Source organism: Pseudomonas lyxosi (assembly GCF_047758685.1).
Taxonomy (GTDB): domain Bacteria; phylum Pseudomonadota; class Gammaproteobacteria; order Pseudomonadales; family Pseudomonadaceae; genus Aquipseudomonas; species Aquipseudomonas lyxosi.
Genome location: NZ_CP180481.1, coordinates 566566 through 678216 on the forward strand (window position 1 = coordinate 566566; position 111651 = coordinate 678216).

Sequence of the window (111651 nt, forward strand, 5' to 3'; positions counted from 1 at the left end):
TCCGCGCAATGAATTGCTGCAACCACTCTCGTGGCAAGTCACCGGCGGCCTGGAGCGTGTGCCGGGCAAGCATGACGACGAAACCCTGGTCAGCCACGTCAATGGCGGTGGCGGCGGGACCTGGCAACTGGGTGACGACATGCTCGGCTTTGCTTTGGGCACCGTGCGCATTGAACACAACAACGACTTTGCCGGTTTCATCGCGCCAGCGGCGGGCTTCAACAGCGGTTTGCTGTGGAAAAACCCGCTGGGCAACCTCAGCCTGGAAGCCAAGGGCGACTTCTTCACCAACGGCGAAGTGCGCCGGAGCGTGAGTCTGAATCAGCAGTGGGAATTGTCGCGCAACCTGGGTCTACGCCTGAGTGCCCAGCGCGAGTTCAGTCACCTCGCTTCGCCCGAGAACGAAGTGATGCTTGAGGTGAAGTGGTATCACTATTGATCCGTCCCCCGTAGAAAAATGGAGCTCGAACAACATGGTCGTTACCTGCAATTCCCTCGAAGACGTTCGCCAAAATATTGATCGACTGGACCATCAGATGGTCACCCTGCTGGCCGAGCGCGGCGCTTACGTGGCGCAGGCAGCTCGTTTCAAGAAGGACACCGACGCAGTGAAAGCCCCGGCGCGGGTCGAGCAGGTCATCGCCAAAGTTCGCGCACTGGCTGAGGACGCAGGTGCCAGCCCAGAGGTAACGGAGCAGGTTTACCGCGCCATGATCGCTGCGTTCATCGAACAGGAATTATCTGAACACGCGCGCCTGACCGCAACGCCAACAGATTAATCACAGGTCTTTCACAAACGCCTCACGAATCCACTCCTAGACTTCTCCTATAGGCCGTTGACGGTCTGGGAGTCTGAGATGTGGCGTTGCGTAGGTGTGGTGGGTTTGCTGATGTTGATCGCGGGTTGCCAGACGACCCACGAGGATTTGATCGCCAAGGGTTATCCACCGGCGTTCGCCGATGGCTTCGATGACGGTTGCAGCAGTGGCCGGCAAGCGGCGGGGGCAATCACCGGAGAGTTTCGTAAAAACGTTCCGCGTTACCTCAAGGACAAGCAGTACGCCGAGGGCTGGAGCGATGGCTTCCGTCAGTGTCAGGCGATGCGCGAAAGCGAGGACCGTGAGGATTATCGCAGCCACCATTGGGACGACCGGGACAAAGCCTGGCAGCAGCAGAAGGATCAGGACGCTGCTCGTGCTTTTCGCTCGCAATAAGTCGCTGATAGACATTTGCCGAAACTAAAAGCCTGCGACCATGGCCCAAACCCTATAACGGGAGAAAACCATGAGTCGTGCCTTCGTCAATGAAGATAACGCCGCCGCGCAAGCTGATCAGCCCGTCGAACGGCAAGTCAGCGCGCAACCCAATTACGTCACCCCGGCCGGGCTCGCCCAGCTTCAGGCGAAACTCGCCGACGTACAAAACCTGCTCAATGAACAGAGTGCCAAAGGTGAACTGGCCGACAAACAGCGCCAGGCTGACCTTGAGCGTGACTGGCGGTATTTCAATCAACGATTGCAAAGCGCTCAGTTAGTCGTCCCGGCCTCTTCGACTGACAAAGTACAGATTGGCGCCTGGGTGACGTTTGTCGATGAACAGGGCAATGAGCAGCGTGTGCAGTTGGTCGGCGAGGATCAGGCGGATGCCGCCAGTGGTTTGATCAACTGGGGTTCGCCATTGGGTCGGGCGTTACTCGGGGCGCAGGTCGGGGATGAAGTGCTGTGGAAGCGGCCGGCGGGGGATTTGGTGATTGAGGTTCTGAGCATAGAGATTGTGTGATCTTCAGTGCCTGCGATGCAGACGACTCGGTGTAATTTAAGCCCATAAAAAAACGGAGCCCCGAAGGCTCCGTTTTTTCATGCAACCAACCTGAAATCAGGCCAGTTTCTTGTGCCGTACACGATGCGGCTGAGTCGCGGCTTCGCCCAGGCGTTTGCGGCGATCGGCTTCGTACTCGGTGTAGTTACCTTCGAAGAACACCGCTTGCGAGTCGTCTTCGTACGCCAGGATGTGAGTCGCGACGCGGTCAAGGAACCACCGATCGTGAGAGATCACAATGGCAGCGCCCGGGAAGTCCAGCAGGGCTTCTTCCAGGGAACGCAGGGTTTCAACGTCGAGGTCGTTGGACGGTTCGTCGAGCAGCAGGACGTTGCCGCCCTCTTTCAGGGTCAGGGCCAGGTGCAAGCGACCGCGCTCACCACCGGACAGGTCCTTGACGAACTTCTGCTGATCGCCGCCCTTGAAGTTGAAGCGACCGACGTAGGTACGCGACGGGATCTCGTAGTTTCCGATGCGGATCTGGTCCGAACCGTCGGAGATTTGCTGGAACACAGTCTTGCTGCCGTCCAGGTCTTCGCGGCTCTGATCGACGCACGCCAGTTGCACGGTTTCGCCGACTTCGATGCTGCCCGAGTCCGGCGTTTCCTTGCCCATCAGCATGCGGAACAGGGTCGATTTACCGGCACCGTTACCGCCGATCACGCCAACGATGGCGCCTTTAGGCATGGAGAACGACAGGTTGTCGATCAGCACGCGATCGCCATAACCCTTGGAAACGTTCTTGAATTCGATGACCTTGTCGCCCAGGCGTGGACCGGCCGGGATGTAGATCTCGTTGGTTTCGCTGCGCTTCTGGAATTCCTGCGATTGCATTTCTTCGAAGCGTTGCAGACGAGCCTTGGATTTGGACTGGCGGGCCTTGGCGCCTTTGCGCACCCACTCCAGTTCTTCCTTCATGGCTTTTTCGTGAGCCGACTGCTGCTTGGATTCGGCAGCCAGACGATCGGACTTGGCTTCGAGCCAACCCGAATAGTTGCCCTCGTACGGGATACCGGCGCCGCGGTCGAGCTCAAGGATCCAGCCGGCAACGTTGTCCAGGAAGTAACGGTCGTGCGTGATCGCGACCACGGTGCCCGGGAAATCGTGCAGGAAGTGCTCCAGCCAGGCGACGGAATCGGCGTCCAGGTGGTTGGTTGGTTCGTCGAGCAGCAGCATGTCCGGAGCAGACAGCAGCAGGCGGCACAGGGCCACACGACGCTTCTCACCACCGGACAGGAATTCGACCTTGGCATCCCAGGCCGGCAGACGCAGCGCATCGGCAGCGACTTCCAGTTGGCGATCCAGGTTGTGCCCGTCGCTGGCCTGCAGAATGGCTTCGAGCTTGGCTTGTTCTGCGGCCAGTTTGTCGAAGTCAGCATCTTCATCAGCGTAAGCCGCGTAGACCTCGTCCAGGCGCGCCTGGGCGTTCTTGATCACGCTGACCGCTTCCTCGACCACTTCACGCACGGTCTTGGTCGGGTCCAGGATCGGCTCTTGCGGCAGGTAGCCGATGTTCAGCTCCGGCATCGGACGGGCTTCGCCCTCGAACTCGGTGTCGACGCCGGCCATGATTTTCAGCAGCGTGGATTTACCCGAACCGTTAAGGCCGAGTACGCCAATCTTGGCGCCCGGGAAGAAAGACAGCGAAATGTTTTTCAGGATTTCCCGCTTCGGCGGAACAACTTTACCCAGCCGATGCATGGTGAATACGTATTGAGCCATGGAGAACCTAGGGTCAGTGAACGATGAATGATTGGGGCGCGGGCGATGCCCGGCCAGGCCGTGCGCGTCGTCCGATTGATGGTCATCAATGCGTGCGCGCTAAAAAAGCCTGAGTCTAGGAGCTGGAACGCTCCCGCGTAACCGGCAAAGCTACCTGATTGACGGAAGGCAGTCCAGCCGAGCGGGACTGGCACTTTGCCACAACTCAGGGCATGCTAGCCGCCCTCCGGGCGTCCGGCTTATAGTGCACGTCGCGCCAGTCCAGCCAAACCGCAGGATTACAGTTTGTCTAATGTCACTCCCTCATCTTCCGTGAGCGCACTCAATCCTGCGACCGGCTCACCCCTGCGTGGGTCCTTGAAGGGCGCGCTGGCGGCGCTCGTCCTGTTGTTGCTCGCGCTGCTGTTCTGGCAGTTGCTGGATCAGCTACGCGATACCCAACGACACCAGCGTCAGTACACCATCGACTACACCGCCGATCTGGCCTCGCAAGTCAGCCTGAACATGGCGCTGAACGCCCAGATCGCCCTCAACCTGCTACCGATCGTCGAACAACCGCAAAGCGCCGACGAACAGCAGGCGCTGTTTCGCAAACTGCAAAAATCCTTGCCCGACCTGCGCAGCCTCGCGTTGCTCAGCCCTTCCGGGAAAGTCCTCACCGACAGCGCCGACAACAGCGACGATGCCGACTACCTGAGCGAACTGGTCCGGCGCAGTCACGCCCAGGCTCATTATTTCAGCAATGCCAATGACGGTTCGGTGGTGCATCTGCTGCTGCATCAAGCCAGCGGCAGCACCCGCGGCTACTGGGTTCTGCGCCTGACGCCGACATTTTTCTCGTCGCTGACCAATCCAAACGAAGCTGGTATGCGCCCGCTGTGGCTGGTGGAAAACCGCTTCAATCATCAAGTCATCAGTCGCGATGAGCCACTACCCTTGGCCAAGCCCGGCGAACTGACCGAGGACGATGTGGCCAACAGCGTGCTGACAGTGCCCCTGAGCAGCAGCGACTGGCAACTGCGCGGGTTGTTCGACCGGAAACGGGTGATCGAACAGCTGCTGCCGGCGTTCATCGGCAAATGCCTTCTGGGCCTGGCCTTCTCGCTGCTGCCGTTCATCGCCCTGCTGAACATGCGCCGCCGCCAGCGCCAGGTGCACGAAGGCCGTCGACGTTACCAGGATATTTTTGAAGGCACCGGCGTCGCCTTGTGTGTACTCGACGTGTCCGGGCTCAAAAGCTCCTTCGACAAGGTTCAGCTGCACAGCAGCGAACAACTGAAGGCCTGGCTCGAGACACCGGAACAGCGCCAGCATCTGCTGCAGGAACTGCGCATCACCGAGGTCAACCTGGTCGCCCTGCAACTGCTCAACGTCAACACGTGCGATCAAGCCTGGAAACTGCTGATCGACGGTAACCCGCAGGACGGCACTGCCATCGGCAATCAAGTGCTCGACGCGGTGCTCAACCAGCAGAAACAGCTTGAACTGGAAATCAAACTGCAAGACGCCAATGGCCGCGACCAGCACTTGTGGCTGGTACTGCGTTTGCCGGAAGACCAGGACGACTATAAAGCGGTGATCCTGAGTATCACCGACATCACCAGCCGCAAGCTTGTCGAGTTGTCGCTACTGGAGCGCGAAGGATTCTGGTCAGACGTGGTCCGCACCGTACCGGATCATCTGTACGTGCAAGACGTGATCAGCCAGCGAATGATTTTCAGCAACCACCACCTGGGCCAGACGCTCGGTTACAACCGTACCGAACTGCACCAGATGGGCGAGTATTTCTGGGAAATACTGCTGCACCCCGAAGATGCCGACTTCTACCACCGCTCGCGCCAAACCCAGCGCCAGGCCGGTTACAGACAATTGATGCAATGCCAGCTGCGCTTCCGCCACCGGGACGGTAAATGGCGGCGCTTCGACATCCGCGAACAGGCACTGGCGCGGGACAAGCACGATCAGGTCACGCGGATCATCGGCGTGGCCAAGGACATCACCGATCAGATTGAAGCCAGTGAGTCCCTGCGTGACAGTGAGCAGCGTTACCGGATGCTCGCCGAAAGCATCAGCGACGTGATTTTCTCGACCGACAGCAAATTGGCGCTCAACTACGTCAGCCCGTCGGTGCAAGCCGTGCTGGGCTACGACGCCGACTGGATTTTCCAGAACGGCTGGCAATCGACCATCGCCAACCCGCAACAGCTGACCGGCATTTACAGCCTGATGGACCGGGTCAGCAAAGCGCTGAACAAACCCGACCAACTGGCGTTGTTGCGCAGCCAGGTGCAGACCCAACTGTTTTTGTTCGACTGCCTGCGGGCCGACGGACGCAAGATCCCTATCGAACTGCGGCTGGTGCTGGTCTGGGACGAACACGGTGCATTCGAAGGCGTACTGGGCGTCGGTCGCGACATCAGCCAGCAACGCCGCGCCGAAAAAGACCTGCGCATGGCCGCGACCGTATTTGAGCACTCGACCTCGGCGATCCTGATCACCGACCCGGCCGGCTACATCGTCCAGGCTAACGAAGCCTTCAGCCGTGTCAGCGGTTATGCGGTAGAGCAGGTGCTCGACCAGTTGCCGAACATGCTCACCGTCGACGAACAGCAGGAAGCCCATCTGCGTTATGTGCTCAAGCAATTGCATCAGCACAGCACGTGGGAAGGCGAAGTCTGGCTCAAACGACGCAATGGCGAGCATTACCCGGCCTGGGTCGGGATCACGGCGGTGCTCGATGACGAAGGCGATCTGGCCAGCTACGTGTGTTTCTTCAGCGACATCAGCGAGCGCAAGGCCAGTGAGCAGCGGATTCACCGCCTCGCCTATTACGACGCCCTGACCCACCTGCCCAACCGCACGCTGTTCCAGGATCGCCTGCACACGGCACTGCAATCGGCCGAACGGCAGAAGTCCTGGGTGGTGCTGATGTTCCTCGACCTGGACCGTTTCAAACCGATCAACGACTCCCTGGGCCACGCCGCCGGCGATCGCATGCTCAAGGAAATGGCCACGCGCCTGCTCGGCTGTGTCGATGACGACGACACCGTGGCGCGCATGGGCGGCGATGAATTCACCTTGCTGCTGCAACCGCGGGCCAACCGTGAAATTGCCTTGAACCGGGCGATTCATGTGGCCGAACAGATTCTCGCCAGCCTGGTGAAACCGTTCGTGCTTGAAGGCCGCGAGTTCTTCGTCACGGCCAGTATCGGCATCGCCCTGAGCCCTCAGGACGGTAACGAACTCAGCCAGCTGATGAAAAACGCCGACACCGCGATGTATCACGCCAAGGAGCGCGGCAAGAACAACTTCCAGTTCTATCAGGCCGATATGAACGCCAGCGCCCTGGAGCGTCTGGAGCTGGAAAGCGACTTGCGTCACGCCCTGGAACAGAACGAATTCGTTCTCTACTACCAACCGCAGTTCAGCGGCGATGGCAAACGCCTGACCGGTGCCGAAGCCTTGCTGCGCTGGCGCCATCCGCGACGCGGTCTGGTGCCGCCGGGAGACTTCATTCCGGTGCTCGAAGAGCTCGGTCTGGTGGTGGATGTTGGCGACTGGGTGATCAGCGAGGCCTGCCGTCAGCTCAAGACCTGGCATCAGGCCAAGGTCCGGGTGCCGAAGGTGTCGGTGAACATTTCGGCCCGGCAATTCTCCGATGGCCAACTCGGGACGCGGATCGCCACCATCCTCAAGGAAACCGGCCTGCCGCCGGCGTGCCTGGAGCTGGAACTGACCGAAAGTATCCTGATGCGCGAAGTCAGCGAAGCGATGCAGATTCTCGCCGGGCTGAAAAATCTCGGCCTGAGCATTGCGGTCGACGACTTCGGCACCGGTTACTCATCGCTCAACTACCTCAAGCAATTCCCGATCGACGTGCTGAAAATCGACCGCACCTTCGTCGACGGCCTGCCGTCGGGTGAACAGGATGCGCAGATTGCCCGCGCGATCATCGCCATGGCCCACAGCCTCAACCTGGCGGTTATCGCCGAGGGCGTGGAAACCCACGAGCAACTCGACTTCCTGCGCGAGCATGGTTGCGACGAGGTTCAAGGGTATCTGTTCGGCCGCCCGATGCCGGCGAATCGGTTTGAGGCGCAGTTCAGCAATGATGCGTTGTTCATGTTCGATTGATCGGGACTGATCGTTCCCACGCTCTGCGTGGGAATGCCTCACTGGACGCTCTGCGTCCGCTTCGGCCAGTGACGCGGAGCGTCACTGGCTGCATTCCCACGCAGAGCGTGGGAACGATCACCTGACACCTGCCGGCACGATCACCGCTGATCCCGTCATGAAGCCCACTTGTCTGCGACATGATGTCCTTTCATATGCCATCTAAAACCCATTGGGTTAGAATGCCCCCCTTTTCTGCCCCGATCCTTGAGGACCGCCATGTTCAGCCGTGATTTGACTATTGCCAAGTACGACGCCGATCTCTTTGCCGCCATGGAGCAAGAAGCTCAGCGCCAGGAAGAGCACATTGAGCTGATCGCTTCGGAAAACTACACCAGCCCTGCGGTCATGGAAGCTCAAGGCTCGGTACTGACCAACAAGTACGCCGAAGGCTACCCGGGCAAGCGCTACTACGGTGGTTGCGAGTTCGTCGACGTGGTCGAGCAACTGGCCATCGACCGTGCAAAAGAACTGTTCGGCGCTGATTACGCCAACGTTCAGCCACACGCCGGTTCGCAAGCCAACAGCGCCGTTTACTTGGCTCTGCTGCAAGCGGGCGACACCATCCTGGGCATGAGCCTGGCGCACGGTGGTCACCTGACCCACGGTGCCAGCGTTTCCTCCTCCGGCAAGCTGTACAACGCCGTTCAGTACGGCATCGACGGCAACGGCCTGATCGACTACGACGAAGTCGAGCGTCTGGCGGTTGAGCACAAGCCGAAAATGATCGTGGCCGGTTTCTCTGCCTACTCGCAGATCCTCGACTTCCCGCGTTTCCGCGAAATCGCTGACAAGGTTGGCGCCTACCTGTTCGTCGACATGGCTCACGTAGCCGGTCTGGTCGCCGCTGGCGTCTACCCGAACCCGGTTCCTTTCGCTGACGTCGTGACCACCACCACGCACAAGACCCTGCGCGGTCCACGTGGCGGCCTGATCCTGGCTCGCGCCAACGCCGACATCGAGAAGAAACTGAACTCCGCGGTATTCCCGGGCGCCCAGGGTGGCCCGCTGGAGCACGTGATCGCCGCTAAAGCGATCTGCTTCAAGGAAGCACTGCAACCTGAGTTCAAGACTTACCAGCAACAAGTGGTGAAAAACGCCCAGGCCATGGCCGGCGTGTTCATCGAGCGCGGTTACGACGTAGTGTCGGGCGGTACTCAGAACCACCTGTTCCTGCTGTCGCTGATCAAGCAGGAAATCTCCGGTAAAGACGCCGACGCCGCTCTGGGCAAAGCGTTCATCACCGTGAACAAGAACTCCGTGCCAAACGATCCACGCTCCCCGTTCGTCACCTCCGGTCTGCGCTTCGGTACTCCGGCTGTGACCACTCGTGGCTTCAAGGAAGCAGAGTGCAAAGAACTGGCCGGCTGGATCTGCGACATCCTGGCGGACCTGAACAACGAAGCGGTGATCGACGCCGTTCGTGAGAAGGTCAAGGCCATCTGCAAGAAGCTGCCGGTATACGGCGCCTAATCAGCCCGCTAAACCGCAGCAATGAAAAAACCGGCCAGTGATGGCCGGTTTTTTTATGCCCGCGATTTTTTTCAAACCGCGAAAAGGCTCAAGGTCGGGGCATTGCGCTCAACTGGTAAGACCGGTCATGCCAATCACTCACATTTTGCTTGCGAACACCCAAAATCAGCGCTTATATTGCGCCTGCACTGGACATACCGGTAAGACCACAATAATTAAGTCCTGAATCTGATGCGCGAAGCGCACGGCAGCCAGGACACCGACCAGGATTCCTCCCATGCTCAGATGGTGCTCGCGTTCAATCTTCCTCCAAGTGGTTCTCGGACTGGTGCTCGGCATCGTCTGTGGGCTGACCCTCCCTGAATACTCCGCTCAGCTCAAACCGCTCGGCGATGGCTTCATCAAACTGATCAAGATGCTCATCGGTCTGATCGTGTTCTGCGTAGTGGTCAGCGGCATCAGCGGTGCCGGCGACCTGAAGAAGGTTGGGCGCATCGGCCTGAAATCGGTGATCTACTTCGAAATCCTGACCACCATCGCCCTGGTGATTGGTCTGGTGTTCGCTTTCACCACCGGCATCGGCAGCGGCGCGAACATTCATCTGGATCAGCTTTCCGCTGCTGATATGGGCGACATCGCCCAGCGCGGCCAGCACATGCAAACCACCTCCCAGTTCCTGATGAACCTGATCCCGACCTCGGTCATCGGCGCCTTTGCGGAGAACAACATTCTGCAAGTCCTGCTGTTTTCGGTGCTGTTCGGCAGTGCGCTGAACCTTGTGGGCGAAGCAGCGTCGGATATTTCCCGGCTGATCAATGAGCTGAGCCACGTGATCTTCCGCATCATGGGCATGATCGTGCGTCTGGCGCCGATCGGCGTGTTCGGCGCCATCGCGTTCACCACCAGCAAATATGGCCTGGATTCGCTGCAGCACCTGGGCAGCCTGGTTGGCCTGTTTTATCTGACCTGTGTGGCGTTTGTGACATTGATTCTCGGCCTGGTGATGCGCCTTTCGGGCCTGAAGATGTGGCCGTTGCTCAAGTACCTGCGCGAAGAACTGCTGATCGTCATGGGCACCGCCTCCTCCGACGCCGTGCTGCCACAAATCATGCGCAAGCTTGAGCATCTGGGCATAGGCAGTTCGACGGTCGGGCTGGTGATTCCGACCGGGTACTCGTTCAACCTGGACGGTTTCTCGATCTACCTGACCCTCGCCATCGTGTTCATCGCCAATGCCACCGGCACGCCGCTGGCCATGACCGACCTGCTGACGATTCTGCTGGTGTCGTTGATCACCTCCAAAGGTGCCCACGGGATTCCTGGCTCGGCGCTGGTGATTCTCGCGGCGACACTGACGGCGATCCCGGCGATTCCGGTGGTCGGCCTGGTGCTGGTGTTGGCGGTGGACTGGTTCATGGGCATCGGCCGGGCGCTGACCAACCTGATCGGCAACTGCGTCGCCACCGTGGCCATCGCGCGCTGGGAAAAGGACATCGATATTCAACGGGCGAACAAAGTACTTTCTGGTCAGGTGGGTTATACCTTCCAGCCGAGAAAGCCTGTCGGCCCGGCACATCAACAGGAATTCTGAATAATCGCCGTGCCTGCCCACGGGCAGGCACGGTCATCAATCATTTTGGATGCTCATGGAGCGAACAGTGATTACCTCGTCGACCGTTGTGAATTCAGTAGTAGAAAAACTCCGGGCCGCTTTGGCCCGTGGTCAGTGGCGCTCCGGCGAGATGCTGCCGGGGCAGCGTGAGCTGGCCGAACAACTGGGCATCAGCCGCCCGAGCCTGCGTGAAGCCGTCATCGTGCTGGAAACCCTCGGGCTGGTGCGCTCCATGCCGGGTAAAGGCGTGGTGGTGCTGGAGGCCAATCTCAGCGACAGCCAAAGCCACGACAGCGCAGTCGCCGGTGCGAGCCTGGAAGACGTGCTGCAACTGCGCTACACCCTTGAGCCGTTCATTGTCGGCCTGGTGGCGCAGTCGATCAGCAGCAAGGAAGTCGGGCAACTGCGCCTGACCCTGATGGACATGCGCGAAGCGCTGGAGGCCAACGACAGCGAAGCCGGGGTGAACGCCTACATCGCGTTCCACGAAGAGCTGTTCACGCTTACCTCGAACCCGATTTTCCAGAGTGTGGTGCAACAGACCAGCAACGCCCTCAAGCAAAGCGCCGACGTGCTGCGCAACTCCCCGGAGCATTTGGCTGAACGCCTTGAGGAAAACGAAGCCGTGGTGCGCGCTATTCGCAGCAAAAACAGCGCCCAGGCCAGCGCCGAAATGCGTCGGCACATCCTTCGGGAAGGCCAGCGGATGGGCATCGAATTGAATATTCCGGACGACAATCTCGTCAGTTGAGTCCGCTTCGAACTGGAGACAAGCCATGAACAGCTTCGCCTCACCGCAAACCCTCACTGCCCTGCCCTTCCCGCGAACGAACACCGGGAAGCCGTCGGCGGATGATCTCTACTCACGGATATTCGATGCCATTCTCGAACAGCGCATCGTCCCCGGCAGTCGCTTCACCGAAGAAAGCCTGGGGGACATGTTCGGGGTGAGCCGCAGCAGCATCCGCCAGGTACTGACGCAGCTGTCACATCAGCAGATCATCATCCTTCGCACCCACCATCGTCCCCGGGTCGCCGCGACAGATGTCGAGCAGACCCGCCAGACGCTTCACGCCCGACGACTGACTGAACTCACGCTGGTACAGCTGGCCTGTCAGCAGCCTCGTCCGCAAGACCTGAATCGTCTGCGCGACTTGATCGATAGTGAGCGCCGATGTCTGGAGCGCGATCAGCGTGGCCCGGCGATTCGGTTGTCCGGGGAGTTTCATTTGCAGTTGGCCGAAATGGCGGGGAATGCACCTTTGGCGCATTTTCTTGGCACGCTTGTGCCGCTGACGTCATTAGCTGTTGCACAGTTTGGCGCAGAAACGGAGGGCTATTGCGCGTGGCAGGTGCACGAAGCGCTTGTGGATGCGGTTGAGAGTAGGGATGCAGTAATGGCAGAGACTTTGCTCAGCCAACACCTGGATCATTTGGAGGCGGTATTGCTGAACTCACAACCAATATTCCGCCAGAATCGTGTTGCTGGTTAGATCGCCTTCGCGAGCAAGCCCGCTCCCACATTTGATCGCATTCCAACTGGAAGAACTCGGTTAAAAGTGGGAGCGGGCTTGCTCGCGAAAAGGCCGTCACCGACGCCGACAATGCTTCAGGTTGCGGCCACCCGCGCAAACCCCTCGCGAATCTTCTCTTCCGGCAAATCATCGGCAATGAACACGATCACGCTTTCGCGCGTTTCATCGTCCGCCCACTCCGTGTCCCAATCGAATCCGTACAGCTTCAACACGCCCTGAAACACCATGCGCCGTGGCTCGCCAAGGATGTTCAACACGCCTTTGTAGCGCAGCAATTGCTTGCCATGGTCCTCCAGCAGTTCGTTCATGAACTCGCTGAGTTTGTCGATATCCAGCGGCTTGTCGGTGCGCAGCACCAGGCTGGAAATGCGGTCGATGGACGGCGCTTTGCTCACCGGGCGCAGGCTGACACCGCCACCCAGGTCGGCATTGAGATTGAAACCGCGCACGTCGAGCAATTCGGCCAGGTCAATCTTGCCGTGCTCGACCACGCGGATGGGTGCGCGACGGTTGATGCGGGTCAGGCGCTCGCTCAGCGCGGTGAAGGTCGCCTCGTCCACCAGATCGCGTTTGCTCACCAGCAAGCGGTCGGCGAAACCGATCTGCGCCTGGGCGATGGTTTGAGTCAGGTGAGTGTCAGCGTGTGCCGCATCGACCAGGGTGATGATGCCGTCGAGGATGTAGCGCTCGCGCAGCTCTTCATCGATGAAGAACGTTTGCGCCACCGGTGCCGGGTCGGCCAGGCCGGTGCATTCGATCACCAGACGGTCGAAGGCGATTTCGCCGCTGTCCAGGCGTTCTAGCAGCAGGTACAAAGCCTTGGTCAGATCGGTGTGGATGGTGCAGCAAACGCAGCCGTTGGACAGCGTCATCACTTGCACCGGTTCGTCGCCCAACAGTTGGGTGTCGATACCGGCATCGCTGAATTCGTTCTCGATCACGGCGATTTTCAGGCCGTGCTCGGCTTTGAGCAGGTAGCGCAACAGCGTGGTTTTTCCCGCGCCGAGAAAGCCACTGAGGATTGTTACCGGGATGGGAGAGGACAAACGCGTTCTCCTGATTCACAGAAAATGGAAAGTATGTACAAAACAAATGTGGGAGCGGGCTTGCCCGCGATAGCGATTTACCATTCAACATCAATGTTGACTGATAGTCCGTCATCGCGGGCAAGCCCGCTCCCACAGGGATTGCATCAAACCTGCTGTTGCATCAACAGCACTTCGGCCCACCCTTGCCACCGTAACGAGCCTCTTGGCGTTCCCGGAAGAACATCTCATAGGTCATCACCGGTTTGTCCGGGTGTTTGGTTTGCATATGCTCGACGTAATTGTCGTAGTCGGGCATCCCGACCATCAGGCGCGCGGCCTGACCGAGGTATTTACCGAGGCGACTCAGGTCATTGAACATGCTGCAATCCTCGATTACGCATCCGGCAGAACTTGGAATGGCGCTTCTTTATCCGTACGTTCTTTGCTGCCCCAGGCGGAAATACCGACCTTGAGCGCATAGAACAGGATACTGAATACCACGAACAGGAACAGCGCCGTCAGCGTTGCGTTGGTGTAGGCGTTGAAGATCACGTGCTGCATCTGCGTAATGTCCTTGGCCGGGGCGAGGATCTGACCGTTGGCCAGCGCATCGCTGTACTTCTTGGCCAGCGACAGGAAGCCGATCGCCGGGTTGGCATCGAACAGCTTGATGAAGCCGGCAGTGGTGGTGCAGATCAGCAGCCACACGGCGGGCAGCATGGTGACCCAGACGTAGCGCTGGCGCTTCATTTTGATCAGCACGACGGTGCCGAGCATCAGCGCGATACCGGCCAGCATCTGGTTGGAGATACCGAACAACGGCCACAAGGTATTGATGCCGCCTAGTGGGTCGATCACGCCCTGGTACAGCAACCAACCCCACATCGCCACGCAACCGGCGGTTGCGATCAGGTTGGCGGTCCAGGATTCGGTGCGTTTCAGCGCTGGCACGAAGGAACCGAGCAAGTCCTGCAGCATGAATCGGCCGGCACGGGTACCGGCGTCGACAGCGGTCAGAATGAACAGCGCTTCGAACAGAATCGCGAAGTGGTACCAGAACGCCATGGTGTTTTCACCCGGCAGGACACTGTGCAGGATCTGCGCGATACCAACCGCCAGGGTCGGCGCACCGCCGGCACGGGCCAAGATCGTGGTTTCACCGATGTCCTTGGCCACCGCTTGCAGGGCTTCCGGGGTGATTGCAAAGCCCCAACTGCTGACGGTTTGTGCCACGGCCACCACGTCACCGCCGACGACTGCCGCCGGGCTGTTCATGGCGAAATACACGCCTGGCTCGATCACCGAAGCGGCGACCATAGCCATGATGGCAACGAAAGACTCCATCAACATGCCGCCGTAACCGATGTATCGGGCGTTGACCTCGTTATCCAGCAGTTTCGGCGTGGTGCCGGACGAAATCAGCGCGTGGAAACCCGAGACCGCACCACAGGCGATGGTGATGAACAGGAACGGGAACAGACCGCCCTTCCACACCGGCCCGGTGCCGTCGATGAACTGGGTCAATGCCGGCATTTTCAGTTCGGGCATGGTGATCAGGATGCCGATCGCCAAGGCCACGATGGTGCCGATTTTCAGGAAGGTCGACAGATAGTCCCGCGGCGCCAGAATCAGCCAGACCGGCAACGAGGCGGCCACGAAACCGTAACCGACCAGCATCCAGGTAATCTGCACGCCAGTGAAGCTGAACGCCTTGGCCCAGACCGGATCGGCGGCAATCTGCCCGCCCAGCCAGATCGAACCGAGCAGCAACAGCACGCCGACCACAGAGATTTCACCAATGCGGCCCGGGCGGATGTAGCGCATGTAGATGCCCATGAACATCGCGATCGGGATGGTCGCCATTACCGTGAAAATACCCCACGGGCTTTCGGCCAGGGCCTTGACCACGATCAGCGCCAGCACCGCGAGGATGATGATCATGATCAGGAAGCAGCCAAACAGCGCGATGGTGCCGGGGATGCGGCCCATCTCCTCACGGACCATGTCGCCGAGGGAACGGCCGTTGCGGCGAGTGGACATGAACAGGACCATGAAGTCCTGAACAGCACCGGCCAGCACCACGCCGGCAATCAGCCACAGCGTACCGGGCAGGTAACCCATCTGCGCCGCCAGGACCGGACCGACCAGCGGCCCTGCGCCAGCAATGGCCGCGAAGTGGTGACCGAAGAGGATGTGTTTGTTGGTCGGCACGTAGTCCAGACCGTCATTATTGAGCACGGCGGGGGTGGCCCGTCGCGGGTCGAGTTGCATCACGTTGTTAGCGATGAACAGACTGTAGTAACGATACGCAACCAGATAGATGGCCACGGCGGCGACCACAATCCACAAGGCGTTGATCGCCTCGCCTCGGCGCAATGCCACTACACCGAGGGCACACGCCCCTACGATTGCCAGCAGCAGCCAGGGTAGGTGGCGTAGCAGGCTATTATTATTTTTCATTTTATGATTCCAGCCAGGGTGGACAAGAAAGACAGCCATCTCGAGTTTAGCGCTAACGGCCGCAAAGGCCATCCCCCGACACGGGTTGAGCCATCACTTTGCTGGCAGCCTTTGACAATGCGGGTCTATAGTCAGCGAACATTTACGAGGATTGCGCCATGAGCGAGCACCCTGCCGATCGCCGCCGCTTCAAACGTATTGCGTTCGATGCCCGAACCGAGCTGAGCCAGGGGGAATTCATCTGGCCGGTGAAGTTGATCGACCTCTCGCTCAAGGGACTGTTGATCGAGAAACCCGAGCCTTGGCTGGGTAATCCGGACTGGCATTTCCTGGTCGATATTCATCTCAACGAAGACGTCGAGATCAAGATGGATGTGATGTTGACCCACGATGACCATGGCCAGCTCGGGTTTGTCTGCAAGCACATCAGCCTGGAATCTATCGAACGTCTGCGGCGGTTGATTGAGTTCAACCTGGGCGATCCAGAGGAACTGGAGCGTGAATTGGGCGCTTTGATCGAAATCTGACAACCAGCACTAATCCAATGTGGGAGCGAGCTTGCTAGCGATAGCGGTTTAGCATTCAACGATGATGTTGAGTGATAGTCCGCCATCGCGAGCAAGCTCGCTCCCACAGGGGTTTGTATTCTATCTGGAAGGTTATTCGAACAGGGCGTCGAGGGCCTGCTCCAGTCGGGTCACCGCAATAATCTGCAACCCCGGCGGCGCCTCCTTCGGCGCATTACCTTTTGGCACGATGGCGCGCTTGAAGCCGTGTTTGGCGGCTTCTTTCAAGCGTTCCTGGCCGCTGGGCACCGGGCGTACCTCACCGGACAGCCCGACTTCGCCGAACACCAAAAGATCATGAGGCAGTGGCCGGTTGCGCAAACTGGACATGACCGCCGCCATCAGCGCCAGATCGGAGGCTGTTTCCAGCACCTTCACCCCGCCAACCACGTTGAGAAACACATCCTGATCGTGGGTCGGAATGCCGCCGTGACGGTGCAGCACCGCCAGCAACATCGCCAGTCGATTCTGGTCCAGCCCCAGCGTTACCCGACGAGGATTGGCCAGGTGACTGTCGTCCACCAGCGCCTGGACTTCCACCAGCATCGGTCGCGTCCCTTCCCACGTCGCCATGACCACACTGCCCGGCACTTCTTCCTGCGCGCGGGTGAGAAAAATCGCCGAAGGGTTGGAGACTTCTTTCAGCCCCTTGTCGGTCATACCGAATACGCCCAGTTCGTTGACGGCGCCGAAACGGTTCTTCACCGCCCGCAGCAAACGCAAGCGCCCATCGGATTCGCCTTCGAAATACAGCACTGTGTCAACCATGTGCTCCAGCACTCGCGGCCCGGCCAATGCACCTTCTTTCGTCACGTGACCAACCAGGAAAATGGCCGTACCGCTCTGCTTGGCATAACGCACCAGCAACGCCGCGCTTTCCCTGACCTGGGACACGCCGCCCGGTGCCGATTGCAGTTGCTCGGTGAAGATCGTCTGGATCGAGTCGATCACCATCACCTTGGGTTTTTCCTGCCGGGCGGTGGCGATGATGGTTTCGATGCAAGTTTCGGTCATCACCCGCAGTTGATCCTGAGGCAAGCCGAGTCGGCGGGCGCGCATGGCCACTTGCTGCTGGGATTCTTCGCCGGTGACGTACAGCGCCGGCATGACTTTGGCGAGGTTGCACAAGGTTTGCAGCAGAATGGTCGATTTGCCGATGCCCGGATCACCGCCGATCAGCACCACAGAACCATCTACCAGGCCGCCACCCAACACTCGATCCAGCTCGCTGGACGCTGTGGAAAAGCGCGGAATTTCTTCGACGCTGACTTCGGCCAGGGTCTTGATCTGTGCCTGTTGACCGGTCCAGCCGGTGCGACCGCTGGGGGCTGCGGCACCCCCGCTCTCCACCATGGTTTCGGTCAGGGTGTTCCAGGCCCCGCACTCACCGCACTGGCCAGCCCACTTGGGGAAGGTTGAGCCGCACTCGGTGCAGCCGTACATGCGCTTGGCCTTGGCCATCTGAACTCCCCGCAAAAAACCGCGATGATAGCTCAGCTGGTGCGGATCAGCGCGGCGAAGTTACCCAGCGGATCTTCGGTAGCAACTTGTTCAAATCCTGGAATACATTCACTGCATTACTAACTATGAAAACCTGTACAACGTATCCAAACATATCCAATCCGACATTAGTCTCGCCCCATGAAACAAAAATCAAACCTGTACAAATCCTTGTCATTTAAAACTTGAACGTACAATCCAACCGTTAAGCCAACTTTACAATACGAACAACCAAGCCAATGGCAATATAATGGCATTTTCAACATCTAACTCAGGGCGTTTGTTTGAGGTACGAGTCCGTACACCCTCAAACCATTCACATAAAACTTCATATGCCGCACATTGCCCTTGTATCAACCCAGTGATGCTAAAGCCCCAACTTTCCATGTTTTTATCCTGCCCCCCTTCCACTCAGCAGAGACGAGCGATCGATGGGTAACATGTCCTGCGGGCGCGCTGGAGCGCCCTACGTTAAAGCGGCTACCCCGAACAAGAGCAGTGGCATTTTCCAACTTTTTACCGCCGAGAAGATCGGTAGCAGGCAAGCTCTGCAAGCAGTTGTTTCGAGCAGGATGCATCATGCTGATTTACACTGCGCTCACCAACCTCATCTGTAACAAGGAAATAACCTATGGGCGTGATAAGTGAGTTCAAGGCCTTCGCGGTCAAAGGTAACGTGGTCGACATGGCCGTCGGTATCATCATCGGCGCCGCCTTCGGCAAGATCGTTTCATCGTTTGTCGGCGACGTGGTGATGCCACCCATTGGCCTGCTGATCGGGGGGGTGGACTTCAGTGACCTGGCCGTCACGCTCAAAGCAGCCAACGGCGATATCCCGGCGGTAATGCTGGCGTACGGCAAATTCATCCAGAGCCTGATTGACTTCATCATCGTCGCCTTCGCGATCTTCATGGGCGTCAAAGCCATCAACCGCCTGAAACGCGAAGAGGCCGTTGCGCCAACGTTGCCGCCGGTTCCGACCAAGGAAGAAGAGCTTCTGGAAGAGATCCGCGATCTGCTCAAGGCTCAGAACAATCGGCCCTCAACAGGTCAGTAAAACAAGCAACGGCGCCCTTGAGGCGCCGTTTTTTTACCAGTAGTTTTCCACCGCCACTTGCCCGGGTCGGCGACTGAGGCTCAAGTGCATGTGGCGCTGTTTGAGCAATTTGCGCGTGTCATCGATCATCTGCGGATTGCCGCAGAGCATGACCCTTGAGTGCTCAGCCGTCAGCGCCAGGCCTGCCGCCCGCTCCAGTTCGCCATTTTCGATCAGCGCAGTGATCCGGCCACTCAGAGCGCCCGGATGCTGCTCGCGGGTGACGGTGGTGATGAACTGCAGCTTGTGCGCAAACTCCGCTAAATAGTCGCGCCCGGCCAACCCGCTGACGAGGTCCTGATAAGCCAGCTCCCGGGCTTCGCGCACACTGTAGACCAGGATGATTCGTTCGAATTTCTCCCAGACCTCGAAGTCCTGCAGGATCGACAGAAACGGCGCCAGGCCGGTGCCTGTGGATAACAACCAGAGATCACGGCCGTCGACAAAGCGATCCAGCGTCAGGTAACCAAAGGCCTGACGTTCGACCAGCAGCGTATCGCCGACTCCCAGCCGACTCAGCTCACTGGTGAACTCCCCCCCTGGCACCACAATGGAAAAGAATTCGAGGAACTCGTCATAGGGCGACGACACCATGGAATAGGCGCGCCATACGGTGCTGCCGTCAGCCTTGGTCACGCCCAGCCGGGCGAATTGCCCTGCACGAAAACGAAAACCCGGATCCCGGGTGGTCCGCAGGGTGAACAGACTGGGGGTCAGCGACTGGACGTCGAGCAAGGTCTGGCGAGTGAATTTTTCTGCACTGGCGGTCATGGGGTGCTCCATTCAACAGATAGCCACAGTGTCCCGCAAAGCGGCGGGCTTAAACACCGGTGATTTGTAGTGGCTTTGGCCAGGGACTCATTCACATTAACTTCATAATATGATTTACATTAACCACCCAGTTAACACACCCAAGTCTGATTATAGTAAGCCCGACCTTTCGTTATCTATGCCAGTACTCCATAACGTTAGAACCAGATACTTGCTTAAAAACCGCAAACAAAGCCAAAAAGTCTCACGCGAACATAGGAATCATCCTACACTCGGCTCGTGCCAGATCTTGGATCCAAAAAGGCACCCCCAAGTAACATCACACCTGGAGAGACACAATGGAGCGGTGGAAGGAATCACAACTCACCCAATTATCGCGAACAACGGAGATTGATATTGCCTACCGGATTTCACTGGGCTTCGCGAAAAATATAGGCTTTAAATTTTTCGCCTTTTCAACAACATACCAAACAAAAACTGACCACTTTAATACAGTCCAGCTCAACAACTACCCTACGGACTGGAACATTGAATATGAACAAAAAAATTTCAGCGCAATAGACCCAGTAGTGGCTCACTGCAATCACTCCAGGTTGCCCATCCTTTGGAGCGAAGAACTTTTTTCCAAGACCCCGTGCTTGTGGGATGCGCTTGAGAAACAAGGATTGCAGCACGGCTGGTCACAATCTGTCCATGACGAGGACAGTGGTGTTTGCAGCATTCTGAGCCTGGCCAGAAGCCATTGTCCGATCACTGCGTTTGAGCTGTATGAAAATCTCGGTTTTTCAGTGTTCATCGGGCGCCATCTGCATGCGTTGATCACACAGACACTGCCCAGGAAATCGACAAAGCCACCCGTGCCGCATTTGTCCCCCCGCGAGATCGATGTATTGAGACTGGCGGCTGACGGCAAGACTGCATATGAGAGTGCCAGAATCCTCAATCTCAGCGCACGCACGGTCAATTTTCATGTGCAAAGCGCGATTCTGAAGCTGGGGGTCAATAACAAGATTTCCGCAGTCATCGCCGCCACCAAGGACGGTATTCTCAGTAGCAGCGCGATACGCTGACCCAAAAAACCTGCAAGTAATCCAAAAGAAAAAAACGTACCATTTGCGGTCCGTCTTGAGTGTTGACGTGTGAACCTTCACGACGCAGTACACTCCGACGGTCTCGCCCGCTACAACGCCCTTGGGCCGCGGGACACCTGTTGATGACCCCGTTGATTACCCAGAGCCTCGCCTCATGCCCTTGCTCGAAACACCCTTCGCCCGACTCGACCTGATCCGCCAGCCCGAACAGCAGAACGAACCGCTGCAGGCGTTTGATGCCGCAGACGAATATCTGCTCACCCATCTGGCTGACCAACAGCCCTCGGCCGACACTCGGGTTTTGGTGCTCAACGACAGCTTTGGCGCATTGGCCGCCAGCCTGGCGGGCAAGGTTCAAGTGACCAGCAGCGGCGACTCGTTCCTGGCCTTTCAGGGACTGGAAAAAAATCTGATCCGTAACGGCCAGGCATTTGATGCGGTGCCAAGCGTACCGGCCAGTGAAGCCTTTTCAGGCCCCTTTGACCGGGTACTGATCCGGGTCCCGAAAACCCTCGCCTTGCTGGAAGAACAACTGATTCGTTTGCAGGGTCAACTGGCGCCGGGGGCCCAGGTGATTGCTGCGGCGATGATCAAGCATTTGCCCCGAGCCGCGGGCGATCTGCTGGAACGCTACATCGGCCCGGTGCAAGCCTCGTTGGCGGTGAAGAAGGCTCGGCTATTGATCGCGACCGCCGAGGTCAAAGCACCCGTCGTGTCCCCCTACCCGACCCGTTATCGACTCGACGCCCCTGAGATCGAACTGCTGAATCACGCCAATGTGTTCTGCCGCGAAGGGCTGGATATCGGCACGCGAGCGTTTTTGCCGCACCTGCCAAAGAACCTCGGCTCAGCACGGGTTGCCGACCTCGGTTGTGGCAACGGGGTGTTGGCCATCGCCAGCGCCCTGCAAAACCCAGAGGCCCACTACACGCTCGTGGACGAGTCGTTCATGGCAGTGCAATCGGCAGGCGAAAACTGGCGCGCGGCGCTCGGTGACCGGGAAGTGGTTGTGCGTGCCGATGATGGTTTGGCGGGTCAGGAACCTCAGTCGCTGGACGTTGTGCTGTGCAACCCGCCGTTTCACCAACAACAAGTCGTCGGTGACTTCCTGGCCTGGCGCATGTTTCAGCAGGCCCGAGAGGCGCTGGTGGTAGGCGGCGCGTTGTACATCGTCGGCAACCGTCATCTGGGGTATCACAGCAAGCTCGCGCGGTTGTTCCGCGGCGTCGAGCAAGTGGCGGCCACACCTAAATTCGTGATCCTTAAAGCCCGAAAATAATCCCAGAAAAAAAACCCTCCAGCAAAGGAGGGTTGTAAATCCGTGCCGCAAGGCAACGGGATGGGATCAGGTGCAGAAATTCAGTGGGTCGTCAGACCTGCGGCATTCATGAACATGCGCATCAGGCTGGCCACGATGAACAGCGCCACAACGCTGCCGGTCCAGATCATCGCCAGCCAGCCGAGTCGCTGCCAGAGCGGCTTTTTCTCTGCGGCTTCGATTTCCTGCAAGGAATGTTTACCCGCCTTCATCGCAATCTCCTCTGACGAAATGACGCAGGTCTCAGCCCTGCGCCACTGTCGCGTGCTCTAGTGATAGCCATCTTCGTGGGTGACCTTGCCGCGGAACACGTAGTAGCTCCAGAAGGTGTAACCCAGGATGAACGGGATGATGAACAACGTGCCCACCAGCATGAAGCCCTGACTTTGCGGCGGTGCGGCGGCGTCCCAGATCGAGATCGACGGCGGCACGATGTTCGGCCACAGGCTGATGCCCAGACCGCTGTAGCCGAGGAAGATCAGCACCAGCGTCAGCAGGAATGGCGTGTAGTGCGCATTGCGAGCCACCGCGCGGATCAGACCGTACATGGTCACCAGCACCAGAATCGGCACCGGCAGGAACCAGAACAGGTTCGGCAGGGTGAACCAGCGAGCGGCAATCTCGGCGTGGGCCAGCGGGGTCCAGATGCTGACGATACCGATCACTGCCAACACCACGAAAGCCAGCGGTCGAGCCAGGTCATGCATCTGCTCCTGCAACTTGCCTTCGGTCTTCATGATCAGCCAGGTGCAACCGAGCAGCGCATAAGCCACTACCAGCGCCAAGCCGCAGAACAGGGTGAACGGCGTCAACCAGTCCAGTGAGCCACCGGCAAATTGGCGATTGACCACCGGCAACCCATCAATGAACGCACCTAACGCAACGCCCTGGAAAAAGGTGGCGGCGACCGAGCCACCGATGAACGCCTTGTCCCAGAGATGGCGCTTGTCGTCCCTGGCCTTGAAGCGGAACTCGAAGGCCACGCCGCGGAAGATCAGCCCGATCAGCATAAAAATCAGCGGCAGGTACAACGCCGAGAGCACCACCGAATAGGCCAGCGGGAAGGCCCCGAACAACGCGGCGCCCCCCAGTACCAGCCAGGTTTCATTGCCGTCCCAGACCGGCGCGACGGTGTTCATCATGACGTCACGATCGGTCTTGCCCGGAATGAACGGGAAGAGAATCCCGATCCCCAAATCAAAACCGTCCATGACCACGTACATCATGATGCCGAAGATGATGATCACGGCCCAGATCAGCGGAAGATCAATACCCATGAGTCAAATCTCCTTGGTCAGGCTGGGATCGTGGTCGGCGTCGGCGGGATCGTCGGCTGCGGATAGCGGACGGGCCGGCGTGCGTTTCTTGCCTGGACCACCCTCGGGTGTTTCCGCCCCTTCGTTGATCTTCGGCCCTTTGCGCACCAGGCGCATCATGTAGCCCAGACCGGCACCGAACAGCGCGAAATAGACCACGACAAACATGATCAACGTGATGCTCATCTGCATGACGCTGTGATTGGAAGACGCATCCGCCGTGCGCATCAGGCCGTAGACCACCCACGGCTGACGGCCGATTTCAGTGGTGAACCAGCCGGCGAGGATCGCGATCAGGCCGGATGGCCCCATCCACAACGCCAGGTACAGGAACGGCCGCGAGGTATAGAGCTTGTCGCGTTTACGCAGCCACAGGCTCCACAGACCGGTGAAGATCATCAGCATGCCCAGACCCACCATGATCCGGAACGACCAGAACACGATGGTCGAATTCGGCCGGTCTTCAGGCGGGAATTCCTTGAGCGCCGGGACCTGTTTGTCCAGCGAGTGCGTGAGGATCAGGCTACCCAGGTACGGAATCTCTACCGCGAATTTGGTCCGCTCTTCTTTCATGTCCGGCCAGCCGAACAGGATCAGCGGGGTCGGCTCATCGCCATGGTTTTCCCAGTGGCCTTCAATCGCAGCGATTTTCGCCGGCTGATGCTTGAGCGTGTTGAGGCCGTGGAAGTCACCGATGACCGCTTGAATCGGCGCCACGATCAAGGCCATCCACATGGCCATCGAGAGCATGGTACGGATCGCCGGGTTGTCCTTGCCGCGCAGTAAATGCCAGGCCGCCGAGGAACCGACGAAGAAAGCAGTCGCGACAAACGCCGCCGTCGACATGTGTAACAGACGGTAAGGGAACGACGGGTTGAAAATCACCGCCAGCCAGTCCACTGGAATGACCTGGCCGTTGACGATTTCGTAGCCTTGCGGGGTCTGCATCCAGCTGTTGGAAGCGAGAATCCAGAAGGTCGATATCAGTGTGCCGATGGCGACCATGACCGTGGCGAAGAAGTGCAGATTGCGCCCGACCTTGTTCCAGCCGAACAGCATGACACCGAGGAAACCGGCTTCGAGGAAGAAAGCAGTGAGCACTTCGTACGTCAGCAGCGGCCCGGTCACGGAGCCGGCGAAGTCCGAGAAGCGACTCCAGTTGGTGCCGAACTGATAGGCCATGACCAGCCCGGAGACCACGCCCATGCCGAAGTTGACCGCAAAGATCTTCGACCAGAAGTGGTACAGGTCGCGGTACGTGTCGTTATGGGTTTTCAGCCACAGGCCTTCGAGCACCGCCAGGTAACTCGCCAGGCCAATGGTGATGGCGGGAAATAGAATGTGAAACGAAATGGTGAACGCGAACTGCATCCGGGCGAGATCAAGTGCCTCCAAACCGAACATAAGTCTTCCTCTGTCAGGTAATACCGGCTGAAGGCTTGTGGCCTACACCCACTGCCCCCACGGATATGGAGTGTGGCGAATTTGAATTCGTTCTTTTTTTACAAACATCACAACGTAGGGAGTCTGGCCATCTGGCCGCCGGATCAATTCCACGAGCGGTCTTGATCTGGATCAAGCAACGTTAAAAGAGTAGTCCCATTTTTGACGATGGACGGTGTGGTCTTTTGCCGCGTGACAGGTTGCCTCATACCGTCGCCGGCAGCCCTGTAGCAGCTGCCGAAGGCTGCGTTCGACTGCGCAGCAGTCGCAAACCCGGCTGGCTCGGATTAACTGATACACCCTCCGCGCCTGATTTCACGACTGCTGCGCAGCCGAACGCAGCCTTCGGCAGCTGCTACAAGGTTTATGAACCCCGATCGGTGTCTAGCTAACGAAATTTCCCAGCCCTGCAACTTTTGGTTACAGCTTGGTGATAATCTCGGCCCTCCCCTCGCTCAAGACCGGCCCTCAGATGCCCAGCCAAGCGCCCTTGCTGTTACGTCATCACCGCCCATTTATCGCGTTCTGGCTGGCTCGGGTGTTTACCGCCAGCGGTTTTCAGATGCTCACGGTGGCCATTGGCTGGAACCTCTACCAACTGACCGGCAATGTGCTCGATCTGGGTCTGGTCGGTCTGGTGGAGTTCGCCCCGCGGGTGCTGTTCATGCTCCACACCGGGCATGTCGCGGACCGCTATGACCGGCGCAAGGTCGCGGCAATCTGTCAGTCCCTGCAAGCGTTGATCGCCCTGTCGCTGGCCATCGGCAGCGCGACCGACAATGTCACCCGGGAGATGATCTTCATCCTCGCGTTCCTGCTCGGTGCCGCCCGCTCCTTCGAGATGCCGACCACTCAGGCCCTGTTGCCGAGCATCGTGCCCAGCGCGCTGTTTCCCCGCGCGGTCGCCGCCGCCCAATCCGCACAGCAATCGGCGACTATCGTTGCCCCGGCCCTCGGTGGGTTGCTTTACGCCTTCGGCAGCGTCTGGGTCTATGGCCCGACGGTGATCCTCTACATCATCGCCTGCATGCTGATGCTCAACCTGCCTGCACGGCAGACACCACTGAACAAGGGCAAGGCAACCCTGGATTCGCTGCTGGCGGGCATCCGCTTCATTCGTAGTCGTCCGGACATTCTCGGGGCGATTTCTCTGGATCTGTTTGCCGTCCTGCTCGGTGGCGCGACGGCGCTGCTGCCGGTGTTCGCCAAGGACATTCTGCTGACCGGCCCTTGGGGCCTGGGCCTGCTGCGTTCGGCGCCGGCAGTCGGTGCGCTGCTGATGTCGCTGTACTTGGCGAGATTTGCCGTGGAACGCAAAGTCGGACGGGTCATGTTCACCGCTGTGGGTGTGTTCGGTGTCGCGACCATTGCGTTCGGCCTGTCGACCTCGTTCTGGTTTTCCCTGGCGGTGTTGGTGGTGTTGGGCGCGGCGGACATGATCAGCATGGTGATCCGCGCCTCCTTCGTGCAACTGGAAACCCCGGATGAAATGCGCGGCCGGGTCAGTGCCGTGAACGGTTTGTTCATCGGCGCTTCGAACCAGTTGGGCGAGTTTGAATCCGGCTTGACCGCCCATTGGTTCGGCACTGTGCCGGCCGTGGTCATGGGCGGTATTGGCACATTGGTGGTGACCGGGGCGTGGATCAAACTGTTCCCGACCCTGGCCAACCGCGACCGCATGCATGTGGCGGTGGAAGAAGTGAAGGCTTGAAGCAGTTTGCCCAGGGCACTCTCTAGACCACCAACTCCCCCGCCACCGCCGCTCGCCTGGCTTTGCCGCAGAGTTGTTCCACCAGCGTCAGGGCGAATTGCAATGCCGCCCCTGAACCTTGGGCAGTGATGCAGTTGCCATCGACCACCACCGGTTGATCGACGAAGTTGCAGCCCAACAGTTGATGGCTGGCCGATGGCAGGCAGGTCATACGCCGCTGACGCAATACGCCAAAGGCTTGCAGCGCCAGCGCCGGGGCCTCGGCGATACCGGCGAACAGGCGCCCGGCCGCCGCCTGATCCTTGATCAATTGTTGCAGGGGTTGATGCGCCGCCAGATGTTGCGCCCCCACGGCACCACCGGGCAGGACGATCAGGTCGAACGGCTGGGCCAGCACGTCTACCAGCATCGCATCGGACGTCACTCGGGTGCCGCGCGCGCAGGTGAGCATGCGCCGTCCCTCGATGCTGGCCACCACCACTTCAACCTTGGCACGGCGCAGCACATCGATCAGGGTCACTGATTGCAGGTCATCGATGCCCTCGGCGAGGGTAATCAGAGCTCTAAAGGTCATGGGCGCAGTCCACTGGATGATCTTTAAAGCGTAGTCAGCTTTCCTGCCCCTTGTTCGAGCCCGCCGTTACTTGATGTAAAGCTGCGTCGACAGCGTATTGCCTGGCGCGTTGATCGACGTGTTACTGAACGTGAACGTGCCTTCCTGTTTACCCGCCAGATCGAAGACATACAGATAGCCGACGGTTTTTTTCCCGACGGTGCAATCGGTCAGATTGCCGTTATCAAAAGCACAGACCGGGGTCCGGGTGCCGTTCACCTCAAAACCGTCCAGCCCGACATGCGCGCCACGACCGTAACCGACTTCCAGCACGTAGACCTTGATGTTCGGTCCGCTGTGATTGCAGCGGGTTTGCTCTTGCCCCTGCGCAATGTCTTCAAAGCCGCACCCTGGCGACTCGACCTTGAGTACCTTCACCTGACTCAACGGCGCCGCCGATGCAGCCGAAGCGGTGTGTGCCCCCAGGAACATGGTGATCGCCACTGCGAATACGGTAATCAGACGTTTATTCATGCAATACATAAGTACCCCCAAAACCAGCACGCAGTATGGCTCACTTGGCTTTTGCGCAAAACATCGACGACGATCGCAGCCATAAGCAGCCATAGCCCCACGCTGCTGGTATGATGCGCGGCTTTTTCCGACCCACAGAAAATTACCAGGCGCCTGCAGCGGCCTGTGCTTTGCTGTTGAGGTCGATACATTCACGGCGCCTGGCGCGCCACGGGGAGCAGACATGCTGGAAAGGCTGTTTCAACTCAAGGCACACAACACCAACGTGCGGACCGAGATTCTGGCGGGCTTCACGACCTTTTTGGCCATGGCCTACATTCTGTTCGTCAACCCGAGCATCCTCGGCGAGACCGGCATGGACAAGGGCGCGGTGTTCGTCGCCACGTGTCTGGCAGCCGCCATCGGCTCCACGGTGATGGGCCTGATCGCCAACTACCCGATCGCACTCGCGCCGGGCATGGGCTTGAACGCCTTCTTTACCTACACCGTGGTCCTGCACATGGGCCACACCTGGCAAGTGGCGCTGGGTGCGGTATTCATCTCGGCGGTGCTGTTCTTCCTGCTGTCGATCTTCCGCATCCGCGAATGGATCATCAACAGTATCCCGTTGCCGCTGCGTTCGGCGATTGCCGCCGGCATCGGCCTGTTCCTGGCCCTGATCGCCCTGCATAACGCGGGCATCGTGGTGAGCAACCCGGCAACCATGGTCGGCCTCGGCGACTTGAAACAACCGGCCCCGATCCTCGCGACCCTCGGTTTTGCCCTGATCGTAGCGCTTGAAGCGCTGAAAGTGCGCGGCGCGGTACTGATCGGCATTCTGGCAGTGACCATCGCTTCGATCGTGATGGGCTTTACTCCGTTCGGCGGCGTGATGTCGATGCCGCCGTCGTTGGCCCCGACCTTCCTGCAACTGGACATCAAAGGTGCCCTGGACGTCGGTCTGGTCACCGTGATCTTCTCCTTCCTGTTCGTCGACCTGTTCGACAACTCCGGCACCCTGATCGGCGTCGCCAAGCGCGCGGGCCTGATGGGCAAGGATGGCCACATGCCGAAAATGGGTCGCGCCCTGATCGCCGACAGTACCGCGGCCATGGCCGGTTCGCTGCTGGGCACTTCGACCACCACCAGCTACATCGAATCCGCAGCCGGCGTGAGTGCCGGTGGCCGCACCGGCCTGACCGCTGTTGTCGTGGCGATTCTGTTCCTGTTGGCGCTGTTTTTCTCGCCATTGGCGGCCAGCGTTCCAGCCTTTGCTACCGCACCTGCGCTGCTGTTCGTCGCGGTATTGATGACATCCGGCCTGGCCGAAATAGACTGGGACGACATCACCGTCGCCGCACCGGTCGTGGTCACTGCTCTGGCCATGCCGTTCACTTATTCCATCGCCAACGGCATCGCCTTCGGTTTCATCTCCTGGACCGCAATCAAGTTGCTGTCCGGCCGCGGCCGTGAGCTGAACTCGGCACTGGTGATTCTGTCGATTCTGTTCGTGATCAAGTTGGGTTGGTTCAACGCATGACTTTTGATTCCAAGGCTTACGCCGTTCAGCTCGAAGAGAAGGTCACGCGCCTGCGTGACCTGTTGACCCCGTTCGGTGCGCCAGAACCTGCGGTGTTCGACTCGCCGCTGAAAAACTTCCGCCTGCGCGCCGAATTCCGCCTGTGGCGCGAAGCCGGTGAGCGTCACTACGCGATGTTTTCCCAGGAAGACAAGCGCACGCCGATCCTGATCGAAGAATTCCCGATCGCCAGCCTGCGCATCAACGAGTTGATGCCGCAGCTGAAGGCAGCATGGCAAGCCAGTGCGGCCCTGAGCCACAAGCTGTTTCAGGTGGAGTTCCTGACCACCCTGGCCGGCGATGCGATGATCACGCTGTGCTATCACCGCCCGCTGGACGAGCACTGGCACGCGGCGGCTTCGAAGCTGGCAGCCGACCTGAACGTCAGCATCATCGGCCGTTCCAAGGGCAAACGCGAAGTGATCGGTCACGATTACGTGGTCGAGCAGATGGACGTCGGCGGTCGCACCTTCAGCTATCGCCAGCCGGAAGGCGCGTTCACCCAGCCCAACGGCACCGTGAACCAGAAGATGCTCAACTGGGCTTACGACTCGCTCGGCGATCGCTCCGACGATTTGCTGGAGCTGTATTGCGGCAACGGCAACTTCACCCTGCCGCTCGCGACGCGCGTACGCAAAGTGCTGGCCACCGAAATCAGCAAGGCGTCGGTCAACGCCGCGTTGAGCAATCTCAGCGAAAACGCTGTGGATAACGTCACCCTGGTGCGCTTGTCCGCCGAGGAGCTGACCGAAGCCCTGAACGAAGTTCGTCCTTTCCGTCGTCTGCACGGTATCGATCTGAAGAGCTACGAGTTCGGTAGCGTCTTCGTCGATCCGCCTCGCGCCGGCATGGATCCGGACACCTGCGAGCTGACCCGTCGCTTCGACAACATCCTCTACATCTCCTGCAACCCGGAAACCCTGGCGGCCAACATCGCCCAGTTGCACGACACCCATCGCATCACCCGATGCGCAATGTTCGACCAGTTCCCGTGGACCCATCACATGGAATCCGGGGTGTTGTTGACCCGTCGGTAATTGCCGGTGCCAGATACAAATCAGCCGTCATCACGACGGCTTTTTTGTGCGTGCTTAAAGGGTGATATCTGTCTTGCGCGGACGCCCGCCCTTACGGCCATTCGCCCGCGCAGCCTCTGCTTTGGCGGCGCTGCTTTGGCGACCATTACGCGAGGCGATGACAGACGCGGCCATATCCATCAGCGGCTTGCTGGCCGAAACCATCCCGGCGATGGAGACCTGCAGATCCTTGCCCTCGTGGCAAAGGGCAGTCCCGGAAAAACCGACTTTCAGGTCTGCGAAATCCTCGACGTCGAAATCATCGAACTCCGGATAGTGCTGCACGGGCAACAGCACGCCACTGCCATCAATGAAATTGACCGCCAGGCACGGTTCCACAAAGGTCACCGAAGTCGCCCGCAGACCGCCTTTGTGGCGCACCTGGCCACGCTGGATGGCTTCATCCAGCACGGCTTCGGTTACGGGCCGATCCACCAACATTTTTGCTGTTATCGTTTTCATAGTTCGATCTCCACGCCCTCCGGAACGCCCATCAGCGCCAACAGGGTCTTGTTCGTCTCGGGCTCATAGCAAGCCGAGCCAATCATGCAGGTCGTACTGGCGACCCTTTTTACCACCACGACTTCGCTGGTTTGCCAGTCCCATATCTGATGATCGAGACAGACCGTGTGCAGCTTGTCCCACCAGATACACCGAGCGCGGCGCAAATGAGCGGGTTGTCCGAGCGCGTGACGCAACCCTTCCAGCACCGCCACAGGTGGCCTGCGAGAATGAGGCACCACGTCCCATAGCTCGACACTGTTGTGCCAGAAGCTGAATTTGAAGCGCGCACTCCAGGTTCCGGCATCCACATGTGCATGCGGCGGGCAGTGCTCATCGCGCAACATGATCACCATTGAAAACCCTTTGTAGCTGAATAATCTCATGCTAACCCATCCGTTAGGTTAATGAGCCCGAAGACCCGACATTCCCTGGAAAATCCGATAACTGGCGCTGTGTTGAATCATCACTGCGACTTTTGAGACTAGCGCCAAGGCTCGGCTTGGGCCGGCGGATGACGGCGCAAATTGGTAAGCAATCCTTTCCTCGTGCCTACAAAAAAGCCGTCCTGAGGACGGCTTTCCTGGTTTTCTACACAATCACTGAGGCTGATTTTTTCGGTACTCGGTCGTGGTCATTCCGGCGTAACCCCAATTATCCGTGTCGACTTCCTCGATCACGATGTGGGTCAGCTCCGGAGGCTTGCCGAGTACTCGCTGCAAGGTGTCGGTGATTTCGGCAATGACCTGGGCTTTCTGCTCCCGGGTAACGCCGTCACGGGTAATACGTACGCTGACGAAAGGCATGATGTTGCTCCTGTCCGGAGATTAAAGAAGACTGACCGCTTGCCGCTGATCCCGCCGTCCACTGCCCACAAAACCACAGGTGAATCGGCGCCGCTCAAGTAAAGCACCGCTTCGACAAATTCATCTACAGTGGCGAAATTCAGTCCTTCATTTGATCCCCGGTGTAATCAATCATGCAGCGACAATTCGACGATCTTCAGCTGGGCAGCATCGAACTGTTTTGTCTGGCGGCCGAAGCCGGCAGTTTTACCGCCGCCGCGCTGGTCGCTGGCGTGACGCCCGCAGCTGTGAGCCGTTCGGTGTCGCGCATGGAGGAACGGCTGGGCGTGCGGTTGTTCGCCCGCACCACCCGCAGCGTCAAACTGACCGACAGTGGTCGGCGGTATTACGAGGAATGTCGTCAGGCGCTCGCGCAACTGGTCGAGGCCCAGCGCGAGGTCATGGGCCAGCAGCAACAGCCGTCCGGCACCTTGCGCATCAGCATTCCCACCACCTATGCCCATCACCGGATTCTGCCGTTGTTGCCGGCTTTTCGGGCACGCTTTCCAGCGGTGAAGGTCGAGTCGCACATCAGCAATCGCAACATCGATTTCGTCGGTGAAGGCTATGACATGGCGATCCGCGTGCGGGCGATTCCGGATTCCGGCCTGATCGCCCGACAGTTGGAAGATGCCGCGCTGGTGATGATTGCCAGTCCTGATTACCTGAAGCACGCGGGCATTCCACAAACGCTGGATGATCTTAAACAGCACGAGTGCATCCAGTACGAATTGCCCAGCAGCGGTCGGCGGATTGCCTGGCTGTTCAACGACAATGGCGTGCACCGGGAGATTCTGGCCGAAGGCAATCTCAGTTGTTCCGACGATGTGCTGGGCGGCGTGACCCTGGCCAAACATGGCGCGGGTCTGTTCCAGACCTATCGCTTCATCGTCGAAAACGAATTGGCCGATGGTTCGCTGGTGGAAGTGCTCAAGCCGTATGGCGGACGCTCGCGACCGTTCACCCTGCTCTACCCGCAAACTCGCCATATGCCGTTGCGTTTGAGGGCGTTCATCGATTTTCTGGTGGAGCATCTGCCCCGCTAAAAAGCCAAAACCGTCCGATCACCGCACACAAAAACCCTGCGAGCCGCCTCTTCAATTGACCAAATTAACCAGCTAGTACAATTTATCTCCACAGGCTGAAACCCTCGGCCAATGCCAAAAAAATAAGTGGAGATACCCCGATGCCCCCTATCGTTCTGGTGCTCAACGGCCCGAATCTGAACCTGCTCGGCACCCGCGAACCGGCGACCTACGGCCACGAAACCCTGGCCGACATCTCAGCGTTGTGCGGTCGTGCCGCCGAAGAATTCGGCCTGGCGGTGGAGTTTCGCCAGACCAATCATGAAGGCGAACTACTCGACTGGATTCACGCCGCGCGCGGCCGTTGCGCCGGGATCGTCATCAACCCGGCCGCCTGGACCCACACCTCGGTCGCGATCCGCGATGCCCTGGTCGCCAGCGAATTGCCGGTGATCGAAGTCCACCTGTCCAACGTTCATGCCCGCGAGCCCTTCCGCCACCACTCTTTTGTGTCGGCCATCGCCACGGCGGTGATGGCCGGTTTCGGCAGCCACGGCTATCGCCTGGCGCTGGAGCATTTCAGTCAACGTTTGAAGGGGTGAAGGCCGTGGCTCAGACAAACGCTGTACTGGCCGGACTGATCGGCGCCGGCATCCAGGCTTCTCGCACCCCGGCGCTGCACGAGCATGAAGGCGATGCCCAGGGTTTGCGTTACCTCTATCGCCTGATCGATCTGGACCAGTTGAAACTCGACAGCGGCGCCCTGCCCGACCTGTTGATGGCCGCCGAGCGGATGAACTTCACCGGCCTGAACATCACCTTTCCGTGCAAGCAGACGATCATCCCGCTGCTCGACGAGTTGTCACCAGAAGCCCGTGGCATTGGGGCGGTGAACACGGTCGTGCTGAAGGACGGCAAACGCATCGGCCACAACACCGATTGCCTGGGGTTCGCCGAGGGTTTTCGTCGTGGCTTGAAGGGCGTTGCCCTTGAACGCGTCGTGCAAATGGGTGCCGGTGGCGCTGGCGCGGCAGTGGCCCACGCATTATTGAGTGAAGGCGTACAGCTGCTGACTATTTTCGACGTGGAGATCAGCCGTGCCCAGAGCCTGGCGGACAATCTCAATCAACATTTCGGCATCGGCCGGGCTGTGGCGGGCCATGACTTGCCGAGCACCCTGGCCCAGGCTGACGGTCTGGTGAACACCACCCCCATGGGCATGAAAAAACTGCCGGGCATGCCAGTGCCGGTGGAACTGCTGCGAGGTGAATTGTGGGTGGCGGAGATTGTTTACTTCCCGCTGGAAACCGAGCTGCTGCGCAACGCCCGCGCGTTGGGTTGCCGCACGCTGGATGGCGGTAACATGGCCGTGTTTCAGGCGGTGAAGGCGTTTGAATTGTTCAGCGGCGTGGTGCCGGATGCGCAGCGGATGCTCGAGCATTTTCAGAGCATGAATGGCTGAACGGAGGTGGCGAGGGGACAATCCCCTCACCCCACATCAGGCCTGCAGATACCGCAAAACCGACTCGCAAATCATCTCTCGATGACGCTGCTTGATGCTTTCGTCCGGCAAATCGATCTGAAAAATCTCACCGAAGGTATGGCGGTTCGACACGCGATAGAAGCAGAACGAGCTGATCAGCAGATGCACATCCAACGGCTCGAGCCCCGCGCGGAACACGCCTTCCTCAGCACCGCGACGCAAAATCTCGCCCAGTGAATCGAGAATGGTGTTGTTCATCGCCTTGATCGTATCGGAGCGTTTCACGTACTCAGCGTTGTGGATGTTCTCAATGCTGACAATCCGCACAAAGTCGACGTTGCGATCATGGTGATCGAAGGTGAACTCCACCAGCCGCCGAATCGCTTCCACCGGCGCCAGTTCGGTAAGGTGCAGACGGTTTTCGGTGCTGCGGATATCGCCGTAGAGTTTCTCCAGCACCTCGACGTAGAGCTGTTCCTTACTGCCGAAGTAGTAATAGATCATGCGTTTTGAGGTGTGGATGCGCTCGGCAATCGCATCGACGCGAGCGCCGGAAAGCCCCTGCTGGACGAACTCGACAATCGCCTCTTGAAGGATGTTCTCGCGGGTCTTTTCCGGGTTGTTCTTGCGACTCTTGCGCGGCTCGACAATCGGCTCGTCGGGCACTGCGGAGAGTTCTGAAGTTATCGTCATTGCGGGCTCACGGCCATCACTGGACAGGTTGGCGATTATGGGCCGCACCGCACAGTGAAGGAAGTCGCGCGGCGGCGGTTTGTCCCCGTGTTTACGATTTTCCTACAACTTTGCCTGACGTACGGCACCGCTTCGAGACTTGGCCATCGCCGCCAGTCGTACCGCGACGTTGGCTGCGCCGTAACCTGCGTAGCCGTTCTTGCGCTGGATGATCTCGAAGAAGAAGCGTCCTTCGAACGGTTCGGTATACACATGGAACAGCTCGCCACCCTGGGCATCGCGGTCGTAGAGCACGTTGTAATAGGCCAGTTCGCTGAGGAACTCGTCGTCGAAATCGAACCGCGCGGCGAGGTCATCGTAGTAATTGAGCGGGATATCCAGCAACGGTACGCCCGCCTCCTTGGCCCGGCTGACTTCGGCAAAGATGTCGTCGCAATCGAAGGCGATGTGATGCACGCCGGAGCCGCGATAACTCGACAGTGCATGTGAGATTGCGGTGTTGCGGTTCTCGGAAATGTTCAGCGGCAGGCGGATCGAACTGTCCCGGCTGCGCAGCGCCCGACTCTTTACCAGGCCATACGGATCAGGCAGCACCACTTCATCGTCGGCTTCGAAATCCAGCAGGCTTTTATAGAACAGCACCCAACTGTCGAGGCTGTCGGCCGGCAGCGCCATGGCCATGTGGTCGATACGCTTGAGGCCGCCACTGGCTACGGCGGCGGGTTGCAGATTGAAGTCGGTGCCGTAGACGTCGGCGTCTTGGTCCACCAGATAAATCAGGCTGCCATCCGGCGCACGCACCGCGGCGAGTTCCAGTTCATTGGGGCCGACCAGTCCGCGATACGGCTGACCTTTGTAAGCCACGGCCCGGGCCAGAGCGCTGGCGCTGTCCTTGACCCGCACGGCAGTGGCGCACAGCGAGGGGCCGTGAGCTTCGAAAAAACTGTGGGCGAAGGAATAGGGTTCGGAATTCAGGATCAGGTTGATATCACCCTGACGCAGCAGGCTCACGCTCTTGGAGCGATGCTGGCCGGCTTTGACAAAACCCAGCCGTTCCAGCCAGTGGGACAGCTTGGCGCCAAGGCTTTCGTCCACGGCGAACTCGAGAAATTCGATGCCGTTGTACTCGCTGGCCTTGGGCGTCTCGAACAGAATGTCGGGGTTGACCGTTGGTTTGGTTTCCTGCGCCAGACGCTCGCGGGTTTTCTCTTCCAGGTACAGCAACGAGCGCAAACCGTCGGCAGCATTGGCCCGTGGCGGCGCGGCGCGGAAGCCGTCATTGAAGATCTCAAGCGACAACGGCCCGGTGTAACCGCTCTTGATGATCGGCGCGAGGAACCCCGGCAGATCGAATTCGCCTTGGCCGGGGAAACAGCGGAAATGCCGACTCCACTCCAGCACGTCCATGGCCAGGATCGGCGCGTCGGCCATTTGCACGAAGAAAATCTTGTCGCCGGGAATCTCGGCAATCGCGCTCGGATCACCCTTGAGTGACAGCGTGTGAAAGCTGTCCAGCAATACGCCAAGGTTTGGGTGATCGGCCTGACGGACGATGTTCCACACCTGTTGATAAGTGTTCACGTGGCGGCCCCAGGCCAGCGCTTCGTAGCCGATCCTCAGGCCACGCGCACCGGCGCGTTCAGCCAGCAGGCGCAAGTCCTCGACTAAAATCTGTTCATCGCCGATGGCATCGGCCGAAGCGTTGCTGCACACCAGCACCAGGTCGGTGCCCAGTTCCTGCATCAGGTCGAATTTGCGCTCGGCCCGCTCCAGGTTGCGCGGCAGGCGGTCGCGGCGGCAGCCTTCGAAATCCCGGAAGGGTTGAAACAGCGTGATCGCGATCCCGAGATCGGCGCACATCTGTTTGATTTCCCGCGGGCTGCCGTCGTAGTAGAGAAGGTCATTCTCGAAAATCTCCACCCCGTCGAAACCGGCGGCGGCGATGGCTTCAAGTTTTTCCGGCAGGGTACCGCTCAAGGACACGGTGGCAATGGAACACTGCATATTTCGACTCCCGGTGGTGGAGACAATCTTGTTATCGACATCGCACGCTTTTATGTAGCAGCTGGCGAAGCCTGCGTTCGGCTGCGAAGCAGTCGTAAACCCTGTGCACGCGGTTTACCTGCAAGACCGCATCGCCTGATTTCACGACTGCTTCGCAGCCGAACGCAGGCTTCGCCAGCTGCTACAGGGATCGCGTTTAACTTGGGGTGGATTATTGGCCGGTCGAATCGACACAGCAATTCAAAGTGTACTACCCGGTTAGTTTTGCGTGCGATTATCGAACACAATGGCCCTTGGCGAATTGACGATTTTTCGTCCACTGCGCAACATCGACTCCACATTGAGCCCGGTCACACACATCGGTCTCGGTGACCAAAGACCCAGAACACCACATAAAAATAATCGGTGGCCTACATGACTCCTTCTCAAAGCTCTCCCGTGGAGCGTTCCTCCATGACTCCTGCCACTGACGGCATCGGCGACAAGATCCGCGGCGCGATGGCGGTTGGCAAAACCCGTTGGGGCATGCTGGCGCTGGTGTTCTTCGCCACCACCCTGAACTACATCGACCGCGCCGCACTGGGCGTGATGCAGCCTATCCTGGCCAAGGAAATGAGCTGGACGGCGATGGACTACGCCAACATCAACTTCTGGTTCCAGGTCGGCTACGCCATCGGTTTCGTGCTGCAAGGCCGATTGATCGATCGGGTTGGCGTCAAGCGCGTGTTCTTCTTCGCCGTGCTGCTCTGGAGCCTGGCGACCGGTGCCCATGGCCTGGCCACTTCGGCCGTCGGCTTCATGGTCTGCCGATTCATTCTGGGTCTGACGGAAGCCGCCAACTACCCGGCGTGCGTGAAGACCACCCGGCTGTGGTTCCCGGCCGGCGAACGCGCCGTGGCCACCGGCATCTTCAACGCCGGGACCAACGTCGGTGCGATGTTCACCCCCATGTTGTTGCCGCTGATCCTGCATGTCTGGGGCTGGCAGGCGGCGTTCCTGTGCATGTCGGCACTGGGCGGGATCTGGTTGCTGTTCTGGGGCTTGAAGTACTTCAACCCGGAAGATCACCCGAGCGTTAAACAATCGGAACTGGATTACATCCAGAAGGAAGTCGAGCCGGAACAATCCCGCGTACCGTTCTCGAAAATCCTGCGAATGCGTGGCACCTGGGCCTTCGCCCTGGCTTACGCGATTACCGCGCCGGTGTTCTGGTTCTACCTCTACTGGCTGCCGCCGTTCCTCAATCAGCAATACAACCTGGGGATCAACGTGACCCAGATGGGTATCCCGCTGATCATCATTTACCTCACTGCCGATTTCGGCAGCGTCGGCGGCGGGATCCTGTCCTCGTTCCTGATCGGCCGCGGGGTCAACCCGATCAAGGCGCGGCTGATGTCCATGTTCCTGTTCGCCTGCTGCATCGTCGGCGTGATCATGGCGGCGGGTTCGAGCAGTCTGTGGGTCGCGGTGTTCGCCATCTCCCTGGCCATCGGTGCGCACCAGGCCTGGACCGCGAACATCTGGAGCCTGGTGATGGACTACACGCCTAAACACATGATGAGTACGGTGTTCGGCTTCGGCGGCATGTGCGCGGCCATCGGCGGGATGTTCATGACTCAGTTGGTCGGCCACATTCTGACGATCACCAACAACAACTACACCGTGCTGTTCACCATGATTCCGGCGATGTATTTCATCGCGCTGATCTGGATGTACTTCATGGCACCGCGCAAGATTCCTACCGTCACCCCGTAAAACCCTTCCCCCGGCAGGCCTGATTCCAGGCCTGCCCTGCTTCTCTCACCGACGACTCTGCTGCCAGGCTGCCGCCAACCCGCTGCAACAAATCACCGCGATTCCGACCACGGTGGTCAGGGTCGGCGTGTGAGAAAACAGCAACCAGCCCAGCAAACCGGCAAAGACAATCTGGCAGTAACCGAACGGCGCCAACAACGCCGGGGCGGCATGGCGGAAGGCTTGTGTCAGAAACAGGTGAGCCGTCATCCCGCAGGCGCCCAGCGCCACCATCATGAATCCATGCCCCAGGCTCGGTACTTGCCAGAAGAATGGCACCAGCGCGCTCATCACCAAGGTGTTGCACAGCCCGGCGAAGAAGTTGCTGGTGGTCGGGCTATCGATGTTGCTGAGCTTGCGGGTGAGCAACTGATAGAAGCAGAAAAACAGCGCCGAGCAGAGCGGCAGCAACACCGCCGGGGTAAAGAGTTCTCCGCCAGGATGGACGATGATCAACACGCCGACAAATCCGCAAATCACCGCAATCCACTGGCCACGCGTGACGTGCTCGCGCAGCAGTGGCACCGACAGCGCAGTCACCAGAACCGGCGCAAGAAAGTTGACCGCCGTAGCTTCGGCCAAAGGGATGTACTGCAAGCCGGTGGTGAAAAACAGACTGGTGCCCAACAGGCACAACGCCCGCAACAGCTGAAGTAACGGCCGTTTGGTTCGTAGGACACCCAGCCCGGATTGCGGCAGGAAAATCCCGGCCATCAGTAAGGTGTGAACCAGATAACGGGCCCACACCACCATGACGATCGGGTAGAACCCTGAGAGATATTTCGAAAAGGCGTCGTGACTGGAAAACAGGAAGGTTGCAACGACGATCAGCAGAATCCCTTTGAAGGGTCGGTTTACGCCGGAGAGCGGAGTGCTGACGGTCATTCGGTATCCCTTTTGTTTTGCATCAACTATTTAAAAGCATCCCTTACAGCTGCGCTAACAACTCATGGGTTTTACTCAACGCCATCCGCGCCCGGGCGCAGAACTTCCGCCATGTCCGTCGGCCGTGGCCCGGCAACGTCGCAGACTTGGGCATACCGTAACCGTGACGGGGCAACCCTGGCCAGGTCTTCCAGCCGTGAACCCGAACGGTAGAAGTGAAACGCGTCCACCAACACCGCGCCGTTTTCACGCCCCGCGTTTTCACCAGCCTGTGCTGCCACTTCGACCATCTCCGGTGGTGACAATTCCAGCACCGTCAGGCTGGCCAGGGAAAAGATCCGATCGTTCCTGTTCATGTTCAACCCTCGATCAAGGTCGGTGCGCAGGCACGGCCGGTTTCGGCGGCCTCGCGTATCGCTTCAATCAGCGCCAACGTGCGGGCGGCATCGGCGACGCTCACCAACGGCTCGACTTCCCGACGCGCCACGCGCACGAAATGCTGCAACTGCAAACGCAAGGCTTCATCGGCGCTGAAGCTTTCCTGCACCGACAGCAACGGTTGATGCCATCCCCCATCGGTGTCGGCGTAGTGCCAACGCTTAAGTTGCGGAATGCTCAACGCACCACCGGTCCCGGCCAGCAGATAACACGGCTGATCGGCCTGACGTGGGTACGCCGGGTTCTCGCCGGAGTCCAGCTCCCAGCTCCAGGGCGCCGCGACCGCATCGGAACCAGTCAGGCTACCCAGCGCGCCGCTGTCGAATTGCAGCAACACCGCCGCGCAATCTTCGTTAGCAAAACCGCGCACCGCATTGCTGGTGATCGCCTGAACCTGCCGCACCTCGCCACACAAATGCCGGAGCAGATCGAGGTCGTGAATCAGATTGGTCAGCAACATTCCCGCGCCGGGTTCGCGGCGCCAGGACGTCTCGAAATAGCTGTCGGGTTTGCGCAATTGCCAGAGCGCGGTCACCGTCGTCAGCCGGCCCAACGCGCCGCTTTGCACCAGTTCATGGGCGCGGACGATCAGCGGATTGTGCCGGCGATGATGACCGACCAGCACGGGAACGCCCGTGGCTTTCGAAGCGGCGACCAGCTCGTGGACTTCATCCCTGTGCACGCCCACCGGTTTTTCCAGCAGGACCGGCACGCCGACAGCGAGGCAATCGAGAGCAGTGCTGACGTGCAGCGTATTCGGGTTGGCGACGATCACCGCGTCTGGCTTCACCTGCTCCAACATCTGACGGTGATCAGCGAAGTACGCCACGCCCCACTCGGCCGCCAGACCCACTGCTTGCGGACCCGGATCGGCCACTGCGCACAAGGTCGCTTCCGTCAGGGATTGCAGATGCTGGTAGTGCTGCTGGCCCATGTTGCCAGCCCCGATCAGGGCAATACGCAGGGGTGAACTCATCGTGCGGTCCTCTTGTGATTATTGTTGGAAGGGCGAATTCCAATAATTTAGAACCTTGTTCCAGATTCTTACACAAGCAAACCAAAAAAGTGTGCGAACAACGCACACATCAATCAGCTGAACAGCTCCGACGCCAGACTGGCCGCCGACAGCTCCTCGGTAAACTTCAACAACAGCGGCGCCAACTCATGCAATCGCGCCCCCGGCATCCGCGCGCTCGGCCCGGCGATGCTCAGCACACCGATGACTCGGCCATCACTCGGATGTCGCACCACCGCAGCAATCGCCGAGGTGCCCACCGCCGAACTTTCCTCGACCCAGGCATAACCCTGCTCCCGCGCCATACGCAGGCGCTCCAGCAATTCGATGTTGGAACGCGGTGCATTCGGCCCAAGGTCCTTCGGCCGCTCGCCACCCTGCCGTTCGACCAGGGACAGCGCCTCGGCATCGCTCATACACGCCAGCCACGCATGCCCCGACGCGGTGTAAAACAAAGGCGCATCGCGGCCCATGTCCGGGTCGTAGCGCAGGCCGGAACGGGCACCCTGGGATTTGGCGATCCAGATCTGCCGCTCACCTTCAATCACCCCAAGCCGCACCAGTTCACCGGTTTCCTGGGCGAGGCGATCAAGCACCGGTTGGACAATATCCGCGCCGCTACCCGACAGGTAACGGAAACCCATGGCCACCAGTTTGGTCGACAGGTGATACCGCAGGTTTTCCGGATTCTGTCGCACATAACCCAGCCGAATCAGCTCGGCGAGCAACCGGTGAGTCGCGCTTTTGGGAATATCCAGTTGCTCCGCCAGCGTCTGCATCGGCAGGCCACGAGGGTCACTGGTGAGGCTTTCAAGCACGCTGAAAACACGTTCGATCTGACTGCCGGCCATGGGAGGTTCCACACAAAATTTGTCCGATTCTAGAAGACAACCGACCGAATGCGAAATCTGGAACCCGCTGTCCGATAACCGCCCGCTTTACCTGGTGAACGGTTGCCGAGCTCGATTACGCCACTATATTTTCTGGAATCAAATTCTAAAAAATACAAATCGCTGGAGCCTTAAACAATGCCTGCCGAATCGGCACACCTGGCGCTGACGGCCTACACACCACTGGCCCGCAACAAGGTCTCGGACATCCCGCAAATCCAGCAGATCGCCGCCAAGCACGGAGTCCTGCCAACGCAAGTGGCACTCAAGTGGCTGCTTGATCAGCCGAACGTGGCCGCCATTCCAAAAGCCAGCAGCCAGGCCAATCAACTGGCCAACCTGGCAGCGCTCGACGTGAATCTGGATGACGAAGACCGAACGCTGATCGCCGGTTTGTCCAAATGCGAACGCCACGTCAATCCAGACTTTGCGCCAGTGTGGGATGCGTTCGACCAGTGATTCCCTCGAAGCAGGCGGTCGCCTGCTCGATAAAAACCCGTCGCGTGAAGGAATTAGATGGGTTGTCCGTGTTCAATACGAGTCTGGAAGACTCCCGGCCACCCCCCACAGGTTGCCGGGGAGGCTGCTGTGCGCAACAAAAGATGGACGACCGGACTGGCGCCGCTCCCACTCAGCAGCAACACTCATCCCACGGACAATCAGAGGGTTCCCACATGCTATGGAAAAAAGGCCGACGCAGCGACAACGTGGTCGATGCCCGTGGAGATGATGTCGGCGGCGGTGGCGGGATGCGCTTCGGTGGCGGCAAGGGTCTGAGCCTGACGGCGATTATCTTGATCGTCGGGATCGGCTGGATCACCGGCCAGGACCCGATGCAAATCCTCGGGCAACTGACCGGGCAAATGAGCGAGCAATCGGCACCGGCGCCGACTCAAACCCGCAAGGCGCCGCCGGCCACTGATGAAGGAGCCGAGTTCGTGCGTTCGATCCTCGGCGATACCGAAGACACCTGGGGTCAGATTTTCCAGCAGGCCGGTCGTCAATATAAAGACCCGACCCTGGTGCTGTTCAGTGGCCGCGTCAACTCGGCGTGCGGCCTGGCCTCTTCGGCGACCGGCCCGTTCTATTGCCCGGCCGACCAGAAGGTCTACCTGGACATGAGTTTCTTCCAGGAAATGTCCCAACGTTTTGCCGCCGCTGGCGACTTCGCTCAGGCCTACGTGATCGCTCACGAAATCGGACACCATGTGCAGACCTTGCTCGGTGTTTCCGCGAAGATTCAGACCGCCCGCCAACAGGGTCAGCAGATGGAAGGCGACGGCGGTTTGCTGGTACGCCAGGAACTGCAGGCCGATTGCCTGGCCGGAGTCTGGGCCAACAATGCGCAGAAACGGCTGAACTGGCTGGAGCCCGGTGACATCGAAGAAGCCTTGAATGCTGCCAACGCCATCGGCGATGACCGCTTGCAACAGCAAGGTCAGGGTCGTGTGGTCCCGGATTCGTTTACTCATGGTACGTCGGCGCAAAGGGTGCGCTGGTTCAAAACCGGATTCGCGCAAGGCCAGGTCGGCCAGTGCGATACCTTTGCAGCGAAAAACCTATAAATGAATAAGTGGCTGTTAGCTCTACTGATCACCTGCGCAAGCGCTCAGGCTGCCGAGCATGCGGTCAAGGAAGTCAGCACCGGACGCCTGCTGTTGACTTCAGGTGAAATCGCGGTGGGCATCGGCCCGGCGCCGACGAAAATCGAACGTGTGCTGATCATCATCCATGGTCGATTGCGCAATGCCGTTACCTATCGCCAGAGCGCCGTGCGCGCGGCCGAACAGGCCGGACAAAGTACGAGCACCCTGGTGATCGCCCCGCAATTTCTCAATGACACCGACGTCGCGGCCCATCCCGTGGCTGACAGCGTATTGCGCTGGCAGGGCAATGACTGGATGGCGGGCGGTTTATCTACCGCTCCGTTTTCCATGAGCTCCTACGCGGCACTCGACGAAATCATCGCCCGAATCGGCGATCGGAAGCAGTTTCCGGACGTGAAGCAGATTGTCATTGCAGGTCACTCCGGCGGCGCTCAGGTGGTGCAGCGATACGCGTTGCTGGGCCACGATCAGCCAGCGCTCAAGGCGGCCGACATACAGGTGCGTTACGTCATTGCCAATCCGTCGTCTTATGCGTACTTCGATGAACGACGACCGGTGGCGTTCAAACACGCCGGTTGCCCGAACTTCAATCGCTGGAAGTACGGGATGACGGATTTGCCCGCCTATGCCAAAGGGCAAACCGCCAAGCAGCTGGAGGAAAACTACGTCAAACGTGATGTCGTTTATCTACTCGGGCAACAGGACAGCGACCCGAAGCAGCCGGCGCTGGATAAAAGCTGTGAGGCCCAAGCTCAGGGAGCCAATCGATTGGCTCGCGGGCGCAATTATTTTGCTTCTCTGAAACGGCTGCATCCTCAAGGTTTGAATCAGCAACTGATTGAAGTGCCCGGGGTCGGGCATGACGGGGATGGGATGTTTAATTCGCCGCAGGGGCAGAAGGCGTTGTTCGGACAGTGAATTCTGTATTGCCTGATCTGACGCTATCGCGGGCAAGCCCGCTCCCACAGGTTTTGTGTTGGACAAAATATTGTGATCAACACAGAACCTTGTGGGAGCGAGCTTGCTCGCGATGAGGCCCTCAAGCCGACAACATTTCCCGCAACGCCACACAATCCGCCGCATGCCAATCCGCCAACTCAGGCCAGGGATTATCCGGCAGGTTCACCAACACCGTCCGCGCCCCTGCCGCTCGACCGCAATCCAGATCAAAGCGGTAGTCACCGACCATCACCATCTCACTGGCCGGGACATTCCAGGCGTCGGCCAACTTCAGCAAACCACCAGGATGCGGTTTTGGCGGCGCTTCATCACGGCCCAGCACATCCTCCACCGCAAAGCAGTCGGCCAGGCCGATCGCCTCCAGCGTGACGTGCGCCAGTTCGCGTGCATTGCGCGTGAGAATGCCCAGGCGATAACCGCGCCCGGCCAGCTCACGCACCAGCTCTACCGCACCCGGAGCCGCTTTCGAACCGAGCGCCAGGTCCCGTTCGTGTTCCAGCAACCACGCATGTTTGGCGGCGGCTTCATCGGCCGGCAGCGCGGCGAGGTGGGTCAGGATGTCGTCTTCGGCAGGAATCGCCAACGCCACGCGGATCGCCGCGAAGTCATGCACGGCCACCGTCAGGGTGCCGTCCATGTCGAACACCCAGTGCCGCACCTCGGCCAGGCTCATGCCCAATCCTTGCGGTGGCGAATCAGGCCTTCCTGCGTGACCGACGCCACCAGTTGCCCGGCGCGGTTGAACACGCTACCGCGGGAGAAACCGCGCGAGTTGCCCGCCCAAGGACTGTCCATTGCATACAGCAACCAATCATCGGCACGTAGGTCCTGATGGAACCACAGCGCGTGATCGAGGCTCGCAACCTGCATGTCTTTCTGCCAGACCGATTTGCCATGGGGCTGCATCGACGTCGTCAACAGACCGAAATCCGAGGCGTAGGCCAGCAAGTATTTATGCAGCGCCGGGGAGTCGGCCAAGGCACCGTCGGCGCGAAACCAGACGTACTTGATCGGATCTGACGGCTGCGGGTTGTAGGGATCTTTCTCGGTGATCGGTCGGAACTCGATCGGTTTGGGGCACAGAAATTTTTCGCGCATGTGCTCGGGAATCAGGTGCGCACGCTGCTGGGTGAGTTCCAGTTCCGACGGCAGGTTTTCCGGGCCGACCACAATCGGCATCTCGGCCTGGTGCTGGAAGCCTTCTTCGTCGTACTGGAACGACGCACTGCAGGTGAAAATCGGGTTGCCCTTCTGGATCGCCGTCACCCGGCGCGTGCTGAAACTGCCACCGTCGCGCACCCGGTCAACCTGATAGACCACAGGCAACGCGGAATCGCCGGGACGCAGGAAATAGCCGTGCATCGAATGCACATGGCGCGCTTCTTCGACCGTCTGACTGGCCGCCGACAGGGACTGACCGATCACCTGACCGCCGAACAGCTGACGAAAACCCAGGTCCTGGCTGCGGCCACGGAACAGGTTTTCTTCGATCGGTTCCAGGGTCAGCAGGTCAACCAGATCATCCAACACTTGGCTCATTCAGACTCTCCTCACACAACGCATGCCGCGCAGTCTTGGCTGCGACGGTCGATTCAATTTCTGGCCAGGGCCCATGGGAGCCATTGTAAACGTCCGTGCCGGCTTATCCATGCAAGGTTTGCAGCCATTGTTCACGGGTGATGCGGTACAGCGCATGGTGACGCAGGGGATGATCGGCCGCGAGCATCGGGTGGTCGAAATCATCGGCTGAATCATGGTGCATGCCGATGGCCTGCATGACTTTCTGCGACGGCGTGTTGGTTTCAGTAGTGAAGGACACGACCTCTTTCAGCGCCAACCGGTCAAAACCGCAGCGCAGAGCGGTCCACGCCGCTTCACTGGCGTAGCCCAGGCCCCAGTGCTCGCGGGCCAGGCGCCAGCCAATTTCGGTGGCCGGGGTAAAACGCGCGTCGAAACCGACCTCTGCGAGCCCGGTAAAACCGATGAACGCCCCGGTATCCTTGCGCTCCAGCGCCCAGAGACCGAAGCCATGCTCGGCAAAATGGCCACGAATCCGTCCGATCAACGAAGCACTTTCCAATCGACTCAAGGGCGCCGGAAAATATCGCATCACCTGTGGATCGGCGCACATCGCCGCAAACTCCGGCAAATCCTCATCGCTCCACTGCCGCAACAGCAGTCGTGCGCTCTCGAGTTGCAGTATCGGTTCCATCGTGCCCCCCCGTTCCCATGCCGCAAGTCTACATCGCTGGTAGGATCCTTCACTCATTCCTACCTACCGTCCTGTATAAATCAGCCATGCCCCTGCCCCTGATCTACCACGAAGACTACAGTCCCGAGTTCCCGGCGGATCACCGCTTCCCCATGGACAAGTTTCGCCTGCTGCGCGACCACCTGGTGGACAGCGGACTGACCCGGGACGCTGACCTGCTGCGCCCCGACCTCTGCCCGCCAGAGATTCTCGCGCTCGCACATGACCCTGCGTATATCGAACGCTACATGGGCGGCGAGTTGTCCCGCGAAGACCAGCGGCGCCTCGGCCTGCCGTGGAGCGAAGCCCTGGCCCGGCGCACGGTACGTGCGGTCGGCGGCTCGCTGCTGGCGGCCGAACAGGCGCTGGAACATGGCTTGGCCTGTCACTTGGCCGGCGGCACCCATCACGCTCACTACGACCATCCTGCCGGGTTCTGCATCTTCAATGACCTGGCGGTGATCAGCCATTTCCTGCTGGAAAGCGGCCGTGTAAATCGGGTGCTGATCTTCGACTGCGATGTGCATCAGGGCGACGGGACTGCACGGATCCTGCACAACACCCCGGAAGCGGTGACCGTTTCCCTGCACTGCGAGAAGAACTTTCCTGCACGCAAAGCCGAAAGCGACTGGGACATTCCACTGCCCAAGGGTATGGGCGACGCCGATTACCTGAAGGTGGTGGACGATGCGCTCAATTATTTGCTGCCGCTCTACCAACCTGACCTGGTGTTGTACGACGCCGGCGTCGATGTGCATAAAGATGACGCGCTCGGCTACCTGAAGCTGACAGACGAAGGCGTCGCCGCTCGCGATGAAAGTGTGATGCGCCATTGCCTGGGCCGGGATATCCCGGTGGTCGGGGTAATCGGCGGCGGCTACAGCAAGGACCGCAAGGCGTTGGCGCGCCGTCATGGAATCCTGCATCACAGTGCGCAACGGGTCTGGCAGTCATCAGGTTGTCATTGAGGTGTGGGTCTTTACCCACAATGCCTGTGGAACTGCCTGTGGATAACCTGAGTGAAAGGTCCTACAGGCCATGCTGCGTATATCCTGCACAGCGGTGGTTATTTTTTAACCAGCCCGTCAAAACAACATAGACCCCCTGTGCTGGTAGAATGCGCCGCTTATCCCGCCAAACCGCAGCGCACTCCATGACTCAGCCTTCGACCGCCCTCTCCCCACACGTCGCAATCATCGGCGGCGGCCCCGCCGGTTTGATGGCGGCCGAAGTGCTGAGCCAGGCCGGGATCAAGGTTGATCTGTACGACGGCATGCCTTCGGTGGGGCGAAAGTTCCTGCTGGCCGGCGTGGGTGGCATGAACATCACCCATTCCGAAGCCTACCCAGCGTTTCTCTCACGCTACGCCGAACGCGCGCCGCAAATTGCGCCGCTGTTGCGGTCATTTGGCGCTGATGCGCTGTGCCAATGGATTCATGACCTGGGCATCGAAACCTTTGTCGGCAGCTCCGGGCGAGTCTTTCCTACAGACATGAAAGCCGCCCCCCTGTTGCGCGCCTGGCTCAAACGCCTGCGAGATGCCGGCGTAGTTATCCACACCCGTCACCGCTGGCTCGGCTGGGATGACCGCAGTGGATTGCGCATCGACAGCCCCGAAGGCGAAAAAACCGTCAAGCCTGATGCCACCTTGCTGGCCCTCGGGGGCGGCAGCTGGTCGCGCCTCGGTTCGGACGGCGCCTGGATGCTGCCACTGGAACAACGCGGCGTAGGACTCGCGCCGCTGCAACCGAGCAATTGCGGCTTCGAGGTGCAGGCCTGGACTGAGTTGATGGTCAGCAAATTCGCCGGCGCACCGCTGAAAAACATCGCCATTGGCCTCAATGACGACGTGCCGCGGCTCGGGGAATGTGTGATCACGGCAACCGGGATTGAAGGCAGTTTGATCTACGCCTTGTCGGCGCCGATCCGCGAAGCCATCAATCAGCAGGCCTCGGCAACCATTCACCTGGACCTGTTGCCGGGCAGACCTGTGGATAAAGTGCAGGCTGCGCTGAGCAAACCTCGCGGGTCACGTTCCATGTCGAAACATCTGCACAGCCAACTCGGGATCGATGGTGTGAAAGCGGCGTTGCTGCGCGAACTCACTCCGGCCGAATGCTTCGCTGATCCGGCGCTGCTGGCCAAAGCGATCAAGGCGCTTCCAATGACACTGGTGAAAACCCGCCCACTGGACGAGGCCATCAGCAGCGCCGGTGGAGTGATCTTCGAGTCGATGGATGAACGTTTGATGCTCAAGCAAATGCCAGGCGTGTTCTGCGCGGGGGAAATGCTGGATTGGGAAGCGCCGACGGGCGGCTATCTACTGACCGCGTGTTTCGCCAGTGGGCGAGCGGCGGGGTTGGGGATGGTGGAGTGGTTGAAACAGCGATGCTGATCGTTGACTGATCGTTCCCACGCTCTGCGTGGGAATGCAGCCCGGGACGCTCCGCGTCCCTTCAAAGCCGAACGCGGAGCGTCCGAAGAGGCATTCCCACGCGGAGCGTGGGAACGATCTTTAGGGGTCAAGGCTTCTTCTTACGCGGCCCAGTATTAAACACCGGCACCTTCCGCACAGGCTTGATCGAAGGCTCCGGCGCCGAAGCATCCCCACTCTCAACCCACTTGCCCAGATTGCGCTTACCTCCACCGGAGGTCTTCGGCTTCTTCGGTTTTTTCGGCTTCTTGACCACCTGACCGCTGGCATCGGTATCCGGCACCCGGTGCTCAGGCTCGAAGTCATGTTCCATCTGGCGAGGCAATGTCTGACGGGTCAACGTCTCGATAGCCGACAGCAGATTCACTTCATCGGCGCAGACCAGCGAAATCGCCTGCCCGGATGCACCCGCGCGACCGGTACGACCGATCCGGTGGATGTAGTCCTCCGCCACGATCGGCAGGTCGAAGTTGACCACCAATGGCAAATCTTCGATATCCAGACCACGGGCCGCAACGTCGGTGGCCACAAGAATCTGCACTTCACTGGCCTTGAAACGGTCCAGTGCGCGCTGGCGGGTTGCCTGAGGTTTGTCGCCGTGGATGCCGTCGGCATTGATGCCCAGGCCCTGGAGTTTTTCCACCAGCGCGTCCACGCCATTGCGGGTCTTGGCGAACACCAGCACCTGCTTCCACTTACCCTTGCGCAGCAAATGGATGAACAGTTCCGGCTTGCGCTTCTTGTCGACCGTCACCACCCATTGCTTGACGGTGTTGGCAGCCACGTTGCGCGGGCTGACTTCGATGCTCAGTGGATCGTTGAGCATTTGTCCGGCCAGCAAGCGGATCGCGTCGGAGAAAGTCGCGGAGAACAACAGCGTCTGACGTTGCTTGGGCAGCACGCGGTAGATATTCCCCAGTTCCTCGGAAAAGCCCAGATCAAGCATGCGATCGGCTTCGTCCAGAATCAGGGTTTGCAACTGATTGAACTTGAGGGCCTTCTGGCGATACAGGTCGAGCAAACGACCCGGCGTCGCCACCAGCACGTCAACACCCTTGCGCAGCTTCATCATTTGCGGGTTGATGCTGACGCCGCCATACACCGCGTAAGTGCTCAGCGGCAGGTTCTCGGCGTACTGACGCACGGCTTCGTGAACCTGCTCAGCCAATTCGCGGGTCGGCACCAGGATCAGCGCGCGCACCGAGTTAGACGCCACTTTCGGCCCTTCCATGGCCAGCAATTGCAGGAGCGGCAGCGCGAAACCGGCGGTCTTGCCAGTCCCGGTCTGGGCGGCGGCCATCAGGTCGCGACCGGCCAGCACCGCCGGAATGGCTTGCGCCTGAACCGGCGTCGGGGTCTGGTAGCCGAGCGTCTCGAGAGAGCGCAGCAAGGGTTCGATCAGGCCAAGGGTGGCGAAAGTCATGGGATTACCGTAGGAAAAATCAGCGCGGGTGTGCAATGGCGCGCAGTTTACCCTAATTCACACGGGATTCTGTCGACACAACAACGGCGGGCCGTTCGGGCGCACGGCGCCACTGCGGCAATCCAATCAGCACCACGGCGCTGATAATCACCGCCATTGCCAATGCTTCCTCGATACCGATGGTCTCTCCCACAAACACGATCCCCAGCAACACCGCCACGGCCGGGTTGACGTAGGCATAACTGGTGGCCGCCGCCGGACGCACATGTTTCAACAGGTACATGTAGGCGTTGAACGCGATGATCGAACCGAAGAAAGTCAGATAGGCCAGGGCCGCCCAACCTTCGATCGGCGGCATGGCTTCCAGATGCTCACCGCTCAGTGCACTGCCGATCAACAGGACCACGCCGCCCACCAACATTTCCACAGCACTGGCCATCGCGCCCTGGGGCAGCGGCAAGTGTTTGCTCCACACCGAACCGAAGGCCCATGAAGCTGCCGCGAATATCAGCAACATGGCACCCAGCGGGCTCGATTGCAGGTTGGAACCGAGGTTGAGCATGGCAATGCCGATCAACCCGAGCACAATCCCGGCCCATTCGAGACGGGTATTACGCGCGCCCCAGAAATATCCGCAGAGCAAGGTAAACAGCGGCACCGTCGCCACCGCCAACGCAGCCACACCCGAGGCGACGCCCATGTGTTCGGCCACGCTCACCCCGCCGTTACCGCACGCCAGCAACAGAATCCCGATGATCCCGGCGGCTTTCCACTGCGCCCAGGTCGGTGCCGGTGCCCCGCGCCAACGCAGGAACGCGTACATCAACGTCCCGGCGATCACGAAGCGGATACCGGCGAGCAGCAACGGCGGCCAGTACTCCACGCCGATGCGAATCACCAGGTAAGTCGAGCCCCAAATCACGTACAACGCGAAAAAGGCAGCGATCAACGGTAAGGGAAAACGACGTAAGCCAGGCATGGGGGGCAGCTCGTAGGCAAGACAAGTGAACAGCTATTCTAGAAAGGCCAGCGGCGTAAAATAAGTTACAAAACCTGTTTATAGCGCCGGTACACTTTTCAAAACACGGAGATCATCGCTATAAACCGTGATTTCGAAAGTCAGTCATTTTTCAGGAGTCCGACGATGGACAAATACGACCGCATGCTCCTCAGCGCCCTGTTGGAAAACGGTCGTGCGTCCTACGCCGACCTGGCGCGCAAAGTGAACTTGTCCGCTCCGGCCGTAGCCGAGCGCGTGGCCAAACTGGAAGCCTGCGGGGTGATCACGGGTTACCAGGCGAAAGTCGACATGGCCAAGCTTGGCTTGCCGATCCAGTGCGTGATCGAACTGCGGCTGAACCAGCACGGTAATCAGAAGGCCTACGACGATTTGATCAAAATCCCGCAACTGACCGAATGCCATCGGGTGACGGGAGATCCGTGCGTGATCATGCAAGCGGCGGTGGGGTCGATGCCGGAGCTGGAAGAGTTGATCAACCGGATCGCCAAGTTCGGGTTCAGCAAGACGTCGATTGTGTTGTCGAGCGCGATAGAGAAGCGTGTGCCGCTGGGGCAGCTGGAAGGAAAGCCAATCTAATTGCCGTGGCAGATCAAATGTGGGAGCGGGCTTGCTCGCGAAAGCGTCGGCACATCCAACATCAATGTGACTGACACACCGCTTTCGCGAGCAAGCCCGCTCCCACAGGGGATTTGCGGTGTTCTTAGAACCCGCGATGCCGCTTCAGGTGCTCATTGATCTTCGCCGCCGGCACTTTCTGCAAGCTCACCAGCAGATCATGCGACAACTCCCGCAACCCATGCTTCTGCCGCAACTCCTGGGCCAAATGCGCCGTCAGATTGGCCGCCATCTCGGCATCGGCCATGGCCCGGTGAGCTTTACCGGTGTGAGGCAGGTTGGCGAACGTGGTGAGGGTGCCGAGTTTGTGGTTCGGCGCGGCGGGCATCAAACGGCGGGCGAGTAGCAACGAGCAGGCAAAGTTCTGCAAGCGTGTGCGTTTGATCCGCCCCAGCTCAAAATCCCAGAACTTCTGGTCGAACGCGGCGTTGTGCGCCAGCAGCGGTGTGATGCCGACGAATTCGTTGACTTCGTTCATCACCTGCTCGGCCGACGGCGCGGTGCGCAGCATCGCATTGCTGATGCCGGTGAGTTGTTCGATGAAGGCCGGGACGCGTACGCCGGCATTCATCAGGCTTTGGTAACGCTCGACGATGCGCCCCTGTTCAAGGATCACCACGGCAATTTCCGTGGCCCGGCAGCTGCTGCTCGGGGAGATCCCGGTGGTTTCAAAGTCGATGACTGCTATGCGTTCCAAACCTGTTTCAACTCCGTAAAAATCAATTCTTGAGCAGCAACGCGCCTTCGATCGGCACATAGCGGCTGGCGGCGCGGATCAGCGAGTTGGCCGTCAGGCCCGGCACGCCGTAGGCCACGGCTTGCACTCCGTGCTTGGTGATGATGCGCTCCAGCAGCATGTCGAAATCACCGTCACCGGAAGCCAGTACCACTTCGTCGACATGATCGGCGGCGTCCATGATGTCGAGGGTGATGCCCACGTCCCAGTCGCCTTTGGCCGAGCCATCGCTGCGCTGGATGTAGGGCTTGAGCTTCACGACGAAGCCGAGGTTGCGCAGGATCTGCTGGAATTGCTGTTGTTTGCTGTCGCCGCGATCGATGGCGTAGGCATAGGCCTCGACGATATCGCCCTGCTTGCTGATATCAGCCCACAGCGCGGCATAGTTGAAATGGCAACCATAGGCCTGACGCACGGTGTAATAGAGGTTCTGGACATCGGCGAACACTGCGATTTTTTTCACCGGTCATCCTCGTTGGCGCGCCGGAGCGCGGGCAGGATCAGGCACCAGGCCCGAAAAGTTGCCCAGTATGCCAGCCTGAAGGATTGTTCCGCGAATAATCGGCCGTGTGGCGAGGGAGCAAGCTCCCTCGCCACAGATGAATCAGACGAAGGAATCGTCGTCGCCGCCGAAGAACGATGAGCTGTCATCGCTGTAGTCGGCGTCGGTAAAACCGCCCTGATCATTGGAGTTGTCAGCCAGGCGCTGATCTTCGCCCGAGCCGTTGTCACCGCTCTGATCGTTGACCTGAGCCGGTTCTTCCTTGATGACTTCAACCACTTCCGGCTGCTGATTGTGATGGAACAGGCTGCTGATGCCTTGCGCCAGCATCACACCACCGGCCACACCGGCGGCGGTTTTCAGCGCACCACCGAGGAAGCTGCTGCCGGCAGGCTGTTGCTGCGCGTAATTCTGCTGAGGCGCCGCACCGAAGTTTTGCTGAGGTGGTTGCGAGTTGAACGACGGCCGCGCCGGTTCACGCCAGCCGCCACCGCTCGATGCAGGTGGGCTTTGGGTCGGCGCTGGCTGCGGATCACGGGAACCGCCACCGAATATGCTCGACAGGAAGCCACCGCTGCTCGGTGCCGCAGCAGCCGGCTGAGCCTTGGCCGATTGCAGTTCGGCCTGCAATTGCTGGACTTGCCGGGCAAGTTGTTTGTTCTGTTCGTCGAGGCTTTTGATGGCGGCCTCTTGCACCAGAATCGCCTGGGTCATGAAATAGCCTGCCGCGGGCTGGCGAGTCAGGTGTTCCTTGATCCGCGCCTCGGCCTGGGCGTCGCGCGGGGCTGAGTCCGTTTCGGCCTGTTGCAGCCGGGAAAACAGTCCATCGATCAGGGTTTGTTCTTCGCTGTTCATGGCGACCTCGTAGATTGCCGGAGAAATCGTTGCCCTTTTCCAAAGAGGATAAGGTGCACAACCTTAATGGAGGCTGAAACAAGCTGTTTCAATGACCTTTACCGAACGTTTACGTTTGCGCCCCAAAGTGCTTCATCGGTTAAAGTGGGCCACTGCTTCCAACCTGCGATACCGACTGATGAATTCGTTCGATGTGCTGCGTGACTCTCTGTATTTCTTCAAGCGCAATCTGGGCCAGATCGTGCGGCTGTGCCTGCCGCTGGTGATCTTCGAGGCGCTGCTGCAACAAGTGGTCGACCACTCCACCGAGCCGGACAGCTTTCCCGGTATCAGCGTGATGGTCGGCTTGCTGGTTTATCCGCTGTACACCGCCGCACTGATCCTGTTTCTCGATGCCCGCAGCCGTGGCGAATCACCGAGCAACCGCGAATTGTTGTCGAGGTCGGCCTACCTGTGGCCACGTTTCGCCCTGCTCACCGCGCTCAATACCTTGCTGATCCTGATCGGCCTGTCGCTGTATTTCCTGCCGGGTATCTGGCTGATGGTGACGCTGGCATTTGGCGAGTACCTGCTGGTGCTGCGCGGCTTCGCCCCGCTGGCGGCGATGAAGGAAAGCCTGCGCCTGACCCGCGGTCATTTCCTGCGCATTCTGGTGTGCATTCTCTGTGTAATGGGCCCGTTGTGGGTGCTCAAGGGCGCGACCCTTGCGGTCTACCCGGAACCGCAGAACCCAGTGATTTCCGTGCTGATCGACAGCGCCCACAGCTTCCTGCAACTGTTCGTCAGCGTGGTGCTGTTCCGCTTGTTCATGCTGATTGACGAGGTGCCCGAGAAAATTGACGGGCCGCGTTGACCGCTCTACCCGTGGGCTTAAGCCCGTCTGTCGGTTATGCTCGGGGTCAACTTTTGTAACGCTATAAGCCGAGCCATGACCCGTCTACTGCGCTACACCCTGCTGGGCCTGTTGACCGTGACCGGCCTGATTGCCTTGCTGATCTACAACCTGACCTGGCGCCCCGAAGCCAAGGAAGCCTTACCGGTCAGTTGTAACGCCCAGGCACCGACTTTGGTGCCGGGGCAGGCGCTGAAAGTGATGACCTGGAACGTCCAGTACCTGGCGGGAAAACGCTACGTGTTCTGGAATGACCTGGCGGCCGGCAATGACGAAAAACCCACGCCCGAAGACATGGCCTTCAGCCTCGATGAAGTGGCGCGGGTGATCCGCGACGAGCAACCGGACGTCGTGCTGTTGCAAGAGCTCGATGAAGGCGCCAAGGCCAGCGATTACCAAAACCAGTTCAAGCTGCTTCAGGAGCGAGTCGCGGACCTGTATCCGTGCAACGCTCACGCCTTCGACTGGAAAGCCGACTTCGTGCCTGAGCCGCACATCTTTGGCAGCGTCGGCCGGCAGCTGGCCACCCTCAGCCGCTACCAGATCAAACACGCCGAACGCCTGCAATTACCGATCGGGCCGGCCAACTTCATCACCCGCCAGTTCAAACCGAAAAATGCCTTGTTGGTCACGTATCTGCCGTTGAGCGACGGCAGTCAGATAGCAGTGCTCAACACCCATCTGGACCGCGTTATCCCGCCAGACGAAACGCTGCAATCCCAGGTGACGGCCACGGTCAAAGTCCTCGACAAGCTCGAAAGCCGCGGCACGCCGTGGTTGATCGGTGGGGACTTCAACCTGTTGCCGCTGGGGCAATACCGACGCCTGCCCGAAGAGCAACGCACCCCCTACTCCGCCGACAGCGCGCTGCATGTGCTGTGGGACAAATACCCGATGATCCCGACCAACAACGAAGCCAGCGGCATCGACCGGGCGCAGTGGCTGACTCATTACCCGAATGATCCGGGCTTGAACGGCCCGGACCGGACTGTTGACTACCTGTTCTACAGTCCGCGGATCAAACGGGTCGAGGCGACGGTGAGACAGGACGACACCTTGCGGATCTCCGATCACTTGCCGGTGATCGCCCGTTTCCTCTTGCCTGCAGCGCCGTAACTCCGGTTAAACGCAAAACCTGTGGGAGCGAGCTTGCTCGCGATAGCGGCAGATCAGTCGACATCGATGTTGCCTGGCACACCGCAATCGCGAGCAAGCCCGCTCCCACAGGGATTGTGCAAACTCAATGCTCTTCTTCAAGCTCATCGTGCAATAGCCCGAAGATTTTGCGCTTCATGTCGATGAACGAGCGCTCCATGACCATGTCCAGGGTCCGTGGGCGTTCGATCGGCACGTCCAGAATCTGCTTGATCCGACCCGGCCGCGCGCCCATCACGTAGACCCGGTCGCCCAGCAGAATCGCCTCGTCGATATCGTGGGTCACGAACAACACGGTCTTCTTGCTGTTGCCCCAGACCCGCAATAACAGCTGCTGCATTTGCAGGCGCGTCTGGCTGTCGAGCGCACCGAAGGGCTCGTCCATCAGCAGAATTTGCGGATCATTGGCCAGCGCCCGAGCAATCGCCACACGCTGCATCATGCCGCCGGACAGCTGCTTGGCGTAGTTGTCGGCGAACCCGGTCAGGCCGACTTCATTGACGTAGTAATCGACGATCTCCTTGCGCTGAGCGGCGGCCATGCCTCGACGCTTGAGGCCGAACTCAACGTTCTGCCGCACCGTCAGCCACGGGAACAGCGTATAGCTCTGGAACACCATGCCGCGATCCGCACCCGGCCCCTGCACTTGCTGGCCACCGACGTAGATCTCGCCTTCCGTGGGCTCATTCAATCCGGCGGTGAGGTACAGCAGACTCGACTTGCCGCAGCCCGAAGGCCCGACCAGTACAGCGAATTGCTGATCCGGCACGTCGAACGACACCTGATCCAGTGCGGTAAACACGCCACCATCGGGCTTTTGATAGCGAAGGCTGACCTTGTCCACTTGCAGCCGTGGCGCGGCGTGCACCGGGGCGGCCTGTGGCGTGACGAAGCGAGGGTTGACGGCGCTTACTGAGCCCATGCGGCGATCCTCAGACGGAGAAAACGGAACAGTTGATCGGTGACCAGGCCCAGCAGGCCGATGATCGCGATTGCCAGGAAAATCACATCCACTTGAAAGCCGCGCATGGCTTTAAGGCTCAAGTAACCCAGGCCACTGGAAGCCGCGACCAGCTCGGCGACCACCAGGTAAGTCCAGGCCCAGCCCATGGTCACGCGCAAAGTGTCGAGCACACCCGGCAACGACGCCGGGGCGATCACATGCAGCACCGCATTGCGACGGTTCGAACCCAAGGTGTAAGACGCGTTGATCAGGTCCTTGGAGATGCCTTTGGACACGTCCGCGATCATCACCAGTTGCTGGAAGAACACGCCGAAGATGATCACCGACACCCGCTGCTCCAGACCGATGCCGATCCACAAAATAAACAGCGGCACGAACGAAGTTACCGGCAGGTAACGGATGAAGTTCACCATCGGTTCAAGGAACGCCTGAACGATGCGAAAGCTGCCCATCAGCAACCCCAGCGGCACGGCCACCAGCGACGACACGATGAAACCGACCATCACCACTTCGAGGCTGGCCCACACATGCAGGCCGAGCGTGCCGTCGCGGCTCAGGCGCACGGCGGCCTCGACCACCGCGCCCGGTGTCGGCAGGAACATGCCCGGCACCACGCCGCCATAAGACAACCCGGCCCACAGGCCGACCAACAACACCCAGGCCAGACCACTCGCGCTCCAGATCACCGACACCGGCAAACCGGTCTTGGGCGTGATGCAGCGGCTCAGCCATGAATTGCGCTTGAACATGCGGACCTCCTAGAGCGGGCTGACGAAGCGGTTGTCGATCAGGTCGTCATTGCTGACGTTGTAGGGTTTGCCCTGCAATTCGCTGGCGGTCTCGTTGGCCAGTTTGATCAGCGGTTCGCTGTCGCCCGGTTTGCCCGGCGAGCCAAGAAGTTTTTCGCTCATGGCCTGATCGTAGAAGCGCACGCCCTGCGCAGCTGCGGCCAGTTCCTTCGGATCGGCGAGGTAACCGCCGACGCCTTTGGCCATGATTTTGTAGGCTTCTTGCGGATGGTCCTTGGTGTACTGGACCGCTTTGTACAGACCGGCCACCAACGCCTTGACGTCTTCCGGCTGTTTCTCGATGACCGTGCAGTTGAGCGCGACCACATCGACAATCACCCCCGGCGTACTGCTGCTGTCGATCAGCACCTTGCCTTGTTGCTTGCTGCGAACCATCGACAGGTGCGGTTCCCATGTCACGGCGGCCGGTACGCGACCGGCGATGAACGCGGTGGCGGCGTCGTCAGCCGTCATGTTCTGCACGGTGATGTCGCTCATGGTCATGCCGTGTTTTTTCAGCAGGTACGACAGCCAGAACTGCGAAGTCGAACCTTCGTTCACCGCCACGGCCTTGCCTTTCAGCTCCTGCAAACTCTTGACGTCCTTGCCCACGAGCACACCGTCGCCACCATGGCTGTCATCCAGTGCGGCCACCGCTTTGAAGCAGAATTGCGGGCGGTACTTGAGCACTTCGTCGATGGTCGACGCAGAGCCCGACAATTCGCCCGAGGCTTGCGCGGCCATGTACATCGAAGCCTCTTCGACGACAGGCAACTCGACGGTCAAACCGTTTTCCTTGAAGTAGCCCAGGTCCTGAGCCAGGTAGAGCGTGCCGTAACCGACCCACGTGGTGTGGCCGATAGAGAGGGTGCCGGCCTGGGCGCTGGTAGCGACCGTCGCGGCAATGGCGGTGACCGCCAGTGGATGAGCGAAGCTGGTAAGCAAGGACTTGATCATGGAGCACTCCCAAAGCTGTTGATTTAGTTTTGTCATGGGCAGTACGGCCAGCGGCCCTGGAAATCAGCTGTCACCTGAGGTCTCTGATGGACCTTTCGGCGAGCAGCGTTTGGCTGACTGGCGAGGTCGATGTTGGCCCAAGACGGGGATTAGGAAAATTAGGAAATATGTCGATGGGAGTGATGAAAAAACTGGGTAGCGTGCGCTGCGAAAGGGCGCTGTGGGCGGGGATGCCCGAGGTGGGTGCAAAAAAGACAGAAAGGGAGTTATTTGCGGAAATGATCGTTCCCACGCTCTGCGTGGGAATGCCTCCAGTGACGCTCTGCGTCACATCGTAGGGACGCGGAGCGTCCCGGGCTGCATTCCCACGCAGAGCGTGGGAACGATCAGTGGAACTCAGAGACGGCCATACTCCTGCGCCGTGCGATCGATAGCTTTCAGGGTTTTGCCGACCAACTCATCCACCTCTTCACGACTGGCAATCAACGCCGGCGCCATGATCATCCGCCCCAATGTCGAGCGAATAATCACCCCCTCTTCAAAGCCAATCGTGCGGCAACGCCAGGCAATGTCGTTCTCATTGGCAAAGCGCTTGCGACTGGTTTTATCCTCGGCCAATTGCAACGCTGCCACCATGCCGACACCCTGAATATCGCCCACCAACGGGTGATTGCCGAACACCTCACGCAAGCACTGTTGCAGGTACGGCCCGATGTCATCCTTGACCCGCGTCACCACGCCTTCATCGCGCAATGCCGTGAGGTTGGCGATGGCCACCGCCGCCGCCACCGGGTGCCCGGAGTAGGTCAAGCCGTGGGCAAACACCCCGCCCTGCTCCACCAGTACCTGAGCCATTTTCTTCGACAGAATCAATCCGCCCATAGGGATGTAACCGGAGGTCAAACCCTTGGCGATCGACAGCGTGTCCGGCTCGAAACCGAAGTGCTCGTGGGCAAACCATTCACCGGTACGACCGAAGCCACCGATCACTTCATCGGCGCACAACAGCACGTCGTACTTGCGGCAGATCCGCTGAATTTCCGGCCAGTAACTCTCGGGCGGAAAGATCATCCCGCCAGCGCCCTGGAACGGTTCGGCGATGAACCCGGCGACCTTGTCCGCGCCGAGTTCAAGAATCTTCGCTTCCAATTGCTGCGCCGCTCGCAGACCAAATTCAGCCGGGGTCAGGTTGCCCTCGTGGGCGAAAAAGTACGGCTCATCGATGTGTTCGATGTCGGGAATCATGCCGCCCATTTCGTGCATGAACTTCATGCCACCGAGCGCCGTCGCCGCCAGTGTCGAGCCGTGATAACCGTTCCAGCGACCGATCATGACTTTCTTCTCGGGCTTGCCGAGGATCGTCCAGTAACGGCGCACGGTGCGGATCAGTACCTCGTTGGCCTCGGAGCCGGAGTTGGTGTAGATCGCGTGGCTGTAGTGCCCAGGCAACAGGCTGAACAGCAGCTCCGAGAGCTCGATCACCTGCGGGTGAGTGGTGTGGAAAAACATGTTGTAGTACGGCAACTGCTCCAGTTGCCGAGACGCCGCGGCGGCCAGGTCCTTGCGCCCGTAACCGAGGTTGGTGCACCACAGCCCGGACATGCCGTCGAGGTAACGCCGACCATCGTTGTCCCACAGGTGCAGACGCTCGCCACGGACCATCACCCGGGGCCCTTCATCGTTGAGCGCTTTTTGATCGACAAATGCGTGGATGTGGTGCGCAGCGTCGGCGGCCTGGTAGTCGCGGGTTTCACGTGGTGTGGTCATCGCCAGTTCTCCGTTTTGTTATTAGCGGCTGTTATGAGCGCAGCTGAAACCAGGTGGTCTTCAACTGGGTGTATTTATCGAATGAGTGCAGCGACAGGTCGCGGCCGAAACCAGATTGTTTACCGCCACCGAAAGGCACAGTCACATCCAGCGCATCGACGCTATTGACCGACACCGTGCCGGCTCGCAATTGCCGCGCCACGCGGTGGGCGCGATTGAGGTCGTCAGTCCACAACGACGCGGCCAAACCGTAGACGCTGTCGTTGGCCAGTTGCAAGGCGTGGGCCTCATCATCGAACGCCGTGACCGCCAGCACAGGGCCGAACACTTCATCGCGAAACAGCGGCATGTCCGGGCTCACGCCGGTGAAAATGGTCGGCTGAATGAAGCTGTCGGAACCGTTGAAAATCGACTGCCGTCCACCGCACACCTTGGTGGCGCCTTGGCGTTCGGCCTGCTGGATGAACGTCATGATGCGCGCGGTCTGACGGCTGTCGACAATCGCCCCGGCGCGGCTCGACGGGTCCAGCGGATCACCCGGTTGCCAGCATTCGGCGTGTGCCTTGAGGCGCTCGACGAACTCGTCATGGATCGAACGCTCCACCAGCAACCGCGAGTTGGCCGAGCAGACTTCACCCTGATTGAAGAAGATCCCGAATGCGGCTTTCTCTGCGGCCAGATCCAGGTCCTGACAATCGGCGAACACCAGATTGGCGCTCTTGCCGCCGCACTCCAGCCACACCTGTTTGAGGTTCGATTGCGCCGAGTACTGCATGAAATATTTGCCGACTTCGGTGGAGCCGGTAAACACCAGGCAATCGACATCCGGGTGCAGACCGAGGGCTTTACCGGTCTGCTCGCCGAGCCCCGGCAACACGTTCAACACGCCTGCTGGCAGGCCGGCTTCCAGCGCCAGCTCGGCCAGACGCAGGGCGGAAAACGGTGACTGCTCGGCCGGTTTTAGAATCACCGAATTACCTGCCGCCAACGCGGGTGCGAGTTTCCATGCAGCCATGTCCAGCGGGAAATTCCACGGCACCACCGCAGCGACCACGCCCAGCGCTTCGCGGGTGATGGTCGCCAGCACGTTCTGCGCACTCGGGGCGATCTGATCGTAGAGTTTGTCGAGGCTTTCGGCGTACCAGCGAAACACTCCGGCGGCGCCCGGTACGTCGATGTTGTAGGCGTCCATCACCGGTTTGCCCATGTTCAGCGAATCGAGCAGCGCCAGTTCTTCGCGATGGGACATGATCAGATCGGCCAAGCGCAACAGCACTTGCTTGCGCTCATTCGGCGAACGCGCCGACCAGGTTCCGGCCTCGAACACTTGTCGCGCATTGCGTACCGCAGCGTCCACGTCTTCTTCGCCGCACGCGGCCACATTGGCCAGGCACTGGCCGGTGGCAGGGTTGATCACGGCGAAGGTCTGCCCCGACTGCGCCGCACGGGGTTTGCCGTCGATCACTGCTTGATCGGGAAACTGCAGCGCAGCGGCTTTGTTTTGCCAGAATGTAAGCTCGAACACGTTCAGATGCTCCATGGGCTTTCTTGTGGATTGGATGGTGGCCCAGGCCTGTGTCGAGTAAAAATAGTAAAAATGTCTTCGCAGACCATGAAAAAACTGGGCAGCCGATCTCCCCGGTGGCGCGGTATGTGGTTATTGTTCAGGCATAACAACACCGTCGTCAGAACGGATGCGGGCGGCTCGCAATTTGCCTGGATGTCGAGACCATCCACACCGAGGTTTGCCGTGGCTGCCTACAACCTGCGTCAATTGAAATACTTCATCACCACCGTCGAATGCGGCAGCGTCGCCGAGGCGTCGCGCAAGCTGTACATCGCCCAACCGGCGATTTCCACGGCGATCAAAGGCCTGGAAGACAGCTTCGGCGTGCAACTGTTGATCCGTCATCACGCCCAAGGCGTGTCCTTGACCCCCAGCGGCGCACGCTTCTACCGCAAGGCCCAGGAACTGCTGCGCATGGCCAAGGAGTTCGAACAGAACGCCCTCGCCGACAACGACGTGGTAGCCGGGCAAATCGATATCGGCTGCTTCGAAACGGTCGCGCCGCTGTACCTGCCGCAGTTGATTGCCGGGTTCTCGGCGCTGTATCCGGGGGTGAAAATCCGTATCCGCGACGGCGAACAGCAAGAGCTGGTGCAAGGCCTGACCTCGGGCACCTTCGACCTGGCGATCCTGTATGAACACGACCTCGACGCCACCATCCAGACCGAACCCTTGATGCCGGCGCAACGGCCTTATGCGTTGCTGCCGGCAGATCATCGCTTTGCCCAACTCAAGCAAGTGTCGCTGCGCGATCTGTGCCTGGAGCCGATGATTTTGCTGGACGTACAACCGAGCCGGACCTACTTCGTCAGCCTGTTCGAAGAGTTGGGGCTGACGCCGAACATTGCCTTCAGCTCACCGTCGATCGAGATGGTCCGAGGCATGGTCGGGCAAGGCTTCGGCTTCTCGATCCTGGTCACTCGGCCGCATTCGGAGTGCACCTATGACGGCCAGAAAGTGGTGTGCGTGGACATCGTCGAAGACATCACCGGCTCAGGGCTGGTGGCGGCGTGGCTCAAGCGCGGGCAGTTGACCAAACCGGCGCAGCTATTTGCGGATTATTGTCGGGAGCAACTCACCGCGAAGGCCCAGACAAACCCTTGATGCCGAGTGAGTTCTGCAATTCACTTCAGATCTACTGTGGGAGCTGGCTTGCCTGCGATAGCGGAGTGTCAGGCAACATCAATGTTCAATGTGCCGACGTCATCGCAGGCAAGCCAGCTCCCACAGGGTTCTTCGTTGTCTGGGGAAGATTATTTTCGGGGCTTGATCCGCGCGGTCGCCTCGGCCACCAGCGGATCATCCGGCCAATAATGTTTCGGGTAGCGCCCTTTTAAATCCTTCTTCACCTCGGCATACGTGCTACGCCAGAAGTTCGCCAGATCCTGCGTCACCTGCACCGGCCGTCGCGCCGGAGACAGCAAATGCAGTTTGACCACCTGCCGGCCACCGGCAATCCGCGGGGTCTCTGCCAGGCCGAACAACTCCTGCAACCGCACCGCCAGAATCGGCGGCTGCTCGCTATAGTCCAGACGAATCGATGAACCCGATGGCACGCTCAAATGATGCGGCGCCAGCTCATCGAGCCGTTGCGGCAGCGGCCACGGCAACAGGTTATGGACGATGCTCGACAGGTCCAGATTGGCGAAGTGACTGAGCCGCGAAACTTTGCCCAGATACGGCATCAGCCAATGTTCGAGGCTTTTGAGCAGGGCGGCGTCGCTGACATCCGGCCATTCGCTCTGCTCTTTACTGCTGAGGTCCAGCTGTCGCAGCAACGCCACTCGCGCTTGCCACTGACGCAGCTCTGGAGTCCACGGCAACAGCTCCAGACCTTTGCGTCGTACCAGATTCACCAGTGCCTGGCTGCGAGCGGTTTCGTCGAGTCCGGTCAACGGCTCGCGGCTGAGGATCAATTCACCGACCTTATGCTGACGCTCGGCGCGCAACATGCCTTCGCGCTCGTCCCAATCCAGTTGATCGACCACGCGAACCTGTTCGGCCAGCACTGAATCGAACAGCGCCGGATCGAAATCCGCCGCCAGATAAATTCGTTCTTCACGCTGGCCCTGACGACTGCCGAGATCGGCGATCACCAGCCACGGTTGCTTCATCAAACTGTCGGCTTCGGCGAACAGCGCTGCGCGACCGTTGGCCAAACGATATTCCGCGCCACCGGCACGACGCTGCTGGGCAACGCGGTCGGGATAGGCCAACGCCAACAGCGCACCGAGCCAACGCGGATGATCCGGATCGCTGACCGGTTCTGACGCCTTGCCTCGCAGATAACCGCGATACTGCCGCGCCAGTTGCCGGGCTCGTTGAACGCCACCCTGAGCACCGCGTGCGGCCCGTTCTTCGCCGGACAACAGAACCAATCGGCTGTGCAGATCCGCTCCGGCGCCACGCAAAATATCCCGCTCACCGAGCAAGGCCGCAACATCGCACGCCATGTCGGCCAAGCCGAGCGCCTGACCGCGCAACAGCAAATGCGCGATGCGTGGATGGGCCGGCAGTTCGGCCATCGCCTGACCGTGTCGGGTCAGCGCTTCGCCGTCCAATGCGCCCAGGCGCTCAAGCAAGTCCTGAGCCTGTGCATAAGCGGCCGCGGGCGGCACGTCGAGCCAAACCAATTGCCCCGGTGTCACGCCCCAGCGACCGAGCTGCAACGCTAATCCGGCAAGATCCGCCGAGAGAATCTCCGCGCTGGCGTAGGCCGCCAGTTGCTCGTGCTGATCCTGCGACCACAACCGATAACACACGCCCGGTTCCAACCGCCCTGCCCGGCCCGCGCGTTGAGTGGCGCTGGCTTTGGAAATACGCTGAGTGTCGAGGCGGGCCATGCCGCTGCCCGGATCAAAACGCGGCACCCGCGCCAACCCTGCATCGATCACCACGCGCACGCCATCGATGGTCAAACTGGTCTCGGCGATGTTGGTGGCCAGCACCACTTTGCGTTTGCCGGCGGGGGCCGGATCGATTGCGGCACGTTGCGCCGCCAGGTCCAGTTCACCGTGCAACGGGCAGAGCAACACCTGCGTACTCTCGCCCAGTGCATCGGCGAGTTGCTGATGCACACGACGGATTTCCGCTTGCCCCGGCAGAAACACCAGCACGCTGCCGGTTTCATCATTCAGTGCTTCGAGAATGGTCTGCACCAAACGCGGCTCGATGAATTCACCGGGCTGGAACGGCCGGCCCCAGCGCATCGCCACCGGGTACATGCGGCCTTCGCTGCGCAGGATCGGCGCGTCATCGAGCAACCCGGCCAGGCGTTCGCCTTCCAGGGTTGCCGACATCAAGAGGATTTTCAGTGGTTGATCGTCGCGGAACAGTTCCCGACCGTTCAGGCTCAAGGCCAGCGCGAGATCGGCGTCGAGGCTGCGCTCGTGGAATTCGTCGAAGATCAGCAGGCCCACGCCTTCGAGCGCCGGGTCGTCCTGCAAGCGTCGGGTCAGAATCCCTTCGGTGACCACTTCGATGCGGGTGTTGGGGCCGACTTTGCTGTCGAGACGAATGCGATAGCCGACGGTTTCGCCGACCTTCTCGCCCAGCTCACTGGCCAGACGCTCCGCTGCCGCCCGCGCAGCCAAACGACGCGGTTCAAGCATCAGAATGGTCTGCCCGGCCAACCAGGGCTCGTTAAGCAAGGCCAACGGCACGCGGGTGGTTTTACCGGCGCCGGGCGGTGCTTCGAGCACGGCTTCATGGCGTGTAGCCAAGGCTTCACGCAGGGCGGGTAAAACTTCATCAATCGGCAAAGAAATCATGCTGGCTCCCAAACAGAGGCGCGAGTATAACGGCGAACTGCTCGGCGTTAATGACGGTCCTAATTCATACAGGCGTCCTTTCGTTTTGAAATAACCCAGGAGATTTCATATGCGTGTTCCCTTTCGCTTGATTGGCGGTGTATTGGTCGCGACGTTGCTGACCCAGGTGACCGCTTGCGGATCGATTTTCTACCCTGACCGTCGCGGTCAGATTGACGGCAAGATCGACCCGGCCATCGCCGCGCTGGATGCCGTGGGCTTGCTGTTCTACATCATCCCCGGCCTGATCGCGTTTGCCGTGGACTTCGCCACCGGCGCGATTTACTTCGAGCCCGGCAAGACCGCCCAGGTGGCCCCGGAAAAACTCAAGGAAGCCATCGGGGCCGACGGCAAGGTCGATAACCACAAGTTGCAGACTATTCTTGAAACCGAACTGGGACGTAGCTTCCCGCTGGACGACCCGCGTCTGATCCAGCACAAGGGCAGCACCCAGCAACTGGCCATGTTCGGCCTGCAACCTGCCGCGTAATCCGTGCACTTAAAGGAATAGCCGCACTTATGATCTCCAGCTCCGAACACGCCCGCCTGCTGCGGCTGGCGACCCGTGCCTCGGTGGCGGTGGCGTGCACATTGATTGTCGCCAAGGCCATCGCCTGGTGGTTGAGCGGTTCGGTGAGCATGCTCGCCGGGTTGACCGACTCGGCCCTCGACGGCGTTACCTCGCTGCTCAACCTGCTCGCGGTGCATTACGCCTTGCGCCCGGCCGATGATGATCATCGATACGGACACGGCAAGGCCGAGTCGCTGGCGGGCATGGCTCAGGCGTTGTTCATTGGTGGCAGTGCGGTGCTGATTGCCTTGCAGGCGATCGATCGACTCAAACACCCGGAGCCGGTGGGGGCGCCGTGGATCAGTATCGGGGTGATTGTGTTTTCCCTGGTGCTGACCCTGGCCCTGCTGATGGTGCAACATCGGGTCGTCAAGGCGACCGGCTCCAGTGCGGTGCGCGCCGACTCTCTGCATTACCGTTCGGACATGCTGCTCAACGGCAGCATTCTGGTGGCGCTGGTGCTCGCCGGGTTTGGCTGGCATCAGGTCGATCCCTGGTTCGGATTGGGGATCGCCGCCTACATTCTCTGGAGCGCGATTCATATCGCCCGGGAAAGTTTTACGGTGCTGATGGATGAAGAACTGCCAACGGACGTCAGCCAGCACATGCTCGAACTGGCCTGCAGCGTACCGGGCGTTTTGGGCGCGCACGACCTGCGCACGCGAATCTCCGGCAACCAGTGGTTCGTGCAGTTGCACCTGGAATTGCCGGGGGATTTGACCCTGTCAGTCGCTCACGGCATCAGCGACCAAGCCGCCGATGCGATTCACGCGGCTTATCCGCGAGCCGAAGTGCTGGTGCACGCCGACCCGCAGGAAGTGGTACTGGCAGGCAGGGCTCAGAAAGAAACCTGATAACCGCGACTGCTCAGGCAGTTGCCCTGGGCCTGACGGTAGGCTTGTACCACCGACGGGTCTGGCTGGTAGGTGGCCGTTCGCGGATCGAAGCCACTCTGCTGCACCGCGTATTGATAGCACTCGTAACCGTCCTGGTTGACCTGCTCTGGCGACTGACCGTTGGCCGGATACGCCACCACGTCATAACCATTGCTGACCGGTTGCGGCTGCGGTTGTACGGGCGGCTCGACCACGACGTAATCCTGAGTGCTTTCCTGATAGGCGTAATAAGAACCGGCCGCCAGGAACAACAGCGCACCGCCGATCCACACTTCACGCGCGTAATCAGGCAAGTAGCTGACGCGAATCCCGCGTGGCGGCTGAACCACCACGTAGCGTGGGCCTTGTGGGCGATACCAGTAGCCGCCGGAGTAGAAGTAATCCTGACCACGGTACGGCACGCGGTAATCACGGTCCGGGAAGCGATCAATCACATGACCGGGACGGTACTGCGGGCCGGGGCCCCAACCGTTACCGTGCCCATCCGGGCGACCGGCCCAGCGATGGTCATCGGGACGCGGACCGTTGTTCTGCCAATGCGGGTTGTTATCGTTGCGCCGCGGTACGTCCTGATAGTAACCACGCTGTGGCTGCTGGGTCTGGCGCACGGTGTCGGGCCGGCCCTGAATCGGCAGGTCGTTGGCTGGTAACTGCGGAGGTGGCGGCGGCGAGCGAACCGGATTGTTGTAATCGTGCTGCGGCCGGGGCTGGTTCTGCCACTGGCCGTTGTTCTGACTCTGGCCGTTGTGCTCGAACTGACGGCTATTGTCGCCACGAATGATGTCGTTATTCTGCGCACGCGGCTGGTTCTGCTGCGGATTGTTCTGCGGGCGCGGCTGGTTATTGCCGCCGTGTCCCTGATTGTTTCCCTGGTGACCATCCGAGCCGCGTTGCCCGCCATCGGGGCCACGGTTTTGCGGCTCATCGGCCAGCGATTGCGCAGTGACACTTACACACAGCAAACCAACACCGGCCAAACGCCAGATGCGCGACTTCATGCTTTTCCTCACTGCGGGTTAGGGCCTGTACGTAAGACTGGGAAAGCACAGGCCGGTTCTGCAACAGGTTATCAGTCGCGCAACTTATTTATTGAGGGACGCTTTGCTCAGGGCATGAAAAATTGCGGGCAAAAGAAAAGGGAGACCCGTCGGCCTCCCTTTGAGAACTTCGTCCGTGCTCGACGCTTTTGACGTCGGCTCACCTCACGCCGTCTTCTGGACAGTGTGTAGCTCGGGGGCCGGCACATCCCCTGTGGGGGTGGCGACCGCAGCTGGCCTGATTGGGCGAGCCGCACTGGACTGTTTGTCCGAGCAGTGATTCTGGTGATAAGAATAGGCTCGCGGCGCCGGCAGAGGATTGCGAAGATTGCTCAAATAAACATCACTTGCGCAATTTTTAACCCTGGATAGATAATCCACCGCAATAGTTATGACAAAGGCCTGATTGATGAGCAAACTCGACCGATACGACCTGAGTATTTTGGCGGAATTGCAGCGTGACGCGCGCATCTCCAACCAGGAGCTGGCCGAACGCATCGGCCTGTCCCCCTCGCCATGCTCGCGGCGGGTCAAGCAGCTGGAGGACGACGGTTATATCTCCCGCCAGGTGGCCTTGCTGGACCGCAAGATGCTCGGTTTGAGCCTGACGGCTTACGTATTGATCGGTATGGACCGGCATACGCCGGAGCGTTTCGAAAACTTCGAAGCGGCGATTCGTACGTTGCCGCAGGTACTGGAATGCAGTTTGGTGACCGGGATGGATGCCGACTATCAGCTCAAGGTCGTCGTGCCGGACATGGATCATTATCAGAAATTGCTGCTGGGGCATCTGACCCGGATTGAAGGGGTGACGAGCGTGCGGTCGAGTTTTGTGCTTAATCAGGTATTGAATAGTACTGAGCTGCCCCTCACTCACTTGCGCAGCTGAGACCCGCTCCTGTAGGAGCTGTCGAGTGAAACGAGGCTGCGATCTTTTGACTTTGCTTTGTAAAGAAACAAGATCAAAAGATCGCAGCCTCGTTTCACTCGACAGCTCCTACAAGGGTAGGGCCAGGCGACGAATAGCTGCGACACGCTGCCGCAGGTCAATACTTAGCCAATCCCCCATGTCGTATACTCCAGCGCCTTTTAGCCCCGCCCGCGCTGGAGATGTTCGATGGATCCTGCAGTATTCGAAGAGTGGATGATGACCGGACTGGTCAGCATCCTGATCATTTTCATGGGTTTCATCGTCTGGGATCTGGCGAAGAAATCCAAGGCCGGACGCTTTGGCTCGTTCATCCTGTTCTTCGTACTCGGCTTGGGCGTGGCCGCGTTCGTGATCAAAAGTGTGGTCATCGGCCTGATCGAATCCGGCACGTTATAAACGCGCCGGCACTTCCTTCCACTGGCCCTGATCGAGCCCTTCGATTGACCAGTCGCCGATTCTGACCCGTACCAGACGCAACGTCGGCAAGCCGACCGCCGCGGTCATGCGCCGTACCTGACGGTTACGCCCTTCGCGAATCACCAATTCCAGCCAGCTTGTCGGCACACTTTTGCGAAAGCGTACGGGCGGGTTGCGTGGCCACAGTTCAGGTTCTTCAAGCTGCCGCGCTTCAGCCGGTAGTGTCATGCCATCGTTCAGCTCCACGCCATCGCGTAAACGCTGCAATTGCTCGGCACTCGGCTCGCCTTCCACCTGCACCCAATAGGTCTTCGCCAGTTTGTGTTTCGGATCGGCGATCCGCGCCTGAAGCTGGCCGTCGTTGGTCAGCAGCAGCAAACCTTCGCTGTCGCGGTCCAGCCGTCCTGCCGGGTAAATCCCGGGAATCTCGATGTAATCCTTGAGCGTCGCCCGCCCTTCGCCGTCGCTGAATTGCGTCAGCACATCGAACGGCTTGTTGAACAGAATCAGCTTCGGCTCGGCCGGTGGCGCTTTGGCGACACGGCGCGGGGCTGAGGACGATGGCGCAGGCTTCACGCCAGGGCGGCGGGAAACGGGACGTTGAGGACGGGACATGGGAAAAGGAACATCTAGCGGTCAGGGCTGCTAATGCTAGTGCCCTGACCGTTAAATGACCATCTCGCAATCAGCGGAACGGCGGCTCGTCGAAGCTGCGCAGTTTGCGCGAGTGCAACGAGTTGAGTTCGGTGCGCAACAGATCCACCGCCTCGATACCGATCTTCAAGTGCTGGCTGACCGCACGCTCATAGAAGGCGTTGGCCGAACCCGGCAGCTTGATTTCGCTGTGCAACGGTTTGTCCGAAACACAGAGCAACGTGCCGTACGGAACCCGCAAGCGATAACCTTGCGCCGCGATGGTGCCGCTTTCCATGTCCACCGCCACAGCGCGAGACAGGTTGATCAGCGGACGCTCCTGAGCCCAACGCAATTCCCAGTTACGGTCGTCGTAGGTCAGTACGGTGCCGGTGCGCAGGCGTTTTTTCAGCTCGTCGCCCTTCTCACCGGTGATATTGGCCGCCGCTTGCTGCAACGCCATCTGCACTTCGGCCAGGGCCGGAATCGGAATATTCGGCGGCACGACCCGATCGAGAATCCCGTCGCGGCGCATGTAAGCGTGCGCCAGCACGTAATCGCCGATGGTCTGCGACTGACGCAAGCCGCCACAGTGGCCGATCATCAGCCAGCAATGCGGACGCAGTACCGCCAGGTGGTCAGTGATGTTCTTGGCGTTGGACGGGCCGACGCCGATGTTCACCAGGGTCACGCCGTGGCCGTCGCTGGCGATCAGGTGATAGGCCGGCATCTGATAGCGGTGCCAAACCACACCGGCGGCAATCGCCGAGGCTTCGCCGTGGTCCATGCTCTTTTCGATGATCACGTTGCCCGGCAAGACCATGCGCACGAAACGCGGATCACTGCGCAACTGTTCCAGGCCATGGACGATGAACTGGTCAACGTAGCGGTGGTAGTTGGTCAGCAGAATCCATGGCTGCACATGGCGCCAGTCGCTGCCGGTGTAATGCACCAAGCGGCGCAGGGAGAAATCCACCCGCGCAGCGTCGAACAAGGCCAACGGCAGCGGGTCGGTATTTTCCCAATCGTACAAACCGTCGGCGATGCCATCGGTCGCAGCCGACAGGTCGGTACTCGGGAACACCCGCGCCAACACGGCCGCAGTCACGCCGGAGCCGGCCAGCTCATCGCCCTGCTCAACCACATACGGATAAGGAATGTTCTGCTGGCTGATGCCGACTTCCACGGTCACGGTGAAGTCGTGCATCAACGGCACGAGTTGTTCCAGCAAATACTTACGGAAAGCCGCCGGATGGGTGACGGTGACGCTGTAGGTGCCCGGCAACTGAACCTTGGCGTAGGCCCGAGTGGTCTGTGGGACTTCGCCCTGGCAATGGTAGGTCAGACGCAGTTCGGGATAACGAAACATCGCACGCTGTTCGGCGTCCGGTTCGACTCGATCCTTGAGGTAACGCTTGAGCGCCTGGTTCAGCGCGGTGGTTGCACGATTGTGCAAGAGCGCAAGCCGGTCCACGGCTTGCTCGGCGGTTTGAACGACAATAAAAGCTTCGGTCACGATCAGCATCCTGTGTTCTGACTTGCAGGCCTTCATCTTGCCTGCAAGTCAGCGCGATCAGAAGCCCTGTGGTGTCGACCGGGCGACAATCGCTTCCACATCCAGCCCACGTGGCAACGCGCCATACACCCGACCGGCCGAACCGAGGCGGCTCGCAATGAAGGCATCACTGACGGCGGCGTTGCCCGCCTCCAGCAACAGCTTGGCCTGAAGGCCCAAGGCGATGTCTTCGGTGAGCTGGCGGGCGCGGTATTGAATGTCGCTGGTGTCTTTGAAAGCCGCCTGCAATTGAGTGATGTGTGCAGCCAGGCGTTTGTCGCCATGACCATCGCCCAATTCGCTGAACAATACGTCGAGCACACCTGGCTCCTTGGACAACGCTCGCAATACGTCGAGGCATTGCACGTTGCCGGAACCTTCCCACGTCGAATTGACCGGTGCCTCACGGTACAACCGCGGCAGGATGCTGTCTTCGACATAACCGGCGCCGCCCATGCATTCGGCGGCTTCGTTGATCATTCCGGGCGCGCGTTTGCAGATCCAGTATTTGCCCACCGCAGTGACCAGCCGAGCGAATTTGGCTTCATGCTCGTCATCCAGATGATCCAGCGCCTGCCCCATGCGCAGGCTCAAGGCCAGGGCGGCTTCGCTTTCCAGGGCCAGGTCGGCCAGTACGTTTTGCATCAAGGGTTGTTCGCTGAGCAATTTGCCGCCGACCTTGCGGTGAGCGCAGTGATGGCTGGCCTGGGTCAGGGCCTGGCGCATCAGCGAACTGGAACCGACCATGCAATCGAAGCGGGTCATGGCGACCATTTCGATGATGGTCGGAACGCCCCGCCCTTCCTCGCCGACCATCCACGCCAGCGCACCACGGAACTCCACCTCGCTGGACGCGTTGGAACAATTGCCGAGTTTGTTCTTCAGGCGCTGTATGTAGAACTGATTGCGCGTGTCATCCGGGCGATGGCGCGGCAGCAGGAAACAGGTCAAACCCTTGTCAGTCTGGGCCAGGGTCAGGAACGCATCGCACATCGGCGCGGAACAGAACCACTTGTGGCCCACCAGTTCATACGCCTGGCCCGGACCACTGGCGCCGACCGGAAAAGCCTTGGTGGTGTTGGCCCGCACGTCAGTGCCACCCTGTTTCTCGGTCATGGCCATGCCGATGGTGACCCCGGCCTTGTGGGCCATGCCGACGTTGCGCGGGTCGTATTCGGTAGAGAGGATTTTCGGCAGCCACTGCTCGGCCAAGTCCGGTTGCAGACGCATCGCAGGGACGCTGGCGAAGGTCATGGTCAGCGGGCAACCACTACCGGCTTCGGCCTGGCTGTGCAGGTAAGTCATGGAAGCGCGGGCGACGTGGGCACCAGACTGCGGATGCGCCCAGGGCAATGAAGTCAGACCGTGTTCGACCGCCGTGCGCATCAGTTCGTGATACGCCGGGTGAAATTCCACCAGGTCGATGCGGTGGCCGTAACGGTCATGACTGCTGAAAACCGGCTTGTTCTGGTTGGCCAGGAACCCCGCTTCCATCAGCGGCCCGCCGGCCAGTGCGCCGTAAGCGTCGATCCGCGACTCGGCCCACCCGGCCCCGAAACGCCGCGACCACTCCTGCAACGGCAGGTCGATGCGATACAGGTTGGCGCCGTCCAGCGACGGTGGCTGGTTGGTAACTTCGTGGGTTTCGGCGAACTGATGCAGGTTCATGACGGGGCTCCTTTGGTCAGCCAAGTGACTTCAGTTAAGCACCGCCCCTTGACCGAACAAAGTGTCATATCTGCCTAAATATCGGCGCTTTCGCCTTGCTTTGGACACAGCACCCGACGATAGAGCGCTGCCTGCAGGTCCTCGAATTTCACCGGTTTGCTCAGGTAATCGATCAAGGCACCGGTCGGGCAGCGTTCCCGATCAATGCTCAAGGCAATCACGAATACCGGCAGTTCGGCGCAGCCCGGCAACGCGCGGATCTGGCAACAGAGGGACGCGCCACCCAGAGATGGAAGCTGGCAATCGAGCAATACCGCATCGAAGGTTTCGCGCTGCAAGTGATCGATCGCGCTAGCCCCGTTGTCGGCGGTGCGCACCCGGAAGCCCAGCTTGAGCAACATGCCACGCATCACCAGCTGATTGATGCTGTTGTCATCAACCAGCAGGACGGTGCAGTCCTGAGGCAGTCGCAGGCGAGGAAATTCCCGGGGCATCAAGGGCACTGACGGCCGCTCCACCACGGGCAGTTCGAACTCGACGTCGAGCTGGAAGCGGCTGCCACGACCAGGCTCGGAGCGGTGAGTCAGTTTCCCACCGAGCAACTCGACCAGCTGTCGACAGATCGCCAGGCCAACGCCCAGACCTCCATATTCACGGGTCATCGAGCCATCGAGCTGGAAGAACCGCTGATACAGCGTCGCCTCCCCCAGATCGGTGAAGCCGATGCCGGTGTCGATCACCGCAAAGGACAGTGCCAGTCGGTCGGGCGTCACGGGTTTACCCGTCACCCGCAGCGCCAGTCCACCGATCCGAGTGAACTTGATCGCGTTTTCCAGCAGGCATTCCAGGCATTGCGCCAACTTGGCGCTGTCGCCGTGCAAGCGATCCGGCAGTCCCGGCGTGACCTCGACTTTGAAGTCCAGCGACTTGCTCAACGCGTTGCCCTCGAATTGCAGGCGCAAAGCCTCGACCACGCCGCGCAAACTGAAAACGGCCGGATAGGTCTTGAGCTTGCCGGCCTGCAACTCGGTCAGCGTGAGGATGCCGTTGACCATGCGCATCATGTCTCGCGCCGAACCGTAGGCCGTTTGCTGATATTGCTCCAGCTCCGGGTCCATCTCGACGGTCTGCATCAGTTCCAGTGAACCGATCACACCGTTCATGGGCGTGCGCAGTTCGTGGGTCAGGGTGGCGAGGAATTCGTCCTTGAGCTTGTTACTGCGCGCCAATTGCTGGTTCAGCACTTCAAGCGTTTGGCCGGCATCGAACAGGGTCTGTGCCTGCTGCTCGCGCATGGCGTTGATGCGATCGGCCAGCGCCAGGGACAGCAGCGCCACCTCTATCGCCGAGCCAATCTGGCTGGAATACATGGTCAGGAACACGTTTGGCAGGTAACCCAGCACCATCAGGGTGTTGACGATGCCGCCGAGCAAAAACGCCGACCAGGCAATGATGAAGTAACGCGCCACTCGCAGGCCACGCAGCCAGGCAAAAATCCCTGCGGCAAAAATCACTACGGTGAAGGTCAGTGCCAGCGCCGTCGCCAGGCGCAGGGCCAGGGCGTAACTGGTCATCAACGACAACCCGACCACCACCGCGCTAAACGCAATCAACGCCAGCAGCAAGCGGTCGAGCCAACGACTGTGGGTCGCCGTCTGCAAGAAGCCGCGAGCGAACTGGCTACCGAACAGACCTGCGCAACCGATGAAAAACGGCGTCGCAGCGTTGGCCCACCAGGGATTGTTCGGCCAGAAATACTCCACCGCCGCTCCGTTCACTGACAGCTGATACAAACCGAACGAGGCGATATAGAAGATGTAATAGAGGTAGCTGGTATCGCGCACACTGAGATAGATGAACAGGTTGTACACCAGCATCCCCAGCAACACGCCGTAGATCAGCCCCAGCACATACAGTCGGATCGGTTGCTCTTCCAGGTAGGCAGTGCTCGACCATAGGGTGACCGGCGCCTGGATCGACCCTTCACTCTGCAGGCGCAGGTACAGGGTTTGCGCTTGATCAGGGGTGAAGTTCAGATCGAACAGGTAGTTGTTCTGGCGGATTTCGCGACTGTCGAACGGCAAGGCATCGCCAGTCTGGCGCGCCAGTTGATAGCCACCGGCCGTATCGGGCAAATAGAGATCAAGGTGATCAAGGGGCGGATAGGCCAGTTCCAGCAACCAGGTGCGTTGCACCGCAGGGTTGTTCGGGCGGTAATGCAGGTCGATTTTCAGCCAGAACACTGAACGCGAGTAACCGGCGTTGAGAGTCGCTTTGTCGTGGGGTTTGAAGTTTCCGGCCGCGACTTGTGCACGGACATCGGCGATGGTCGCCTGACCGCCCGCGTCTTCGAACACTTGCAGGGTTCGGCCCAGGGGAAGGCTTTGAGTGAATTCGTCGAATTCGACTGCACTCGCCATGAGGGGCAAGCACAACAGCAACATCAGCAAATAGCGCATTTAAGCCCCAGCGTGGCCTGTCCGGTTATCTCAGGAAGCCCCTCATTCCTTTTGAGTAGACGTAAAACCGGTATTACCTGTTATTGGTTTGGATCCACTCTAGCATAGCCGTTGGTGGCCATTGAACACCATTGAAATTTTTCCTACAAAGGCTCTAGCACGGGCGTTCCAGACGCCCACTCCGTGTAGCAGCTGGCGAAGCCTGCGTTCGGCTGCGTAGCAGTCGTGAAGTCAGTCGCTGCGGTGTATCAGGCAGACCGCGTGTTCAGGTTTTACGACTGCTACGCAGCCGAACGCAGGCTTCGCCAGCTGCTACATGGACCGTCATGACTCGTCGGTCGACTGGTGGTAAGCTCGCGCACCATGAATATCTACAGCTCTCGCCCCGTTGTCCTCTGTCTCTCCGGCCACGACCCAAGTGGTGGCGCCGGCTTGCAGGCAGATATCGAAGCCCTGCTCGCTCAGGGTTGTCATGCGGCCCCGGCCGTCACCGCGCTGACCGTGCAAGACACGGTCAACGTCACTGACTTCCGCGTCCTCGACCGTGAGTGGGTGTTGGCGCAGGCCAACGCCGTGCTCAACGATTCCGAAGTCGCTGCCGTCAAACTGGGCATGCTCGGTTCCCTGGAAATGGTCGACACCGTAGTCGAACTGCTCTCGGCGCACCCGCATTTGCCGGTGGTCTGCGACCCGGTGCTGCGCGCCGGTGGCGGCGGACGCCTGGGCAAGGACGAAGTCGGCTACGCCATGCGCGAGCGCCTGCTACCCCTGTCGATCATCGCCACTCCTAACCTTCCCGAAGCCCGCATCCTCGCCGAACTGCCCGAAGGCACCGCGGACGAGTGCGCTGAAAAACTCCTGCCATTCGTCAAACACCTGCTGATCACCGGCGGCCATGGCGATGAACACGAAATCCACAATCGCCTGTACAGCCGCGACGGTCGCCGCGAAACCTTCACCTGCCAGCGCTTGCCCGGCAGTTATCACGGTTCCGGTTGCACGCTGGCCAGCGCCCTCGCCGGTCGTCTGGCCCTCGGCGAAAATCTCGCCAGTGCCGTGCAGACCGCGCTTAACTACACGTGGCGCACCCTACGTGATGCGGAGCAGTTGGGCAAAGGCCAGTTCGTGCCGCGCCGCCTGCCGCTGGATTTCTGTTCGTAACTGTCCATGCGTAAAGCAAAAAGGATTGCCCGATGAAGCTACGTGGCCTGTACGCCATTACCGATAGCCAACTGCTGGCAGGTAAATTTCTTTCGTACGTGGAGGCGGCGCTGGAAGGCGGCGTCACCCTGCTGCAATACCGCGACAAGAGCAGCGATGAGGCCCGCCGTCTGCGCGAGGCCGAAGCCTTGCGCGATCTGTGCGAACGCTACAAGACCCAGTTGATCATCAACGACGATGCCGAACTCGCTGCACGCCTGAACGTCGGCGTGCACCTGGGCCAGACCGATGGCCCGCTGATGCCGGTTCGGGCACTGCTCGGTCGCCAGGCGATCATCGGTTCGACCTGCCACGCGCAACTCGAACTCGCCGAGCAAGCGGCCAAGGAAGGCGCCAGTTATGTCGCTTTCGGTCGTTTCTTCAACTCCAACACCAAACCCGGCGCACCGACTTGCAGCCTCGAATTGCTCGACCAGGCCCGCAGCAAACTGCACCTGCCGATCTGCGCGATTGGCGGCATCACCCTGGAAAACGCCGCACCACTGGTGGCCCACGGGGTTGATCTGCTGGCGGTGGTCCATGGCCTGTTTGGCGCCGAGAGCACGGCTGAAGTGACACGCCGCGCCCGCGCATTCAACGAATTACTGAAAATCTGATTTGAGAGCCCGATCATGTCTCGTTCCGAAACGCTGTTTGCCAATGCACAGAAACACATTCCCGGTGGCGTGAACTCGCCTGTTCGCGCATTCAAAAGCGTGGGCGGCACGCCGTTGTTCTTCAAACACGCGGAAGGCGCCTACGTCACCGACGAAGACAACAAGCGTTATGTGGATTACGTCGGTTCCTGGGGGCCGATGATTCTCGGCCACAGCCACCCCGACGTGCTGGACGCCGTGCGCAAACAGCTTGAGCACGGATTGTCCTACGGCGCGCCGACCGAGATGGAAACCCAGATGGCTGATCTGGTCTGCTCGATCGTGCCGTCGATGGAAATGGTGCGCATGGTCAGCTCCGGCACCGAAGCGACCATGAGTGCGATCCGTCTGGCCCGTGGTTTCACCGGCCGCGACAGCATCATCAAGTTCGAAGGCTGCTACCACGGTCACTCCGACAGTCTGCTGGTCAAGGCCGGCTCCGGCGCACTGACCCAAGGTGTGCCGAGCTCGGCCGGTGTGCCAGCGGCCTTCGCCAAACACACCCTGACCCTGCCGTTCAACGACATCGACGCCGTAGAAACCATGCTCGCCGAAGTCGGCCAGGACGTGGCGTGCATCATCGTCGAGCCAGTGGCCGGCAACATGAACTGCGTACCGCCGGCGCCAGGTTTCCTCGAAGGCCTGCGCACCCTGTGCGACAAGCATGGCGTGGTGCTGATTTTCGACGAAGTGATGACTGGTTTCCGTGTCGCCCTTGGCGGCGCACAAGCCCACTACGGCGTGACACCGGACCTGACCACCTTCGGCAAAATCATCGGTGGCGGCATGCCGGTTGGTTGCTTCGGCGGCAAGCGCGAAATCATGTCGCACATCGCGCCATTGGGCCCGGTCTATCAGGCGGGCACCTTGTCGGGTAACCCGCTGGCCATGGCTGCGGGTCTGACGACCCTGCGCCTGATCAGCCGCCCGGGTTTCCATGCCGAGTTGACTGACTACACCAGCCGTCTGCTCGATGGCCTGCAACAACGCGCGGATGCCGCGGGCATTCCGTTCGTGACCACACAGGCCGGCGGCATGTTCGGTCTGTACTTCAGTGGCGCCGACGACATCGTGACCTTCGATGACGTGATGGCCAGCGACGCCGCCCTGTTCGGGCGCTTCTTCCACCTGATGCTTGAAGGCGGCGTGTACCTGGCGCCGAGCGCCTTCGAAGCCGGCTTCACCTCGATCGCCCATGGCGAAACCGAGCTGAAACTGACGCTGGACGCCGCCGAGCGCGCATTTGCTGCATTGAAATAACGCTGTGCCGCTGACGTTGGCGGTTGCCAGCGTCAGCTTTCACCTGCTTTCCCGCCCTTATTCCTACGCTTCTGCTCAAAATCCCCAGCAAAGTGGGCGATATATTCCCCGCGCAGCAGAAAAACGAGTAAAGACTTTGTAAGGTTGGCCCTGCTTATTTCATAATGCGCGCTTATTGGATCCCTCGATGGGTCCGCGCGCCCTTCAGAGGTAAGTCGATTCCCATGAACCGCACCGGCCGCGCCCTTGCATTGGGCTGCCTGTTGCTCCTTCAGCCCCTGCTCGCGCTCGCACAAGCAGGCGGCAACTCGTTGTTAATCCCAGCGATGGGTCGTTGCACCCTCAATACTCAGCCGCAAGACCTGGCACAGGCTCTCGCCGCCTGCCAGAAAGCGTCGGATGAAGGGGATGCGCAAGCGCAATACGAGTTGGGTGAGTTCTACTACGACGGCAAAAATACGCCGCGCGACCTCAAAAAAGCCCTGGGCTACTTCGAAAAGGCCTCGTTGCAAGGCCATGCTCAGGCGCAATTCAAACTCGGCTCCATGTTCTTCCACGGCGAAGGCGTACCGGCCAATAATATTCAGGCGTATATCGTGCTGAAAATGGCTGCGGTCAACGGTGCTGAAGAAGCGTTGGACACCGCCGACGAAGTCGCCGAGAAAATGCCTCGCGAAGAACTTGAAGTGGCTACCCAGGTGCTGGGGCAAATCTTCCGCAAATATCTGATGGAATTGCAAAGCGCCGATGGGCGTACGCCGTTTTCGCCACTGCCTTAAATGATGTGTCGATCTTTCTGGCCCCTTCGCGAGCAAGCCCGCTCCCACATTTGATCTGCGTCGTACACAAATCAAATGTGGGAGCGGGCTTGCTCGCGAATGGCGGCGACTCGGTCTTGAGGCTTACTTCTCAGGCATCGGCATCGGAAACGGCATGACATTGCCGACCGCACCGCGGGCTTCGCTGATTTTCGGCGTACCGAGGCGCTCGACCTCGTCGATCCGCACGATCGAATGCATCGGCACAAAGCTGCGCACAACGCCTTCGAACTGAGCCTTGAGCTTCTCTTCGCTCGGATCGACGACCACTTGCGTGCGCTCGCCAAAGACGAACTCTTCCACTTCCAGGAAGCCCCACAGATCACTTTGATAGATCTGCTTGGCATACATTTCGTACACCTGGCCCTGGTTGAGGAAAATCACCTTGTAGATTGGAGCTTCACGTTTGGTCATGGTGGGCGAGCAACACATCGGGGATAAAAATGAGGGCGCGAACTATAGCATAGCCGCCGGACGCACAGCGGTAGGAACCTTGGGACATGTTCCCTATAATGCGCGGTTCTTTGAATCACGTGATGACTCTGTCCATGGCCAAGAAGCTTTACATCGAAACCCACGGTTGCCAGATGAACGAGTACGACAGCTCGCGCATGGTCGATCTGCTGGGCGAACACCAGGCCCTGGAAGTCACCGCTCGCGCTGAAGATGCCGACGTGATCCTGCTCAATACCTGCTCGATCCGCGAACGCGCCCAGGACCGGGTGTATTCTCAGCTCGGCCGCTGGCGCGAACTGAAACTGGCCAACCCGGACATGGTGATCGCCGTCGGCGGTTGCGTGGCCAGCCAGGAAGGCGCTGCAATTCGCGACCGCGCCCCTTACGTGGACGTGGTCTTCGGCCCGCAGACCCTGCACCGCCTGCCGGAAATGATCGACGCCGCCCGCGCTACCAAGCTGCCGCAAGTCGACGTCTCGTTCCCGGAAATCGAAAAGTTCGACCACTTGCCCGAGCCGCGCGTCGATGGGCCAAGCGCCTACGTGTCGGTCATGGAAGGCTGCAGCAAGTACTGCACGTTCTGCGTGGTGCCTTACACCCGAGGTGAAGAAGTCAGCCGCCCCTTCGATGACGTGATCGCCGAGATCATCCACCTGGCTGAAAACGGCGTGCGCGAAGTGACCCTGCTGGGGCAGAACGTCAATGGCTATCGCGGGACCACTCATGATGGTCGTTTGGCTGACCTGGCCGAACTGATCCGCGTCGTCGCCGCCGTCGATGGCATCGACCGCATCCGCTACACCACCTCACACCCGCTGGAGTTCTCCGACAGCCTGATTCAGGCTCACGCCGACGTGCCGGAACTGGTCAAACACCTGCACTTGCCGGTGCAATCGGGTTCGGACCGAATCCTGGCGGCGATGAAGCGCAACCACACCGCGCTGGAATACAAATCCAAACTGCGCAAACTGCGGGCCGCTGTGCCGGGGATTTGCATCAGTTCGGACTTCATCGTCGGCTTCCCGGGCGAGACCGAGAAAGACTTCGAACAGACCATGAAGCTGATCGAAGACGTCGGTTTCGACTTCTCCTACTCGTTCGTCTATAGCCAGCGCCCGGGTACTCCGGCTGCCGATCTGGCCGACGAAACGCCGGAAGAGCTGAAAAAAGAACGCCTGAACGCCCTGCAACATCGCCTGAACCAGCAAGGTTTCGAGATCAGCCGACAAATGGTCGGTTCGATCCAGCGAATCCTGGTGACCGATTATTCGAAAAAAGACCCCGGCGAACTGCAAGGCCGGACCGAGAACAACCGCATCGTCAATTTCCGCTGCGACAATCCGACCTTGATTGGGCAGTTCGCCGATGTGCACATCGACGCCGCTCAGCCGCACTCGCTGCGGGGCTCGTTGATCCAGTAACACCGCACATCATTGTGGGAGCCGAGCTTGCTCGCGATGGCGCCAGGTCAGACGACTCATATGTTGAATGCCAGACAGCCATCGCGAGCAAGCTTTGCTGCTACAGGGGCGGTGTTGGACGTTGCTTTATTTAAGAGCTTTCGCACCCAGGCCTCTGGCGTTATCCTTGATTTCATCTTAATTGCCCCAGGGCGGCTAAATACGACCTTGAACGCACCCATAGAACCACATCGTTTTATCCTCGAGCCTTTTGAAGCTCGCCGCTTCGCCAATCTGTGCGGGCAATTCGACGAGCATCTGCGCTTGATCGAACAGCGCCTGACCATCGAGATCCGCAACCGCGGAAACCAGTTCGAACTGATCGGCGAACCCAAACACACCACCTCCGCGGAAAACCTCCTGCGCCGTCTGTACCGGGAAACCAAGGGTACCGAGCTGTCGCCGGACATGGTTCACCTGTTCCTGCAGGAATCGGCCGTCGAAGAGCTGGACAACGTCTCCCCCTCCGAACCTTCCGTCGCCCTGCGCACCAAAAAAGGCATGATTCGCCCTCGCGGCTTGAATCAGTTGCGCTATGTGAAGGAAATCCTCGGTAACGACATCAACTTCGGCATCGGCCCGGCCGGTACCGGCAAGACTTATCTGGCCGTTGCCTGCGCGGTAGACGCGCTGGAACGCGAGCAGATTCGCCGCATCCTGCTGGTGCGCCCGGCGGTTGAAGCGGGCGAAAAGCTCGGCTTCCTGCCCGGCGACCTGTCGCAGAAGATCGACCCGTACCTGCGCCCACTTTACGACGCGCTCTACGAAATGCTCGGCTTCGAACACGTCGCCAAGCTGATCGAACGCCAGGTGATCGAAGTTGCACCGCTGGCCTACATGCGCGGTCGCACCTTGAACAACAGTTTCATCATCCTCGACGAAAGCCAGAACACCACCGTCGAACAGATGAAGATGTTCCTGACCCGGATCGGCTTCGGCTCCACAGCAGTCATCACCGGTGACATCACCCAGGTCGACCTGCCGAAAGGCACCAAGTCCGGGCTGCACCATGTGATCGAAGTGCTCAAAGACGTACCGGGAATCAGCTTCACCCATTTCATGCCCAAAGACGTCGTGCGCCATCCATTGGTGCAGCGCATCGTCGAAGCCTACGAGCGCTTCGAGAATCGCGTGGCCGACGAACCGGCGAAGTTCTCGTCCAAGGACAATCGCCACGATGCTTGAGCTTGATCTGCAACTGGCTACCGACGCGCCTGCCCCAAGCGAAGCCGAGTTCCGCCAATGGTGCGAACTGGCGCTGCGCCAGCGCACAGCCGACTCCGAAATGACCATCCGTTTGGTCGATGAAGAGGAAGGTCGCGAGCTGAACCACACCTGGCGGCAAAAGGATTACGCCACTAACGTCTTGTCGTTTCCTGCCGATGTGCCCGACGAGTTTCTCGACATTCCGCTGCTGGGCGATCTGGTGATCTGCGTGGCGGTGGTCGAGCGCGAAGCCGCCGAACAAGGCAAGGAGCTCAAGGCCCATTGGGCGCATCTGGTCATTCATGGCTGCTTGCATCTGCTGGGTTACGACCATATAGATGACGACGAAGCCGAAGAAATGGAAGCACTGGAACGAACGTTGCTTGCAGAGTTGGGCTATCCCGACCCGTATGCGGACGACGAAACCGACGCATCCCCTATCGTTACAACAAAGGATTCAGAGTAATCGCTATGAGCGAAGATCGATCGAGCAACGGGCAAAAGTCATGGCTGGGTAAGCTCACCCAGGCTTTTGCCCACGAGCCGAAGAACCGCCAGGAGCTGCTGGAGCTGCTGCGCGATGCACACCAAAACAAGTTGCTGGACAGCGAAGCGCTGGCCATCGTCGAAGGCGCCATCCAGGTTGCTGACCTGCAAGTACGGGACATCATGGTCCCGCGCTCGCAGATGATCAGCATCAAGGCGACCCAGACACCCCGCGAGTTCCTGCCTGCCGTGGTCGACTCGGCCCACTCCCGCTACCCGGTGATCGGCGAAAGCCACGATGACGTGATGGGCGTGTTGCTGGCCAAGGACTTGCTGCCGTTGATCCTCAAGGAGAACGGAGACAGCTTCAACATCAAGGACCTGCTGCGCCCGGCCACCTTCGTGCCCGAGTCCAAGCGTCTGAATGTGCTGCTGCGCGAGTTCCGCGCCAACCACAACCACATGGCCATCGTCATTGACGAATACGGCGGTGTGGCGGGTCTGGTGACCATCGAAGACGTGCTGGAACAAATCGTCGGCGACATCGAAGACGAGCATGACGTCGAAGAAGACAGCTACATCAAGCCGCTACCCAGCGGTGATTTCCTGATCAAGGCCCTGACGCCGATCGAGAACTTCAACGAGTTCTTCGACAGCCAATTCTCCGATGACGAATTCGACACTGTCGGCGGTCTGGTGATGAGCGCGTTCGGGCACCTGCCAAAACGCAACGAAATCACTGAAATCGGCCCTTATCGCTTCCGCATCCTGAACGCCGACAGCCGTCGTATTCACCTGCTGCGCCTGACACCCATTGCCCGTTAAGGATTGACATGCTCCGCGTAACCCGCCCCGGCTGGCCCGGTAACCTGCTGGCCGTGGTGGCCGGTGCAATCACCACCCTGGCCCTGGCGCCGTTCGATATCTGGCCGTTGGCGTTGCTGGCGGTCGGTTTCTTCTATGCCGGCTTACGCGAACTGAGCCCCCGCCAGGCCTTGGGCCGTGGCTGGTGTTTCGGTTTCGGTCTGTTTGGCGCTGGCACCAGTTGGATCTACTACAGCATTCACCACTTCGGCGGCGCTTCGGTGCTGCTGGCCGGTTTCCTGATGCTGATCTTCACGGCGGCGATTGCCTGGTTCTTCGCCCTGCCCGCCTGGATCTGGGCGCGTTGGCTGCGCCGTAACGAAGCGCCGCTGGCCGATGCCCTTGCGTTTGCGGCGTTGTGGGTCGGTCAAGAAGCGTTTCGCGGCTGGTTCCTGACCGGTTTTCCCTGGCTTTATTCTGGCTACAGCCAGCTCGACGGCCCCTTGGCCGGGCTCGCGCCACTCGGCGGGATGTGGCTGATCTCCTTCACCCTGGCCCTGACGGCCGCGCTGTTCTGTAACGCTTTGCGCCTGGTACGCACAAACCGCAAAGGTTTCATCGCCGCGGGTGTGTTGCTGCTGGTCGGCCCTTGGGTGGCCGGCATGGCGCTCAAGGAACACGCCTGGACAACCCCGGCGGGTGCTCCGCTGAGTGTCGCGGCGATTCAGGGCAACATCGAACAGAGCATGAAGTGGGACCCGGCGCAGCTCAACGCGCAGTTGGCGCTGTACCGCGACATGAGTTTCAGCTCGAAACCGGTCGACTTGCTGATCTGGCCGGAAACGGCCATTCCGGTGCTCAAGGAGTCCGCCGAGGGCTACCTGAACATGATGGGAAACTTCGCTGCAGAGCGTCAATCCGCGCTGATTACTGGCGTACCGATTCGCGAGGAAGTCCATCACCAGAAGCGTTTCTACAACGGCATCACCGTCGTGGGTGAAGGCGATGGCACTTACCTCAAACAGAAGCTGGTGCCGTTTGGCGAATACGTCCCGTTACAGGACGTGCTGCGCGGGCTGATCGCCTTCTTCGACCTGCCGATGTCAGACTTTGCCCGTGGCCCGGCTGATCAGCCGATGCTGCAGGCCAAGGGTTATCAGATTGCGCCGTTCATCTGCTACGAAGTGGTTTACCCGGAATTCGCCGCCAGCCTTGCGGCGCGTAGCGATCTGCTGCTGACCATCAGTAATGACACCTGGTTCGGCACGTCCATCGGCCCGCTGCAACACTTGCAGATGGCGCAGATGCGCGCACTGGAAGCCGGTCGCTGGATGATCCGCGCCACCAACAACGGCGTGACCGGCTTGATCAACCCGTTCGGCCAGATCACCGTGCAGATCCCGCAGTTCGAGCGCGGCATTTTGTACGGTGAAGTGGTGCCCATGCACAACCTGACGCCTTATCTGCAATGGCGCTCGTGGCCGCTGATCATTGTTTGCGTGCTGTTGTTTGGTTGGGCGTTGATCGCAAGCCGGATGGCCAAGACAGTCTGATGATCGTTCCCACGCTCCGCGTGGGAATGCATCCCGTGACGCTCTGCGTCACAACGTCAACAGCGGAACGCGGAGCGTCCCCGGCGGCATTCCCACGCGGAGCGTGGGAACGATCAATCAGCGCCGACATCGCATCAGTAAAACATTGAGTAACCGATCTGCCCCACCGCCTCATTCAACAACTGCCCGCTCTGCCAGATCGACTTGAATTCCGGCATCCAGCCGCCCAGTGGCCGGGCGTTGTCCACGCCTAAAAACCCCACCGGCGCTGGCACAACTTCAAATCCTGCCTTTTTGAAACTCCAGACCGCTCGTGGCATGTGCCAGGCTTGAGTCACGACGACCACGCGCTTGATCCCCTCCGGCAACAAAACTTCCGCGCTGAACTCCGCGTTCTCCCGGGTCGTGCGGCTGCGCCCTTCCTGCCAACGCACGGCCACGCCGAAATCATCGCGCAACGAGTCCGCCATCAACTTCGCTTCGGTCGGCGGGGTGCCGTAATGCAGGCCACCGCTGGTCAGAATCGGCAAACCGGAAGCCTTGGCCAGCCGCGCCGCATAGCGCTCGCGTTCCAGGCCCACGCCCGTTGGCTGGTCAGCGCCCCATGCCAGATCGCCCCGCTCACGCCCCGAACCGAGCACCACGATTGCATCGGCGCGCTGACTCAGCGTTGCCCAATCGTCGCGAGCCAGCGGCGCTTCACGCTCCAGCGCCTTGGCGCCCCACTGCACCACCACCGGCAGACTCATCAGCCAGAAGCCGCCCACGCCCAGCGCAAAGCACAACCCGGCAAGGCGCGGTCTTGAGCGACGCAACCACCAGGCAAGCACCAACAACAGCAAAAGAATGCCGGGCGGCAACAGGAGTTGTTTAACGAAATATCGAAAAGGCATCGAGCATCTCCAAAAAGATGCCCGAAGCCTAAGTGGGTTGACGCAATGCGACAACAAATACGGAAGGACTATGCTTCACAAATACATCAGACATTACTTCCAGTGTCCTTACTTGAATTGCAAAGACCGGACCTTTACCGCGTCCCTGCCGGGAACCTTGTCCTTGAGCCAGATGATCTTGGCCGAACGTGGTGCGTCGAGTTGCTTCACTGCTTCTGACAAGCATCCGTGTGTCTCACGTTCACTGCGATCGAGATACGCCTTGACCAGTGCAAACTCTGCGGGGCTCAAGCCACGCAATTCCAGTTCCAGCGGGCGCTCATCGCGTAACCGGCCAGCGGTTTTTGCCGCGTCCAGGGCCATTCCCAGACGATCGATCAGTCTTTCGTACAGCTCCGGTTTTGTAACTTTTTGCCGTGACTCAACCATCCATCACCTCATTGAAGATAAGACTCACTCCCCATTTAGAGCTTAGCTTCCATGAACAAACCGGCTGAATGCTGCGACCAACGGCCCTCGCAGCGGTTTTTGGGCAACCCGCAGCAGTAATCAGGGTTTCCCTCGGTAGAGTGCGGTCATGTATGCTACGGCGCTTCCTGTAACTCCACTTCCAGCTCGTCCGGGCACCGAAACGCCGATTTGGCGTGATCACCGTCCAGCGTTGCATTGAAGAGGATTAGGCCACCCCTATTCAGTTCAAAAGTAGCCATGCACGAACAATATCAGCCCCGTGAAATCGAAGCCGCCGCCCAGTCGTTCTGGGACGAGCAAAAGTCCTTTGAAGTCAGTGAACAGCCAGGCAAGGAGACTTTCTACTGCCTGTCGATGTTCCCTTACCCCAGCGGCAAGCTACACATGGGGCACGTGCGCAACTACACCATCGGCGACGTGATCTCCCGCTACCAGCGCATGCAAGGCAAGAACGTCCTGCAACCCATGGGTTGGGATGCCTTCGGCATGCCGGCGGAAAACGCCGCGATGAAGAACAACGTAGCGCCCGCCAAGTGGACCTACGAAAACATCGCCTACATGAAAACCCAGCTGCGCAGCCTGGGCCTCGCGGTGGACTGGTCCCGCGAAGTCACCACCTGCAAGCCTGATTACTACCGCTGGGAACAATGGCTGTTCACTCGCCTGTTCGAAAAAGGCGTGATCTACAAAAAAAGCGGCACCGTGAACTGGGACCCGGTCGATCAGACCGTTCTGGCCAACGAACAGGTGATCGACGGTCGCGGCTGGCGTTCCGGCGCGCTGATCGAAAAGCGCGAAATCCCGATGTACTACTTCAAGATCACCGCTTACGCGGATGAGCTGCTGGATAGCCTCGACGAACTGACTGGCTGGCCTGAACAGGTCAAGACCATGCAGCGCAACTGGATCGGCAAATCCCGCGGCATGGAAGTGCAGTTCCCATACGACGTCGACTCCATCGGCGAAACCGGCGCGCTGAAAGTCTTCACCACCCGTCCGGACACCTTGATGGGCGCAACCTACGTTGCCGTAGCCGCTGAACACCATCTGGCCACCCTGGCTGCACAGAACAACCCTGAGCTGCAGGCGTTCATCGCTGAATGCAAGGGCGGCAGCGTCGCCGAAGCCGACGTCGCCACTCAAGAGAAAAAAGGTCTGCCGACCTCGCTGTTCGTCGCGCACCCGCTGACCGGTGAGAAACTCCCGGTGTGGGTCGCCAACTACGTGCTGATGCACTACGGCGATGGCGCGGTCATGGCCGTACCGGCTCACGACGAACGTGATTTCGAGTTCGCCACCAAGTACAACCTGCCGATCAAGTCCGTGGTGCGCACCAGCTCCGGTGACACCAACCCGGCTCCGTGGCAGGACGCTTATGGTGAACACGGCACGCTGATCAACTCCGGCGAGTTCGACGGCCTGGACTTCGCTGGTGCGTTCGACGCTATTGAAGTCGCGCTGATCAAGAAAAACCTCGGCGCCTCGCGTACCCAGTTCCGCCTGCGCGACTGGGGCATCAGCCGTCAGCGCTACTGGGGCTGCCCGATCCCGATCATCCACTGCACCACTTGCGGTGATGTGCCAGTTCCGGAAGATCAACTGCCCGTCGTATTGCCGGAAGACGTCGTACCGGACGGCGCCGGTTCGCCACTGGCGCGCATGCCCGAGTTCTACGAGTGCAGCTGCCCGAAATGCGGCGCACCGGCCAAACGTGAAACCGACACCATGGACACCTTCGTCGAGTCCTCGTGGTACTACGCCCGTTACGCCTCGCCGCACTATGAAGGCGGTCTGGTGGAAAAATCGGCGGCCGACCATTGGTTGCCGGTGGACCAGTACATCGGCGGTATCGAACACGCGATTCTCCACCTGCTCTATGCGCGCTTCTTCCACAAGCTGATGCGCGACGAAGGCCTGGTGAGCTCCAACGAGCCGTTCAAGAACCTGCTGACCCAGGGCATGGTGATCGCCGAGACCTACTATCGTCGCGAAGCCAACGGTGCCTACACCTGGTTCAACCCGGCGGACGTGGAACTCGAACGCGACAGCAAGGCCAAGGTTATTAGCGCCAAGTTGATCGCAGACGGCCTGCCGGTGGAAATCGGTGGCACCGAGAAGATGGCCAAGTCGAAGAACAACGGCGTCGACCCACAGTCGATGATTGACCAGTTCGGCGCAGACACCTGCCGCCTGTTCATGATGTTCGCCTCGCCACCTGACATGAGCGCGGAATGGTCCGACTCCGGAGTAGAAGGTTCGCACCGCTTCCTCAAGCGCGTCTGGCGCCTGGCTCAAGCCCACGTCACTCAGGGCCTGCCGGGCAAACTGGACGTCGCCGACCTGAATGATGAGCAGAAAGCCATTCGCCGTTCGATCCACCAGGCCATCAAGCAGGCCAGCCACGACGTCGGCCAGAACCACAAATTCAACACCGCCATCGCTCAGGTGATGACGCTGATGAACGTGCTGGAAAAAGCCCCGCAAGGCACCGAGCAGGATCGCGCACTGATTCACGAAGGCCTGGAAACCGTGGTCCTGCTGCTGGCGCCAATCACTCCGCACATCAGCCATGAACTGTGGCATCGCCTGGGTCACGCCGACCCGGTGATCGACGCAGGCTGGCCTGTGCTGGACGAGAACGCTCTGGTGCAAGACAGCCTGCAACTGGTCATCCAGGTCAACGGCAAGCTGCGCGGCCACATCGAAATGCCCGCCAGCGCCAGCCGCGAAGAAGTCGAAGCCGCCGCACGGGCCAACGAGAACGTGCTGCGCTTTGTCGACGGTCTGACCATTCGTAAAGTGATCGTAGTGCCCGGGAAACTGGTCAATATCGTCGCCAGCTAATTGGATCAGGCGCCAGGTCATGCCTGGCGCCGAGTAAAACCTTTCGGGCCGCAAGATCGGCCCACATGGTTTCAAGGGGAGCAACAAGATGATCAAACGCAATTTGCTGGTGATGGGCCTTGCGGTCCTGTTGAGCGCCTGCGGTTTCCAGCTGCGCGGCACCGGCACCAATGAACTGGCGATCAAGGAACTCGACCTGAGTGCCCGCAACGCCTACGGCGAAACCGTGACTCAACTGCGTCAGGTACTCGAAAGCAGCGGCGTCAAGGTTTACACCGGCGCCCCCTACAAGCTGGTGCTGACCGATGAGCAGGAAAGCCAGCGCATTCTCAGCTACGCAGGTGCCGGTCGTACTGGCGAGTATCAGGTGAGCACAGTGCTGAACTACGACATCCGTGGTGAGAGCAACTTGTCGCTGCTGAGCGACAAGCTCGAAGTGCAAAAAATCTTTATCCACGATGGCAGCAACCTGGTGGGCTCCGACCAGGAAGCCAACGACGCCCGCAAGGAAACCCGTCGTGAACTGGTTCAACGGATGATGCTGCGTCTGCAACAGCTCACTCCGGCTCAGCTGGATCAGATGCAACAGACCGCCAACGCCAAAGCCAAGGCTGAAGCCGATGCATTGGAAGCGGCGCAGAAGGCTGAAGCGCAAACGCCGCGCCAGTCGCCAATCGAACTGCCGCAGCAGTAAGACTTACGGGGCGCTCAGGCGCCCCGTTCGACCTCTTCTATGAAACTCGCCCCCGCCCAACTCGCCAAACACCTGCAAGGTGCCCTCGCGCCGGTCTACATCATCAGTGGCGATGACCCATTGCTGTGTCAGGAAGCCGCCGACGCCATTCGTGCCGCCGCTCGCCAACAGGGATTCGACGAGCGCCAGGTCTTCGCCGCCGACGCCAGTTTCGACTGGGGAACGTTGCTGCAAGCCGGCGCGAGCATGTCGCTGTTCGCCGAAAAGCGCCTGCTGGAACTGCGTCTGCCGTCCGGCAAACCCGGTGACAAAGGCGCTGCGGCGTTTATCGAGTACTGCTCACGGCCCGCCGAAGACACGGTGTTGCTGATCAGCCTGCCGAAACTTGATGGCAGTGCGCAGAAAACCAAGTGGGGCAAGGCGCTGGTCGAAGGTCAGCAGACCCAGTTCGTGCAAATCTGGCCGATAGAGGCCAACCAGTTGCCGAGCTGGATCCGTCAACGGTTGTCCCAGGCCGGGCTTTCCGCCAGCCAGGACGCCGTCGAGCTGATCGCCGCACGGGTCGAGGGCAATCTGCTGGCAGCAGCCCAGGAAATCGAAAAGCTCAAACTGATGGCCGAAGGTGGTCAGATCACCGTTGAAACCGTGCAAGCGGCGGTGGCCGACAGTGCGCGCTTCGATGTCTTTGGCCTGACCGATGCGATTCTCAACGGCGAAGCGGCTCATGCCCTGCGCATGCTCGAAGGGCTGCGCGGTGAAGGCGTCGAACCACCCGTGATTCTCTGGGCGCTGGCCCGGGAGCTGCGTCTGCTGGCCAACCTGTCGTTGCAGTACAGCCAGGGCGTGCCGCTGGACAAAGCCTTCAGCTCAGCCCGACCGCCGGTCTGGGACAAACGCAAACCATTGATGAGCAAAGCCTTACAACGCTACTCGGCGCAACGCTGGGCGCAGTTGTTGCTGGAAGCACAGCGCATCGACGCACAGATCAAAGGCCAGGCCGCCGGTTCGCCGTGGATGAGCCTCAGTCGGTTGTCGTTGTTGATGGCCGGCCAAAGATTGTCGTTGCCCGCCGAGTAAACACGCCCACTGTAGCAGCTGGCGAAGCCTGCGTTCGGCTGCGAAGCAGTCGTAAACTCTGAATCCGGGATCATCCTGACACACCGCGCCGCTTGGCTTGGCGACTGCTTCGCAGCCGAACGCAGGCTTCGCCAGCTGCTACAGGTTCTGCGCTCTACGAAAGGTCCTACACAATGTGGGGCTAGACAGAACCCCGACTTCGGCCGATGATTTGCCCCGCGAAACCCACTCACTTGCGAGAAATCATCATGAGCAAAAAGCCATCGAAACATGGCCCGAACAAGGCCAAATCCATCATTGCCCAGCCACTGTTCCGCAGCCGTCAGGAACCAGCCGGCAAGGGCAAAGGCAGCTACCGCCGCGAAGCCTTCCAGTCTAATAGCTGGGAGGCTTCTTACTTTCTGGCGGCCTGAAAGGCAAGCGCTCGCTCAACATGTTAAGGTCTGCACCTGATTCGTACTCCCTGGACCCGTGCATGCCCCTTTGTATTTCCCGTCGTTGGCCCCTGCGCCAACTGATAGCTGCCTCCAGCCTCGTTTTGCTAGTCGCCTGCGCGGAAAAACCGACCGCAGCCGACGCCAAGCCGCTTCAGACCCTCCCCGTCGCGACAGCCCCTGCGGTCATTCCGCCCGTGGTTCCGACTGGTGAAAATCTCGACATCCAGCCCACCCAGACCTTCGCCGAATGGCAGGCAGGTTTCCGCAAGGACGCTCTGGCCGCCGGTATCCGCGCCGATCTGTTCGACCGCGCCTTCGCCAATGTCAGTCTCGACACCAGCGTGATCCGTGCCGACCGCAGCCAGCCGGAATTCTCCCGCCCGGTGTGGGAATACCTCGACGGCGCCCTTTCGCCGTTGCGGGTACGCAAAGGCGAGGCGCTGGTCAGCCAGTACGCCGACATCCTGCAAAGCATCGAACAGCGCTACGGCGTCGATCGTCAGGCACTGGTCTCGGTGTGGGGCATGGAAAGTAACTTCGGGCAGTTCCAGGGCAACAAGTCGGTGATTAATTCCCTGGCGACCCTGGCTTATGAAGGTCGGCGTCCCGGGTTTGCCCACGCGCAACTGATCGCCGCCCTACAGATCCTGCAACAGGGTGATATCGAGCCTGAGAAAATGCTTGGCTCCTGGGCTGGCGCCATGGGCCAGACCCAGTTCATCCCGACCACCTACAACACCCACGCGGTGGACTTCGATGGCGATGGTCGCCGCGACATCTGGGGCAGCCCGGCCGACGCCCTGGCCTCGACGGCGCACTACCTGCAAAGCTCGGGCTGGCAGAAAGGCCAGCCGTGGGGCTTTGAAGTGCAGCTACCGGGCAGTTTCAACTATGTCCTGGCCGATGGCACGATTCGCAAGAGCGTCGCTGAATGGCTGCAACTGGGCGTCACCCTGCCCAATGGCGGCCAGGTTCCGCCAGGCTCCGAACACCTGTCAGCCGCCCTGCTGCTGCCGGCCGGTTACCGTGGCCCGGCGTTCCTGGTCCTCGACAACTTCCGCGCAATCCTCAAGTACAACAACTCATCGTCCTATGCCTTGGCGGTGAGCCTGTTGTCCGAGCGTTTCAACGGTTCAGGCTTCATCAGTGGCACGTGGCCCAAAGATGATTTGCCGTTGAGCCGTACCGAGCGGATCGAACTGCAAAGCCTGCTGAGCGCGCAAAACTACGACGCGGGCAATGCCGACGGCATTATCGGTGCCAACACCCGCAAGGCGATCCGCAGTGCCCAGCAGTCGTTTGGCTGGCCGGCGGATGGGTATCCGACGCATAAGTTGCTCGAAGGCCTTCGTAACCGCTAAAAGCAAAAGATCGCAGCCGAAAGCTGCGATCTTTTTTTGCTACGCGCTATGACCTGACCACCACATCCTGCTCCAACACCAACTCCTTGTTCCCCGCATCCAACCTGACCAGCGCGCCCATCGGCAACGTCAGGTTCGGATCGCAATGCCCGCTGCGCCACCCTGCCAACACCGGTATCCGCAAAGGTGCGAAGGTCTGCTTGAGCAAGCGCTCCAACGCAACCGTATCAACCCCCGCCACATCCCCCACCAGAACCCCGCGCAGCTTGTGCAGCGTGCCAGCCAGGCGCAGATGGGTCAGTAGTCGGTCGATGCGATACAGCGGCTCATTAATGTCCTCGATAAACAGGATGACGCCCTCGGCATCCAACTCATACGGCGTGCCCATGGTCGCAGCGATCAGCGACAGATTGCCCCCCAACAAACGCCCGTGAGCGATACCAGGCTCGATTGTGGTCAACGGGTAGGCCACCGGGTGCGTCAACACGCTACCGGCCTTCACCTGTCCTCTGAGCATGTTGAAGAATGAAGACTCGGTAGGTTTTTGCTTGTCACCCAGCAGGTCGGCGTTGAGCATCGGGCCATGAAAGGTCACGAAGCCCGCATAACGGCTGATCGCCAAGTGCAGCGCGGTGATGTCGCTATAGCCGATGAACGGCTTGGCATTGGTGCGCAGCAGTTCAAAGTCGATGCGATCAAGCAACCGCGGCGTACCGTAACCCCCCCGCAAGCAAATGATGGCGTCGACCTCACTGTCGGCGAACGCTGCGTGCAGGTCATTGAGCCGTACATCATCACTGCCGGCCAGGTAATCATCTTTCTCATACACACCGGGGAAAACCCGCAGTGAATATCCGCGAGCGCGCATCCAGGTGATGGCCTTGTCGGTGTCCAACGCCGCGGGACCGGCGGGCGCAATAACGCCGATCACCCCTTGCGACGGTAAAGCCGGAACGGGTACATGAGGACAAAGGGTGTGGGTCGGTCGAACGGTCATCCATGAATCTCCCTGCGTGAACACTTCAGCACACAGTAGTCAGGAACGGGGACAAACAGAAGAGGGTCAGTCGCCCCGCAGGTTGCAGGAAAAAGCGCTGATTGCCGTGGGCAAGGCAAAAAAACGCCCGCAAGGCGCAATGCCTTGCGGGCGTTTTCATGTCTTGCAGCCGATCAGGACGACATCAGCTCGGCCTTGACCAGTTTCGCCTGCTCGTCGGCGTGGTACGAGGAACGTACCAGCGGGCCGGAAGCGACGTTTTTGAAGCCCATCTTGTAACCTTCCTCGGCGAACCAGGCGAACACGTCCGGGTGCACGAAACGCTGCACCGGCAAGTGGCTGCGGGACGGTTGCAGGTATTGGCCCAAGGTCAGCATGTCGATGTCGTGTTCGCGCATGCGCTTCATGACTTCGATCACTTCTTCGTCGGTCTCGCCCAGACCCAGCATCAGGCCGGATTTGGTCGGAATGTGCGGCATCATCTGCTTGAAGCGTTGCAGCAGGGTCAGCGACCACTGGTAATCCGAACCCGGACGCGCGGCCTTGTACAGGCGCGGCACGGTTTCCAGGTTGTGGTTGAACACATCTGGCGGCTCGGCAGCGGTGATTTCCAGCGCAACGTCCATACGGCCACGGTAATCCGGGACCAAGGTTTCGAGCTGAACGTTCGGCGACAGTTTGCGGATCTCGCGGATGCAATCGGCAAAGTGCTGGGCACCACCGTCACGCAGGTCATCGCGGTCAACCGAGGTGATCACCACGTATTTGAGTTTCAGGTCGGCAATGGCAATGGCCAGGCTTTCCGGCTCGTTGACGTCCAGTGGCTTCGGACGACCATGGCCAACGTCGCAGAACGGGCAGCGACGGGTGCAGATGTCACCCATGATCATGAAGGTCGCGGTGCCACCGGAGAAGCATTCGCCCAGGTTCGGGCAGGACGCCTCTTCGCAGACACTGTGCAGCTTGTGTTTGCGCAGCAGGGCCTTGATGCGGTCGACTTCCGGGGAAACCGGGATACGCACGCGAATCCAGTCAGGTTTCTTCGGCAGTTCGGTGGTCGGAATGATCTTCACCGGGATACGTGCAACCTTCTCGGCGCCGCGCAGCTTGACGCCGGCTTCAACCTTGGCACGCGGGGCCGGACGCTCGGTGACATCCAGCGTCGGGATCATGGTTTGCACTGCATCAGTAGTCATATCAGTCGATTCCGCCCGTTAGGGTCGTCTGCTCAGCATAGTCGAGGTGTTTGACGAGCTGCGCGCGCAGCCGGGCACTTACCTCGGCAAATTCAATCGATCCTGCGTGATCGCTCAGCTGGGTCATCGCCAGCCCGGCGTAGCCGCAGGGATTAATCCGTCGAAACGGTTCCAGGTTCATGTCCACGTTCAGGGCCAAGCCATGAAAGGAGCAACCGTGGCGGATCCGCAGACCCAGAGAAGCGATTTTCGCCCCATTGACGTAGACACCCGGAGCATCCGGCTTGGCCACGGCAGTGACGCCATAGCTGGCCAGCAACTCGATCAGGCACTGTTCCATGCGGCTGACCAGGTCACGCACGCCGAAACCCAGCTTGCGTACATCGAGCAACAGGTAGGCCACCAATTGGCCGGGACCGTGATAAGTCACCTGACCACCGCGATCAACCTTTACCACCGGAATATCTCCCGGGAGCAACAAGTGCTCAGCCTTGCCGGCCTGCCCCTGGGTGAACACCGGTGGGTGCTCGACCAGCCAGATCTCGTCCGCGGCATCGCTGCCGCGTTCGTTGGTGAAGCGCTGCATGGCATGCCAGACCGGCTCGTAAGCCATCTGGCCGAGCTCGCGAAAGCCCAGCGTGCCAGACATCACAGCACCATGTGCACGAAACCGGTAGCCCGCAACTCGCTGTTGATGTCGTACAGCTGTTCTTGACCGGTGGCGATGATGTGCAGCTGGATGGTCGTGTACTTGCCGTTGGTACTCTGGCGCTCGGCCAGGGTCTTGTGGTCAACGGTCGCGTGTTTCTCAAGGATCGCGATGATCTTGTCCTTGAAACCCACGCCTGTGTCGCCGATCACCTTGATAGGGTAATCCGCGCAGGGGAATTCGATTTTTGGCGCCTTTACTTCGTTGTCTGTCATGGCGTAACGGCCTCGTAAGCCGTGGCAACGGACATGGCCCCGTTCCGGATTGGAACAGGGCCATGCAAGTCCACACTAATTCAGTTGAACAAGCCGTAGAAGAATAGACGGATGCTATCCCACATGCGGCGGAAGATACCACCCTCGTCGACTGCGTCCAGAGCGATCAGGTCAGCGCTGTGCACGACTTTGTCGTCCAGCTTCACTTCGACTTTACCGATTACGTCGCCCTTGGCGATTGGCGCAACCAGTTGCGGGTTCATGGTCATGCTGGCGGCGAGCTTTTTCAGCTGGCCTTTTGGCAGGGTCATGGTCAGGTCTTGAGCCAGGCCGGCCTTGACTTGATTGGTGGTGCCTTTCCAGACAGGAGCCTGAGCCAGCTCGGCGCCTTTCTGATAGAACGTCTGGGTTTCGAAGAAGCGGAAACCGTAAGTCAGCAGCTTCTGGGTTTCGGAGGCGCGAGCCACTTCGCTGTTGGTGCCGAACACCACGGCGATAAGGCGCATGCCATCACGTACTGCCGAAGACACCATGCAGTAGCCGGCTTCGTCGGTGTGACCGGTTTTCAGGCCGTCGACCGTCTTGTCGCGCCACAGCAGCAGGTTACGGTTTGGTTGCTTGATGCCGTTCCAGAAGAACTCTTTCTGCGAGTAGATCGCGTAGTGAGCCGGGTCTTCGTGGATGATTGCGCGAGCCAGCACCGCCATGTCGTGAGCCGACGAGTAGTGCTCCGGGTTCGGCAGACCGGTCGGGTTCATGAAGTGGCTGTTGGTCATGCCCAGATCGGCCACGGTTTTGTTCATCATGTCAGCGAAGGCGTCTTCGCTGCCGGCGATGTGCTCGGAGAGCGCAACACTGGCGTCGTTACCCGACTGAATGATGATGCCGTGCAGCAGGTCGCTGACAGTGACTTGCGAGCCGACCTTGATGAACATCCGCGAACCGCCGGTACGCCAGGCGTTTTCGCTGACGGTCACCGGATCGTTTTCGCCGATCTGGCCACGACGGATTTCCAGGGTCGCGATGTACGCGGTCATCAGCTTGGTCAGGCTGGCCGGAGGCAGACGTTGGTCACCGTTGTTCTCCACCAGCACGTTGCCGCTGCTGGCGTCCATGAGTACATAGGCTTTGGCGGCCAGTTGTGGTGGCGACGGCATCATCTCGACCGCGAAAGCGGCAGGCGAGAGGAGCAGCGGGACTAGCAGACACAGGCGTTTGGCAAAGGTGGTGATGTTCATCCGTCTCTCGAAATCGCTAATGGAAACTGCCCTGAGGGGCAAAACTAATCAGACAGCCTTCTAACGGGCCATCGCGTGTTCAGTCGTTCACTCTATAACCCTTGCCGGGCTTTTGTTCTGTAACGAGCCAACAACCAGGTCCACCCCCCAAACCGCAAGCGAACCGTCAATCAAGTACTACGTATTACTCGGCAGTGACCAGGCTCGGCGAACCGAGATTGGCCATTCGCACGCTGTTCTGCACCTGCTGGATTTCACCCGGCGAGCCGATCGGCCCCAGGCGCACCCGATGCAGCGTCTGTTGATTGCGCACGATCGAGCTGATGAACACCGGAGCGCTCACCATCCCGCTGAGCTTCGATCTCAGGAGCTCTGCAGCGTCCGGGTTGGCGAACGCGCCCACCTGCAGATACTGGCCAGAGGCTGGTACAGAAGCGTTTTTTTTTGCATCGAGCGGCACCGGCACAACGGCCGCGGCGTGCTGCTGCGGCGGTGGAGTCCATTGTTCGACGGTGCCGGCCGAAGCCGTAATCGTCGGGGCGTTATTTTGCGAGATTTGCGGCTCGTTAAGCATCAAAGGCGCCGGACGGCCTTTGGCTGCCCACCATTGCTGCGGGTCAATGCCTTCGACCTTGACCCGCGCGGTACCGGTTTCGGCATAGCCGAGCTTCTTGGCGGCCGCGTAGGACAAGTCGATGATTCGGTCCGAGTAGAACGGCCCGCGGTCGTTGACTCGCAGGACTACGCTCTTGTTGTTGTCCAGGTTGGTCACCCGAACGTAACTCGGCAGCGGCAGGGTCTTGTGCGCGGCGCTCATGCCGTACAGGTCGTAAACCTCGCCATTGGCGGTGTTCTGACCGTGGAACTTGGTGCCATACCAGGACGCAGTGCCCGAGGCCACGTAGGTCTTGGATTCCTGCAACGGGAAATAAGTCTTGCCCAGCACGGTGTATGGGTTGGCTTTATAAGGACCTGTATGCAGGGTCGGCGTGGCATCCGGGATGCGCGATACATCGACGTCCCACCATGGCGCGCCATCTTTGTGCGCGCGGTTGATGTCCAGGCCTGGCGCTGCGCGCACGGCGGTGGAAGACTTTTGGGTCGGCGCACGGCTGGTCGAACAACTGGCGACCAGCACCGCCAACGCGGCGAATGCCATCAGCTTCAGGGGTTTATTCATAGGCAATGCCCGCATTACTTGACGCCCCGTGCTTGGACCAGCTGTTCAGACAGTTGATGTACGGCCATGGCGTACATCACGCTGCGGTTATAACGCGTGATTGCGTAAAAATTCGTCAGGCCCATCCAGTATTCGGGGCCATTGTCACCTTCCAGGCGGAAAGCCGTGACCGGCATATCATCGCGCAGCGCATCATGACTTGACCACCCCAGCGCCCGCAACTCCCCGACGGTTTTAGTCGGCTCGATGCCCGTGGTCAAACCTTCGTCCACGTGTTCGCCACGCACATCGGCGCGGCTGACCACCGGTTCGCCGGCGACCCAGCCGTGACGCTTGAAATAACTGGCGACGCTGCCAATCGCATCGTCCGGATTAGTCCAGATATTAATGTGGCCGTCACCGTCAAAGTCCACCGCGTAGGCGCGAAAACTGCTCGGCATGAACTGCGGCAAACCCATCGCGCCGGCGTAAGAGCCTTTGAGCGTCAGCGGATCGACCTGCTCTTCCCGAGCCAGCAACAGGAACTCACGCAATTCCTTGCGGAAAAATTCGGCACGGGGAGGATAGTCGAAACCCAGGGTCGACAAGGCGTCGATTACCCGAAAATTGCCGGTATTGCGGCCGAAAAAGGTCTCAACGCCGATGATCGAAACAATAACCTGCGCCGGTACGCCGTATTCCTGTTCGGCACGGGCCAGTACCGCCTCGTGCTGACGCCAGAAGTCCACACCACGGGCGATGCGCGCATCGGTGATGAACATCGGGCGATACTCGTTCCACTGCTTGACCCGCTCGGCAGGTTTCGAGATCGCGTCCAGAATCGACTGCTTGCGCTCGGCTTCGCGGAACACGCCCATCAGCTGCTCACCGGCGAAACCGTAGTCGCGGGTCATTTCACCGACGAATTCGGCCACCTGCGGTGAGCCTTCGTAATCGCCGGCCAACGCTTCCTGCGCTGTGCCAAGGATGCTTACCAGGCTGACCCATGGCGCATATCGAGTCGCCCAGCCACGCATTACTTGCATTGAAATCTTCACCTTATTCAAACCTGAGCGATCCACTTACGATGGGTATGGATCGACATCAAAACCCCAAACGCTGACAGCAGCGTCACCAGCGAAGTTCCTCCGTAGCTAATGAACGGCAACGGCACCCCTACAACCGGCAACAGGCCACTGACCATACCGATGTTGACGAAAACGTAAACAAAAAACGTCATGGTCAGGCTGCCCGCGAGCAATTTGCCGAACAATGTCTGGGCCTGGGCGGTAATCACCAGTCCGCGGCCGATCAACAACAGGTAAATCAGCAGCAGTGCGCAGATACCCACCAGGCCGAATTCCTCGCCCATGACCGCAATAATGAAGTCGGTGTGGCTTTCCGGCAGGAAATCCAGGTGCGACTGGGTGCCGAGCAACCAGCCCTTGCCGAACACACCGCCGGAACCGATAGCGGCTTTCGATTGAATGATGTTCCAGCCAGTGCCCAGCGGATCACTCTCGGGGTCGAGGAAGGTCAGGATTCGCTGCTTCTGGTAGTCGTGCATGATGAAGTACCACATGCCGACCGCCACCGGCACAGCCGCGGCAATCACGCTGAGAATCCAGCGCCAGCGCAGGCCACCCATGAACAGAACGAACGCGCCACCGGCGAGGATCAGCAGCGAAGTGCCGAGGTCGGGCTGACGCACGATCAGGATGAACGGCAAGCCGATCAGAAACAGACTGACGCCCACATGCTTGAGCTGCGGCGGCAAGGTGCGCTTGGACAGATACCAGGCGATAGTCGCCGGCATCAGAATCTTCATGAATTCCGAGGGCTGGAAGCGGATCACCCCGGGGATGTTGATCCAGCGTGTGGCGCCCATGGCGTTGTGGCCCATGACGTCCACCACCACCAGCAACAGCACACCGATCACATAACCGACCGGCACCCAACGGGCCATGAAGCGCGGTTCAAACTGAGCGATGACGATCATCGACACCAGGCCGATACCGAATGAGGTGGCCTGCTTGGCCAGCAGATCCCAGCTCTTGCCGCTGGCCGAATACAGCACGAACAAGCTACCGGCAGCGAGGGTCAGCAGCAGGATCAGCAACGGCCCGTCGATGTGCATGCGTTGCAACAGCGTCGCGCGGCGACGCATCACATCCTCGCTGGAGAGGATGCGATCGAAATTACTCTTCACGGGCCGTAGCCTCCGCACTGATAGGGCTGGCGTATTCGGCCTTCAACCGACCGTCCTGGTCCAGAAGCCAGGCGTCCATGATTTGACGCACCACGGGCGCGGCGACGCCGGAACCGGACTCGCCGTTCTCGACCATCACCGACACCACGATTTGCGGATTGTCGGCGGGTGCGAAGCCGACGAACAAGGCGTGGTCGCGATGCCGCTCCTGGACCTTGGAGCGGTCGTACTTCTCACCCTGCTTGATCGCGACCACCTGAGCCGTACCACTTTTGCCCGCGATGCGGTATTGAGCGCCGATCGCCGCTTTGCGTGCCGTACCCCGGGCACCGTGCATCACCTGTTGCATGCCGTGGTTGACCTTGGTCCAGTCGGACGGGTCACGCAGGATGATGTCCGGCATCGGGTTTTCATCCTTCGGCCGCTCGCCTTCGACGGTCTTGGCCAGGTGCGGACGGTTCCAGACACCCTTGTTCGCGACCAGCGCCGTGGCCTGGGCCAGTTGCAATGGCGTTGACTGCATGTAGCCCTGACCGATCCCGAGAATCAGCGTTTCCCCGGGGAACCAGGCCTGGCGCCGGGTTGCACGCTTCCATTCACGGGTAGGCATCAGTCCCGGCGACTCTTCGAACATGTCCAGCGAAACCTTCTGGCCGATGCCGAACTTGCTCATGTACGCCGATAGCCGATCGATTCCCAGTTTGTGGGCCAGGTCGTAGAAGTAGGTGTCGTTGGACCGCATGATCGCCGTGTCCAGATCGACGTAGCCGTCACCGGTACGGTTCCAGTTACGGTATTTGTGATCGTAGTTGGGCAACTGGTAATAGCCGGGGTCATACACCCGACTCGACGCGTTCACAACGCCAGCATCCAGGCCGGCAATTGCCACGGCCGGTTTGATGGTCGAGCCCGGCGGGTACAGGCCGCGCAGCACGCGGTTGAACAGCGGCCGATCAATGGAATCGCGCAGCTCGGAATAGGCCTTGAAACTGATGCCGGTGACGAACAGGTTCGGGTCAAAACTCGGCTGACTGACCATCGCCAGGACTTCGCCGGTTTTCGGGTCCAGCGCTACCACTGCGCCACGGCGACCACCGAGTGCAGCTTCGGCGGCCTCCTGCAATTTGATGTCCAGGCTCAGGACGATGTCCTTGCCGGAAATCGGTTCGGTACGTTTGAGTACCCGCAGCACGCGGCCACGGGCGTTGGTCTCGACTTCTTCGTAACCGACCTGACCGTGCAATTCGGGCTCGTAGAAGCGCTCGATGCCGGTTTTGCCAATTTGATGGGTGCCGCTGTAACTCACCGGGTCCAGAGACTTGAGCTCTTTCTCGTTGATCCGCCCCATATATCCCACCGAGTGCGCAAAGTGCGCGCCCTGCGGATAGTGACGCACCAACTGCGCGACCACTTCCACGCCCGGCAGACGGAACTGATTCACCGCGATGCGGGCGATCTGTTCTTCGGTCAGCTCGAACAGGATCGGCACCGGCTCGAACGGCCGGCGCCCCTGACGCATGCGTTTCTCGAAGATCACCCGGTCCTCGGGCGTCAGCGCCAGCACTTCGACGATCACGTCGAGCACTTGCTGCCAGTCGCCGGAGCGCTCGCGGGTCATGCTCAGGCTGAAGCTGGGCCGGTTATCCGCCACCACCACGCCATTGCGATCGAAGATCAACCCGCGAGTTGGCGGAATCGGCTGCACATGGACGCGGTTGTTTTCCGACAGAGTCGAGTGGTACTCGTACTGGATCACCTGAAGGAAATACAGCCGCGCGATCAGCACAGCGATAAGCGTCACGACCGCAATTGCCCCGAACACGACGCGGCCACGCACCAGACGGGCGTCTTTTTCGTGGTCCTTGATGCGGATCGGCTGGGGCATGAGGGCAGAACTACTTGTGGTAAGGGTGGCCGGACAGGACTGTCCAGGCACGATACAGCTGTTCGCCGATCAGGATTCGCACCAGCGGGTGCGGCAACGTCAACGGCGAGAGCGACCAGCGCTGATCGGCCCGGGCACAGACTTCCGGCGCCAGCCCTTCGGGGCCGCCGACCATGAAATTCACCGTGCGCGAGTCCAGCCGCCAGCGATCGAGCTCGACCGCCAGCTGCTCGGTGCTCCAGGGCTTGCCATGGACTTCGAGGGTCACAACGCGCTCGTTCGGCCCGACCTTGGCCAGCATGGCTTCGCCTTCCTGACGGATGAAGCGCGCCACGTCGGCGTTCTTGCCACGGGTGTTGAGCGGTATTTCCACCAGTTCCAGCGCCAGCTCGGACGGAAGACGCTTGGCATATTCATGCCAGCCTTCTTCCACCCACTTGGGCATGCGTGAACCGACGGCGATCAGTCGCAGTCGCACAGCGGTCCCTTATTGCTGGTCTTTGTTGAGCTTGACGAAGTGCTCATGGGTGTTTTCCGGGCTGTGGTGAGCCGCGTTCAGAGCACGACTCTGTTCTGCACCGGACCACAGACGCTCCAGGTCGTAAAACTGACGAGCCGAAGCGGTCATCATGTGCACGATGACGTCATCCATATCCAGCAGGACCCAGTCGCTGTCGCCCTTGCCTTCTTCACCCAGTGGCTTGACGCCCAGGGCTTTGACCGCTTCGCGGACCTTGTCCAGCATCGCGCCGATCTGACGGTTCGAAGTACCGGTAGCGATGATCATGAAGTCAGTGATGCTCTGCTTTTCACGAACGTCGATTACCTGGATGTCCTGGCCCTTCACGTCTTCCAGGGCCGCTACGGCAACCTTGACCAGCTCTTCGCCGCGCAGCTCGGGCCCGGTTAGAGCCTCTACTGGCAGAGGGGCGCTCTTGAACGTGCCTTTGCGCTTTACTTTAGTTACGTCTTTGTTCGTCATATAAAACTCGTTTTGCTCGTATGTTCGGGCGCTTCGGTACACGCGTTCACGTGTTTTGAAGCGCTCCCTTTTTCAGTTCGACGCACGGTAGAGACCGTGCGCATCGATGTAGGCCAGGACCGCGTCGGGCACCAGGAAACGTACCGACTTACCGCTGGCCAGCAGTTGACGGATCTGGGTGGCGGATACCGCGAGCGGTGTCTGCCAGACGAATGCAATCTGTCCGCTCGGCCCTTTGAGGGCCAGCGGGTCGCTCACCGAGCGTGCCGCCAACAGATTGCGCAAGGCATCCGGCGGTTCGCTGTCGGCATCCGGGCGTTGCAGCACCAGGATGTGGCAATGCTGGAGCAACTCTTCCCAGCGGTGCCAAGTGGGCAGGCCGCAAAATGCGTCCCAGCCCAAAAGTAGAAAAACCTGGTCTTCAGCGGCCAGTTCGGCGCGCATCAGTTCCAGGGTGTCGATGGTGTAGGACGGTTTGTCCCGCTGCAATTCGCGGGCGTCCACCACCAGCGGCGCCACACCGGCCACCGCGCACTCGACCATCGCCAGACGGTCTTTCGCCGACACCTGCGGCGTACCGCGATGAGGTGGTCTGGCACTGGGTGTCAGACGCAGCTCATCGAGCGCCAGCGATTCGGCGACTTCCAGCGCACTGCGCAAATGGCCGATGTGCACCGGGTCGAAGGTCCCGCCCAGTATGCCGATGCGTCGAGGCGCAGGCTCGCTGGCGGTTTCCGGGGCTGACAGGTCGAGGTCGCCCAAGTCAGTCCGACGCCTGGCCGCGCAACTGGCCATCACCGACCACGATGTACTTCTCGCAGGTCAGACCTTCGAGGCCCACCGGGCCGCGGGCGTGCAGCTTATCAGTAGAAATGCCAATCTCGGCACCCAATCCGTATTCGAAGCCATCAGCGAAGCACGTCGGGGTGTTAATCATTACCGACGACGAATCGACTTCCGCGACGAAACGCCGGGTGTCAGCAAGGTTTTCGCTGACGATCGAATCGGTGTGATGGGAGCCGTACTTATTAATGTGTTCGATGGCCTGGTCCAGCCCGTCGACCACACGGATCGAAAGAATCGGCGCCAGGTATTCGGTGCTCCAGTCGTCTTCGCTAGCGGCAACAGCCTCGATGATCGCCCGGGTGCGTTCGCAGCCGCGCAGCTCGACGCCTTTTTCGCGGAACTGTGCAGCCATCGATGGCAGGAAATCCTTGGCGACCGATTGGTCCACCAGCAGGGTTTCCATGGCACCGCAGATGCCATAGCGGTAAGTCTTGGCATTGAAGGCGATGCGTTGGGCTTTCGGCAGGTCGGCGTGGGCACTGACGTAGACGTGGCAGATGCCGTCCAGATGCTTGATAACCGGCACGCGCGCGTCACGGCTAACGCGCTCGATCAGGCCACGACCGCCACGGGGCACGATAACGTCGACGTATTCTGGCATGGTGATCAGTGCGCCAACGGCGGCACGGTCAGTGGTTTCGACCACTTGCACCACGGCGGCAGGCAAATCGGCTTCGGCCAGACCGCGCTGGATGCAGGCGGCAATGGCACGGTTGGAATGAATCGCCTCGGAACCGCCGCGCAGGATGGTCGCGTTGCCAGACTTCAGGCACAGGCTGGCGGCATCGATGGTCACGTTCGGCCGGGACTCGTAGATGATCCCGATCACGCCCAACGGCACGCGCATCTTGCCGACCTGAATACCCGACGGGCGAAAGCTCATGTCGCGGATCGCGCCGACCGGGTCCGGCAGAGCCGCCACCTGACGCAGACCGACGATCATGCCGTCGATGCGGTCCGGGGTCAGCGCCAGACGCTCAAGCAATGCCGGTTCAAGACCATTGGCACGGCCAGCGGCCAAATCCAGTTCATTGGCAGCCGTCAGCTCGGCGCGTGCGGCGTCCAACGCATTGGCAGCAGCCTGCAAGGCGCGGTTTTTCTGCGCGGTGCTGGCACGGCCGATGACGCGAGAAGCTTCGCGGGCAGCGCGACCCAATCGGGTCATGTAGTCAAGAACGGACTCAGTCATTGTCTGTGGTGGTCTTTGCTAAGGTCTTGGTAAAGAGTAAAGCGGCAGATTATAGCTGTCGCGTCCCGGGACTAACAGCGGTGACGGGCGGATGGTCGAAATGGAGGGCAATTTGCCGACGTTCAGCCGTGATTAAGCTGCAAATTGTTATCATCACGACTCAATCAGCCCTGATAAACGCCGTTCATCATGACCAACCTGACTGTTCCCACGTCCGCGACGAGCCTGTCCAAGGGGCTCGCGGATGCATTTTTCGACAGAGATGCTCAAACACTGGCGCGGGATCTACTCGGCAAAGTCATCCGTCACCGGGTCGGCGACCTGTGGCTCAGCGCCCGGATTATTGAGACTGAAGCCTATTACTTCGAAGAAAAAGGCAGCCACGCCTCCCTCGGCTACACAGAAAAACGTAAGGCTTTGTTTCTGGATGGCGGCCATATCTATATGTATTACGCCCGGGGTGGCGATTCCCTGAACTTCAGCGCTCAGGGGCCGGGCAACGCTGTGCTGATCAAATCCGCCTATCCGTGGGTCGATGACTTGAGCGGGCCGGCGAGCCTGGCGCAGATGCTGTTGAACAATCCCGACGCCCAAGGTCGCCCTCGCCCCTCGCAAAAGCTTTGTGCCGGACAGACTTTGCTCTGCAAGGCGCTGGGCCTGAAGGTGCCGGTCTGGGACGCCAAGCGCTTCGACCATGAAGTGCTGCTGGTGGAAGATGTCGGCCCGGCACCCGTTCACATCATACAAACCACGCGTTTGGGCATTCCCCACGGGCGCGATGAGCATTTGATGTACCGCTTCGTCGATGCGGCTTACGCGCCGTATTGCACGAGAAACCCGTTGCGACGGGGGCAGGTCGAAGGTCGCGATTATTTTTTGCTGTGAGTACAACTCCTGCGGGGGTCAATCAATAAGAGGGAGTTGTTTTTATGGGCCAATGGCTCGATAGCGTGACCGGTTGGTTGACGGTCAACCCGCAATGGCTGGCCGCGGCGGTGTTCATAGTGGCCTGCGTGGAATGCCTGGCGATTGCCGGGCTGATCGTGCCCGGCACAGTGCTGCTGTTTGCCGTGGCGGTACTGGCCGGCAGCGGCGCGCTGTCGCTGGGCGAAACGCTGTTGCTGGGGTTCCTCGGCGGCGTGCTGGGCGACATCATTTCGTACTTCCTCGGGCGACATTTCCATCAGAACATCCGGCGTTTGCCAGGGTTGCGCCATCATCCGGAATGGATCGCCGGGGCCGAGGCGTATTTCCAGCGCTACGGCATCGCCAGCCTGTTGGTCGGGCGCTTCATCGGTCCGCTGCGGCCGATGTTGCCGATGGTCGCCGGGATGTTCGACATGCCCTTCCCGCGTTTCGCCGCCGTCAGCCTGCTGGCCGCCGCCGGTTGGAGCGTCGCGTATCTGCTGCCCGGCTGGGCCACGGGGGCGGCAATTCGCTTGCCGTTGCCAGAGGGCTTCTGGCCTGAGGCCGGCATCGTCGCCGGCAGCATCGTCGTCATGGTGGGCTTGAGTGCCACCAGCAGTCTGCGCCGTCATCGCAAAGCGACGATGCTGATTACCGGAATGAGCTTTCTGATTCTGGCGGGACTGTTTATCGGCTATCCGCACCTGACCGCCCTCGATCAGGGTGTGATGACCCTGGTGCAGGAACATCGCAGCCCGATGCTCGATGAAGTGGCGGTGACGTTCACGCTGATCGGCGAGTTTCGCAACATGCTGTTGTTCAGCGCCCTGCTGACGGGTTTGCTGTTGCTCACCCGGCAATGGCGCCAGGCGATTTTCGCCGGTAGCACCTTGCTGTGCACCGCGCTGGGCAACACCGTGACCAAACACTTTTTCGCCCGCGTACGCCCGGAAGTGTTGAGCGATCCTCTGACCAGCTACAGCATGCCCAGCGGTCACGCCTCGGGCTCTTTTGCGCTGTTTCTGACGCTGGCCGTGCTGGCCGGCCGCGGACAACCGCCGCGCATGCGCCTGACCTGGCTGCTGCTAGGTTGCTTGCCGGCACTGGCGATTGCCCTGTCGCGGGTGTACCTGGGCGCGCACTGGCCAACGGATGTGTTGGCCGGCGCGATGCTGGCAGCGTGCGTGTGTGCCGCGAGTTTGTGGCTGAATCAGCGCCCGGCACCGCTCAACGCCATGCCACCGAAGGTCTGGTGGCTGGTGCTTCCGGCGATGGTGGCGCTGTTCGGGTTCTTCGCGTTGCGGCATTTGCCGCATGCGATGTTGAGATATGCGTATTGATGCCGAATTACCTGTAGCAGCTGCCGAGCCTGCGAGGCTGCGTTCGAGGGCGAAGCCGTCGTAAAACCAGACAACGCGGTCTTTCAGGTAAACCGCATAAGCAGGATTTGCGAGGACTTCGTCCTCGAACGCAGCCTCGCAGGCTCGACAGCTGCTACGGGCTGCGATCTTTTAGCGGGTGTCAGGCAAACAACTCACCCTGCAACTCATCCAGCAGCGCCTGAATCGCATCCAGTCGCTGCTGCGGATCATCGAGTTGCAGCAGGTCGATCTTGTCCACCTCGGCAAACGGCAACAGATACGCCAACTGATTGGCCAGTGACTGCTGCCCGGTTGCTTCGGTACCCATGTTCAACGCTTCGACCATCGGGTGTTCGGCCAAGGCTTTGAGCAGCGCAACCAAGTCGGCGTCTTCGTCCTGCAGCGGTTGCTCAGGTTCGTCCTCCAGCCACTCGACCTCGGCGACGGTCAGCTGATCGCGCTGAACCTCGGTGCGCAACACGTGGAAACGCCGTCCGCCCTGTACCCGAATGCCCAGCAAGCCATTGTCCTGCTGTTTGAAATCAGTGATCAGCGCCTCGCATCCGACCAGCGCATAGCCCGCCGGGGCGATGCCGACTTCTTCGCCGTCGAGGATGCACACCACGCCGAAGCCGCCGCCCTGTTTCATGCAGCGACTGATCATGTCCAGGTAGCGCGCCTCGAAGATCTGCAAATCGAGGATGCAACCAGGAAACAACACCGTGTTCAGCGGAAAAAGCGGCAAGCTCATAGACATTTCCTTACACCACCATCGACACCGCCAACGGCAGGAAAACTGCCGTGGCCACGCCCATCAGACTCATCGCCAGCGCCGCGAAGGCGCCGCATTCTTCATTTTCCTGCATTGCCACCGCAGTGCCTACCGCGTGCGCCGTCATGCCCAGTGCCATACCGCGCGCCTCAGGGCTGTGCACACCCAGCCTGGTCAAAAGACTCGGCCCGAATATCGCCCCGATCACCCCGGTAATCAACACGAACACTGCCGCCAGCGCCGCGACGCCACCGATCTGCTCTGCCACCAGCATGGCAATCGGCGACGTCACCGACTTCGGCGCCATGGTCATCAGGATCATGTGTTCGGCACCAAACGACCAGCCCAGCAATACGCCCATGCCGGTGGCGACGACGCCACCTATCACCAGCGTAGTAAATATCGGCCAGAACAACTGCCGAATGCGTCGCAGATTGAGGTACAGCGGCACAGCCAGCGCAACGGTCGCAGGCCCTAGCAGGATACTGAGGATCTCGGTGCTCTTGCGGTACTCGGCATAGGTCAGACCGCAACCCACCAATACGCCGATCACCAGCAGCATCGAGACCAGCACCGGCTGCAGAAAGATCCAGCGAGTTTTCTCGAACGCCGCCAGCACCAACTGATAAGCCCCCAGCGTAATACCGATGCCGAACAATGGATGATGAATCACCGACGTCCAGGCGCCGTGCCAGTCGAGGATCATTGGCCGTCCTCACGATGAGCATGACGCTTGACCATGCGCTGCATCAGCACGCCAGCGAAGGCCAGGGACAGCAACAGTGACAACACCAGCGCACCGACGATGGCCCAGAAATCCGCGGCAATGTCTTTGGCGTAAACCATCACACCCACGGCTGGCGGTACCAGCAGCAACGGCAGGTAACGCAGCAGGCTGCTGGCCGCGAGGTTCAGCGGTTCGCCGACCTGGCCACGACTGATCAGGAACACCAGCAGCAACAGCAGGCCGACAATCGGCCCCGGCAGTACCGGTAAAAACAAGTGGTTGATGGCTGTGCCCAGCAATTGGAACAGCACCAGCCAGGTCAGGCCACGTAACAACATCCGTCATCTCCCGCCAATATCATCCCGCACAAGCGGGCCGAGCATTATAAGCACGCCAACGCTATAGACCGGCATTCGCCAAAATCATGGTCAGTTGACCGGAGCCATTTGCCATGTTGATCTAAAGTGGTAATCCGGGAGGTCAAATCCCCCCACCTCAAAACTATAAAACCGATGAACCCAAGGAGAGTCTCAATGCCCTATGTTCCAGTTGCAGAGCTCAAAGATTATGTCGGCAAGGAACTCGGACGTTCCGAATGGCTCACCATCGATCAGGAGCGCATCAACCTGTTCGCCGAAGCCACAGGGGACTATCAGTTCATCCACGTCGACCCGGTCAAAGCCGCGCAAACGCCATTTGGCAGCACCATTGCACACGGTTTCCTGTCGCTGTCGCTGATCCCCAAGCTGATGGAAGACATCCTGATTCTCCCTGAAGGGGCGAAGATGGTGGTCAACTACGGCCTGGATACCGTGCGCTTCATCCAGCCAGTGAAGGTCAATTCCAGGGTACGACTCAAGGTCGACATGAACGAAGTCATCGAGAAAAAGCCCGGTCAATGGCTGCTCAAGGCCACCGCCACGCTTGAGATCGAAGGCTCGGAAAAACCGGCCTACATCGCCGAACCACTGTCCCTCTGCTTCGTGTAACCCATCCCGGATGCGAAGCAGCTCATGCTGTTTCGCGCCCTCTCCTGTTTCCTGGCTATATAAGGTCAAACAGCTGCGGCATACTCGGTCGCCTAATTGCCCGGATCCCGCTATGCGCCCACTTGCACTCCTCGCTCTGACCCTATTGCTCACCGCTTGCGGCGACGGCGAATCGCTGTTGCCCCCCGACGCCCGCTT

At 60.0% G+C, this 111651-nt stretch carries 107 protein-coding genes and 2 pseudogenes (2 of these 109 cut by a window edge); 51 read left to right on the forward strand and 58 right to left on the reverse strand.

Annotation, left to right across the window (positions count from 1 at the left end; genetic code table 11):
- The 4 genes from ACMXYI_RS02735 to ACMXYI_RS02750 all read left to right on the forward strand — a co-directional run.
- Positions 1-439 carry the end of an Lnb N-terminal periplasmic domain-containing protein gene (locus ACMXYI_RS02735; RefSeq protein ID WP_415771520.1) on the forward strand. The gene continues 1415 nt to the left of window position 1, outside the view, so 439 of the gene's 1854 nt are visible here — the last part of the coding sequence; the start codon falls outside the window, past its left edge; it ends in the stop codon at positions 437-439.
- 34 nt (positions 440-473) lie between these two features.
- Positions 474-779 (forward strand): chorismate mutase, encoded by a 306-nt coding sequence (locus ACMXYI_RS02740; protein ID WP_415771522.1) that lies wholly within the window; start codon positions 474-476, stop codon positions 777-779.
- A gap of 78 nt (positions 780-857) precedes the next feature.
- Positions 858-1214 carry a hypothetical protein gene (locus tag ACMXYI_RS02745; RefSeq protein WP_074871055.1) on the forward strand — a complete coding sequence of 119 codons (357 nt, stop codon included), beginning with the start codon at positions 858-860 and terminating at the stop codon, positions 1212-1214.
- A 70-nt stretch (positions 1215-1284) separates the two neighbouring features.
- Positions 1285-1779, forward strand: coding sequence for a GreA/GreB family elongation factor (locus ACMXYI_RS02750; RefSeq protein ID WP_415771523.1), 495 nt, complete (start codon positions 1285-1287; stop codon positions 1777-1779).
- Positions 1780-1875: 96 nt separating this feature from the next.
- Here the strand turns inward: ACMXYI_RS02750 and ettA are convergent, their stop codons facing one another.
- Positions 1876-3540: an energy-dependent translational throttle protein EttA gene (gene ettA / locus ACMXYI_RS02755; RefSeq protein WP_008154245.1), complete on the reverse strand. Its 1665-nt coding sequence runs from the start codon at positions 3538-3540 to the stop codon at positions 1876-1878.
- Positions 3541-3825: 285 nt separating this feature from the next.
- Between ettA and ACMXYI_RS02760 the strand changes: the two genes are divergently transcribed.
- The 5 genes from ACMXYI_RS02760 (at position 3826) to ACMXYI_RS02780 (ending at position 12291) form a co-directional block, all read left to right on the forward strand.
- A complete protein-coding gene (locus tag ACMXYI_RS02760; RefSeq protein ID WP_415771526.1) occupies positions 3826-7674 on the forward strand; it encodes a sensor domain-containing protein in 3849 nt (1282 codons plus the stop codon).
- Between the two features lie 258 nt (positions 7675-7932).
- Positions 7933-9186 (forward strand): serine hydroxymethyltransferase, encoded by a 1254-nt coding sequence (gene glyA / locus ACMXYI_RS02765; protein ID WP_033054266.1) that lies wholly within the window; start codon positions 7933-7935, stop codon positions 9184-9186.
- Positions 9187-9463: 277 nt separating this feature from the next.
- Positions 9464-10777: a C4-dicarboxylate transporter DctA gene (locus ACMXYI_RS02770; RefSeq protein ID WP_415771528.1), complete on the forward strand. Its 1314-nt coding sequence runs from the start codon at positions 9464-9466 to the stop codon at positions 10775-10777.
- A 67-nt stretch (positions 10778-10844) separates the two neighbouring features.
- Positions 10845-11549, forward strand: coding sequence for a FadR/GntR family transcriptional regulator (locus tag ACMXYI_RS02775; RefSeq protein WP_008154237.1), 705 nt, complete (start codon positions 10845-10847; stop codon positions 11547-11549).
- Positions 11550-11574: 25 nt separating this feature from the next.
- Complete coding sequence (locus tag ACMXYI_RS02780) at positions 11575-12291, forward strand: GntR family transcriptional regulator (RefSeq protein ID WP_415771530.1); 717 nt, start codon at positions 11575-11577, stop codon at positions 12289-12291.
- 116 nt (positions 12292-12407) lie between these two features.
- Here the strand turns inward: ACMXYI_RS02780 and yjiA are convergent, their stop codons facing one another.
- The 3 genes from yjiA to ACMXYI_RS02795 all read right to left on the reverse strand — a co-directional run bounded on the left by yjiA (position 12408) and on the right by ACMXYI_RS02795 (position 15821).
- Entirely contained in the window at positions 12408-13379 is a 972-nt protein-coding gene (yjiA, locus tag ACMXYI_RS02785; protein WP_415771531.1) for a GTPase, read from the reverse strand.
- A gap of 163 nt (positions 13380-13542) precedes the next feature.
- Positions 13543-13740 (reverse strand): YbdD/YjiX family protein, encoded by a 198-nt coding sequence (locus tag ACMXYI_RS02790; RefSeq protein WP_008154232.1) that lies wholly within the window; start codon positions 13738-13740, stop codon positions 13543-13545.
- A gap of 14 nt (positions 13741-13754) precedes the next feature.
- Positions 13755-15821, reverse strand: coding sequence for a carbon starvation CstA family protein (locus ACMXYI_RS02795; protein WP_415771533.1), 2067 nt, complete (start codon positions 15819-15821; stop codon positions 13755-13757).
- Positions 15822-15979: 158 nt separating this feature from the next.
- Between ACMXYI_RS02795 and ACMXYI_RS02800 the strand changes: the two genes are divergently transcribed.
- Complete coding sequence (locus tag ACMXYI_RS02800) at positions 15980-16348, forward strand: PilZ domain-containing protein (protein ID WP_415771535.1); 369 nt, start codon at positions 15980-15982, stop codon at positions 16346-16348.
- 132 nt (positions 16349-16480) lie between these two features.
- Here ACMXYI_RS02800 and radA read toward each other — a convergent pair whose 3' ends face one another.
- Complete coding sequence (gene radA, locus ACMXYI_RS02805) at positions 16481-17848, reverse strand: DNA repair protein RadA (RefSeq protein ID WP_008149143.1); 1368 nt, start codon at positions 17846-17848, stop codon at positions 16481-16483.
- A gap of 670 nt (positions 17849-18518) precedes the next feature.
- On the opposite strand from radA, the gene mscL reads away from it, so the two are divergent.
- Complete coding sequence (gene mscL / locus ACMXYI_RS02810) at positions 18519-18944, forward strand: large-conductance mechanosensitive channel protein MscL (RefSeq protein WP_415771537.1); 426 nt, start codon at positions 18519-18521, stop codon at positions 18942-18944.
- Positions 18945-18977: 33 nt separating this feature from the next.
- Here the strand turns inward: mscL and ACMXYI_RS02815 are convergent, their stop codons facing one another.
- A complete protein-coding gene (locus tag ACMXYI_RS02815; RefSeq protein WP_415771539.1) occupies positions 18978-19754 on the reverse strand; it encodes a ferredoxin--NADP reductase in 777 nt (258 codons plus the stop codon).
- 338 nt (positions 19755-20092) lie between these two features.
- Here ACMXYI_RS02815 and ACMXYI_RS02820 point away from each other — a divergent pair, with 338 nt between their 5' ends.
- Positions 20093-20824: a helix-turn-helix transcriptional regulator gene (locus ACMXYI_RS02820; protein WP_415771541.1), complete on the forward strand. Its 732-nt coding sequence runs from the start codon at positions 20093-20095 to the stop codon at positions 20822-20824.
- Positions 20825-20999: 175 nt separating this feature from the next.
- Positions 21000-22124 carry a methyltransferase gene (locus tag ACMXYI_RS02825; protein ID WP_415771543.1) on the forward strand — a complete coding sequence of 375 codons (1125 nt, stop codon included), beginning with the start codon at positions 21000-21002 and terminating at the stop codon, positions 22122-22124.
- An 80-nt stretch (positions 22125-22204) separates the two neighbouring features.
- Here the strand turns inward: ACMXYI_RS02825 and ACMXYI_RS02830 are convergent, their stop codons facing one another.
- The 3 genes from ACMXYI_RS02830 to ACMXYI_RS02840 are packed head-to-tail and all read right to left on the reverse strand — an operon-like array spanning position 22205 to position 24883.
- Positions 22205-22375: a DUF2474 domain-containing protein gene (locus ACMXYI_RS02830; RefSeq protein ID WP_082555883.1), complete on the reverse strand. Its 171-nt coding sequence runs from the start codon at positions 22373-22375 to the stop codon at positions 22205-22207.
- Between the two features lie 57 nt (positions 22376-22432).
- Positions 22433-23440 (reverse strand): cytochrome d ubiquinol oxidase subunit II, encoded by a 1008-nt coding sequence (gene cydB / locus ACMXYI_RS02835; RefSeq protein WP_046048761.1) that lies wholly within the window; start codon positions 23438-23440, stop codon positions 22433-22435.
- A 3-nt stretch (positions 23441-23443) separates the two neighbouring features.
- The gene (locus ACMXYI_RS02840) at positions 23444-24883 is read right to left on the reverse strand and encodes a cytochrome ubiquinol oxidase subunit I (RefSeq protein ID WP_415771545.1); all 1440 of its coding nucleotides are present in this window, start codon (positions 24881-24883) and stop codon (positions 23444-23446) included.
- Between the two features lie 511 nt (positions 24884-25394).
- Between ACMXYI_RS02840 and ACMXYI_RS02845 the strand changes: the two genes are divergently transcribed.
- Positions 25395-26633, forward strand: coding sequence for an MFS transporter (locus tag ACMXYI_RS02845; RefSeq protein WP_415771547.1), 1239 nt, complete (start codon positions 25395-25397; stop codon positions 26631-26633).
- Positions 26634-26655: 22 nt separating this feature from the next.
- Here ACMXYI_RS02845 and ACMXYI_RS02850 read toward each other — a convergent pair whose 3' ends face one another.
- Positions 26656-27207, reverse strand: a complete 552-nt coding sequence (locus ACMXYI_RS02850) for a DJ-1 family glyoxalase III (RefSeq protein WP_129441039.1) — start codon at positions 27205-27207, stop codon at positions 26656-26658.
- 66 nt (positions 27208-27273) lie between these two features.
- Positions 27274-27729, reverse strand: a complete 456-nt coding sequence (locus ACMXYI_RS02855; RefSeq protein ID WP_415771548.1) for a DUF4879 domain-containing protein — start codon at positions 27727-27729, stop codon at positions 27274-27276.
- A gap of 214 nt (positions 27730-27943) precedes the next feature.
- Here ACMXYI_RS02855 and ACMXYI_RS02860 point away from each other — a divergent pair, with 214 nt between their 5' ends.
- Entirely contained in the window at positions 27944-29239 is a 1296-nt protein-coding gene (locus tag ACMXYI_RS02860; RefSeq protein ID WP_415759045.1) for an NCS2 family permease, read from the forward strand.
- A complete protein-coding gene (trmA, locus tag ACMXYI_RS02865) occupies positions 29236-30315 on the forward strand; it encodes a tRNA (uridine(54)-C5)-methyltransferase TrmA (RefSeq protein WP_415771550.1) in 1080 nt (359 codons plus the stop codon). The genes ACMXYI_RS02860 and trmA overlap by 4 nt, the downstream gene beginning before the upstream one ends.
- Positions 30316-30369: 54 nt before the next feature.
- On the opposite strand, the gene ACMXYI_RS02870 is transcribed toward trmA, so the two are convergent.
- From ACMXYI_RS02870 to ACMXYI_RS02880, 3 genes are all read right to left on the reverse strand, one after another.
- Positions 30370-30816, reverse strand: a complete 447-nt coding sequence (locus ACMXYI_RS02870) for a DUF2442 domain-containing protein (RefSeq protein WP_056744646.1) — start codon at positions 30814-30816, stop codon at positions 30370-30372.
- Positions 30813-31241, reverse strand: coding sequence for a hypothetical protein (locus tag ACMXYI_RS02875; protein ID WP_056744643.1), 429 nt, complete (start codon positions 31239-31241; stop codon positions 30813-30815). Before ACMXYI_RS02875 ends, ACMXYI_RS02870 begins: the two co-directional genes overlap by 4 nt.
- A 213-nt stretch (positions 31242-31454) precedes the next feature.
- A complete protein-coding gene (locus ACMXYI_RS02880; RefSeq protein ID WP_415771552.1) occupies positions 31455-31661 on the reverse strand; it encodes a tautomerase family protein in 207 nt (68 codons plus the stop codon).
- A 173-nt stretch (positions 31662-31834) separates the two neighbouring features.
- On the opposite strand from ACMXYI_RS02880, the gene ACMXYI_RS02885 reads away from it, so the two are divergent.
- The 3 genes from ACMXYI_RS02885 (at position 31835) to ACMXYI_RS02895 (ending at position 34187) form a co-directional block, all read left to right on the forward strand.
- Positions 31835-32746 (forward strand): LysR family transcriptional regulator, encoded by a 912-nt coding sequence (locus ACMXYI_RS02885; protein WP_095130673.1) that lies wholly within the window; start codon positions 31835-31837, stop codon positions 32744-32746.
- Positions 32747-32886: 140 nt separating this feature from the next.
- Positions 32887-33327 carry a type II 3-dehydroquinate dehydratase gene (aroQ, locus tag ACMXYI_RS02890; RefSeq protein WP_008084592.1) on the forward strand — a complete coding sequence of 147 codons (441 nt, stop codon included), beginning with the start codon at positions 32887-32889 and terminating at the stop codon, positions 33325-33327.
- Between the two features lie 5 nt (positions 33328-33332).
- Positions 33333-34187 carry a shikimate dehydrogenase gene (locus ACMXYI_RS02895; RefSeq protein WP_415771554.1) on the forward strand — a complete coding sequence of 285 codons (855 nt, stop codon included), beginning with the start codon at positions 33333-33335 and terminating at the stop codon, positions 34185-34187.
- Positions 34188-34223: 36 nt separating this feature from the next.
- On the opposite strand, the gene ACMXYI_RS02900 is transcribed toward ACMXYI_RS02895, so the two are convergent.
- Both ACMXYI_RS02900 and quiC read right to left on the reverse strand, forming a co-directional pair.
- Positions 34224-34901, reverse strand: coding sequence for a TetR/AcrR family transcriptional regulator (locus ACMXYI_RS02900; protein ID WP_415771556.1), 678 nt, complete (start codon positions 34899-34901; stop codon positions 34224-34226).
- Between the two features lie 102 nt (positions 34902-35003).
- Positions 35004-36905 (reverse strand): 3-dehydroshikimate dehydratase QuiC, encoded by a 1902-nt coding sequence (gene quiC / locus ACMXYI_RS02905; RefSeq protein WP_415771557.1) that lies wholly within the window; start codon positions 36903-36905, stop codon positions 35004-35006.
- Positions 36906-37358: 453 nt separating this feature from the next.
- Here quiC and ACMXYI_RS02910 point away from each other — a divergent pair, with 453 nt between their 5' ends.
- Positions 37359-38660 (forward strand): MFS transporter, encoded by a 1302-nt coding sequence (locus ACMXYI_RS02910; protein WP_415771558.1) that lies wholly within the window; start codon positions 37359-37361, stop codon positions 38658-38660.
- Between the two features lie 45 nt (positions 38661-38705).
- Here ACMXYI_RS02910 and ACMXYI_RS02915 read toward each other — a convergent pair whose 3' ends face one another.
- From ACMXYI_RS02915 to ACMXYI_RS02930, 4 genes and pseudogenes are all read right to left on the reverse strand, one after another.
- Entirely contained in the window at positions 38706-39584 is an 879-nt protein-coding gene (locus tag ACMXYI_RS02915; protein WP_415771559.1) for a DMT family transporter, read from the reverse strand.
- 95 nt (positions 39585-39679) lie between these two features.
- Positions 39680-39853 (reverse strand): annotated as a pseudogene (locus ACMXYI_RS02920) (sugar phosphate isomerase/epimerase); the annotation flags it as partial.
- Positions 39854-39942: 89 nt separating this feature from the next.
- Positions 39943-40998 carry a Gfo/Idh/MocA family protein gene (locus ACMXYI_RS02925; protein ID WP_415771561.1) on the reverse strand — a complete coding sequence of 352 codons (1056 nt, stop codon included), beginning with the start codon at positions 40996-40998 and terminating at the stop codon, positions 39943-39945.
- 113 nt (positions 40999-41111) lie between these two features.
- A complete protein-coding gene (locus tag ACMXYI_RS02930) occupies positions 41112-41888 on the reverse strand; it encodes an IclR family transcriptional regulator (RefSeq protein ID WP_415771563.1) in 777 nt (258 codons plus the stop codon).
- A 198-nt stretch (positions 41889-42086) separates the two neighbouring features.
- Between ACMXYI_RS02930 and ACMXYI_RS02935 the strand changes: the two are divergent.
- The 3 genes and pseudogenes from ACMXYI_RS02935 to ACMXYI_RS02945 all read left to right on the forward strand — a co-directional run.
- Positions 42087-42386 (forward strand): annotated as a pseudogene (locus ACMXYI_RS02935) (aldo/keto reductase); the annotation flags it as partial.
- 215 nt (positions 42387-42601) lie between these two features.
- Positions 42602-43492 (forward strand): KPN_02809 family neutral zinc metallopeptidase, encoded by an 891-nt coding sequence (ypfJ, locus tag ACMXYI_RS02940; protein WP_415771564.1) that lies wholly within the window; start codon positions 42602-42604, stop codon positions 43490-43492.
- Positions 43493-44452, forward strand: coding sequence for an alpha/beta hydrolase (locus ACMXYI_RS02945; RefSeq protein ID WP_415771565.1), 960 nt, complete (start codon positions 43493-43495; stop codon positions 44450-44452).
- A 121-nt stretch (positions 44453-44573) separates the two neighbouring features.
- On the opposite strand, the gene ACMXYI_RS02950 is transcribed toward ACMXYI_RS02945, so the two are convergent.
- The 3 genes from ACMXYI_RS02950 to ACMXYI_RS02960 form a co-directional block, all read right to left on the reverse strand.
- Positions 44574-45167, reverse strand: a complete 594-nt coding sequence (locus ACMXYI_RS02950) for an HAD family hydrolase (protein ID WP_415771567.1) — start codon at positions 45165-45167, stop codon at positions 44574-44576.
- The gene (gene tesB / locus ACMXYI_RS02955) at positions 45164-46033 is read right to left on the reverse strand and encodes an acyl-CoA thioesterase II (protein ID WP_415771568.1); all 870 of its coding nucleotides are present in this window, start codon (positions 46031-46033) and stop codon (positions 45164-45166) included. Before tesB ends, ACMXYI_RS02950 begins: the two co-directional genes overlap by 4 nt.
- Before the next feature lie 103 nt (positions 46034-46136).
- Positions 46137-46706, reverse strand: a complete 570-nt coding sequence (locus ACMXYI_RS02960) for a GNAT family N-acetyltransferase (RefSeq protein WP_415771570.1) — start codon at positions 46704-46706, stop codon at positions 46137-46139.
- Between the two features lie 86 nt (positions 46707-46792).
- On the opposite strand from ACMXYI_RS02960, the gene ACMXYI_RS02965 reads away from it, so the two are divergent.
- Positions 46793-47713, forward strand: coding sequence for a histone deacetylase family protein (locus ACMXYI_RS02965; protein ID WP_033054220.1), 921 nt, complete (start codon positions 46793-46795; stop codon positions 47711-47713).
- A 185-nt stretch (positions 47714-47898) separates the two neighbouring features.
- Positions 47899-49140 (forward strand): TIGR03862 family flavoprotein, encoded by a 1242-nt coding sequence (locus ACMXYI_RS02970; protein ID WP_415771571.1) that lies wholly within the window; start codon positions 47899-47901, stop codon positions 49138-49140.
- A gap of 127 nt (positions 49141-49267) precedes the next feature.
- Here the strand turns inward: ACMXYI_RS02970 and ACMXYI_RS02975 are convergent, their stop codons facing one another.
- Together ACMXYI_RS02975 and yedA are read right to left on the reverse strand one after the other, a co-directional pair.
- A complete protein-coding gene (locus ACMXYI_RS02975; protein ID WP_415771573.1) occupies positions 49268-50602 on the reverse strand; it encodes a DEAD/DEAH box helicase in 1335 nt (444 codons plus the stop codon).
- A 52-nt stretch (positions 50603-50654) separates the two neighbouring features.
- Positions 50655-51581, reverse strand: coding sequence for a drug/metabolite exporter YedA (yedA, locus tag ACMXYI_RS02980; protein ID WP_415771575.1), 927 nt, complete (start codon positions 51579-51581; stop codon positions 50655-50657).
- A gap of 165 nt (positions 51582-51746) precedes the next feature.
- On the opposite strand from yedA, the gene ACMXYI_RS02985 reads away from it, so the two are divergent.
- Positions 51747-52199, forward strand: coding sequence for an Lrp/AsnC family transcriptional regulator (locus tag ACMXYI_RS02985; protein ID WP_046048737.1), 453 nt, complete (start codon positions 51747-51749; stop codon positions 52197-52199).
- A gap of 124 nt (positions 52200-52323) precedes the next feature.
- On the opposite strand, the gene ACMXYI_RS02990 is transcribed toward ACMXYI_RS02985, so the two are convergent.
- From ACMXYI_RS02990 to ACMXYI_RS03000, 3 genes are all read right to left on the reverse strand, one after another.
- Positions 52324-52935: a 3'-5' exonuclease gene (locus tag ACMXYI_RS02990; protein ID WP_046048736.1), complete on the reverse strand. Its 612-nt coding sequence runs from the start codon at positions 52933-52935 to the stop codon at positions 52324-52326.
- 22 nt (positions 52936-52957) lie between these two features.
- Positions 52958-53437, reverse strand: a complete 480-nt coding sequence (locus tag ACMXYI_RS02995; RefSeq protein ID WP_046048735.1) for an NYN domain-containing protein — start codon at positions 53435-53437, stop codon at positions 52958-52960.
- 141 nt (positions 53438-53578) lie between these two features.
- Positions 53579-54331, reverse strand: a complete 753-nt coding sequence (locus tag ACMXYI_RS03000; RefSeq protein ID WP_415771576.1) for a DUF2076 domain-containing protein — start codon at positions 54329-54331, stop codon at positions 53579-53581.
- 178 nt (positions 54332-54509) lie between these two features.
- Here ACMXYI_RS03000 and ACMXYI_RS03005 point away from each other — a divergent pair, with 178 nt between their 5' ends.
- Entirely contained in the window at positions 54510-55184 is a 675-nt protein-coding gene (locus tag ACMXYI_RS03005; RefSeq protein WP_415771578.1) for a YciC family protein, read from the forward strand.
- A 75-nt stretch (positions 55185-55259) separates the two neighbouring features.
- Positions 55260-56339 carry an endonuclease/exonuclease/phosphatase family protein gene (locus ACMXYI_RS03010; protein WP_415771580.1) on the forward strand — a complete coding sequence of 360 codons (1080 nt, stop codon included), beginning with the start codon at positions 55260-55262 and terminating at the stop codon, positions 56337-56339.
- Between the two features lie 124 nt (positions 56340-56463).
- Here the strand turns inward: ACMXYI_RS03010 and ACMXYI_RS03015 are convergent, their stop codons facing one another.
- From ACMXYI_RS03015 to ACMXYI_RS03035, 5 genes are all read right to left on the reverse strand, one after another.
- The gene (locus ACMXYI_RS03015; protein ID WP_415771582.1) at positions 56464-57300 is read right to left on the reverse strand and encodes an ABC transporter ATP-binding protein; all 837 of its coding nucleotides are present in this window, start codon (positions 57298-57300) and stop codon (positions 56464-56466) included.
- Positions 57288-58091, reverse strand: coding sequence for an ABC transporter permease (locus ACMXYI_RS03020; RefSeq protein WP_415771584.1), 804 nt, complete (start codon positions 58089-58091; stop codon positions 57288-57290). The genes ACMXYI_RS03015 and ACMXYI_RS03020 overlap by 13 nt, the downstream gene beginning before the upstream one ends.
- Before the next feature lie 9 nt (positions 58092-58100).
- On the reverse strand, positions 58101-59087 hold the full coding sequence (locus tag ACMXYI_RS03025; RefSeq protein ID WP_415771586.1) for an ABC transporter substrate-binding protein: 987 nt from the start codon (positions 59085-59087) through the stop codon (positions 58101-58103).
- A gap of 396 nt (positions 59088-59483) precedes the next feature.
- On the reverse strand, positions 59484-60854 hold the full coding sequence (locus tag ACMXYI_RS03030; protein ID WP_415771587.1) for an aspartate aminotransferase family protein: 1371 nt from the start codon (positions 60852-60854) through the stop codon (positions 59484-59486).
- A 31-nt stretch (positions 60855-60885) separates the two neighbouring features.
- Complete coding sequence (locus ACMXYI_RS03035) at positions 60886-62379, reverse strand: aldehyde dehydrogenase (protein ID WP_415771588.1); 1494 nt, start codon at positions 62377-62379, stop codon at positions 60886-60888.
- Between the two features lie 225 nt (positions 62380-62604).
- On the opposite strand from ACMXYI_RS03035, the gene ACMXYI_RS03040 reads away from it, so the two are divergent.
- Positions 62605-63525, forward strand: coding sequence for a LysR substrate-binding domain-containing protein (locus ACMXYI_RS03040; RefSeq protein ID WP_415771589.1), 921 nt, complete (start codon positions 62605-62607; stop codon positions 63523-63525).
- A 149-nt stretch (positions 63526-63674) separates the two neighbouring features.
- Here ACMXYI_RS03040 and hrpB read toward each other — a convergent pair whose 3' ends face one another.
- Positions 63675-66191 (reverse strand): ATP-dependent helicase HrpB, encoded by a 2517-nt coding sequence (gene hrpB, locus ACMXYI_RS03045; RefSeq protein ID WP_415771591.1) that lies wholly within the window; start codon positions 66189-66191, stop codon positions 63675-63677.
- Positions 66192-66300: 109 nt separating this feature from the next.
- Here hrpB and ACMXYI_RS03050 point away from each other — a divergent pair, with 109 nt between their 5' ends.
- Both ACMXYI_RS03050 and ACMXYI_RS03055 read left to right on the forward strand, forming a co-directional pair.
- A complete protein-coding gene (locus ACMXYI_RS03050; RefSeq protein WP_415771593.1) occupies positions 66301-66720 on the forward strand; it encodes a polyribonucleotide nucleotidyltransferase in 420 nt (139 codons plus the stop codon).
- Between the two features lie 29 nt (positions 66721-66749).
- Positions 66750-67655 carry a cation diffusion facilitator family transporter gene (locus ACMXYI_RS03055; protein ID WP_415771594.1) on the forward strand — a complete coding sequence of 302 codons (906 nt, stop codon included), beginning with the start codon at positions 66750-66752 and terminating at the stop codon, positions 67653-67655.
- Here ACMXYI_RS03055 and ACMXYI_RS03060 read toward each other — a convergent pair.
- Positions 67640-68695, reverse strand: a complete 1056-nt coding sequence (locus ACMXYI_RS03060) for a DUF6515 family protein (RefSeq protein ID WP_415771596.1) — start codon at positions 68693-68695, stop codon at positions 67640-67642. The two genes, ACMXYI_RS03055 and ACMXYI_RS03060, sit on opposite strands and share 16 nt — an antisense overlap.
- Before the next feature lie 448 nt (positions 68696-69143).
- On the opposite strand from ACMXYI_RS03060, the gene ACMXYI_RS03065 reads away from it, so the two are divergent.
- Together ACMXYI_RS03065 and ACMXYI_RS03070 are read left to right on the forward strand one after the other, a co-directional pair.
- Positions 69144-69623 (forward strand): Lrp/AsnC family transcriptional regulator, encoded by a 480-nt coding sequence (locus tag ACMXYI_RS03065; protein WP_007937367.1) that lies wholly within the window; start codon positions 69144-69146, stop codon positions 69621-69623.
- 228 nt (positions 69624-69851) lie between these two features.
- Complete coding sequence (locus tag ACMXYI_RS03070) at positions 69852-70061, forward strand: DUF2788 domain-containing protein (protein ID WP_007937369.1); 210 nt, start codon at positions 69852-69854, stop codon at positions 70059-70061.
- Here ACMXYI_RS03070 and ACMXYI_RS03075 read toward each other — a convergent pair.
- From ACMXYI_RS03075 to ACMXYI_RS03090, 4 genes are all read right to left on the reverse strand, one after another.
- Positions 70056-70697: a pseudouridine synthase gene (locus ACMXYI_RS03075; RefSeq protein ID WP_033054187.1), complete on the reverse strand. Its 642-nt coding sequence runs from the start codon at positions 70695-70697 to the stop codon at positions 70056-70058. The two genes, ACMXYI_RS03070 and ACMXYI_RS03075, sit on opposite strands and share 6 nt — an antisense overlap.
- A 70-nt stretch (positions 70698-70767) precedes the next feature.
- A complete protein-coding gene (gene amn / locus ACMXYI_RS03080) occupies positions 70768-72267 on the reverse strand; it encodes an AMP nucleosidase (protein ID WP_185753236.1) in 1500 nt (499 codons plus the stop codon).
- Positions 72268-72288: 21 nt separating this feature from the next.
- Entirely contained in the window at positions 72289-73938 is a 1650-nt protein-coding gene (locus tag ACMXYI_RS03085; protein WP_415771599.1) for an acyl-CoA dehydrogenase family protein, read from the reverse strand.
- Positions 73939-74012: 74 nt separating this feature from the next.
- A complete protein-coding gene (locus ACMXYI_RS03090; RefSeq protein WP_415771601.1) occupies positions 74013-76397 on the reverse strand; it encodes a 7TM diverse intracellular signaling domain-containing protein in 2385 nt (794 codons plus the stop codon).
- A 363-nt stretch (positions 76398-76760) separates the two neighbouring features.
- On the opposite strand from ACMXYI_RS03090, the gene ACMXYI_RS03095 reads away from it, so the two are divergent.
- The 4 genes from ACMXYI_RS03095 (at position 76761) to ACMXYI_RS03110 (ending at position 80292) form a co-directional block, all read left to right on the forward strand.
- Positions 76761-77558, forward strand: coding sequence for a hydroxymethylpyrimidine/phosphomethylpyrimidine kinase (locus tag ACMXYI_RS03095; protein WP_415771602.1), 798 nt, complete (start codon positions 76761-76763; stop codon positions 77556-77558).
- 32 nt (positions 77559-77590) lie between these two features.
- Positions 77591-78214, forward strand: coding sequence for a thiamine phosphate synthase (gene thiE, locus ACMXYI_RS03100; protein ID WP_140680905.1), 624 nt, complete (start codon positions 77591-77593; stop codon positions 78212-78214).
- Positions 78215-78229: 15 nt separating this feature from the next.
- Complete coding sequence (gene hemL / locus ACMXYI_RS03105) at positions 78230-79513, forward strand: glutamate-1-semialdehyde 2,1-aminomutase (RefSeq protein ID WP_134422446.1); 1284 nt, start codon at positions 78230-78232, stop codon at positions 79511-79513.
- Between the two features lie 224 nt (positions 79514-79737).
- The gene (locus ACMXYI_RS03110) at positions 79738-80292 is read left to right on the forward strand and encodes a tetratricopeptide repeat protein (protein ID WP_415771605.1); all 555 of its coding nucleotides are present in this window, start codon (positions 79738-79740) and stop codon (positions 80290-80292) included.
- A 123-nt stretch (positions 80293-80415) separates the two neighbouring features.
- On the opposite strand, the gene ACMXYI_RS03115 is transcribed toward ACMXYI_RS03110, so the two are convergent.
- Positions 80416-80745, reverse strand: a complete 330-nt coding sequence (locus tag ACMXYI_RS03115; protein ID WP_007894425.1) for a DUF1820 family protein — start codon at positions 80743-80745, stop codon at positions 80416-80418.
- A 134-nt stretch (positions 80746-80879) separates the two neighbouring features.
- On the opposite strand from ACMXYI_RS03115, the gene miaB reads away from it, so the two are divergent.
- The 5 genes from miaB to lnt all read left to right on the forward strand — a co-directional run bounded on the left by miaB (position 80880) and on the right by lnt (position 86296).
- Entirely contained in the window at positions 80880-82208 is a 1329-nt protein-coding gene (gene miaB, locus ACMXYI_RS03120) for a tRNA (N6-isopentenyl adenosine(37)-C2)-methylthiotransferase MiaB (RefSeq protein WP_415771607.1), read from the forward strand.
- 207 nt (positions 82209-82415) lie between these two features.
- The gene (locus ACMXYI_RS03125) at positions 82416-83432 is read left to right on the forward strand and encodes a PhoH family protein (protein ID WP_033054171.1); all 1017 of its coding nucleotides are present in this window, start codon (positions 82416-82418) and stop codon (positions 83430-83432) included.
- Positions 83425-83919 (forward strand): rRNA maturation RNase YbeY, encoded by a 495-nt coding sequence (gene ybeY, locus ACMXYI_RS03130; RefSeq protein WP_415771609.1) that lies wholly within the window; start codon positions 83425-83427, stop codon positions 83917-83919. Before ACMXYI_RS03125 ends, ybeY begins: the two co-directional genes overlap by 8 nt.
- A gap of 5 nt (positions 83920-83924) precedes the next feature.
- A complete protein-coding gene (locus ACMXYI_RS03135; protein ID WP_008152854.1) occupies positions 83925-84764 on the forward strand; it encodes an HlyC/CorC family transporter in 840 nt (279 codons plus the stop codon).
- A gap of 8 nt (positions 84765-84772) precedes the next feature.
- Positions 84773-86296 (forward strand): apolipoprotein N-acyltransferase, encoded by a 1524-nt coding sequence (gene lnt, locus ACMXYI_RS03140; protein ID WP_415771611.1) that lies wholly within the window; start codon positions 84773-84775, stop codon positions 86294-86296.
- A 134-nt stretch (positions 86297-86430) separates the two neighbouring features.
- On the opposite strand, the gene ACMXYI_RS03145 is transcribed toward lnt, so the two are convergent.
- Entirely contained in the window at positions 86431-87189 is a 759-nt protein-coding gene (locus tag ACMXYI_RS03145) for a YdcF family protein (RefSeq protein ID WP_415771612.1), read from the reverse strand.
- A 108-nt stretch (positions 87190-87297) separates the two neighbouring features.
- Positions 87298-87618, reverse strand: a complete 321-nt coding sequence (locus ACMXYI_RS03150) for a hypothetical protein (protein ID WP_046055542.1) — start codon at positions 87616-87618, stop codon at positions 87298-87300.
- A gap of 279 nt (positions 87619-87897) precedes the next feature.
- On the opposite strand from ACMXYI_RS03150, the gene leuS reads away from it, so the two are divergent.
- The 5 genes from leuS to ACMXYI_RS03175 all read left to right on the forward strand — a co-directional run bounded on the left by leuS (position 87898) and on the right by ACMXYI_RS03175 (position 94073).
- A complete protein-coding gene (gene leuS / locus ACMXYI_RS03155; protein ID WP_415771614.1) occupies positions 87898-90504 on the forward strand; it encodes a leucine--tRNA ligase in 2607 nt (868 codons plus the stop codon).
- 88 nt (positions 90505-90592) lie between these two features.
- Positions 90593-91198, forward strand: coding sequence for an LPS assembly lipoprotein LptE (gene lptE / locus ACMXYI_RS03160; RefSeq protein ID WP_415771615.1), 606 nt, complete (start codon positions 90593-90595; stop codon positions 91196-91198).
- Positions 91199-91237: 39 nt separating this feature from the next.
- Positions 91238-92275 carry a DNA polymerase III subunit delta gene (holA, locus tag ACMXYI_RS03165; protein ID WP_008152842.1) on the forward strand — a complete coding sequence of 346 codons (1038 nt, stop codon included), beginning with the start codon at positions 91238-91240 and terminating at the stop codon, positions 92273-92275.
- 248 nt (positions 92276-92523) lie between these two features.
- On the forward strand, positions 92524-92688 hold the full coding sequence (gene arfA, locus ACMXYI_RS03170; RefSeq protein ID WP_056744572.1) for an alternative ribosome rescue factor ArfA: 165 nt from the start codon (positions 92524-92526) through the stop codon (positions 92686-92688).
- 62 nt (positions 92689-92750) lie between these two features.
- Positions 92751-94073, forward strand: coding sequence for a lytic murein transglycosylase (locus ACMXYI_RS03175; RefSeq protein ID WP_415771617.1), 1323 nt, complete (start codon positions 92751-92753; stop codon positions 94071-94073).
- Positions 94074-94119: 46 nt separating this feature from the next.
- Here ACMXYI_RS03175 and ACMXYI_RS03180 read toward each other — a convergent pair whose 3' ends face one another.
- The 13 genes from ACMXYI_RS03180 to ACMXYI_RS03240 all read right to left on the reverse strand — a co-directional run bounded on the left by ACMXYI_RS03180 (position 94120) and on the right by ACMXYI_RS03240 (position 106698).
- Positions 94120-95070 (reverse strand): S66 peptidase family protein, encoded by a 951-nt coding sequence (locus tag ACMXYI_RS03180; protein ID WP_415771618.1) that lies wholly within the window; start codon positions 95068-95070, stop codon positions 94120-94122.
- 173 nt (positions 95071-95243) lie between these two features.
- On the reverse strand, positions 95244-96266 hold the full coding sequence (gene lipA, locus ACMXYI_RS03185) for a lipoyl synthase (protein ID WP_059402097.1): 1023 nt from the start codon (positions 96264-96266) through the stop codon (positions 95244-95246).
- A gap of 1 nt (position 96267) precedes the next feature.
- Positions 96268-96915 carry a lipoyl(octanoyl) transferase LipB gene (lipB, locus tag ACMXYI_RS03190; protein ID WP_008152829.1) on the reverse strand — a complete coding sequence of 216 codons (648 nt, stop codon included), beginning with the start codon at positions 96913-96915 and terminating at the stop codon, positions 96268-96270.
- Complete coding sequence (locus ACMXYI_RS03195; RefSeq protein ID WP_129440902.1) at positions 96915-97190, reverse strand: DUF493 domain-containing protein; 276 nt, start codon at positions 97188-97190, stop codon at positions 96915-96917. Before ACMXYI_RS03195 ends, lipB begins: the two co-directional genes overlap by 1 nt.
- Positions 97191-97270: 80 nt before the next feature.
- A complete protein-coding gene (locus ACMXYI_RS03200; protein WP_415771621.1) occupies positions 97271-98428 on the reverse strand; it encodes a D-alanyl-D-alanine carboxypeptidase family protein in 1158 nt (385 codons plus the stop codon).
- 184 nt (positions 98429-98612) lie between these two features.
- Positions 98613-99623: a septal ring lytic transglycosylase RlpA family protein gene (locus tag ACMXYI_RS03205; RefSeq protein WP_415771623.1), complete on the reverse strand. Its 1011-nt coding sequence runs from the start codon at positions 99621-99623 to the stop codon at positions 98613-98615.
- The gene (gene mltB / locus ACMXYI_RS03210; RefSeq protein WP_415771625.1) at positions 99623-100633 is read right to left on the reverse strand and encodes a lytic murein transglycosylase B; all 1011 of its coding nucleotides are present in this window, start codon (positions 100631-100633) and stop codon (positions 99623-99625) included. The genes ACMXYI_RS03205 and mltB overlap by 1 nt, the downstream gene beginning before the upstream one ends.
- 17 nt (positions 100634-100650) lie before the next feature.
- The gene (gene rodA, locus ACMXYI_RS03215; protein ID WP_161990844.1) at positions 100651-101754 is read right to left on the reverse strand and encodes a rod shape-determining protein RodA; all 1104 of its coding nucleotides are present in this window, start codon (positions 101752-101754) and stop codon (positions 100651-100653) included.
- Between the two features lie 31 nt (positions 101755-101785).
- On the reverse strand, positions 101786-103681 hold the full coding sequence (gene mrdA / locus ACMXYI_RS03220) for a penicillin-binding protein 2 (protein WP_415771626.1): 1896 nt from the start codon (positions 103679-103681) through the stop codon (positions 101786-101788).
- A gap of 10 nt (positions 103682-103691) precedes the next feature.
- Positions 103692-104159: a 23S rRNA (pseudouridine(1915)-N(3))-methyltransferase RlmH gene (rlmH, locus tag ACMXYI_RS03225; RefSeq protein ID WP_007937439.1), complete on the reverse strand. Its 468-nt coding sequence runs from the start codon at positions 104157-104159 to the stop codon at positions 103692-103694.
- Between the two features lie 9 nt (positions 104160-104168).
- Positions 104169-104663, reverse strand: a complete 495-nt coding sequence (rsfS, locus tag ACMXYI_RS03230; RefSeq protein WP_415771628.1) for a ribosome silencing factor — start codon at positions 104661-104663, stop codon at positions 104169-104171.
- Positions 104664-104735: 72 nt separating this feature from the next.
- On the reverse strand, positions 104736-105425 hold the full coding sequence (gene nadD / locus ACMXYI_RS03235) for a nicotinate-nucleotide adenylyltransferase (protein WP_415771630.1): 690 nt from the start codon (positions 105423-105425) through the stop codon (positions 104736-104738).
- Between the two features lies 1 nt (position 105426).
- Positions 105427-106698, reverse strand: coding sequence for a glutamate-5-semialdehyde dehydrogenase (locus ACMXYI_RS03240; protein ID WP_415771632.1), 1272 nt, complete (start codon positions 106696-106698; stop codon positions 105427-105429).
- Between the two features lie 189 nt (positions 106699-106887).
- On the opposite strand from ACMXYI_RS03240, the gene ACMXYI_RS03245 reads away from it, so the two are divergent.
- Both ACMXYI_RS03245 and ACMXYI_RS03250 read left to right on the forward strand, forming a co-directional pair.
- On the forward strand, positions 106888-107583 hold the full coding sequence (locus ACMXYI_RS03245) for a DNA-3-methyladenine glycosylase (protein WP_415771634.1): 696 nt from the start codon (positions 106888-106890) through the stop codon (positions 107581-107583).
- 44 nt (positions 107584-107627) lie between these two features.
- Positions 107628-108944, forward strand: a complete 1317-nt coding sequence (locus tag ACMXYI_RS03250) for a bifunctional DedA family/phosphatase PAP2 family protein (protein WP_415771635.1) — start codon at positions 107628-107630, stop codon at positions 108942-108944.
- A gap of 181 nt (positions 108945-109125) precedes the next feature.
- Here the strand turns inward: ACMXYI_RS03250 and ACMXYI_RS03255 are convergent, their stop codons facing one another.
- Genes ACMXYI_RS03255 through ACMXYI_RS03265 form a run of 3 tightly spaced genes read right to left on the reverse strand, consistent with a single transcriptional unit; the run spans position 109126 to position 110802 of the window.
- A complete protein-coding gene (locus ACMXYI_RS03255; RefSeq protein ID WP_084319700.1) occupies positions 109126-109716 on the reverse strand; it encodes an LON peptidase substrate-binding domain-containing protein in 591 nt (196 codons plus the stop codon).
- A 10-nt stretch (positions 109717-109726) separates the two neighbouring features.
- Complete coding sequence (locus ACMXYI_RS03260) at positions 109727-110443, reverse strand: LrgB family protein (protein WP_415771636.1); 717 nt, start codon at positions 110441-110443, stop codon at positions 109727-109729.
- Positions 110440-110802 carry a CidA/LrgA family protein gene (locus tag ACMXYI_RS03265; protein ID WP_129440876.1) on the reverse strand — a complete coding sequence of 121 codons (363 nt, stop codon included), beginning with the start codon at positions 110800-110802 and terminating at the stop codon, positions 110440-110442. The genes ACMXYI_RS03260 and ACMXYI_RS03265 overlap by 4 nt, the downstream gene beginning before the upstream one ends.
- Positions 110803-110997: 195 nt before the next feature.
- Between ACMXYI_RS03265 and ACMXYI_RS03270 the strand changes: the two genes are divergently transcribed.
- Together ACMXYI_RS03270 and ACMXYI_RS03275 are read left to right on the forward strand one after the other, a co-directional pair.
- Positions 110998-111453 carry a MaoC family dehydratase gene (locus ACMXYI_RS03270; RefSeq protein ID WP_415771638.1) on the forward strand — a complete coding sequence of 152 codons (456 nt, stop codon included), beginning with the start codon at positions 110998-111000 and terminating at the stop codon, positions 111451-111453.
- Between the two features lie 112 nt (positions 111454-111565).
- Positions 111566-111651 carry the 5' portion of a C13 family peptidase gene (locus ACMXYI_RS03275; RefSeq protein WP_415771639.1) on the forward strand. The gene runs 1633 nt beyond the window's last position, so only the first 86 of its 1719 coding nucleotides appear in the window; the start codon lies at positions 111566-111568; its stop codon lies off the right edge, out of view.

What these genes read in the sequence shown, in the direction of transcription:
- glyA (WP_033054266.1), top strand. Translation starts at nt 7,933, where the DNA reads ATGTTCAGCCGTGATTTGACTATTGCCAAGTACGACGCCGATCTCTTT.
- ACMXYI_RS03180 (WP_415771618.1), bottom strand. Translation starts at nt 95,070, where the DNA reads ATGACCGTTCGACCGACCCACACCCTTTGTCCTCATGTACCCGTTCCG.
- ACMXYI_RS03260 (WP_415771636.1), bottom strand. Translation starts at nt 110,443, where the DNA reads ATGATCCTCGACTGGCACGGCGCCTGGACGTCGGTGATTCATCATCCA.
- ACMXYI_RS02950 (WP_415771567.1), bottom strand. Translation starts at nt 45,167, where the DNA reads ATGAGCCTGGCCGAGGTGCGGCACTGGGTGTTCGACATGGACGGCACC.
- ACMXYI_RS03270 (WP_415771638.1), top strand. Translation starts at nt 110,998, where the DNA reads ATGCCCTATGTTCCAGTTGCAGAGCTCAAAGATTATGTCGGCAAGGAA.
- miaB (WP_415771607.1), top strand. Translation starts at nt 80,880, where the DNA reads ATGGCCAAGAAGCTTTACATCGAAACCCACGGTTGCCAGATGAACGAG.
- radA (WP_008149143.1), bottom strand. Translation starts at nt 17,848, where the DNA reads ATGGCCAAGGCCAAGCGCATGTACGGCTGCACCGAGTGCGGCTCAACC.
- ACMXYI_RS02850 (WP_129441039.1), bottom strand. Translation starts at nt 27,207, where the DNA reads ATGACCTTTAGAGCTCTGATTACCCTCGCCGAGGGCATCGATGACCTG.
- ACMXYI_RS02750 (WP_415771523.1), top strand. Translation starts at nt 1,285, where the DNA reads ATGAGTCGTGCCTTCGTCAATGAAGATAACGCCGCCGCGCAAGCTGAT.
- ACMXYI_RS02790 (WP_008154232.1), bottom strand. Translation starts at nt 13,740, where the DNA reads ATGTTCAATGACCTGAGTCGCCTCGGTAAATACCTCGGTCAGGCCGCG.
- ACMXYI_RS02815 (WP_415771539.1), bottom strand. Translation starts at nt 19,754, where the DNA reads ATGACCGCCAGTGCAGAAAAATTCACTCGCCAGACCTTGCTCGACGTC.
- ACMXYI_RS03020 (WP_415771584.1), bottom strand. Translation starts at nt 58,091, where the DNA reads ATGTTCAAGCGCAATTCATGGCTGAGCCGCTGCATCACGCCCAAGACC.
- ACMXYI_RS02985 (WP_046048737.1), top strand. Translation starts at nt 51,747, where the DNA reads ATGGACAAATACGACCGCATGCTCCTCAGCGCCCTGTTGGAAAACGGT.
- ybeY (WP_415771609.1), top strand. Translation starts at nt 83,425, where the DNA reads ATGCTTGAGCTTGATCTGCAACTGGCTACCGACGCGCCTGCCCCAAGC.
- ACMXYI_RS03065 (WP_007937367.1), top strand. Translation starts at nt 69,144, where the DNA reads ATGAGCAAACTCGACCGATACGACCTGAGTATTTTGGCGGAATTGCAG.
- arfA (WP_056744572.1), top strand. Translation starts at nt 92,524, where the DNA reads ATGAGCAAAAAGCCATCGAAACATGGCCCGAACAAGGCCAAATCCATC.
- ACMXYI_RS02880 (WP_415771552.1), bottom strand. Translation starts at nt 31,661, where the DNA reads ATGCCTTTCGTCAGCGTACGTATTACCCGTGACGGCGTTACCCGGGAG.
- lnt (WP_415771611.1), top strand. Translation starts at nt 84,773, where the DNA reads ATGCTCCGCGTAACCCGCCCCGGCTGGCCCGGTAACCTGCTGGCCGTG.
- ACMXYI_RS03195 (WP_129440902.1), bottom strand. Translation starts at nt 97,190, where the DNA reads ATGACAGACAACGAAGTAAAGGCGCCAAAAATCGAATTCCCCTGCGCG.
- ACMXYI_RS03060 (WP_415771596.1), bottom strand. Translation starts at nt 68,695, where the DNA reads ATGAAGTCGCGCATCTGGCGTTTGGCCGGTGTTGGTTTGCTGTGTGTA.
- thiE (WP_140680905.1), top strand. Translation starts at nt 77,591, where the DNA reads ATGAAGCTACGTGGCCTGTACGCCATTACCGATAGCCAACTGCTGGCA.
- ACMXYI_RS03015 (WP_415771582.1), bottom strand. Translation starts at nt 57,300, where the DNA reads ATGGGCTCAGTAAGCGCCGTCAACCCTCGCTTCGTCACGCCACAGGCC.
- ACMXYI_RS02795 (WP_415771533.1), bottom strand. Translation starts at nt 15,821, where the DNA reads ATGAAAAATAATAATAGCCTGCTACGCCACCTACCCTGGCTGCTGCTG.
- ACMXYI_RS03250 (WP_415771635.1), top strand. Translation starts at nt 107,628, where the DNA reads ATGGGCCAATGGCTCGATAGCGTGACCGGTTGGTTGACGGTCAACCCG.
- ACMXYI_RS03200 (WP_415771621.1), bottom strand. Translation starts at nt 98,428, where the DNA reads ATGAACATCACCACCTTTGCCAAACGCCTGTGTCTGCTAGTCCCGCTG.
- hemL (WP_134422446.1), top strand. Translation starts at nt 78,230, where the DNA reads ATGTCTCGTTCCGAAACGCTGTTTGCCAATGCACAGAAACACATTCCC.
- ACMXYI_RS03000 (WP_415771576.1), bottom strand. Translation starts at nt 54,331, where the DNA reads ATGAACAGCGAAGAACAAACCCTGATCGATGGACTGTTTTCCCGGCTG.
- leuS (WP_415771614.1), top strand. Translation starts at nt 87,898, where the DNA reads ATGCACGAACAATATCAGCCCCGTGAAATCGAAGCCGCCGCCCAGTCG.
- ACMXYI_RS02975 (WP_415771573.1), bottom strand. Translation starts at nt 50,602, where the DNA reads ATGACTTTCGCCACCCTTGGCCTGATCGAACCCTTGCTGCGCTCTCTC.
- ACMXYI_RS03240 (WP_415771632.1), bottom strand. Translation starts at nt 106,698, where the DNA reads ATGACTGAGTCCGTTCTTGACTACATGACCCGATTGGGTCGCGCTGCC.
- ACMXYI_RS02820 (WP_415771541.1), top strand. Translation starts at nt 20,093, where the DNA reads ATGGAGCGGTGGAAGGAATCACAACTCACCCAATTATCGCGAACAACG.
- ACMXYI_RS02845 (WP_415771547.1), top strand. Translation starts at nt 25,395, where the DNA reads ATGCCCAGCCAAGCGCCCTTGCTGTTACGTCATCACCGCCCATTTATC.
- mltB (WP_415771625.1), bottom strand. Translation starts at nt 100,633, where the DNA reads ATGCAAGTAATGCGTGGCTGGGCGACTCGATATGCGCCATGGGTCAGC.
- ACMXYI_RS03115 (WP_007894425.1), bottom strand. Translation starts at nt 80,745, where the DNA reads ATGACCAAACGTGAAGCTCCAATCTACAAGGTGATTTTCCTCAACCAG.
- ACMXYI_RS03025 (WP_415771586.1), bottom strand. Translation starts at nt 59,087, where the DNA reads ATGATCAAGTCCTTGCTTACCAGCTTCGCTCATCCACTGGCGGTCACC.
- ACMXYI_RS03255 (WP_084319700.1), bottom strand. Translation starts at nt 109,716, where the DNA reads ATGAGCTTGCCGCTTTTTCCGCTGAACACGGTGTTGTTTCCTGGTTGC.
- ACMXYI_RS03145 (WP_415771612.1), bottom strand. Translation starts at nt 87,189, where the DNA reads ATGCCTTTTCGATATTTCGTTAAACAACTCCTGTTGCCGCCCGGCATT.
- ACMXYI_RS02840 (WP_415771545.1), bottom strand. Translation starts at nt 24,883, where the DNA reads ATGTTCGGTTTGGAGGCACTTGATCTCGCCCGGATGCAGTTCGCGTTC.
- aroQ (WP_008084592.1), top strand. Translation starts at nt 32,887, where the DNA reads ATGCCCCCTATCGTTCTGGTGCTCAACGGCCCGAATCTGAACCTGCTC.
- amn (WP_185753236.1), bottom strand. Translation starts at nt 72,267, where the DNA reads ATGAAGGCCTGCAAGTCAGAACACAGGATGCTGATCGTGACCGAAGCT.
- tesB (WP_415771568.1), bottom strand. Translation starts at nt 46,033, where the DNA reads ATGAGCCAAGTGTTGGATGATCTGGTTGACCTGCTGACCCTGGAACCG.
- lptE (WP_415771615.1), top strand. Translation starts at nt 90,593, where the DNA reads ATGATCAAACGCAATTTGCTGGTGATGGGCCTTGCGGTCCTGTTGAGC.
- ACMXYI_RS02855 (WP_415771548.1), bottom strand. Translation starts at nt 27,729, where the DNA reads ATGTATTGCATGAATAAACGTCTGATTACCGTATTCGCAGTGGCGATC.
- ACMXYI_RS02885 (WP_095130673.1), top strand. Translation starts at nt 31,835, where the DNA reads ATGCAGCGACAATTCGACGATCTTCAGCTGGGCAGCATCGAACTGTTT.
- hrpB (WP_415771591.1), bottom strand. Translation starts at nt 66,191, where the DNA reads ATGATTTCTTTGCCGATTGATGAAGTTTTACCCGCCCTGCGTGAAGCC.
- rsfS (WP_415771628.1), bottom strand. Translation starts at nt 104,663, where the DNA reads ATGACGAACAAAGACGTAACTAAAGTAAAGCGCAAAGGCACGTTCAAG.
- ACMXYI_RS03175 (WP_415771617.1), top strand. Translation starts at nt 92,751, where the DNA reads ATGCCCCTTTGTATTTCCCGTCGTTGGCCCCTGCGCCAACTGATAGCT.
- ACMXYI_RS02770 (WP_415771528.1), top strand. Translation starts at nt 9,464, where the DNA reads ATGCTCAGATGGTGCTCGCGTTCAATCTTCCTCCAAGTGGTTCTCGGA.
- ACMXYI_RS03030 (WP_415771587.1), bottom strand. Translation starts at nt 60,854, where the DNA reads ATGACCACACCACGTGAAACCCGCGACTACCAGGCCGCCGACGCTGCG.
- ACMXYI_RS02965 (WP_033054220.1), top strand. Translation starts at nt 46,793, where the DNA reads ATGCCCCTGCCCCTGATCTACCACGAAGACTACAGTCCCGAGTTCCCG.
- ACMXYI_RS03110 (WP_415771605.1), top strand. Translation starts at nt 79,738, where the DNA reads ATGAACCGCACCGGCCGCGCCCTTGCATTGGGCTGCCTGTTGCTCCTT.
- ACMXYI_RS03010 (WP_415771580.1), top strand. Translation starts at nt 55,260, where the DNA reads ATGACCCGTCTACTGCGCTACACCCTGCTGGGCCTGTTGACCGTGACC.
- ACMXYI_RS02830 (WP_082555883.1), bottom strand. Translation starts at nt 22,375, where the DNA reads ATGAAGGCGGGTAAACATTCCTTGCAGGAAATCGAAGCCGCAGAGAAA.
- ACMXYI_RS02970 (WP_415771571.1), top strand. Translation starts at nt 47,899, where the DNA reads ATGACTCAGCCTTCGACCGCCCTCTCCCCACACGTCGCAATCATCGGC.
- ACMXYI_RS02780 (WP_415771530.1), top strand. Translation starts at nt 11,575, where the DNA reads ATGAACAGCTTCGCCTCACCGCAAACCCTCACTGCCCTGCCCTTCCCG.
- ACMXYI_RS03150 (WP_046055542.1), bottom strand. Translation starts at nt 87,618, where the DNA reads ATGGTTGAGTCACGGCAAAAAGTTACAAAACCGGAGCTGTACGAAAGA.
- lipB (WP_008152829.1), bottom strand. Translation starts at nt 96,915, where the DNA reads ATGTCTGGCACGCTGGGCTTTCGCGAGCTCGGCCAGATGGCTTACGAG.
- lipA (WP_059402097.1), bottom strand. Translation starts at nt 96,266, where the DNA reads ATGACTACTGATGCAGTGCAAACCATGATCCCGACGCTGGATGTCACC.
- trmA (WP_415771550.1), top strand. Translation starts at nt 29,236, where the DNA reads ATGACTTTTGATTCCAAGGCTTACGCCGTTCAGCTCGAAGAGAAGGTC.
- ACMXYI_RS03095 (WP_415771602.1), top strand. Translation starts at nt 76,761, where the DNA reads ATGAATATCTACAGCTCTCGCCCCGTTGTCCTCTGTCTCTCCGGCCAC.
- ACMXYI_RS03055 (WP_415771594.1), top strand. Translation starts at nt 66,750, where the DNA reads ATGATCTCCAGCTCCGAACACGCCCGCCTGCTGCGGCTGGCGACCCGT.
- ACMXYI_RS03265 (WP_129440876.1), bottom strand. Translation starts at nt 110,802, where the DNA reads ATGTTGTTACGTGGCCTGACCTGGCTGGTGCTGTTCCAATTGCTGGGC.
- ACMXYI_RS03245 (WP_415771634.1), top strand. Translation starts at nt 106,888, where the DNA reads ATGACCAACCTGACTGTTCCCACGTCCGCGACGAGCCTGTCCAAGGGG.
- ACMXYI_RS02900 (WP_415771556.1), bottom strand. Translation starts at nt 34,901, where the DNA reads ATGACGATAACTTCAGAACTCTCCGCAGTGCCCGACGAGCCGATTGTC.
- ACMXYI_RS02740 (WP_415771522.1), top strand. Translation starts at nt 474, where the DNA reads ATGGTCGTTACCTGCAATTCCCTCGAAGACGTTCGCCAAAATATTGAT.
- ACMXYI_RS02925 (WP_415771561.1), bottom strand. Translation starts at nt 40,998, where the DNA reads ATGAGTTCACCCCTGCGTATTGCCCTGATCGGGGCTGGCAACATGGGC.
- ACMXYI_RS02875 (WP_056744643.1), bottom strand. Translation starts at nt 31,241, where the DNA reads ATGAGATTATTCAGCTACAAAGGGTTTTCAATGGTGATCATGTTGCGC.
- ACMXYI_RS02860 (WP_415759045.1), top strand. Translation starts at nt 27,944, where the DNA reads ATGCTGGAAAGGCTGTTTCAACTCAAGGCACACAACACCAACGTGCGG.
- ACMXYI_RS02800 (WP_415771535.1), top strand. Translation starts at nt 15,980, where the DNA reads ATGAGCGAGCACCCTGCCGATCGCCGCCGCTTCAAACGTATTGCGTTC.
- ACMXYI_RS02960 (WP_415771570.1), bottom strand. Translation starts at nt 46,706, where the DNA reads ATGGAACCGATACTGCAACTCGAGAGCGCACGACTGCTGTTGCGGCAG.
- ACMXYI_RS03135 (WP_008152854.1), top strand. Translation starts at nt 83,925, where the DNA reads ATGAGCGAAGATCGATCGAGCAACGGGCAAAAGTCATGGCTGGGTAAG.
- ACMXYI_RS02870 (WP_056744646.1), bottom strand. Translation starts at nt 30,816, where the DNA reads ATGAAAACGATAACAGCAAAAATGTTGGTGGATCGGCCCGTAACCGAA.
- ACMXYI_RS03205 (WP_415771623.1), bottom strand. Translation starts at nt 99,623, where the DNA reads ATGCGGGCATTGCCTATGAATAAACCCCTGAAGCTGATGGCATTCGCC.
- ACMXYI_RS02945 (WP_415771565.1), top strand. Translation starts at nt 43,493, where the DNA reads ATGAATAAGTGGCTGTTAGCTCTACTGATCACCTGCGCAAGCGCTCAG.
- cydB (WP_046048761.1), bottom strand. Translation starts at nt 23,440, where the DNA reads ATGGGTATTGATCTTCCGCTGATCTGGGCCGTGATCATCATCTTCGGC.
- ACMXYI_RS03085 (WP_415771599.1), bottom strand. Translation starts at nt 73,938, where the DNA reads ATGAACCTGCATCAGTTCGCCGAAACCCACGAAGTTACCAACCAGCCA.
- ACMXYI_RS03050 (WP_415771593.1), top strand. Translation starts at nt 66,301, where the DNA reads ATGCGTGTTCCCTTTCGCTTGATTGGCGGTGTATTGGTCGCGACGTTG.
- ACMXYI_RS03005 (WP_415771578.1), top strand. Translation starts at nt 54,510, where the DNA reads ATGAATTCGTTCGATGTGCTGCGTGACTCTCTGTATTTCTTCAAGCGC.
- ACMXYI_RS02930 (WP_415771563.1), bottom strand. Translation starts at nt 41,888, where the DNA reads ATGGCCGGCAGTCAGATCGAACGTGTTTTCAGCGTGCTTGAAAGCCTC.
- mrdA (WP_415771626.1), bottom strand. Translation starts at nt 103,681, where the DNA reads ATGCCCCAGCCGATCCGCATCAAGGACCACGAAAAAGACGCCCGTCTG.
- yedA (WP_415771575.1), bottom strand. Translation starts at nt 51,581, where the DNA reads ATGCCTGGCTTACGTCGTTTTCCCTTACCGTTGATCGCTGCCTTTTTC.
- ACMXYI_RS03090 (WP_415771601.1), bottom strand. Translation starts at nt 76,397, where the DNA reads ATGCGCTATTTGCTGATGTTGCTGTTGTGCTTGCCCCTCATGGCGAGT.
- ACMXYI_RS02910 (WP_415771558.1), top strand. Translation starts at nt 37,359, where the DNA reads ATGACTCCTGCCACTGACGGCATCGGCGACAAGATCCGCGGCGCGATG.
- ACMXYI_RS02745 (WP_074871055.1), top strand. Translation starts at nt 858, where the DNA reads ATGTGGCGTTGCGTAGGTGTGGTGGGTTTGCTGATGTTGATCGCGGGT.
- ACMXYI_RS02915 (WP_415771559.1), bottom strand. Translation starts at nt 39,584, where the DNA reads ATGACCGTCAGCACTCCGCTCTCCGGCGTAAACCGACCCTTCAAAGGG.
- ettA (WP_008154245.1), bottom strand. Translation starts at nt 3,540, where the DNA reads ATGGCTCAATACGTATTCACCATGCATCGGCTGGGTAAAGTTGTTCCG.
- holA (WP_008152842.1), top strand. Translation starts at nt 91,238, where the DNA reads ATGAAACTCGCCCCCGCCCAACTCGCCAAACACCTGCAAGGTGCCCTC.
- quiC (WP_415771557.1), bottom strand. Translation starts at nt 36,905, where the DNA reads ATGCAGTGTTCCATTGCCACCGTGTCCTTGAGCGGTACCCTGCCGGAA.
- ACMXYI_RS03070 (WP_007937369.1), top strand. Translation starts at nt 69,852, where the DNA reads ATGGATCCTGCAGTATTCGAAGAGTGGATGATGACCGGACTGGTCAGC.
- rodA (WP_161990844.1), bottom strand. Translation starts at nt 101,754, where the DNA reads ATGCGTCGCCGCGCGACGCTGTTGCAACGCATGCACATCGACGGGCCG.
- ACMXYI_RS02825 (WP_415771543.1), top strand. Translation starts at nt 21,000, where the DNA reads ATGCCCTTGCTCGAAACACCCTTCGCCCGACTCGACCTGATCCGCCAG.
- ypfJ (WP_415771564.1), top strand. Translation starts at nt 42,602, where the DNA reads ATGCTATGGAAAAAAGGCCGACGCAGCGACAACGTGGTCGATGCCCGT.
- mscL (WP_415771537.1), top strand. Translation starts at nt 18,519, where the DNA reads ATGGGCGTGATAAGTGAGTTCAAGGCCTTCGCGGTCAAAGGTAACGTG.
- ACMXYI_RS03075 (WP_033054187.1), bottom strand. Translation starts at nt 70,697, where the DNA reads ATGTCCCGTCCTCAACGTCCCGTTTCCCGCCGCCCTGGCGTGAAGCCT.